The following is an 83,158-nucleotide window of genomic DNA, read 5'->3' as shown; positions in this document are numbered from 1 at the left end:
GCCGGCAACCACGCGTCCCTGCGGCTGCACCACCCATCCCCCCAGACCGCACGACTCCTCGCCGACACCGGCTCCGATCGCGTGCTCCTGTGACGAGGCCGGGGGGTGGCCGACCTGGAGTGAGCCGACCACTGTGCCTCGCCCCAGCATCGCCTGATGTCGCAAGAGGTCTTCAGCGAGTGCCGAGGGCTGTGAGGGCGTCGTCCGTCAGGCGGTAGACGGTCCACTCGTCCTGGCGGCGGGCGCCGAGGGCTTCGTAGAAGGCGATGGACGGGGTGTTCCAGTTGAGGACCGCCCACTCCAGGCGCTGGTAGCCGCGTTCGACGCAGATGCGGGCGAGTTCGGCGAGGAGGGCCTTGCCGTGGCCGGTGCCGCGGGCGGCGGGGCGGACGTAGAGGTCCTCCAGGTAGATGCCGTGGACTCCGCGCCAGGTGGAGAAGTTCAGGAACCACAGGGCGAAGCCGACGGGGTCGCCGGTGTCGTCGTCGACGGCCATGTGGGCGTACGCGGCGGGCCGCTCACCGAAGAGGGCGTCGTGGAGCTGGGCATCGGTGGCCCTGGCCTCGTGGGGGACCTTCTCGTAGGTGGCCAGTTCCTGGATGAGGGCGCGGATGACGGGTACGTCGGCTGGGGTGGCAGGGCGGATCATGCGGCGAGGCTAACTCGCGGGGCGCGCGGACCCCAGGGGTGCACGGCCGGTGGGCGCCGCCTACGCGGGGCGATCCCGCAAGCGCCGGGCGATGTCCAGGTGCTCGGGGAGTGGGGCGCGGTTCTCCTCCAGTTGCCAGAGCGAGTTCTGCAGGATCCGGGCCAGGGTCCAGGCGCTGGCCCGGGGGCGGTCCAGGGACAGGGTGTCCGTCATGGCGTCGAAGCGCCACCGCACCTCGTCCGCGTCGAAGCGGTTCCACAGGGCCGGGAAGAGGTCGAAGCCGGGGTCGCCGGCGAGGGGCTTGGGGTCGATGGCCAGCCAGGGGGCGCGGTCGGCGCCGAGGACGTTCTCGAAGTGCAGGTCCCAGTGCAGGAGCCGGTCGCCGGGCTCGCCCGCGACCTCGCGCACCGCCGCCGCGCAGTCCGCGAGCAGCCGCCGCTCGGCCGGGTCGGGCACCCGGGGCAGGACCGCCGAGGCCCGGTCCAGGAGCCGGGGCGCGAGGTCGCCGAGGCGGCGCAGCGCGGCCGGGGCCGGGACGGCCGTCAGCCGGGCCAGTAGCCGGGCGACCACCAGGGTCGCCGCACGGGTGTCCGCCAGGTCGTTCAGCAGGCGCCCCGCGTCGAGCCGTTCCAGTAGTAGCGTGCCCGTCGCGCCGTCGCAGTCCAGCAGCCGGGCGGCCCCGTCGCCGTCCCAGGCGCGCAGCGCGACCGGCTCCCCGACGGTCTCCTCGTCGACGTCCTGGAGCTTGAGCACGGCCCGGGTGCCGTCGGCCCGCAGTACGGGCAGCACCAGCGCGCACCGCCCGTACATCGACGGCCCGTCCAGCCGCAGCTCCCAGTGGACCAGGAACCGCTCGGCCCGCTCCGGCAGCCCCGCGACGAAGGCACGCCCCGCCTCCCCGCCGTACCGCTCGTACTGGGCGATCAGTCCGTCCGGAATGTCGATCACCCGTCCGAGGTTAGTCACATGCGTGAATCGCCTCATGCGAATTGACCGGGGCCTCGGTTACAGGGTGTGGAGGTACGTCTGCAGCGCCCCCGGCACGTATGTCTGGCTGAGCATCCTGTTCGTCACGACCGTCGCGCTGCACCACATGTCGCCGGAGTTCGAGCAGGACTTCCTGCGGCAGCGGTCCACCAACATCCACGAGCTGTCGAACGACCCGGGGCGGGTGCTGCTGCAGAGCGCGATGTGGATCGACAGCGGGCACTGGCTGCCGTACGTGGTCCTCTACGCGGTCTTCCACGCGCAGGCGGAGCGCTGGCTGGGGACGGCGCGCTGGCTGATGGTGTGCGTGGCGGCGCATGTCCTGGCGACGCTGATCAGCGAGGGCGCGCTGCTGCGGGCGATCCGGGACGGGATGGCGCCGCACTCGGCGGCCGACACCCTGGACATCGGGGTGAGTTACGCGCTGGCGGGGGTGGTCGCGGTGCTCGCGTACCGGATCGCGGTGCCGTGGCGGTACGGATATCTGGCCGTCGTGTTCGTCGTCTACGGGCTTCCGCTGGCCTCCACACCGACCTTCACGGACCTCGGCCACTTCACCTCCGTGCTGATCGGGCTGGCCTGTTATCCGCTCACCCTAGGGCGCGGAGAACCACTGAATCCGAAGGAGACATGGGCCGCTCTCAGGGGCTAACGTCCTGGTCATGAGCCCTACGGCAAGCGATGTCGTCAACGGTGGCATCTCCTTCTGGTACGCGGACGACGGCCTTCCGGCGGTGCGCGGGCCGCTGTCCGGCGACGCGTCGGCGGACGTCGTGATCGTCGGCGGCGGATACACGGGACTGTGGACCGCGTTCTACCTGAAGAAGGCGGCACCCTTCCTGCGGATCACCGTCCTGGAGCAGAGGTTCTGCGGTTACGGCGCCTCGGGGCGCAACGGCGGCTGGCTCTACAACGGGATCGCGGGCCGCGACCGGTACGCGAGGCTGCACGGGCACGAGGCGGCCGTACGCCTGCAGAAGGCCATGAACGACACCGTGGACGAGGTCGTCCGGGTCGCCGGGGAAGAGGGCATCGACGCCGATCTGCACAAGGGCGGGGTTCTCGAAGTTGCGCGTACGCCCGCGCAGTTGGCGCGGCTGAGGGACTTCCACGCGCACGAGCTGTCGTACGGCGAGAAGGACCGTAAGTTGTACGGCGCCGAGGAGACCGCCGAGCGGATCCGCGTGGCGGGCGCCGTCGGTTCGACCTGGACCCCGCACGGGGCGCGGCTGCACCCGGTGAAGCTGGTGAAGGGGCTCGCGGCGGCCGTCGAGGCGCTCGGCGTGACCATCCACGAGTCGACGCCGGTGACGGAGATCCGCCCCCGGCACGCGGTCACGCCGTACGGCACCGTGCGCGCGCCCTACGTCCTGCGCTGCACTGAGGGCTTCACCGCGAACCTCAAGGGGCAGCGGCGCACCTGGCTGCCGATGAACTCCTCGATGATCGCGACCGAGCCGCTGACCGAGGAGCAGTGGGAGACCGTGGGCTGGGCGGGGCGCGAGACGCTCGGCGACATGGCACACGCCTACATGTACGCGCAGCGCACGGCCGACGGCCGGATCGCGCTGGGCGGTCGCGGGGCGCCGTACCGCTTCGGATCCCGCACCGACAACGACGGCCGCACCCAGGAGACGACGATCGAGGCGCTGCGCGACATCCTCGTCGGCTTCTTCCCCTCCCTCGCCGGTGTGCGGATCGAGCACGCCTGGTCCGGTGTCCTCGGGGTGCCGCGGGACTGGTGCGCGACGGTCACCCTGGACCGCTCGACGGGCCTCGGCTGGGCGGGCGGTTACGTCGGCTCGGGCGTCGCCACCACCAACCTCGCCGCCCGCACCCTGCGCGACCTGGTCCAGCTGGACTCAGGCCAGGCCGGCCGGACCGACCTCACCGAACTGCCCTGGGTCGGCCACAAGGTCCGCAAGTGGGAACCCGAGCCCTTCCGCTGGCTGGGCGTCCACGGCATGTACGCCACCTACCGCGCCGCCGACCGCCGCGAACTGACCACCCACACCCCCGACTCCTCCAGACTGGCCCGCCTCGCGGACCGGGTGGCGGGGCGGCACTGACGGACCGTCGGTAAACCGTCCAGTACGCCAAATGGCTTGTTTTTGCCGTCTCATTGCCGTCTCCACCACCTCCCGCACCTCTCTTCTCCTCAAAGCTGGTCCACAGCTTTGTGACATGTACGCCACGCTCCTAGGGGAGGGCATTCCATGGCGGCCAACGGCTGGCGAAGAAGACGGGTATGGGCGGTGCTCGCGACGTCCGCGGCGCTGGGGCTGACGGTCACGCAGGCCCAGGCGTCGTCGGGTGGCGGGGTGCCGTTCGGGGTCCGGGAACTGCGGCAGCAGGCCCTTCTGCATCAGCAGCAGAAGGGCCTGTCGGCTTTCGCGAAGGACGAGGACGACGATGACGGCGGTGAGGCGCAGGAGGAGGCCGAGCAGGCCGACCAGTACGCCGAGGCGCGCACCTCGCCGGGGATCGTGGCGCCGGGGGCGTACGGGGCGGCGTACGACGCTCTGGCCGATCTGCCGCACACCAAGGGCGGCTGGAGCGATCTGACCCGGCTGCCCTACGACTCCGACGATCCGCGCTACCGGGACATCAACTCCAACTCCAGTGGCGGGGCCGGGAAGGTGACCGGGCGGGTGACCGGGCTCGCGGCCGACAACCACGGGTATGTGTACGCCGGGTCGGCCAACGGCGGTGTCTTCCGGTCGCGTTCGGGCGGCGGTCACTGGACGAACATCTCCGACGGGCTGCCCGCCCTGTCCACCGGTGACCTCGAGCTGGACGGCAGGGGGCGGCTCTGGTACGCCACCGGTGAGGCCAACACCAGCGCGACCTCCTTCCTGGGGACGGGTGTCTACGTGCTCGCCGATCCCCGCAAGGGCAGCTTCAGCCGGCACGACCGGGTCGGCGGTGACGAGCTGGAGTCGAAGTCGATCAACGCGCTGCGGTTCGCCGGGGACAAGGTGTGGGCGGCGACCACCGAGGGCGTGTGGAGCCACAGCACCAGGACGCTGAAGGGCCACTGGAAGCTGGAGTTCGCCCCCAACCCGGACTATCTGCCGGGTCACGCCAAGGCGAGCGATCCCGACGCCCCGTACAAGAACATCACCAGTGACATCGCCGTCGATCCGAAGAACCCGAACAAGGTCGTGCTCGCGGTCGGCTGGCGCGGCGGCGACGACTACAACGGCTTCTACGCGAAATCCGCGGGGAGTTGGCAGCGGCTGACCGGGCTCGGGGACCTGCCGAGCAACGCGGAGGATGTCGGCAACGTGACCTTCGCGCGCAGCGCGGACGGGTCGCGGTACTACGCCATCGACCAGTCGCCGGAGATGACCAGCACCAACCCGGACAGCGGGCTGGAGGGCATCTTCGTCTCCAAGTCCGGTTCGCCGACCGGCCCGTGGACGCGCATCGCCACCTACCAGCAGCTGCGCGACTCGGGTTCGGCGCTCACCGGCGCCGGGTACCAGCCCGGCATCCAGGCCTGGTACAACCAGTTCCTCACCGTCGACCCGAAGAACCCGGACCATGTGTACGCCGGTCTCGAGGAGGTCTTCGAGACCAAGGACGGCGGCAAGAGCTGGAGCGTCCCGGGCCCGTACTGGAACTTCGGTTTCCCCTGCTGGTCCATCGACCCGGGCAAGCAGACCGGTGACTGCCACCAGACCGTCCACGCCGACCAGCACTCGGTCGCGTTCGGCAGCGACGGCAAGGCCCCGTACGTCATCGTCGGCGACGACGGCGGAGCCTTCCGCCGCCCGCTCAACGGCAGCGCGGACGCCTCCGGTCACGCCACCGACTGGCGGTCCCTGAACGACGGCACGATGGACGCCCTGCAGTACTACTCGGTCGGCGTCGGCGTCGACCCGTCCCGCAAGGGCCTCGCGATCACCGGCGGTCTGCAGGACAACGGGCAGTCCCAACTGCGGCCCGGCGACCGGGTGATGGGCTCCAACTTCGGCGGCGACGGCGGCGACACGATCACCGACCCCGCCAACGGCTGCGACATCGCCCAAGAGTACGTCTACCTCGCCGTGTCCGTCACCAACAACTGCGCGGTCAACGACGGCAGTTGGGTGACCGACCCGTCGAAGGCGACGACCTACTCGGTCGCCCCGCCCGACAACGCCACCGGCGAGGCCCGCTTCATCGCCCCGCTGAACGCCGACATCAAGAACCCGGCCACCTGGGTCGCCGGCGGCCGGCACGTGTGGATCAACACCAAGGGGTACGCGATCCGCAGCGGCAGCGAGTGGATCAACGCCTACGACCTCGGCGCGGGGCACACCGCCACGGCGGTCGCCTCCTCCGGCGGCAAGGTGTACGCAGCCTGGTGCGGGCCCTGCAACAACCAGGGCTTCACCCGCGGCATCGCGGTGGGCAACGCCGATGGCACAGGCTGGCACCAGCTGAACCTGCCCACGGGCGGCACGGTCCCCAACCGCTACCTCTCCGGTCTGGCGATCGACCCGAAGAACTCCGACCACGTCCTGCTCGCCGTCAACGGCTTCTCGCGGAAGTGGACCGAGGGCCCCGGCGCGGGCGTCGGCCACCTCTTCGAGACCCGGGACGGCGGAGCGACCTGGAAGGACATCTCCGGGAACCTGCCGGACGTACCGGCCAACTCCGTCGCGCTGCTGAAGGGCGGCACGATCGCCCTGGGCACGGACCTCGGGGTGCTGGTGCGGACGCCGGGCTCGAAGGGCTGGCGGGTGGCCGGCGACAACCTGCCGACCACCGCGGTCATGCAGCTGCGCACCGGCCCGGACGGACGCCTGTACGCGGCCACGCACGGCCGCGGGATCTGGGCGATCGACGTACGGCGCCTGCGGTGAACGACTGACACAAGGGACGGGAAGGGGAGGGGCCCGCGGTCCGAGCGGCCCCTCCCCGCTTGTGTGCCCCGTCCGTCACGCCACCGGTTCCGGCACCGGCGCCTCGGCCCGCGCCCCGTGCTTCGGGGCCTTCGCCGTCACCATCAGGCCCGCCACCAGCCCGGCCAGCAGCATGATGCCGACGGCGCACCAGATGGCGATCGTGTAGCCGTGCACGACGCCCTCCTTGACGACCTGGGCCCGCTGGGCGGGGTTGTGGAGATGCGCGGTGATGTAGGTCGCGCCGCTGCTGGTGGCGATCGTGTTCAGCAGTGCCGTACCGATCGAACCGCCCACCTGCTGCGAGGTGTTGACGGTCGCCGAGGTCACGCCGGAGTCCTGCGGGGCGACGCCCGCGGTGGCGGTGGCGAAGACCGGCATGAAGGTCAGGCCCATGCCGAGCCCCATGAGGATCAGGGCGGGCAGGATCTCGGTGGCGTAGGAGGAGTCGACCGTCATCCGGGTGAGCAGCAGCATGCCGCCCGCGGCGAGAACCATGCCGGGCACCATGAGCGTACGCGGCGGGACGTGGTTCATCAGCCGCGCGGAGATCTGCGTGGACCCGATGATGATCGCGGCCGTCAGCGGCAGGAACGCCAGACCCGTCTTCACCGGTGAGAAGGCGAGCACGACCTGTAGGTAGTACGTCATGAACAGGAACAGGCCGAACATCCCGATCGTGGCGAGCCCCATGGTCAGGAAGCAGCCCGCGCGGTTGCGGTCCTTGACGATGTGCAGCGGGAGCAGCGGCATGGGCGCCCGGTTCTGCCACCACACGAAGGCCACGAGCAGGACGAGGCCCAGCGCGAACAGCGTCAGCACCAACGGGTCGGTCCAGCCGCGCGGCTGGGCCTCGCTGAAGCCGTACACGATCGCGACCAGCCCGCCGCAGCCCAGCAGCACACCCGGCACGTCCAGCCGGGCGCCGGCGTGGCCGGGGCGGTCGTGCAGCAGCGCGAACGCGCCGAAGACGGCGACGGCCGCGATGGGGATGTTGACGTACAGGCACCACCGCCAGTTCAGGTACTCGGTGAGCAGACCGCCGACGATGAACCCGATCGCCGAGCCGCTGCCGGCCAGGGCGCCGTAGATGCCGAAGGCCTTGCCACGTTCCTTGGGGTCGGTGAAGGTCGTGGTCAGCAGCGACAGCGCGGAGGGGGCGAGCACCGCGGCGAAGGCGCCCTGCAGCGCGCGGGCGCCGAAGAGCATGCCGGAGCCGGTGGCGGCGCCGCCGAGCGCGGAGGCGGCGGCGAAGCCGATCAGCCCGATGATGAAGGTCCGTTTGCGGCCGACCAGGTCGGCGATCCGGCCGCCGAGCAGGAGCAGGCCGCCGAAGGCGAGGGTGTAGGCGGTGATGACCCACTGCCGGTTGGCGTCGGACATGCCGAGATCACGCTGTGCGGACGGCAGCGCGATGTTCACGATGGTCGCGTCCAGGACCACCATGAGCTGGGCGAGCGCGATGACGACCAGGCCCCACCAGCGGCGGGGGTCGGCGCCCACGGGTTCGCCTGTTCGGGTGACGGCCACCTGGTCAGAAGACCATGTATCGGGACGTATCGCACCTGGGAGCGGCTTACGGCTGGTCATGGCTCCAGTACCACCTTTCCGGTTGTCCGGCGGGTTTGCAGTGCGTGGTGCGCGGCTGCCGCGTCGGCGAGCGGGAAGCGCTGGACGGCGGGGGTCAGCCGGCCCGCTGCGGCCTCGGCGAGGGCGCGGAGTTCGAGGGTCCGTATGGAGGCGCTCTTCGTCATGACCGGGCCGAGGACCTGCTGGGAGACGCCCTCGACGAGGTAGGGCGAGCCGTCGCGGACGTCCCCGGAGGACCAGCCGAAGACGATGTGCTTGCCGCCGGGCCCGAGCAGACCGACGGCTTCCCGGGCGATCTCGCCTCCCACGCCGTCGAGGACGACGGTGGCGAAACGGCCGCCGAGGTAGGCCCGAACCTTCCCGGGCCACTCCGGGTCCCTGTAGTCGACGGCGAGATCGGCGCCGCCCGCCTCGACGCGGGCCGTCTTCTCCGGGCCGCCCGCGAGGCCGATCACCGTGGCGCCGGCGTTCTTCGCGTACTGCACGAGCAGCGTGCCGATGCCGCCGGCCGCCGCGGGGATCACGGCCACGGCGTCCGGGCCCAGTTCGGCGAACTGCAGGATCCCCATGGCCGTGCGACCCGTGCCGATCATCGCGACGGCCTCGGCGAAGTCCAGGTTCTCCGGGATCTCGTGCACCCGGTCGACGTCCGTGACGGCGAGTTCGGCGTAGCCGCCCGGCGCGAACCCCAGGTGGGCGACCACCCGCCTGCCCAGCCACAGCTCGGCGACGCCCTCGCCGAGGGACTCGACGACACCGGCGACCTCCCGGCCGGGGATCGTGGGAAGGGCGGGCGGTGCGGGCAGCGGTCCCCGCGCGCCCTCACGCAGGGCGGTGTCGAGCAGGTGCACCCCCGCGGCTTCTACGGCGACACGGACCTGCCCGGGGCCCGGAACCGGGTCCTCGACCTCCTCATAGGTGAGGTTCTCGGCGGGGCCGAAGGCGTGCAGTCGGATGGCGCGCATGGCGAATCCCCCATCGGTTGTCGGCGGGTCCGGTAACTGGTCGCATGCCGCTTGTCGGCAGGTCCCGTCAGTGGTTCGTGCGCCCACTCTTCGACCTCAAGCGCGCTTGAGGTCAAGCCGGTGGTGGCCGAGGGCCAGGGACACCGCGGTGAGGGCGCTGTTGAAGGACACCTCCGACAGCACCCCGGGGGCGGCGACCTGGTCGCCGGCCAGATAGACACCGTCGCCGCGGTCGACGGCCGGCCGGTCCCGCCAGCTGGTGCCGGGCAGGTCGACGGCGCCGGTACGGCCGTACGCCACCGCCTCGCGCCGCCAGGTGACGCGCCCGCGCCAGCCGTCGAAGGCCAGGTCGAGGAGGCGCTCGGCGCGGGCGATGCCGTCCGCCCGGCCCTCGCGCGGACCGATGGGAATCTGCCCCTGGATCAGCTGCTCGCCTGCGGGGGCGAGCGAGCGGTCCTGCGCCGTGAACCGTTCGATCCAGCCGGGCGAGTCCAGGTCGGACACGGCGAACGCGTCCCCGCGCCGCGTCCGTACCGCCAGGTCGATCAGGGCGGTACGCCCGCCGGTCCAGGTCAGAGAGTCGTCGCCGAGCAGGCGCCGGGCGGCGTCGAGAGAGGTGGCGACCACGACGGGCGCACCGGTCGGCAGGGAGTCGACGCGGGACAGCGTCTCCATCCGCACCCCGAGGTTCCAGGCCCGCGCTGCCATCCGGTCGATCACGCTCGCCCAGCCGCCGCGCGGGTAGTGCGCCTCGGGCGGCAGCTTGGTGGCCCGCCGCAGCCGCTCCTGCACGAACGCGGCGGACAGCGAACCGGGATCGTGGTGGAACACCGCCACGGCCGCGTAGTTCGCGGCGGCTCGCGCGCCTTCCTCACCCGCGACCCCGGTCGCCCAGGACAGGAAGTCGACGTCCACGGGCGCCTGCGGGAGCCCCGGGCGCAGCAGCTTGAGCATGGCGAACGGCGGGGTGCGGCGCAGTACCCCGTGGTGCCGCAGCCGCAGCCGCAGCCGGGCCGCCTCCAGCGGCGGGATCGGGGCGAGCGGGCCGATCAGGTCCCGCTGCCTGAGCCACGTCCAGTGCGGGCCGCCGCTGTAGAGGGCGTGCGGCCCCTCGTTCGTGCGGTACGGCCCCTCGGAGGTCCGCGCCCGGCCGCCGAGGGTGTGATGGGCTTCGTGGACGGTCACCTTGGCGCCCGCCTCGGCGGCGGTGATCGCCGCGGTCAGTCCGGCGAAGCCGCCGCCGATGACGGTGAGGCGGTGCGTGGTTCGGGGGCGGTGCATCGTTCGGACTCTCCCTCGGATCGGAGTCGGATCGGAGTCGGATCGGAGTCAGGGAAGGGGCGCCTTTCTGCGTCTTCTTCTCTGGGGTCTGGCTGGGGGGCTCGCGTCGGGTCTCGCGCCGGGTCTCGAGTTCGACGCTTCTCGTTTTCCTGCGACTACGACGGTCCGCGGGCCCGGAATGTGACATGAGGGGTGGTTCTTGCAGGTCAGGGCGGTTGTCAGTGGCGGGGTGCAGCATGGGGGCATGGTGAGACGAGCGGCGGGTGGCACCGGCGGGACCGGCGGTACGGCGGTGAAGGGGGCGCGGCGACCGGAGATCCGGCTGCCCCCGCTGGAGCCCTTCGCGGAGGGGGAGCTGGAGCCGGACGGGGACTACGACGGACTGGAGTTCCGGGAGGCGGACCTGGCCGGGCAGGACGGCGGGGGCGCCCGCTTCATGGACTGCGCGCTGACCGGGTGCGCGGTGGACGAGACGCGGCTGCATCACGCGCGCGTCCTGGACTCCGTGCTGACGGGGCTGCGGGGCGTGGGGACGGACCTGGCGGAGGCGACGCTGCGGGACGTGGAGGTGGTCGACGCGCGCCTGGGCGGGACGCAGATGCACGGCGCCGCGCTGGAGCGGGTGGTGGTCCGGGGCGGCAAGATCGACTATCTGAACCTGCGCGCGGCCCGGCTCAAGGACGTCGTCTTCGAGAGCTGCGTCCTGGTCGAGCCGGACTTCGGGGGCGCCAGGCTCGAGCGCGTGGAGTTCGTGGACTGCGTCCTCAAGGGCGCCGACCTCACAGGAGTGGAGCTGAAGGACGTCGATCTGAGAGCGGCGGCCGAGCTGGGGATCTCGGCCGGGGTGGAGCGCTTGGCGGGGGCGGTGATCAGTCCGTCCCAACTGATGGATCTGGCGCCGGTGCTGGCGGCACAGATGGGGATTCGGGTGGAGGGCTGAACGTGGGGAGTTTCTACGGCAACGTGGTGGTGGCGCGGCCGTGCGACGAGGTGGTGCCGCTGCTCGGCGGGGCGGGCATCCGGGGGTACGCGCTGCCGGTCGGGCCGGGACACACCGTCGTGTACCCGGACCCGGAGACGGACGCGCTCGACATGGCGGGCCCGCTGAGCGGCCTGCTGGGGGTGCCGGCTCTGGGGGCGTACGTCTTCGACTCGGACGTACTGGTCATGCGGGTGTACGAGGACGGGCGACTGAGGCACGAGTACGACTCGTGGCCGGGGTATTTCGGTGACACGGAGACCGGCGAGGAGGAGACCCCGGTCGCCGACGCCGATCCCGACGGTGGTGGGGGACACCCCGAGCCGGTCGGCGCCGATCCGGAGGCCTTCGTCCCGCTGGCCTTCGGCCCGGTGGACCGGGAGGCGCTGGAGTCCGTGCTGCGGGGCACCCCCCTCGACCCGGGGGACGGCGAGGACGGTCGGTACGTCTTCGCCAACACCCAGCACTACGACGCGATGCTCTGCCTGGGCCTGAACGCGTGCCGGCTCAGCACGGGCTACCGCTATCTGTCACTGGGCGGGCTGCCGCACGAGACGAGGGCGGAGGAGCTGCTGCCGATCGGCTAGGAGATCCTCGGGAAGCGGGCCTGCAGGGTCCAGATCGCCGGGTTCTCGCCGAGGTCGTCGTGCAGGTCGACCAGGTCGGCGATCAGGTCGTGCAGGAAGTCCCGTGCCTCACGGCGCAGTTCGGAGTGGGAGAAGGTCAGCGGGGGTTCCTCGGCCGGCATCCAGTCGGCCTCGATGTCCACCCAGCCGAAGCGGCGCTCGAAGAGCATGCGGTCGGTGGACTCGGTGAAGTCCAGCTCGGCGTGCTGGGGGCGGGACGCCCGCGAGCCCGCCGGGTCCCGGTCGAGCTGCTCGACGATGTCGCACAGCGCCCACGCGAAGTCCAGCACCGGCACCCATCCCCAGGCTGTGGACAGTTCCCGGTCCTTGTCGGTGTCGGCTAGATAGACGTCCCCGCAGAACAGGTCGTGGCGCAGGGCGTGGACGTCCGCACGCCGGTAGTCCGTCTGCGGCGGATCGGGGAAGCGGTTGGAGAGGGCGTAGCCGATGTCGAGCACGTACGAGATGGTGTCACGCCGCCATAGGATCACTGGGGTGCCCCGATCCGTACGTATCGTCCCCAGCGCCCTCCTCGCTCTCACCCTCGCCCTGACCGCGTGCTCGGGCGGGGTCCACGGCACCCCCGGCGGCCCGGGTGTGCACGACCCGTACTTCCCGAAGGCGGGCAACGGCGGATACGACGTCGGCCACTACGACCTGCGGCTCGCCTACGACCCGCATGGCGCCGGCCGGCTGACCGGCACCGCGACCCTCACGGCCCGCGCCACCCAGAACCTCTCCGCGTTCGACCTGGACCTCAAGGGCCTGGACGTCCAGGAGGTCACCGTCGAGGGCCGCAGCGCCCGCTTCGACCGGGCCGGCCAGGAACTCACCGTCCGCCCGCACGACGACCTGGACGACGGGGAGACCTTCCGCGTCACCGTCCGCTACTCCGGCACCCCGCAGACCATCACCGACCCCGACGGCTCCCAGGAGGGCTGGCTGCCCACCACCGACGGCGCCCTGGCCCTCGGCGAGCCGACGGGCGCGATGGCGTGGTTCCCCGGCAACGACCACCCGTCCGACAAGGCGTCGTACGACATCGCGGTCACCGTGCCGAAGGGTCTGCAGGCCGTGTCCAACGGGGAGTTGACCGGCGAGACGACCACCGGGGACCGTACGACCTTCACGTGGCACACGCCCGAACCGATGGCGAGCTACGTCGCCACGGTCGCCGTCGGCCACTACGACATCAGCCGCTCCACGATCGGCAAGAACCGTCTGCCCGTGTACGTCGCCGTGGACCCGACGCAGGCGAAGGCGAGCCGCGAGGTGCTCGCGCAGCTGCCCGAGATCATCGAGTGGGAGGAGTACAACTTCGGCCCGTACCCCTTCTCCTCCACCGGCGCGATCGTCGACGATGCGAAGGACGTCGGCTACGCCCTGGAGACGCAGAACCGGCCGGTGTTCCCCTCCGCCCCCGACACCGGCACGCTCGTCCACGAACTGGCCCACCAGTGGTACGGCGACTCCGTGACGCCGAAGAGCTGGCGGGACATGTGGCTCAACGAGGGCTTCGCGACCTACGCCGAATGGCTGTGGGACGAGGACCACGACGGCCACACCGCCCAGCAGACCTTCGACGCGCTCTACGCCCACGGCGAGGACGACCACCCTGGCCTCTGGTCCTTCCCGCCCGCGAAACCGAGCGGCGCCGCCCACATCTCCGACGCCCCGGTCTACGAACGCGGCGCGATGGTCCTGCACAAGATCCGCGAGACGGTCGGCGACGACACCTTCTACGACATCGTCCAGGGCTGGGCCGCCGCCCACCGCCACGGCAACGCGGACACGGCGGACTTCACGGCGTACGTGGAGAAGTCGGCACCGGACAAGGACTTCGCCCCCATCTGGAAGCAGTGGCTGTACGGCGAGGGCAAACCGCCCCGCCCGTGAACGACGGCCGTCACGCCCGCCGTTCGAGGTCCTGGCGCATCGCGGCACGGGCCGCCCAGACCGCCCGCCCGTGCCGCAGACGCTGTTCCTGGAACTCGGGGGAGTCGAGAGCCGGTTCGCCGACGGCGAGTACCTCCAGCAGCTCGCGCAGGGTGGCGTAGACGTCCTCCAGCACGTCGGCCAGCTCCTGGGGCGCGCAGATCAGGACCGACTCGCGGGCCTCGTCGCAGCCGGAGGTCCGGAACGCCTGCCGTACAGCTGCGGCGAGCGTGTCCCGGTCCCGGTGCTCGGTGGCCGCCGCGTGCATGTCCTCGTAGGCCAGCCGGTACTTCGTCAGGCAGGTGACATAGATGTCCCTGCGGTCCCGTTGGTCGCGGTCGGCCGCGTCCCGGCGCCAGCGCACCCGGTCGGCGAGCAGGGTCGAGCCGACACCGATCAGTGCGCCGAGTCCGGTGCCGGCGAGGGTCGTCCACTCCACGGTCGGTCAGGCCTCGCCCCGGTTGTCCCGTTCGTCCACCCCGTCCAGCAGTCGGGCAAGTCCCGGTGGCCAGACCGGCTCGCGTTCCTGGCTGAGTTCCCGGCGGGTCCACCAGCGCCAGGACAGGATGCCGTCCTGGGCGTGGGCGGTGGTGAGGTGGGGGCCGGTGGGGTCGCGGTGGGGGCCGTGGGTGACGTAGATGGTGTCGTGCTGGCGGACGGGCATGTCGAAGCGGGTGAAGTCGTGTTCCCAGGTGCACAGGAAGAGGCCCGGTTCGAGGTCGGTCCAGCCCGTCTCCTCGCGGAGCTCGCGCAGGGCGCCCTCGCGCGGCGTCTCGTCCCCGTCGAGGCCGCCGCCGGGCAGCGCCCAGTGGATGCCGACCTCGGGACTGTGGTAGCGGAAGAGGAACACCGCGCCGTCGGGGTCGAGTACGGCGACGCGGGCCGCCCGGCGGGGTGTGCGCAGCACCTTGCGCAACACGGCGCAGGGGCGGTCGAGTTGCCGGTCCCGCCGATGGTCGATCACCTCGTAACCGAGGGCGGTCCAGAAGGCGAGGCCCTTGGGGTTGGCGTCGAGCACGGCGAGGCGTACGGCGGTTCGGCCCGCCGTACGGAAACGGTCCTCGACGAGCGACGCCAACCGCCGCCCGTAGCCGCGCCGTTGGACCCCGGCATCCACCATCAGCAGCCCGATCCACGGGTCCGGGTCGGCCGGGTCGGGGTGGTGGGCCAGCGTGACGGCGATACCGACGAGCACACCCTCGCTACGGGCGAGCAGCACCTCGACGTCCGGATTCACCAGCTCATCGGCGAGCGCGGCCGCGACCTGCTCCGGCCGGATGTCGTCCGGGTCGGGAAAGTCACCGCTGAGGGCGTGGAACTCACGGTTGGAGGTGTAGAGAGCGGCGAGTTCGATGAGCAGCTCGGCAGGGAGGGCCCGGTCCGTGGTCGAGAGCCGTTCGAGAAGCATGGCAGACAGTATCGGGCGCCGACCTGGGCGCCCGCCGAGGACAGCGGGCTACCGCCTGGGCTTCGCCGCGTCCTCGTCGGGGTAGCGGGGCAGGTTGTCCCTGGAGATCGTCCAGTCGGCGATGGTGACGTCCTCGCCGTAGACGAAGTCCTTCCGGGCCGCGTAGCGGGGGCCGTCGGGGGGTGGGGTGGATGTCGGTGAGTACGGTGCCGGTGCGCCGGTACGGCGGGGAGACGGCGATGCCCACCCAGGTGTGGACGGCAAGATCGAGCTGCTGAAGCTTCCGGACGGATCGGCGGTGGGACGTTTGTCGAGATCGCGATAGCGCCCCGCACCATCCACATCCGCGACTCCAAGAACCTCGACGGCCCCCGCCTCACCGTCACCCCCACCACCTGGACCGCCTTCGTGTCCCAGGCGTGACGCCGGAGCCCCCGGCCGCGGCGAACCGCGCGGCCAGGGGCTCCCGCTCAGCGCAGCGGTGTGTCAGACGTTGACGCCGAAGTCCTGGGCGATGCCGACCAGGCCGGACGCGTAGCCCTGGCCGACCGCGCGGAACTTCCACTCCGCGCCGTTGCGGTACAGCTCGCCGAAGACCATCGCCGTCTCCGTGGCCGCGTCCTCGGAGAGGTCGTAGCGGGCGATCTCGGCGCCGCCGGCCTGGTTGACGATGCGGATGTAGGCGTTGCGGACCTGGCCGAAGTTCTGCGAGCGGGTCTCCGCGTCGTAGATGGAGACCGGGAAGACGATCTTGTCGATGTCGGCCGGGAGGGCCGCCAGGTTGACGTTGATCGCCTCGTCGTCGCCCTCGCCCTCACCGGTGCGGTTGTCGCCGGTGTGGACGATGGTGTTGTCCGGGGTCTGCTTGTTGTTGAAGAAGACGAAGTGGGCGTCCGAGTAGACCTTGCCCTGCGTGTTGACCGCGATCGCGGAGGCGTCGAGGTCGAAGTCCGTGCCGGTGGTGGTGCGGACGTCCCAGCCGAGGCCCACGGTGACGGCGGTCAGGCCCGGAGCCTCCTTGGTGAGCGAGACGTTGCCACCCTTGGACAGGCTTACAGCCATGGTTGGGAGTCCTTTCCCTCGTGTGCGTACGGCGCGGTACGGCGTACGGGCTTGAAGCTACAGCTACCCGTATGAACGCCACGAGGGGTACGGAAGGTTCCAGCTCTCTTTACTTTCTTTACCGAACTTCGGGTGAACGTTAATCGCGTGACGTGTGCCGGTCAGACGCGCGACCATGGGGGACATGTCCGGTCCCTACCTCATCCGCGGCTCCGTCTCGCTTCCCGAGGCCGAGCTCATGTGGCGTTTCTCGCGGTCGTCGGGGCCGGGAGGCCAGCACGTCAACACCAGCGACTCCCAGGTGGAGCTGCGCTTCGACCTGGCCAACACGGACGCGCTGCCCGAGGTGTGGAAGGCGCGGGCGCTGGAGCGGCTGGCCGGCCGCCTTGTCGACGGCGGCGTGGTCGTCGTACGCGCGTCCGAGCATCGCTCGCAGTGGCGTAACCGTGAGACCGCCGCCGTACGGCTGGCCGCCCTGCTCGCCGAGGCGAGCGCGCCGCCGCCGAAGCCGCGTCGGCCCACCCGGATTCCCCGCGGGATCAACGAGCGGAGGCTGCGGGAGAAGAAGCAGCGGTCCGAGACGAAGCGGGGGCGGTCCGGCCGGGACTGGGGGTAGGCCCCGGGCGGGAAAACCATGCTTGGCGCATTCGTAGAACGTCCTCTGTCACATCCAGGCCCCTCCGTCCGTCATGTCGTCGACAAGGGACCGGGGTGTGAGGAGTGACGAGTATGGATGCCAGCGAATTTCCCGCGGGGGCGGCCGGTAATGCGGAGGCCGGGAATGCGGACGGCAATGAATTCCTCGCCCGGCGCTTCGAATCACACCGGAGTCATCTGCGGGCGGTCGCCTACCGCATGCTCGGATCGGCCGACGAGGCCGACGACGCGGTCCAGGAGGCCTGGTTCCGGCTGAGCCGTACCGACGCCGGGCAGGTGGACAATCTGGGCGGCTGGCTGACGACGGTGGTGGGCCGGGTCTGTCTGGACATGCTGCGCTCGCGCAAGTCCCGCGCGGAGGAGCCGCTGGAGACGCACGCGCGCGTGGCGGAGGTCTCCGCCGCCGACCCCGAGCGGGACGCGCTGCTCGCCGACTCCGTGGGCGTCGCCCTGCTGGTCGTCCTGGAGACGCTGACGCCCCCGGAGCGGCTGGCGTTCGTGCTGCACGACCTGTTCGCGGTGTCCTACGAGGAGGTCGCGGACATCGTCGGGCGCAGTCCGGTGGCGGCGCGGCAGCTGGCCAGCCGGGCGCGTCGGCGGGTGCAGGGCGCGCAGGCTCCGGACGCCGACCGGGTACGGCAGCGGAGGGTCGTGAACGCCTTTCTGGCGGCCGCGCGGGAGGGGAACTTCGAGGCGCTGGTGGAGCTGCTGGACCCGGACGTCGTCGCCCGCACCGAGGTGGGTGTGACCACCGGCGCGGTCGCGGTGGCCAGGGGCGCCTCCAGCTTCCGGCACTTCGGCTACTCGGCCCGCCCTGCCCTGATCGGCGGCCGTACGGGCCTTGCGGTGTACGTGGAGGGGGAGCTGGACCGCACGCTCGCCTTCACGTTCGTACGGGACCGGATCGCGGTGATCGACATCGTGACGGACCACGCGCGCGTGGCGGCGCAGGACGTCGATCTCGTCGACTAGCCGTACTGACCCGTGAGGTCCAGCACGCCGACGGTCTGGCCGCCGCTCGTCTCGCCCGTGGTGCGGAAGCCGAGGCCCAGGTAGAAGCCCTCCGGGCCGTCTGGGCCGGGGTGCCATGTGACATAGCACTGCTTCCCGCCCCGGCGGCGGATCTCCTCGGCCACCGAGGCGACCGCGAACCGCCCGTATCCGCGTCCCTGTTCATCGGCCGCGATGTTCAGCCGCCACAGGCCCGAGCGGAAGCGCGTGCCGTCCTGGTTCCAGTCGATCTCGAGGAAGGCCATCAGGAAGCCGACGGCCCGGTCACCGTCGACGATCAGCCGGGGCCAGGCGACGTCCGGGGGACGGACGTAGGCCTCGGCGAGGGAGTGGGCGACGGGCGCGACCGCGTGTTCCTGGTCGGGCCGGACGCGGACGGCGAGGGCGGCCTCCAGGTTGGCGGTGGTGATCTCTTCGAGGCGGGGCCCGGTCGTCGTCATGCGCGCACCCTAGGAGGCCGTCACGTGCGCGTGCCACGCAATTAGTGCGCGCGCGTCACGGTCACCCCAACTGCCGGTAGCGCCCCCGGAAGTACGTCAGCGGCCCCCCGTCCGCACTCGGTACGTCCGCCGTCAGGACGCGGCCGATCACCAGGGTGTGGTCGCCGGCGATCACCCGCTGCTCGGTTCGGCACTCCAGGGTCGCCAGGGCGCCGCCCACCAGGGGCGCCCCGGTCGCCTTGCCGCGGACGTACGGGATGTCCTCGAAGAGGAGGCGGTCGCTGATGCGGCCCTTCATGGCGAAGCGGCCGGCGATGTGGCGCTGGCTCTCGGAGAGGACCGAGACCCCCCACAGGGGCTGTTCGTCGAGCAGGTCGTCCATGCGGGCGCCGGTGCGCAGGCTGACCAGCACCAGAGGCGGGTCGAGGGAGACCGACAGGAAGGCCGTCGCCGTCATGCCGACGTCCTCGCCGGCCGGCGCCGACGGGTCGTCGGGGTCCAGCGGCGGCTCCTGGGCGGTCACCAGGACCACGCCCGCGGCCAGCCGGGACATGGCGGCGCGGAACTCGTCGTTGCTCACCCCCTCAGCATGCCCGGCGGGCGACGGGACAGTGATCGGGGACGTGGCAAGGGATGTGTTCGGCACGCTCGAAACGCTAATCTCCCGTCCGCGCCGACCGCATCGGACGTCGGGCCGAGGCCGGACCTAGGACCACCGGCGGAGTTCGCCACATAACCAAAGTTCGCGTCCAGTAAACGCACAGGAAAAACGCAGAAACCCCACTCAATTGTTCATCTTTCGCTGTGACTTGAGTCACAAGAGGCGGGAATTGTTGACCCTGTGTACCGAGTGGGCAGCGCGCTGTGATTCAGTGGCGGGGAAGCTGCCAGAACGATACGCCGATGAGAACCCTTGATTCGCTGCGAGGTCTCGGGGGGAGGGCGAGTATGGAGACCGAGTCGGAGCCCTACGTCCGTCTTGCGACTCTGCGACAACTGCACCAGGTCATGGCCGATATGAACACGGCCCGCAGCCTGGCGGACACGCTGCAGACCGTCGCCGACGGTGTGGTCAACGGCCTCGGTTACGAGCTGGCGTGCGTCAACCTGGTCCGCCCCGACGGCGACCTCGTCGTCGCCGCCTTCGCCGGCAACGCCGCGGCCGAGGCGCTGATCACCGGCCGGGTCGGCTCCCGTGACTCCTGGGAGCGCCGCCTGGCCATGGGTGAGCACTGGGGCGACCTGGTCTTCATACCGCACACCGAGGGCTGGGTCCTCGACGACGACGACGTCCCGCAGTGGTACACCGACGGGCCCGCGCCCCGCTTCGAGGACGAGTGGCACCCCGCCGACCGGCTGTTCGCGCCCATGTACATGCCGAGCGCGCCCGGCGGCTCGTGCGGCGAGCTGATCGGCGTGCTGTCCGTGGACCGGCCGCGCAACGGCCGCCGACCGGGCGCATGGGGACGCGAAGCGCTCCAGATGTACGCGTTCCAGGCCGCGATCGCGATCAGCAACGCCCGGCTGCGTGCCAACATGCAGCGTGCACTGGTCAGGCTCGAAAGGGAGCAGCAGGCCCTCAGGGCGAGCGAGGAGAGCTTCCGGCAGGCCTTCGAGTACGCCCCCTCGGGCATGGCCATCGCCGAGATGGGCGGCGACCAGCACGGGCGAATACTGCGCACCAACGACGCCCTGTGCCGCCTCCTCGGCCGCCCCGCCTCCGCGATGCGCCGCTACTCCTTCTCCGACCTCGTCCACCCCGAGGACATAGGCACCCTGCTGCGGACCTCCGCCGAGGGCGGGCGCGCGGAGCTGCGCCTCGGCCGCCGGGACGGCACCTACGTCTGGGTCTCCCTGCGCAACTCCGTCGTCGCGGACGCCGCCGACGGCCCCCGCTTCCTGCTCACCCACGTCGAGGACATAGAGGAGCGCAAGCGCCGCGAGCTGCATCTCGCCCACCGCGCCTCCCACGACTCCCTCACCGGCCTGCCGAACTCCGCCGAACTCCGCTCGCGCCTGTCCTCCCGGCTCTGTCAGCGGGCCGCGCATCCCGGCGCCCTGGAGTCCCTGGACGCGGCCTACGGCCACCCCGCCTTCGACGTCAACGGCCACGGCTTCGACTTCCGGCCGGGCGGCGCCGAGATGTTCGACGGCTACGACCACCATGTGCACACCGTCGCCCCCGAGGGCGAGCGCGACGACGGCACCAAGGGGCTCGCGGTGCTCTTCTGCGACCTCGACGGCTTCAAGTCGATCAACGACCGGTTCGGGCACAACGCGGGCGACGCGGTGCTCATCGAGGTCGCCCGGCGGCTGTCCCGGGGGGTGCGCGACGGTGACACCGTGGCGCGTCTCGGCGGCGACGAGTTCGTGGTCCTCGCCGACGGGCTCGGCCGGGCCGACGCCCAGGACCTCGCCGTACGGCTGCGCAACGAGATCATCCAGCCCATCCGGGTCGACGGGCGGGCCATGCGGGTGGGCGCCAGCTTCGGCATCGGATGGGCACACTGCGGCATGACCGCGGACGAAGTGTTGAAGTCCGCTGACGAGCGGATGTACGTAGAGAAACGATCTCGTCCCAAACAGCACAGACGGGCGGGATGAACCCCCAGGTCAGGGGGCACATCCGCGAGACGATGCGATCCGAGTCACCCGTTTGGGGCATGGAGAGCGGGTAGGCTCGCCATTCTGACCCCACGTATCGCACCGACCCGCACCCGCTAGGAGTACCAAGGGATGACGTCCGGCAACAACGGCGCCAGCACGCCCGAGGACGACGACCCGTTCGGCTACCTCTACGCCGATGGGCAGGCCAATGGCGCCCAGCCGCCGTCCGGTGGCGGTGGCTACGGCTACCCGGGCTCGGTCAACCGGACGCGCGCGGTCGGCCAGCGGCAGTACGGGCAGCCGGCTCCGACGCAGCAGCAGTACGGCCAGTCGGCTCCGACGCAGCAGCAGACCGCCGCGTACGGTCAGGTGCCGCAGCAGCAGGGTGCGTACGGTCAGCCGAGCGCCCACTACGCGGCTCCCGAGACCTTCCCCGGCGGCGGCGCCCCGACGGCCCCGCAGCAGCAGCCGACGCGTGGCGGCCGCAGCGGTGGTCCCAACACCAAGGGGCTGCTGATCGGTGCGATAGCGGTGGTCGCCGCGGTGGTCATCGGCATCGGTGTGGCGATCATGGGCGGGGACGACTCGGACAACAAGGCGAGCGGCGACTCCACGCCGACGACGTCCACGTCCCAGAGCGCCCAGCCGAGCCAGTCGGCGAGCGCCAGCGCGGCAGCGGACCTTCCCAAGACCGACGCCAAGGACCTCCAGTTGGGGGGTGGCGCGACGGTCGCGTCGGACGTCGAGGGCGCGCAGTCTGACGGCGGCAGCTATGTCACCAACCTGAACAACCAGGGCGCGTCGGTCACGTGGACGATCGACGACATCCCCAAGGCGGGTGTCTACACCGTCTTCGCCTACTTCAGCGCGGCCGGCGAGGACCAGTCGATGACGCTCAGCGTCAACGGCAAGACCTTCGGAAGCAAGCTGAACCTGGGCAACTTCGCGCACGCCAAGGACGGCGACTTCGCGCACGGCTGGACCAAGACCTACGCCTGGCCCTCCCTCAAGCAGGGCACCAACACGATCACGCTCTCCTGCCAGGCCGGCGACAAGTGCAACGTCCTGCTCGACCAGCTGTGGCTGAAGGCGGGCCAGGTCAAGAACTAGCGGCCGGGATCAGGCAGCGGTGACCTCGCCCGTCACCGCGACCCGCCCCACCAGTTCCTCGTACGCGGCGCGGTCGAACTCGCCCGCCACCGGGGCCAGTACCGTCGCCGCTGACAGGGCTACCGCTCGGGACAGGCGGTCCGGCCAAGGGAGTTGTTCGACCAGGGCGGACAGGAGGCCCGCCACCGCGGAGTCGCCCGCGCCTGTGGGGTTGCCGTGGAGGTGGGTCGGTGGGGTGGCTCGCCAGCGGCCCTCGGGGGTGGCCGCGAGGAGGCCGTCCGAGCCGAGGGAGGTGACGACCGCCGTCGCTCCTCGTCGGCGGGCGTCCTGGGTGGCGCGCAGCGGTTCGTGGGAGCCGGTGAGTTCGGCCAGTTCGTCGGCGTTCGGTTTGATCAGGTCGGGGCGGGCCGCCACCCCTCGGCGCAGGGGTTCGCCGCTCGTGTCGAGGAGCACCGGAACGCCCGCCGCCCGGGCCAGACGGACCAGGACGGCGTACGCCCCCACCGGCACCCCCGGCGGCAGGCTGCCGCACAGGGCCACCGCCGACATGGAGGGCAGCAGGTCCTCGTACGCATCCTGGAAGACCGACCACTCGGCGGCCGTGACGGTCGGGCCCGGTTCGTTGAGCTGGGTCGTGTCGCCGGAGGTCGTGTCGACGACGGCGATCGTGCGGCGGGTCGGGCCGGCGACCGGGACGAGGGCGTCCACCAGTCCGGGCGTGGCCGTCAGTTGCTCCCGCACCGTGCGGCCCGTTGCGCCGCCCGTGAAGCCGGTGACCGTCACCTCATGGCCGAGGGCCGCCAGCACCCGGGCCACGTTCAGGCCCTTGCCGCCGGGGCGTTCCGCCACGTCCGTCACCCGGTGCGAGGTGTGCGGACGCAGCGCCCGGATGCGGTACGTGATGTCGAGAGCGGTGTTCAGCGTGACCGTGAGGATCACCTGGGCCGACCTCCCCCGGAGAAAGACATGCAGAACGTGGTCGTCCTATTTTCACAGGACGACCGCCGCCCTCAACAGCCGGACAGATCACCCCAGTTGCGGATCGACCACCCATTCACCCCGGCGCATCACGCCCTTGAGGTCGAATTGATGGTCAAGAAGCACCAGGTCGGCGTCCTTGCCGGCCTCCAGCGAGCCGATCCGGTCGTCCATGCCGAGCAGCCGGGCGGGGTTCGCCGAGATCGCGGCCACCACGTCCTCGACGGACAGCCCGTCCACGGTGACCGCCCGCTTGAACGCACGGTCCAGCGTGAGCGTCGACCCGGCGATGGAGCCGCCCTCCACCAGCCGCGCCACGCCCTCGCTGACCTCGACCTCCAGGGGGCCGAGCAGATACCGACCGTCGCCGACGCCTGCGGCATCCATCGCGTCGGTGATCAAAGCGACTCGCGAGGCGCCCGCGTGGTGGAACGCCAACTGGAGGGCCGCCGGGTGCAGATGCGTGCCGTCGTTGATGAGTTCGACGGTGATGCGCTCGTCCTCGAGGAGAGCGGTGATCGGGCCCGGGGCACGGTGACCGATCTGGGGCATCGCGTTGAACAGGTGCGTCGCGACCCTCGCCCCCGCCTCGATGGCCTCCACCGTCTGCTCGTACGTCGCGTCCGTGTGACCGATCGCCGCGATCACCCCCTGCTCGGCGAGCAGCCGTACGGAGTCGACACCGCCGGGCAGTTCGGTGGCCAGAGTCATCATCTTCGCCTTGCCGCGCCCTGCGTCGATCAGTTTGCGCACCTCCGCGGGGTCGGGGTCGCGCAGCAGTTCCTCGGAGTGGGCGCCCTTGCGGCACGGCGAGATGAACGGTCCCTCGAAGTGGATGCCCGCCAGGTCGCCCTGCTCGGCCAGCTCCGACAACAGGCCGGCCTGCTTGACCAGGAAGTCCATGTCGTCCGTGACCGTGGAGGCGAGGAGGGTGGTGGTGCCGTGGAGATGGTGGGTGCGGATGGCCTTCAGTACGTCGTCCACCGGCCCGGAGAAGGACGCCCCGCCCCCGCCATGGTTGTGGATGTCGACGAACCCCGGCACCAGCCAGTGCCCCGAGACGTCGACGACCTCGGCGTTCTCGGGAGCCGTGGCCGCGATCCGCGTGTCCTCTACGACGACACGGCCGTCGGGGACGACCCCTGTGGGCAGCACCACCCGGGCACCGGCGAGAACCTTGGTAGAACCCATCAGGTGGTTACCTCCGTGCGGTCGGTTGAGTTGAGGAGATCCCAGGCCAGCAGCCCGGCACCGAGACAGCCCGCCGCGTCCCCCAGCGCCGCGGGGACGATCGACGGCAGCTTCTGGAAGGTCACCCGGCGCCCGACCGCCTCCCGCAGCGGTGTGAACAGGGTTTCCCCCGCCTCCGCGAGCCCGCCGCCGATGATCAGCGTGCGCGGGTCCAGCAGGGTGAGGGCGGTGACCAGACCGTCAGCCAGCGCGTCGACCGCCTCCTGCCAGACCCGGACGGCGTTCGGATCGCCGGACGCGACGGCCTTCGCGCAGTCGGCGGCGTCCGCGCCGGGGTCACCGGTGGCGGCGGCCCAGGCCTCGCTAACGGCCGCCGCGGAGGCGTACCGCTCCAGGCAGCCGACCTGGCCGCACGGACAGGGGGCGCCCCCGGGTCGTACGACGATGTGACCGATCTCGCCCGCGAAGCCGTGCGCGCCCGCCTCCACCCGGCCCGCTATGCCGATGGCACCCGCGATGCCGGTGCCGAGGGGGACGAAGAGGAAGCGGTCCGCGCCCCGGCCCGCGCCGATCCGGCCCTCCGCGAGTCCGCCGGTGCGCACGTCGTGGCCGAGGGCGACGGGCACGCCGAGCCGCCGGGACAGCAGGTCGCGCAGGGGTACGTCCCGCCAGCCGAGGTTGGCCGAGTACGCGGCCACGCCCCGCGGCTCGTCGACGATGCCGGGGACGGCCACGCCGGCCGCGGTGGCGGGTGCGCCGAAGCGGTCGGCGCCGTGGGCGCGCAGCTCGGCGGCGAAGTCGAGGATGCCCTCGACCACGGCGTCCGGGCCGCGTTCGCGTCCGGTCGCCCGGCGAGCCTGGTGCAGCAGCTCGCCGCCGGCGCCGACGAGCGCGGCCTTCATCCCGGTTCCGCCCACATCGAGGGCGATGACATGTCTCACGGGATGTAGTGTGGCCCGCTGACCCGCGAGAGGTCTAGTCCACTTACGTGGTGTAGACCTTAAAACGGTCCACATATTGAACGGCGAGACAGTTGGGGCGTGGCATAGCAGTGCAGCGGCGCAGGACGGGAACGGCGGCGGCGGTCGCCGCGCTGGGCATGACGGCGGCCCTGAGCGGCTGCGGTGTCACCGGCGGTTCGGGAGACGTGACCCTGAGACTGGTCGCGGCGGACTACGGTGACTCCGCCGCCAACAGCTCGCAGAAGTACTGGGACCGGCTGGTCGGGGAGTACGAGGCGAAGCACGCCGGTGTGAAGATCGACGTCACCGTCTACTCCTGGAACGACGTCGACCGCAAGGTCAAGGAGATGGTCGACGACGGCAAGGCGCCCGACCTGGCACAGATCGGCGCGTATGCCGACTACGCCGACAAGGGCCTGCTGTACACGGCGGACGACCTGCTCTCCATCAGCACCCAGGCCGACTTCGCCTCCCAGCTGGCCACCGCCGGGCAGGTCAACAGCGTGCAGTACGGGATGCCGTTCGCGGCCTCCACCCGGCTGCTGTTCTACAACAAGACCCTCTTCAAGAACGCCGGGCTCAGCGCGCCGAGGACCTGGAAGCAGCTCGCCGCGGACGCCGAGGTGCTCAAGGCGCGGGGCGTGAAGTACCCGTACGCGCTGCCGCTCGGGCCGGAGGAGGCGCAGGCCGAGACCATGCAGTGGATGCTCAGCGGCGGGGGCGGCTACACCGACACCGTCGGCACGTACGGCATCGACTCGGCGGAGAACGTCGCCACCCTCAACTGGCTCAAGGACGACCTGGTCGGCAAGGGGCTGACCGGGCCGGTCGCGCCGGGCAAGCTCAACCGGGCCGACGCGTTCGCGGCCTTCGCGAAGGGGGAGGTCGGCATGCTCAACGGGCACCCCTCGCTGATGAAGATCGCCGCGAAGAAGGGCGTGAAGTTCGGCATGGTGCCGATGCCCGGCGCCGACGGGCCGAGCACGACCGCGATGGGTGTGGCCGACTGGATGATGGCCTTCAAGAAGAACGGCCACGCCGAGCAGGTCGGTGACTTCCTGGACTTCGTCTACAGCGAGAAGAACGTCCTCGCCTTCTCCCGCGAGTACGACCTGCTGCCGGTCACCAACTCCGCGTCCGACGCGATGAGCGGCGACCAGCGGGACGCCGCGCTCAAGCCGTTCCTGGACGAGCTTCCGCAGTCCGAGCTGCCGCCGGTCGGCAAGACGTCCTGGGCGGCGGTCAGCGCGGCGGTCAAACAGCGCATAGGCCAGGCGGTCGCCCCGAACGGCAGCCCGGCGGCCGTCCTCGGCCGGCTGCAGTCCACGGCGACCAGGGCGGAGAGCTCCGACTAGGCACCCCTGGCCGGGGGTGGCTGTCAGTGGCGGGCGCTACGGTTCGTCACATGGACCGGGAAGACCAGCTGGGGGAGCGCGAGCGGGCCGTCCTCGCCCTGGAGCGCCGGGGTTTCACGGGCCCCGGCGCGAAGGAGCGGGCGATACGGGAGGAGCTGGGGCTCGCCCCGGTCCGCTACTACCAGCTGCTCAACGCCCTCCTGGACGACGAGCGCGCACTGGCCCACGACCCGGTGACGGTGAACAGACTGAGAAGGGTGCGCGATCAGCGGCGCTCGGAACGCTGACGCTTCCCGCACGCCGACCGCCGGTTCGCGCGCACCCCGGCTGCCGGTTTCCGCGCACCCCGCGTCGAGGGTCGCGGCACGCCGGCCGTGACAGCTGTCGTGCATTCCAGGAGGAGGGTTGCCGCGCACGCCGCGCCATCTCCGCGCTTCCCGCGCCGACGGTTGCCGCGCCTGCTCGGCTGACGGTTTGCCCGTGCCCCGTGTCGAGGGTTTCCGCGCCTGCTCGGCTGACGGTTTGCCCGTGCCCCGTGTCGAGGGTTTCCGCGCCTGCTCGGCTGACGGTTCGCCCGCGCCCCGCGCTGACGGTTTCCGCGCCCGGGCGGCTGACGGTTCCCGCGTGCCCCGTGTCGAGGGTTTCCGCGCACCAGCGGCTGACGGTCCCGCGACCCCGCGCCCGCGATTCCCGCGCACCCCACGCCCGCCATTTCCGCGCACCCCAGCCGCCCCCCAGCCGGCCGTTCTCGCTCACCCCCGGGCCGCGCATGTCTCGGCGCATCCCGGTTAGGGTCCCCGTATGGGTACCCATACGGACACGGATCCCCTGCCGACGCCTGTGACCCGGGCCGGGCGGGACGGGCTCGGTGCGATTCTCGCGAATCCCGGGAAGGCCGTGATCGGCCTTGACTTCGACGGGACGCTCGCTCCGATCGTTGCGGACCCCGAACAGGCCCGCGCCCACCCCGACGCCGTTCCCGCGCTGGCCCGGCTCGCCCCGAAGGTGGCCGCGGTCGCGGTCGTCACCGGGCGCCCGGCGGAGGTGGCCGTCCGGCACGGCGGCTTCGCGGGCGTGCCGGGACTGGAGCACCTGGTCGTCCTCGGCCACTACGGCGCCGAGCGCTGGGACGCGGGGAGCGGCGAGGTCACGGCCCCGGCGCCGCACCCCGGGGTCGCCGCCGTCCGCGCCGAACTGCCCGGGTTCCTCGACCGGGCCGGCGCCGGGCAGGCGCAGGGCACCTGGATCGAGGAGAAGGGCCGTGCGCTGGCCGTGCACACCCGCCGGGCGAGTGACCCGCAGGCGGCGTTCGAGGCCTTGCGCGGGCCGCTGGGCGACCTCGCGGCACGGCACGGCCTGATCGTGGAGCCCGGCCGGCTGGTCCTGGAACTCCGCCCCCCGGGCATGGACAAGGGCGTGGCCCTGAGTGAGTACGTCCGTGAGATCTCCGCCGGGGCCGTCCTCTACGGCGGCGACGACCTGGGCGACCTCCCGGCGTTCGGGGCGGTGGAGAAGCTGCGCTCCGACGGGGTGCCCGGACTACTGGTGTGCAGCGGGAGCGACGAGGTCACGGAGCTGAGGGAGAGGGCGGACCTGGTGGTCGACGGCCCGGCAGGGGTCGTACACCTCCTGTCCGCCCTGGCGGCTCAACTCGGCTGATCCACCAGCGCGTTCAGCTGGTCCAGGAACCACTGCGCCGGCGGCAGCGCGGTGGCGGCCGCCGCCAGCCGCTTGCCGCGCTCGGCCAGCTCCTCGGCCGGCAGGGTCAGCGCCGTGTGCAGCGCCTCCGCCGTGCCGATCACGTCGTACGGGTTCACCGTGATCGCGTCCTCGCCCAGCTCGGCGTGGGCGCCGGCCTCGCGGGACAGCACCAGGACGCAGCCGTCGTCGGAGACGACCGGAACCTCCTTGGCGACCAGGTTCATGCCGTCGCGGATCGGGTTGACGAGCGCCACGTCGGCCAGGCGGTAGGCGGCCAGCGAGCGCGCGAAGTCGTCCTTCACGTGCAGCACCACGGGGGTCCAACCAGGCGTTCCGTACCGGGAGTTGATCTCCTCCGCCAGCCGCTGCACCTCGGCGGTGTAGTCGCGGTACACGGCGAGGTCCTGCCGCGAGGGGTAGGCGAAGGCCACGTGCACGACCCGCTCCCGCCACTCCGGGTGGTCGTCGAGCAGCTGCCGGTACGCCAGCAGCCCGCGCACGATGTTCTTCGACAGCTCGGTCCGGTCGACCCGCACGATCGTCTTCCGGCCCGCACCGATCTCCTCGCGCAGGGCGGCCATCCGCTCCACGACGTCGTTTTCGTGCGAGCGCTGCCGCAGGAAGTCCGCGTCCGCCCCGAGCCCGTGCACGCCGACCTCGGTGTTCCCGAGCCCGCCCACCAGTTCCGTACAGGCCGTGAACGCGTCCGCCCAGCGCCGGGTCAGGAAGCCCAGCCGGTCGGCGCCCAGCATGCCGCGCAGCACCTGCTCCGCGATGTCGTCCGGCAGCATCCGGAAGTAGTCCACCGGCGCCCACGGCGTATGCGAGAAGTGACCGATCCTGAGGTCCGGGCGCAGCTCGCGCAGCATTCCCGGCACCAGCGTCAGGTGGTAGTCCTGCACCAGCACCGCGGCGCCCTCCGCCGCCTCCTCGGCCAGCGCCTCGGCGAACGCCCGGTTGTACGTCTCGTACGACGCCCACTGCCGTCGGAACTCCGCGTCGAAGACCGGCTCCAGCGGGGTCTGGTACAGCATGTGGTGGACGAACCAGAGCACCGAGTTGGCGATGCCGTTGTACGCGTCGGCGTGCACGTCGGCCGGGATGGCGAGCATGCGCACGCCCTCCTCGCCGACGCCCTGCCGTACCGCCTCCCGGTCGCCGTCGGACAGCGCGGAGCACACCCACAGGGCGCCCGCGTCGGGCCCGATCGCCGACAGACCGGAGACCAGCCCGCCGCCGCCCCGTTTGGCGGCCAGCGAGCCGTCCTCCTGTACCTCGTACGAGACCGGGCCGCGGTTGGACGCGACCAGCACCTGATGAGCGCCGTGCGTGGAAGCCATACGCCTCAACCTAGCCCGGCCCGGAAACACTCAAACGTATGGCCGGTTCACGGCCTCGCCCCGTATACGGCCCGCTCCGAGGGGTTACGCGACCTTGCGCTCCGCGTACTCCGCGATCTCCGCCATGGGCGGCCGCTCCTCGGTGTCCACCGAATAGGTGCGCGGCTCGAAGCCGTCCTCGCCCCGCTCGAACTGGGTGAGGGAGGGACGGATGAGGTGGCCTCGGGCGAGCCGGAGCTGGGCCGTGCGGTAGATGGCGGCGGCCATGCGGCCCAGGGCCTGTCCGTCCTGGTGCCGGTGCTTGCGGACGCCGACGTCGACCTGGGCGAGGGCGTCGAGGCCGACCAGGTGCAGGGCGTCGACCAGCATGCCGAGTTCCACGCCGTAGCCGACGGGGAAGGGCAGCTGTTCCAGCAGGCTGCGGCGGGCCGCGTACTCGCCGCCGAGCGGCTGGACGAAACCGGCCAGTTGTGGCCAGTGCATGTTGAGCAGCGGGCGGGCCATGAGTTCGGTGACCCGGCCGCCCTGGCCGCTCGCGCCGGCGAGCGGGCGGTCGTACATGCCCTTGACCAGGTCGATCCCCGGGTCGGTGAGCAGCGGGCCGACGATGCCGGAGACGAAGTCGGAGGAGAACTCCTTCAGGTCTGCGTCGATGAAGCAGACGATGTCCCCGGTGGTGGCCAGCAGCGAGCGCCACAGCACCTCGCCCTTGCCGGGTACGGCCGGGAGGCGGGGCAGGATGTCGTCGCGGTGGACGACCCGCGCGCCGGCCGACGCGGCGACCGCCGACGTGCGGTCGGTGGAGCCGGAGTCGACGACCACGATCTCGTCGACCAGCGGGACCTGCTGCATCAGGTCGTGACGGATGATCGCGACGATGTCGCCTACCGTCTCCTCCTCGTTCAGCGCGGGCAGCACGACGGACACCGTCCGGCCCGTTCGTTGCTTGGCGGCCAGGATCTGGTGGAGCGGTCGGTCGGTGACGGACCAGGAGCGGGTGCTCAGCCAGCGCTCGACTTCTTCCAGCACGTAGGCGGCTCCTCACTTGTCTCGCGGTTCGGACGACTCTCTCAACTGTCCTGGCCTTCGGTTACAGTCTTGAACAACGTCGATGACCATCGCATGTCCGAGGTCATTGAACGTACAACCGAATACCGCTCATCCAGAGGGGCAGAGGGACACGGCCCGATGAAGCCCCGGCAACCCTCCAGCCGGTCTCGTAGATCGACGTTGATCATTCCGCGAGGCTCCCGGCTAGGGAAGGTGCCAAATCCGTCTCACGGCGAGATGCGTCGTGAGGAAGATGAGGAGAAAGGGCCTCGCCTCACATGGCTGCGCAGACTGTTGCAAGCACCACCGACTCCCAGGCCGTCGACCTCGGTCCCGCCGCGGCGCTGAGCTGCCGCGAATGCGGCCACCGGGTACCGCTCGGCCCGGTCTTCGCCTGCGAGGAGTGTTTCGGCCCGCTCGAGATCGCGTACGACTTCTCGGTCTACGACACCGAGGAACTCCGCAAGCGGATCGAGGCGGGACCTTCGAACATCTGGCGTTACGCGCCGCTGCTGCCCGTTCCGGCGGACGTGGCGACCAAGCCGAACATCAACCCCGGCTGGACCAAGCTCGTCAAGGCCGACAACCTCGCGCGCGAGCTGGGCGTGACCGGTGGCCTGTACGTCAAGGACGACTCCGGCAACCCGACGCACTCCTTCAAGGACCGTGTCGTCGCCCAGGCCCTGGAGGCCGCGCGCGCCTTCGGCTTCACCACCCTCTCCTGCTCCTCCACCGGCAACCTCGCGGGCGCGGTCGGCGCCGCCGCCGCCCGGGCCGGCTTCCGTTCCTGCGTGTTCATCCCGCACGACCTGGAGCAGGGCAAGGTCGTCATGGCCGCGGTCTACGGCGGTGAACTCGTCGGCATCGAGGGCAACTACGACGACGTGAACCGCTTCTGCTCCGAGCTGATCGGCGACCCGGCCGGCGAGGGCTGGGGCTTCGTCAACGTCAACCTGCGGCCGTACTACGCGGAGGGCTCCAAGACCCTGGCGTACGAGATCTGCGAGCAGCTCGGCTGGAAGCTGCCCGACCAGCTGGTGGTGCCGATCGCCTCCGGCTCCCAGCTGACGAAGATCGACAAGGGGCTGCAGGAGCTGATCAAGCTCGGGCTCGTCGAGGACAAGCCGTACAAGATCTTCGGCGCGCAGGCCGAGGGGTGCAGCCCGGTCTCCGTCGCGTACAAGGCGGGGCACGACGTGGTCCGGCCGCAGAAGCCGAACACCATCGCCAAGTCGCTGGCCATCGGCAACCCGGCGGACGGCCCGTACGTCCTGGACATCGCACGGCGTACCGGCGGTGCGGTGGAGGACGTGAACGACGAGCAGATCGTCGATGCGATTCGGCTGCTCGCGCGGACCGAGGGCATCTTCGCGGAGACCGCCGGTGGGGTGACCGTCGGAGTGACGAAGAAGCTGATCGAGGCGGGTGTGCTGGATCCGGCGCTGACGACGGTCGTGCTGAACACGGGGGATGGGCTGAAGACGCTGGATGCGGTGGCCGGGACCGGGTTGACTGCGACCATTCGTCCCAGCCTGGAGTCGTTCCGCGAGGCTGGTCTCGTATAACCCGTCGTCGTCTGCGGGCCGGTCGGGGCTGGTCGCGCCCACGCGGCGGTAGCCGCACATTGGACACAGCCCCGCGGCCCTTGAAAGCCATCACCCGACCGGAGGTCTCATCGTGAGCGTCAACGTCCGCATCCCCACCATCCTGCGCACCTACACCGGCGGCCAGGCCGAAGTGAGCGCCGAAGGCGCGACCCTGGCCGAGGTCATCGCCGATCTGGAGAAGAACCACACCGGGATCGCCGCCCGGGTCCTCGACGACCAGGGCAAGCTGCGGCGGTTCGTCAACGTGTACGTCAACGACGACGACGTGCGGTTCGAGCAGGGGCTGGAGACGGCCACCCCGGACGGTGCGGGCGTCTCGATCATTCCCGCGGTCGCCGGCGGCTGACCGGATGACCGATCATTACCGTCGGTAACAGCGATTACCGAGTGTTCATCGAATTGCCTCCTCCGCGAGAGAAACGGAGGGGGCAATTCTGCATGGTTGAGCACGGTACAGTTGGGGAACCTGCTGCCTCCCGCATGCCGAACGCATATGAGTGCCGTCTCCGGATGCGATGAGAAGTAGCCAAAGTGTGCGCGTCTTTTGCGCCTTATGCGCCCTTTATGGGGCCCGACTTGCCCTGAATTCGGGTGAATTCTCACTACATTCCGGACCCCTGACGTCCAGAATTCTCGTCCGATTGACCTGTTGCAGACGGCAGTTGGACAGATACATTCAGCCGCGGTCGACGCGTTCCGGCGCACGCCCCCAAACCGTGGGGGGTGAGGTCTGACCCGGACCCGCGAAGTGCGGGTCTGTGCAAGGGCCAGTAATAGGGGAGTTAGGCATGGCTCAGGGCACCGTCAAGTGGTTCAACGCGGAGAAGGGGTACGGCTTCATCGCGGTCGACGGTGGTGCGGATGTTTTCGTCCACTACAGCGCCATCCAGATGGACGGGTACCGCACCCTGGAAGAGGGCCAGCGGGTCGATTTCGAGATCTCGCAGGGTCAGAAGGGGCCGCAGGCGGACATGGTCCGACTCGCGACCAGCTGAAGCACGCGCCGGGTAGATAGCAGCGTCGTTCTTCTGTTTTCTTCGAAGGGCTCGTACCCCATGGGGAGTCATGGGTACGGGCCCTTCGGCATGTCTGCGTCAAGCGGCCCCGGATCCCCTGCGAGACCTGCCCAGTACCCGGGAGGCGCTTGCACTCGGCATGCCCGAGTGCTAATCATTGGCGTTAGCACTCTGAAGGTGAGAGTGACAAAGAAGGACCGGGTCGGTGAGGCCCGCAGGCCGGGTGGGGCAAGGAACCCACGGGTCGGCGAGCCGTCCGTCGCGGGCGCGGGCGCGGTCCGAAGGAATCACCCCCAGTCCTGGAGGGACCACTTCACATGGCCAAGATCATCGCGTTCGACGAGGAGGCGCGGCGCGGCCTCGAGCGCGGCATGAACCAGCTCGCGGACGCCGTGAAGGTGACGCTCGGCCCCAAGGGCCGCAACGTCGTCCTCGAGAAGAAGTGGGGCGCCCCCACGATCACCAACGATGGTGTCTCCATCGCCAAGGAGATCGAGCTCGAGGACCCGTACGAGAAGATCGGCGCCGAGCTGGTCAAGGAAGTCGCCAAGAAGACGGACGACGTCGCCGGTGACGGTACGACCACCGCGACCGTGCTCGCCCAGGCCCTGGTCAAGGAGGGTCTGCGCAACGTAGCCGCCGGCGCCAACCCGATGGCCCTCAAGCGCGGTATCGAGAAGGCCGTCGAGGCCGTCTCCGGTGCCCTGCTCGAGCAGGCGAAGGATGTCGAGACCAAGGAGCAGATCGCCTCCACGGCCTCCATCTCCGCCGCCGACACCCAGATCGGCGAGCTCATCGCCGAGGCGATGGACAAGGTCGGCAAGGAAGGCGTCATCACCGTCGAGGAGTCCCAGACCTTCGGTCTGGAGCTGGAGCTCACCGAGGGTATGCGCTTCGACAAGGGCTACATCTCGGCGTACTTCGCCACCGACATGGAGCGGATGGAGGCGTCGCTCGACGACCCGTACATCCTGATCGCCAACTCCAAGATCGGCTCCGTCAAGGACCTGCTCCCGCTCCTCGAGAAGGTCATGCAGTCGGGCAAGCCGCTGCTGATCATCGCTGAGGACGTCGAGGGCGAGGCCCTGTCGACCCTGGTCGTCAACAAGATCCGCGGCACCTTCAAGTCCGTCGCCGTCAAGGCCCCGGGCTTCGGCGACCGCCGCAAGGCCATGCTCGGCGACATCGCCATCCTCACGGGCGGCGAGGTCATCTCCGAGGAGGTCGGCCTCAAGCTGGAGAACGCCACCCTCGACCTGCTGGGCAAGGCCCGCAAGGTGGTCATCACCAAGGACGAGACCACCATCGTCGACGGTGCCGGCGACAGCGACCAGGTCGCGGGCCGCGTGAACCAGATCCGCGCCGAGATCGAGAACAGCGACTCGGACTACGACCGCGAGAAGCTGCAGGAGCGCCTGGCGAAGCTCGCCGGCGGTGTCGCGGTCATCAAGGCCGGTGCCGCCACCGAGGTGGAGCTCAAGGAGCGCAAGCACCGCATCGAGGACGCCGTCCGCAACGCGAAGGCCGCCGTCGAGGAGGGCATCGTCGCCGGTGGTGGCGTGGCCCTCATCCAGGCCTCCTCGGTCTTCGAGAAGCTGGAGCTCGTGGGTGACGAGGCGACCGGCGCCAACGCCGTGCGCATCGCGCTCGAGGCCCCGCTGAAGCAGATCGCCGTCAACGCCGGCCTCGAGGGCGGCGTCGTGGTGGAGAAGGTCCGCAACCTCACCCCGGGTCACGGCCTCAACGCCGCGACCGGTGAGTACGTCGACCTGGTCAAGGAAGGCATCATCGACCCGGCGAAGGTGACCCGCTCTGCCCTGCAGAACGCCGCCTCCATCGCCGCGCTCTTCCTCACCACCGAGGCCGTCATCGCCGACAAGCCGGAGAAGGCCGCCGCGCCCGCCGGTGGCGGCATGCCGGGCGGTGACATGGACTTCTGATCGACCTCGGGGCCTCGGCCCCGGTTGATCGACGTCCTTACGGAGGGCGGCACTTCCTGCTCCGGCAGGGGGTGCCGCCCTTCGGCGTGTCCGGGGTCACAGGGCAGCCGGAAATGCCGTGACGCGTGGGGCGGTTGACGCTGAAAGCAGTGTCTATGCGTATGCACATACCGAGGAGTTTCCCCGCGTGACCGCCACCACCTCCCGCGCCGCCGAGATCCTGTCCCGGCCCACCGCGATCAACGGCCTGACCGTCCCCAACCGCATCGTGATGGCGCCGATGACCCGCCAGTTCTCCCCGGGCGGAGTCCCCGGCGAGGACGTCGCGTCGTACTACTCCCGCCGGGCCGCCGCCGGAGTCGGCCTGATCGTCACCGAGGGCACCTACGTCGGCCACGAGTCGGCGGGGAACAGCGGCCGCGTCCCGCGCTTCCACGGTGACGAGCAGCTCGCGGGCTGGCAGAAGGTCGCCGAGGCGGTGCACACGGCGGGCGGCACGATCGTGCCGCAGCTGTGGCACATCGGCATGGTGCGCGAGCAGGGTCAGGCGCCGTACGCCGACGCGCCCGCCGTCGGTCCGTCCGGCATCCGCCTCGACGGCACCGAGGGCAAGGGCGCCACGATGACCCAGCGCGACATCGACGACGTCATCGGCGCGTTCGCCGAGGGCGCGGCCGCGGCGGAGCGGATCGGGTTCGACGGCGTGGAGCTGCACGGCGCGCACGGCTACCTGATCGACCAGTTCCTGTGGGCCGGCACGAACCGGCGCGCCGACGCGTACGGCGGTGACCACCTCGCCCGTACGAAGTTCGCGGCGGAGATCGTGGCGGCCGTACGGGAGACGGTGTCGCCGGAGTTCCCGATCATCTTCCGGTACTCGCAGTGGAAGTCGGACAACTACGACGCTCGGCTCGCCGAGACGCCGGAGGAGCTGGAGGCGGTGCTCGCGCCGCTGGCCGCGGCCGGGGTCGACGCGTTCCACGCGTCCACGCGCCGTTACTGGTTGCCCGAGTTCGAGGGCGCCGACCTCAACCTGGCCGGGTGGACGAAGAAGCTGACCGGCAAGCCGACGATCACGGTGGGCTCGGTCGGTCTCGACGGGGACTTCATCCGCGGCTTCGCGGGCGAGGGCTCGCCGGTCCGCGGCATCGACGACCTGCTGGACAGCCTGGAGCGGGAGGAGTACGACCTGGTCGCCGTCGGCCGGGCGCTGCTTCAGGACCCCGAGTGGGCGGCGAAGGTGCTGGCCGGCCGCCTCGAGGAGCTCCGCCCCTACGACGCGACGGCGCTGCGCTCGCTGAGCTGACGCCGGGGGCGATCACGTGGGGCGCGCGTCCCTGGGAGCTTAGCCATGGACCGGGACTTGGAACCTGGGACCTGAGACAGCGGACCTGGGACCGCGCCCCCGGACGGGTACAGGATGACCGCATGACCCTCGCCCGCTCCGCAACGCCCTTCGACGTCGACGGCATCGTCGCCACCTTCACCTCCGCCTTCCTCCATGACCCCGTGTGGGGGCCGGCCTTCCCCGACGAGGGGCGGCGGGCGGAGCAGGCGGCCGTGATGTGGCGGATCTACGCCACCTCCGCCCTCCGCTACCCCTGGACCCTGGTGACCCCGGACGTCGAGGCCGCCGCCCTCTGGATCCCGCCCGGCGGCGTCGAGCTGACGCAGGACGAAGTGGACGGTCTGGAGGGGCGGTTGGCCGAGGCCACCGACCCCGTCACCGCCCGGGGGATCATGGAGGTCGGGGAGCTGTTCGAGGAGGCGCACCCGGCCGAGCCGTTCTTCCACCTCACCATCCTCGGCACGCACACCGATCACCGGGGCAAGGGCCTCGGGATGGGCCTGCTGTCCGAAAGCCTCGCCCGCATCGACGAGTTGGGCGCGCCCGCCTACCTGGAGTCGACCAATCCCGCCAATCTCAAGCGGTACGAGAGCGTCGGCTTCACCGCCCGGGACCGGATCACCCTTCCCGGCGGTCAGGTGGTGACGACGATGTGGAGGCCGGGGGCGGCCTGATGGTGCGCGGTTGGTTGATTCAAGCAAGCTCTTTGGGTTTGAGTGGGTAGCCGAGCCGTGTTGCCCGTCCCCTGTGTGAGGAGCCGACGATGACGACAGCCGAGGGTCTGGTCGTGAGCACCGTGGCCGGTGCCGTGCGCGGACGGGAGGAGGGCGGGCTGACGGTCTTCCGGGGAATCCCGTTCGCCGAACCGCCGGTGGGGGAGGGCCGGTTCGGTGCGCCGCGGCCGGTGCGGGCGTGGGAGGGGACGCGTGAGGCGTACGCCTTCGGTCCGCCGCCCCCGCAGGAGTCCGGGTTCCAGGGGCGTACGGCCGTGCTCGACGTGCCCGAGGGCGACGACTGGCTGACCGTGAACGTCTGGACGCCGGAGGCGGACCCCGCCGCCCGCCGCCCGGTCATGGTGTGGATCTACGGCGGCGCCTACAAGCTCGGCCACTCCGGCAGCCCCGGCTACGACGCCCGGCGCATCGCGCACGACGGCGACCTGGTCGTCGTCACCCTCAACTACCGGGTCGGTGTCGAGGGGTTCGCGCAGATCGAGGGGGCGCCCGCCAACCGGGGGCTGCTCGACCAGGTCGCCGCGCTGGAGTGGGTGCGGGACAACATCACGGCGTTCGGCGGTGACCCCGGGCAGGTCACCGTCTTCGGGGAGTCGGCGGGGGCCGGGTCCGTGGCGGCGCTGCTGGCGATGCCGAGGGCGCGGGGGCTGTTCCGGCGGGCGGTCGCGCAGAGCGTGCCGGGGACGTACTTCTCCGCCGAACTGGCCCGGGACATCGCCTCGGAGATCGCGGCGGAGGCGGGTCTGCGGCCGACCGTCGCCGATCTGTCGACCCTCGATCCCCGGCAACTGACCGCTCCCGGTGAGGCGTTGGGGGCCAGGATGCGGGCGTACGAGGCCCGTTGGGGGCAGGTGGCGCCGACGTCGACCCCCTTCTCGCCGGTGGTGGACGGCGAGGTGTTGCCCACGACTCCGTGGCGGGCGTTGGCGGACGGCGCGGCACGGGACGTGGAGCTGCTCGTGGGGCACAACCGGGACGAGTACCGGCTGTTCCTCGTCATGGGCGGGATGCTCGACAAGATCGGTGAGGAACAGGCGAGTTGGGCGCTGCGGACCTTCGCGCCGGGAGGGGCGGAGGGCGAGCGGTCGTACCGTGCCGCCTTCCCGGACGCGACGCCCGTCGAGCTGTTCGAACGGGTACACACGGACTGGCTGTTCGGGATGCCGAGCCTGCGGCTGGCCCAGGCGCAGGTCGTGGGCGGGGGACGGGCGCACATGTACGAGCTGACCTGGCCGGCGCCGGGTGCCGGGGGTGTGCTCGGGGCCTGCCACGGGCTGGACATCCCGCTGCTGTTCGGCACGTTCGAGGCGGACCTGGGGGCACTGCTGTTCGCGGGGAGCGGGGTTCCGGCCGAGGCGGAGGAGCTGTCGGCGCGGTTCCGGCAGGCGTGGACGGCGTTCGCGCGGACCGGCGACCCGGGCTGGCCCGCGTACGAGGACGAGGGCCGTCAGGTCCAGGTCCTCGACGTCAAGCCGGAGGTGCGGGCCTACCCCGAGGAGACGTCACGACGGCTTTGGGAAGGGTACGAGTTCGGAGCGCTCCCCCTGCTGCGCCCCTAGAGGTTCCCCAGCGGCTCGATGTCGACGTGCACCGGGGTGCCCCACACCCGCAGCACCTCGTAGTCGGTGAACTCGTGCACGAGCCGGTACGCCATGGCGGGGCGCGGCCCACGACGCTGGGCGGCGAGATACAACTCGGCCTCGCGCCGGTCCCGCCTCGGGGTGCCGCACAGCTGCCACGCCTGCCCGTTCCACGCCTCCGGCAGCCAGCGCTGCTGGGGCTGGGGGCGGTCGGCGCTGACGCCGTAGCGGGAGGGGACGGTCTCGGTCGGCGTCTGGGGCAGGGGGCCACCGTTGAACTCGGCGCGGCGGGCCGCCCGGCGCCGGGTCTCGCAGAGCAGGCAGAGGTCGGGCGCGCTCTCGTCGACGGGGCCGGTGGGGTGCTCGGGGCACCGGGTGGCGGGCGCGGCACCGGTCACGCTCTCGTCGAGCAGATCCAGAGCCCGCCGGAGATCGGCCTTGACCTCGTGCAGCTTGGCATCGGGCGTGTCGGCACCGAGTGCCTCCCCATGCTCGCCGAGAACACGAAGAGCACGGCCTAGGGCGGTGAGCTGGGCGTGGTTCATGGATGAGACTCCGGTTTTCACGGCGGCACCGGTCAGGAGGCGCGCCCGACTTTCAACACGTGGACAGTGATGGTGTCGCCATCCGGCCGGTACAGCACACGCCAACTCCCCACGTGCAGCCGGTAGTAACCGGAGGAACCCACCACTGCGTGGGTCACGAAGCCGCCTCTCGGCGGTCTTCGGCCTCCCGTTGGGCCATGAACGCATCGTGGGACATGGACGGGCCTGACGGAGCGGCCTCGCGGGCTCTGGCCTCGGTGATGTCGGCCTCGTCGCGTAGCCGCTGCAACTCCTCCAGCTCGCTTATCGGGACGAGTGCGGCGGCGGGCTTGCCGTACTCGGTGATCAGGATGCGTTCCTGGCCGTGTCGGACCCGGCCCACCAGCTGACCGAGCTGGTTGCGGGCCTCTACGAGCGGGTACGTGTCCACGGAAAAACTGTACACACCTGCAGGTGTGTGCGACCTCGGCTCGTCAGCCGGATTGCTCGGGCTTGCGGACACCCGCGGTGAGTCCGAAGGCGTACGTCGTCAGGAAGCCGACGGTGTAGCCGGTCAGCAGGCCTCCCGCGTAGATCGCCGCCGTCAGGGCCGGGTTCCTGTTCCCCGACAGCAGGGGGAACAGGGCCCAGCCCGACGGTCCGATCGCCGTCGTCCCGACCCGGTCGCCGAGCAGCGCGAAGAAGCCGACGAACGCCCCGCCCGCCGCCCCGCCCGCGCAGGCGGTCAGGAAGGGGCGGCCCAGGGGGAGCGAGACGCCGTAGATGAGGGGCTCGCCGACGCCCAGCAGCCCGGCCGGCAGCGCGGACCTGATGGTGGTGCGGATGGAGGGGTCGTGGCGCAGACGGACGTACACCGCGATGGCGGCCCCCACCTGTCCCGCGCCCGCCATCGCCAGCAGGGGGAGCAGGACCGTGTAGCCCTGTTGTTCGATGAGGGTGGTGTGGATGGGGATCAGGGCCTGGTGGAGGCCCAGCATGACCAGCGGGAGGAAGAGACCGCCGAGGACCAGACCCGCCGCCGGGCCGGTCGTCGCCAGGAGCCAGTTGGCCGCGGTGCCGACGGCCGAGGAGACGGCGCCGGCCGCGTACATCAGGCCGTAGAGCGTCGCCAGGCCGGAGACCAGCACGGTGAGCGTGGGCGTGACCAGGACGTCCAGGGTCGGCGGCACCCAGGTACGGCACCACTTCTCGACGTACGTCGCCAGCAGCGCGGCGGCCAGGGCGCCGAGCACCCCGCCCTGGCCGGGGGAGAGGGCGACCCCGAAGGCGGTCACCTTCACCACGCCGGGATGCACGACGACCGCGGCCACCGCCCCGCCGAGCACCGGCGTCCCGCCGAACTCCTTCGCCGTGCCGTATCCGACGAACACCGCGATCAGCGCCATGAAGCCGGAGGCGACGGCGGTCAGGGCGGGGGTCAGGCCGGTCAGCCAACCGAGGTTCACGAGCAGCCCGTTGAGACCGGCGAGGACTCCGCAGCCGACCAGGGCGGGGATGAGCGGGACGAAGACGTTCGCGACGCGGCGGAGGAGGGACTTGACGGGCGTCGCGTTGCGCTGCCGCCGCGCCTCCCTCAACTCCGCTCCCCGGCGGGCGAGTTGGGTGGCGGCCGTCAGCTCCTCGAACTCCGCCGCCACCGGTCCCACCACCCCCGGCCCCAGCACGATCTGGTACGTCTCGTCGTCCACGAGCCCGAGCACCCCCGGTACGGCCCGCAGCGCCTCCTCGTCGACCCGTGACCGGTCGGCCAGACCGAGGCGCAGCCGGGTCATGCAGTGGGCGACGGAGGTGACGTTCGCGGGGCCGCCGACGAGGGGGAGGAGGGCGGCGGCGAGGTGGTCCTGTGAGGTCGGCACACCCCGAGCGTGCTGGTCAGCGGGGTGCCGCCGCCAGCGCGGCACGCAGATGTCCGCCGGACTCCTCCAGAAGGCGGGCAGCCGTCGGGCCGTCGACACCGGCCAGCACGGTGAGGATCGCGTTCTTCACCTCGCCGTCGGTGGCCGCGAGGGCCCGCTCGATCTCGTCGTCCGCGGCGCCGGTGGCGAGGGCGACGATACGGCGGGAACGGGCCCGCAGCTTGGCGTTGGAGGCGCGGACGTCGACCATCAGGTTCCCGTACGTCTTGCCGAGCCGGATCATCGTGATCGTCGACAGCATGTTCAGCACCAGCTTCTGCGCCGTGCCGGCCTTCAGACGGGTGGAGCCGGTCAGCAGCTCCGGGCCGACGACGACCTCGATGCCGTGCTCTGCGGCCGCCGCGAGCGCGCTGTCGGCGTTGCAGGCCAGGCCCACGGTGAGCGCGCCCAGCGCACGCGCGTGCTGCACGGCGGCGATCGCGTAGGGCGTGCGTCCGGAGGCGGAGACGCCGACGACGGTGTCGGCCGGGGTGAGGGCGAGGGCGACCAGGTCGGCGCGGGCGAGTTCGGCGGAGTCCTCCGCGCCCTCCACGGACGTGACCATCGCGGCCGGTCCGCCGGCGACGAGCCCCACGACCTGCTCGGGCCGGGTGTTGAAGGTCGGCGGGCACTCGGAGGCGTCCAGCACGCCGAGCCGCCCGGCGGTCCCGGCCCCGGCGTAGACCAGCCGCCCGCCCCGGCCCATCCGCTCGGCGATCGCGTCGATGGCGGCGGCGATCTCGGGCAACCGCTCGGCCACGGCCGCGGGGACGCTCGTGTCCTCCTGGTTCATCAGCCGGGCGATGTCGAGGGTGGGCAGCCGGTCGATGTCTGCGAGATCCGGACGGAAGGCCTCGGTGGTCAGCGATTCCAACTCGGCGCGGAGATCACGTGGGTTGGAGGTGGAGGTCATGGGGGCGGCTCTTTCGTGAAGTGCGAGTTCCTGAGCTGAAGCCGGGAGGGTCTACCGCCGGTGCCGGTGGGCGAGTGCCTCGTAGGAGGAGGCCAGCGCGGGCGCCGCCGTCTCGTAGGTCCGCTGCGCCACCCCCACGAAAAGACAGTCCACGACCAGCAGTTGACTGGTCCGGGAGGACATCGCCGCCGGCCGCAGCTCGCTCTCCCGGGCGGTGGACGTGGTCAGGACGTGGTCGGCGTACTGGGCGACCGGCCCGTCGGGGCGCCCGGTGATCGCCACCGTCGTGGCCCCGTGCTCGAAGGCCACGCGCAGTGGCTCGATGACGTCCCCCGTGGAGCCGGAGTGCGTGATCGCGATGGCCACGTCACCTCCGCGCAGCTGCACGGCGTTGGTCACCGCGAGGTGCGGATCGCTGTGCGCGTGGGCTATCAGCCCGATCCGCAGCAGCTTCTGCACGAGGTCCTGCGCGACGAGCCCCGAGGCCCCCACTCCGTACACGTCGATCCGCCGGGCCGCCGTCGCGGCCGCCACCGCCGCCCCCAACTGCACGGTGTCCAGCCCGGCAGCCGTGTCGGCGAGGGTCTGCTGCTCGTCGTAGGCGAGTTTCGCGACCACGTCCGCGATCGGGTCGTCGACCGCTATGTCGGTGGTGATGGCGGGCGCCCGCCCCGACTGCTGCTGGGCGGCGAGCCCCGCGAGGGCGAGGCGCAGATCCCGGTACCCGGGATAGCCGAGCAGCCGGGCGGTGCGTACGACCGTCGCCTCGCTCGTGCCGGTGAGTTCGGCGAGTCCGGTGACCGTGAGGGCCGCGCAGCCCGCCGGGTCGCTCGCGACCGCCTCGGCGACGCGCTGCATGGAGCGGGTCATGGAGGGGGCGAGGGTGCGCACCTTGGCGGCGAGCGCGGCGGGGGCGGGCGGGGCGGATGTCCCCGCGCCCCGGGCGGCGAAAATTTCCTTCACGTCCTGGGTCACTCATGAAAGATATTTTCGGCCCGGGGTCGCGGTCAAGAGTGCGCACAATGGATGCATGGATGATCCCTCCGACACCCCTGTCAGCCCCCTGGAGCAGGCGTTGCACGCGGCACGCGCCCTCGTGCTCAGCGACCTCGCCGCGGGCGAGGTGGCCGCGCCGGACGTGGTCTCGATGGTCGAGGAGTCCGTCGTCCAGCGGCGCTGGTGGGTGGAGCAGTGGCCGGAGGGCGCGCCCTATGTCGCCGGGCTGGTCGCGCAGGACGTCCAGGACGCCCTGCTGGAGACGCACGGCCGCTGGCCGCTGTGCCCGGTCTGCGGCTCCGGCGACCCGCACGCACTGGAGGTGGAGCCGGAGTTGGGACCCGATCCGCACTGGGTCTGCCACAAGGCGGGCGTGAAGGTCGCGGCGGTGGGCGCTCTGGGCTCGGCGCCCGGCGGGACGCGCCCGTCGTGACGCTCTACATCGACCCGCCGAACTGGCCGGGCCACGGCCGGATGTGGTCCCACCTCATCAGCGACGTCTCCTACGAGGAACTCCGGCTGTTCGCGGACGCGTTGGGCGTCCCCCGCCGCGCCTTCGAACGCGACCACTACGACATCCCCTCCCACCGGTACGCGGAGGTGGTGGCGGCCGGAGCGGTGGAGGTCAGCAGCCGCGAGGTGGTGCGGCTGCTGTACGGCGCCGGGCTGCGGCGGCGCAAGGGGCGGGTTCAGCGCGGGAGTTCGTAGGCGAGGAGGCCGTCCTCGTCCTCGCTGACCCTGCGGAAGCCGGCGCGGGTGACGACCGCCTGGGACGGGTGGTTGTCGCGGTCGACGGTGGCGAACAGGGAGGTGACGTCCTCGCGGGCGAACGCCCAGGCCCTGAGCGCCTCCAGCGCCTCGGTCGCGTAGCCGCTGCCGCGGGCGCCCTCGACCAGGTCGTAGCCGATCTCCACGCGTCCGTCCTCGTCGGGCACGCCGTGGAAGCCCATCCCGCCGATCGCCTGGCCGTCCTCCTTGCGGACGAGGGCGAAGACGCCGAACTCCGGGCGGTGTACGCCCCCTTCGTACGCCTTGAGCAGGAAGCTCGCGGCCTCCCGGGTACCCTCGAAGGGGCCGCCCTCCAGCCACAGGAAACCGCCGTCGCCGCCCATGACCAGATCCCGGGCCGCGGCAGGCGTGATGCCCTGGAGGGTGAGGCGCTCGGTGGTGTGGACGAGGTTGTTGTTCCAGCGCCACTCGGTGAGCCGCGCACGGCCGGGGAGCTCACCGCGGCCGGTGGCCCACAGCAGGGTCTCCCAGGGGGTGGGGCCGGGCTGGACGTGCGGGAAGATCCGGGTGAGGACGAACTCCGGCAGGTGCTGCGGGGGTTCGTAGGTGAGCCCCAGGGCACCCGCCACGTCGTGCGTGTGCAGCAGCACCTCCGCGATGCCCATCGCCGCGAACCCCTCGCGGTTGGCGCTGCGGAAGGGGTACGGGTGGAAGGCGCGGGCCTCTCGGGGCGCGGTGCGCACGGCGGCGGAGAGCAGGGCACCGGTCGCCTCGATGACGTGCAGCAGGCCGGAGTTGTCCGTGCCGTCGTCGAGCCTGATCTCGAAGGGGACGTAGTCGTCCTGGGCGAGTCCGGCGAGGTTGGCGGCGTAGGCGACGAGGTCCTCCGCGATGTGGAACGCCGTCTCGTGCACGCTCCACTCGAGCCCGGCGGCCCGCAGCCGCGCCCAGTCGCGCGCCACGGCGGGCCGCAGCGTCTCCACACAGCCGGCGACGGCCTCGGTCACGTACTCCCCGCCCACGTTTCGCATGCCCGCAGGCTACGACTCGCCGCTCTCGCCGAGCGACAGCATTTCCAGCTCGGCGGCAAGGTTGTAGCGGGCCGTCGCCTCCCACTCCGCCTGCCCGTACGGCGTGCGGAACAGGCGTGGCAGGTCGAGGAGTTGGCGCAGGATCTGCGAACGTCCCTCGCGGAAGGCGTCGTTCGGCACGAAGTGGTACTCCTCGCGGACGGCGGTCGTGTAGACGGCGTACGCGGACGGGGGCGAGGCGAGGACCGCGAGATCGGCGTCGCACAGCACCTGCCCGTCGCGGTCGTCGTCGGCGGGATCGTGGGTGACGGTGAGCCGGACCAGGCGGGCGACCTCGGCCGTCTTCTCCTCCGGCGCCCCGGCCTCCGGCAGCGCGCGCTCGGCCAGCCGGGCGGAGCGTTCCTCGTTCTCGGAGCGGTCGGGAAGATAGACGGCGTCGTGGAACCAGGCCGCGAGCCGCACCACGTCCGGGTCGTCGGCGTACTTCTCCAGGACGTCGATGTGGTCCAGGACCGCGGTGAGGTGCGCGAGCGTGTGATACCGCCGCTGCGGCTCCTGCCAGCGGGCCAGCAGGTTGTCGGCGTACGGCGCGGGGTCGGGGCCCGCGGACGCACCGCGGGCTCCTTCCAGGGCGCGGGTCCAGCGGCTGCGCAGGGCGTCGAGATCGGCCATGCGGTCATTCTCCCGTGACCGGCGCCCGCACCCCTAGCGTGGTGGTCATGACTTCTGCTGAGGTACGCGACCCCGAACTGCCCGGACGCCTGCTGATCCTCGAACGGGACGCCCTGATACCGCTGCTCCGCTCCCGTCCCGACGCGGACTTCGCCCTGCCCACGCCCGCGTGTCCCGGCTGGAGCGTGCGGGACGTGCTCGCGCACTGTTCCTCGGCGCTGAGCCGGGTGGTGGAGACCCGCTTCGAGAAGGGCGTCTTCTCGCCCGAGTCGAACGACCGGGACATCGCCGAGCGCGCCGAATGGACGAACCAGCAGGTCGTCGACGAGCTGGAGCGCGGGATGACCGAGGCGGGCCCGGTGATCGCCAAGGCCGGCGGGGTGCTGGACATGGTGGCGCTCGGGGAGTGGGTGCACGCGGGGGACGTACGGGACGTCTTCGGCGAGCCCGGCGCGTACGCGGGTCCCGGACTTCCGGACGCCCTCGCCCTCCTCGCCCGCATCACCCGGGAGAAGGCCCACGTCCCGCTGCACGCCGACCTCGACGACATGGACGAGCCGCTGCGGCTGGGCGAGGCCAGCGGCGAGCGGACGCCGGCGCGGTTCATCGGGGACGCCGCCACCCTCGTACGGCTGTACGCGGGGCGTCCGGTCGAGGGGCTGGACTTCGAGCTGGCCGGGGTGGAGGCGAGCGAGCTGAACATTTTCGGCTGAGGGGCGTCGTCGTGCGGGCGGGGGCAGGGGCGTAGTCTTTGAATTGGACTAGACCTGTGTGAGGGTCGTACCACCCGCCCAACCGACGAATGGGGTCCCATGAGCAAGCGTGCAGTCCTGGAGGTGATCGCCCTCGACGTCGAGGACGCGGTCGCCGCCCAGGCCGGAGGCGCGGACCGCCTCGAACTGGTCACCGACATGGCGGCCGACGGCCTCACCCCGTCGGCCGCCACCGTCACCGCGATCCGCGCCGCCGTCGACATCTCGCTGCGGGTGATGCTCCGTCTGACGGACGGGTTCGCGGCGGGGGACGCCGGCCGGGTGGCCCGGGTCGCACGCGAGATGCGGGAAGCGGGCGCCGAGGAGTTCGTCCTCGGGTTCCTGGACGCGGACGGGGGTGTCGACCTGGGCGCGGTCGAGCGGGTCGTGGGCGAGCTGGACGGCTGCCCGTGGACCTTCCACCGGGCGATCGACCGCGCCGCCGACCGGGACGCCCTGCGCAAGCAGCTGGACGGGCTGCCGGGACTGGACACCTATCTGACGGCCGGCTCGCCCACCGGGGTGGACGACGGCCTGCCCACCCTTCTGGCCGAGGCGGCCCGGCAGGGCGAGCCCGGGTACGAGCAGCGGGTCATGGTCGGCGGAGGTCTGCGCCTGGACCATCTGCCGCGGTTGCTGGCCGCCGGCGTCGACGCCTTCCACATCGGCGGGGCGGCGCGCCCGGGCGGCTGGGAGGCGCCGGTGTCGGCGCGGGCGGTGCGGGAGTGGCGCAGCTCGGTGGACCTGCCCAGGGACGCGGCGCTCGCTCGCCCGTAGCCGCTGTGTCAGAGGCGCGCAGTACGGTCCTGTCATGGCAGCCAGAATCGATCTGACGCTTGACTGCGCGGACGCCCAGCTCCTCGCCGCGTTCTGGAAGACCGCCCTGGGCTATGTCGACGAGCCGCCGCCCCCGCCCTTCGCGACCCGCGAGGAGTGGCTCGCCCAGTTCGACCTGCCCGAGGACGACGAGGACGACGCCGCGTGGCTGTGCGATCCGGACGGCGTCGGCCCCCGTCTGTCCCTTCTGAAGGTGCCCGAGCCCAAGACGGCGAAGAACCGGCTCCATATCGACATCAGGGTGCCGGGACACGGCGGTGCCGAGGAACGGTGGGCGCGGATCAGGGCGGAGGCCTGGCGTCTGGTCGAGGCGGGCGGCGAAGTGCTCACGGAGGTCGACGGTCACCACGTCGTGATGGCCGACCCCGAGGGCAACGAGTTCTGCGTCGCCGCCGCCGCTCCCTGACCCGACCCCGGCTGGCTCAGCCGGCCAGCTGGGCCGGCAGGGGGGCCGCGTGGGTGACGATCAGCCCGGAGACCGCCCGGGTCAGGGCCACGTACAGGCGGCGCAGTCCCGTGCGCTCGTCCGGCTCGCCGTCCACCACCGCCCGCGGCTCGTCGAGGACCACGTAGTCGTACTCCAGGCCCTTCGCGAGGGAGGCCGGGACCAGGGTGAGACGGGTCTCGGTCGTGGTCTCCTCGCCGGGGGCCAGATGGCCGATGCCCGCGGCCGTCAGCGCCTCGGCCAGCGCCGGTACTCGGGCGTCCGCGGCGATCAGGCCCGTGGAGCCCTCGTTGGCGAGCAACTCCTCGCAGGCGGCGATGACTTCGGCCGCGCCGGTGACCTCCCGCAGCGCGAAGAAACCCGGGTTCTCGCGGACCGAGGCGACCGGGGTGAGGCCGGGGGCGATGTGCGGGAGGAGGCGGGAGGCGTAGGTGATGACGTCCGTCGGGACGCGGAAACCGGCGGTCAGCTCCTCGATCACGCCGTCGGACTTGCCGAGGTGGGCGAGGGCCTCGTCCCAACTCCGCGTCGCCCACGGGGTCGTGCCCTGCGCGAGGTCGCCGAGGACGGTCGCCGAGCCGGTGGTGCAGCGGCGGCCGACGGCCCGGTACTGCATCGGGGAGAGGTCCTGCGCCTCGTCCAGGACCACGTGCCCGAGGGAGTGCGTGCGCTGGACCACGTCCGTGGCCTCGTCGATCAGCACGGCGTCCGCCGCCGACCACTTGGCGGACTTCACCGACCGCGCGGGCTTCTCCCACAGGATCGTCTTCTGCTCCTCCTCGGTGAGGATCCCCTGCGCGTGTACGGCGAGGAAGTCCGCGTCCGCGAGCAGGCGCAGGACCAGCTTCGCCGGGTCGACCGGCGGCCAGATCTCCTTCACGGCCGCCTTCACCGCCGTGTTGCGCGCCACCGCGTCCTGCACCCGGTCGTCCGGCGCCTCGCCCGACCGCTCCATCTGCACCAGCACGGCGTGCGCGATGCGCTGCGGCAGGGCCTCGCGGGCGGCGCCGTAACGGATGCCGCGCTCCAGCAACTCCCGCACGATGTCCTCGAGTTCGTACGCCGGGACGCGCCAGCGGCGTGAGCCGCGCACGACGACGACCGGTTCGGTGGGCATGGTCACGTGCGCGTAGACGGCCCGCCGCAGCACCTCCGCCATCCTTGCGTCGCCCTTGACGACCGCGGCCGCCGCGTCGTCGCGACCCTTGATCTCGACGTGCGCCACCAGGTCGTCCACGGTCGCCTGCTGGACGGTCAACTCACCCAGGGCGGGCAGCACTTGCTCGATGTAGTGCAGGAAGGAGCGGTTCGGCCCGATGACGAGCGTGCCGGTGCGGGCGAGCCGCTCCCGGTGGGCGTAGAGGAGATAGGCGACCCGGTGCAGACCGACCGCCGTCTTCCCGGTCCCGGGGCCTCCCTGGACGCAGACCGTCCCGCCGAGCCCGCTGCGGACGATCTCGTCCTGCTCGGGCTGGATGGTGGCGACGATGTCCCGCATCGGGCCCACGCGCGGACGCTCGATCTCCTGCTGGAGCAGCTTGCTGGTGCGGGCCGCCTCGTCGGGGTCGGAGAGGTGCTCGTCCTCGTACGCCGTGATGTCGCCGCGCGTGTAGCCGAAGCGGCGGCGCAGCGCGATGTCCATCGGGTCCTTCTTGGACGCCCGGTAGAACGGCTGCGAGACCGGCGCCCGCCAGTCGATGACCATGGGGTCGCCGTCGTGGTCGTGCACGTGCCGGCGCCCGATGTAGAAGCGTTCCCCGTCCGCCCCCTCGGCCTGCTCGGCGCCGGGGGAGTGCAGGTAGTCGAGGCGGCCGAAGAACAGCGGGGTGTCGCTGAGGTCGGCCAGCGCCTTGATCCGCTCGTCGATCTGGCGGGCCAGGACCTCGGCGTTGACCCAGTTCGCGGTGACGTCGCGGATGTCCAGCGACTCGACGTCCTCGCGCATGGCGCGCAGTGCGGCGCGGGAGTCGGCGAGGTGGGCGCGTTCGCGGGAGAGGGGGTCGTCGACGGACGTGGACAAGGGGGTGCCTCCGAAGGTGCCGCGGGCCGGGTGACTGCTGCTGCGAGGTGCCGACCGGTTTCCGTCCGGGCGGCGGCGCTCCGTCGAGGGAGGCGGGCAAGAGCGGAGATTCTAGGTGAGCGGTGCGCGCCGCTGCCAATGAATTTCCGGCGCCCGGAGCGCCCGTACCCCTCGGCCCCCTAGGGGATCACCCCTCCATCCCCCGATGGATGCCTCACCCACAAGGCGTACCCAGGTAGCACAGCGAATGGGGACCTTGGGCCGATGCCCCCTTTATGCCCGAAGAGCCACCATGGAGACATGAGTGCAGCGACCATCAACCCAGCCCCCGGTCGCCCGTCCGGTGCGACCCCGCTCTCCGGAGCCCACCCCGCCCACCGCCTGGGCAGCGCCCTGCGCGCGATCCGCGTCTTCGCGGGCGCCGCCTTCGACGTCGTCATCCTCGGCGAGTACGGCGAGGAAGCGGGCGTACGCCGCAAGTGACCCCGGGCCCAGGCCCTGGGGCCTGTCCGGAGGATCATGTCGGCGTCGAGGGGTCCGGCACGCCCATCTGCCGCGTTGTCGGCGGCCGCCGACTCCCCCACGCTCGAACAATCCTCACGCGGGGGACCCCCATCGGGTCGACTCCCTCCCCCGCTTTTCAGCTGCACGCGCCAGATCCCGCTCGGGTGGGTCACGAGGTGCCGCACCTCGCAGCCGGCCTGATCCGCCGGACCGGTCCTAGCCCTCCTCGGGCTGCAGGATTTCGTCCGCGTCCACGATTCGGTACGCGTAGCCCTGTTCCGCCAGGAAGCGTTGGCGGTGGGCGGCGAAGTCCTGGTCGATGGTGTCGCGGGCGACGACCGAGTAGAAGTGCGCCTGATGTCCGTCGGCCTTGGGGCGCAGGACCCGGCCGAGCCGCTGCGCCTCCTCCTGCCGGGACCCGAAGGTGCCCGACACCTGGATGGCGACGGTCGCCTCCGGCAGGTCGATCGAGAAGTTCGCCACCTTCGACACCACCAGCACGCTGATCTCCCCCTCCCGGAACGCGTCGAAGAGCCTCTCGCGCTGCGCGTTGGAGGTCTCGCCCTTGATCACGGGCGCGTTCAGGTGCTCGCCCAGCTCGTCGAGCTGGTCGATGTACTGGCCGATGACGAGGATCTGCTGACCGGCGAACCGGCGCACCAGCGCCTCCGTCACCTTCCGCTTGGTCGCGGTCGTCGCACAGAAGCGGTACTTCTCCTCCTGCTCGGCCGTGGCGTACGCCAGCCGCTCGGAGTCGGTGAGATTGACCCGTACCTCCACGCAGTCGGCCGGAGCGATGTACCCCTGCGCCTCGATCTCCTTCCACGGAGCGTCGAACCGCTTCGGGCCGATCAGCGAGAACACGTCCGACTCCCGGCCGTCCTCGCGCACCAGGGTCGCCGTCAGCCCCAGCCGCCGCCGCGCCTGCAGATCCGCGGTGAACTTGAACACCGGCGCCGGCAGCAGATGCACCTCGTCGTAGACGATCAGACCCCAGTCCCGGGAGTCGAAGAGCTCCAGATGGGGATAGATCCCCTTCCGCTTCGTCGTCAGCACCTGGTACGTGGCGATGGTGACCGGCCGGATCTCCTTGCGCGTCCCGCTGTACTCACCGATCTCGTCCTCGGTCAGCGAGGTCCGCTTCACCAGCTCGTGCTTCCACTGCCGGGCCGAGACGGTGTTGGTGACGAGGATGAGCGTGGTCGACTGCGCCTGCGCCATCGCGCCCGCGCCGACCAGCGTCTTGCCGGCCCCGCACGGCAGCACGACGACGCCGCTCCCGCCGTGCCAGAAGTTCTCCACGGCCTGCTTCTGGTACGGCCTGAGGGCCCAGCCGTCCTCGGCGAGCCCGATCGGGTGCGCCTCTCCGTCCACGTACCCGGCGAGGTCCTCGGCCGGCCAGCCCAGCTTCAGCAGCGTCTGCTTGATCTGCCCGCGCTCGGAGGGGTGCACGGCGACGGTGTCCGGGTCGATGCGGGCGCCGACCAGCGGCGCGATCCGCTTGGACCGCAGCACCTCCTCCAGCACCGGCCGGTCGGTGGTCGTCAGCACCAGCCCGTGCGCGGGATGCTTGCTGAGCGTGAGCCTGCCGTAGCGGTCCATCGTCTCGGCGACATCCACGAGCAGGGCGTGCGGCACCGGATACCGGCTGTACTGCACCAGCGCGTCGACCACCTGCTCGGCGTCGTGCCCGGCCGCGCGCGCGTTCCACAGGCCCAGCGGGGTCACCCGGTAGGTGTGGATGTGCTCCGGCGCCCGCTCCAGCTCCGCGAACGCGGCGATGGCCCGACGGCACTCGTCGGCCTGCTCGTGGTCGACCTCGAGCAGCAGTGTCTTGTCGGACTGGACGATCAGCGGACCATTCACGCGGGCACCCTTTCCCTGCGGCCGACCTCACCGGCCAAACGTCCAGTGTGCCCCATCCGCCCAGGAGCCGGGTCCTGAGCGTAAGCGGGGCGTGCGTGGGTTGTGGTGCCCGCAAACCGAATCCCATAGGGTTCGGCACGTATCGCGTGCCACGGTTCGCCGTCGCATGCTTGTGTGCGTGTGAAGGAAGCCGATGGACGCCAGCACCCGGATCGACCCATGCCTGCTCGATGTCACCGACCTGGGCATGGACACGCTGGACGGGTTGCTCGACGAGCGCCCCGACACCGTGCTGGGCGCGATGCTGCGACGCGTGGTCGACGAGGCCGTCAACCCGGCTGGCGTGCCGTACGCCGCCTTCGAGTCCTCGATCTGACCGGGCCGCCGGTCCGCCCCGGGCCGTACCGACGGCTTGAGGCGCCACCGGCGTGGGTATGACCCGGACGTGCTCCGGCATGGAGGTGTCACACCGTCAGGTCGGCCGGGGAGGTATCGGGGGGCGACTTGGTTCAGGAGCCGTACTTCTTCCTCAGCTATGCGCGGAAGGACGATCGCGACGAGTTCGTGAAGCGGTTCTACGACGATCTCGCGAAGGAGCTCCGCAGGATCGGCGCGGACCCGTCGGCGCAGCCGCCGTTCCGGGACGTCGAGGGGCTGGGGCTGGGCGCGAACTGGTCCCGGGTGCTGGGCCGGGCGGTGGGCCACTGCCGCGCCTTCGTCGCGCTGTACTCGCCGTCGTACCTGAGCAGCGAGTACTGCGGCAAGGAGTGGACGGCGTTCTGGGAGCGGCTCGAGCGGTACCGCCAGGAGACCGACATACCCAACGTGCCGGCGCTGGTCCCGGTCGTGTGGATGCCGGTGGAGGGCGAACTGCCCGACGAGGTGGCCAGTCTGCAGTACAACGAGGCCAGCATGGGCGACGAGTACCTCACGCACGGTCTGCTGCACCTGCTGAAGACCGACCCGCTGGGTCAGGCGTACCGCACGGTCGTCGAGAGGGTCGCGGCCCGGGTGCGGCTCGCCGCGGACCGGTTCCGGCTGCCGCACACGCCCGGCCTCGACCTCACGGACGTGCGGGGCCTGTTCCCGGTGGCCGGTCAGCGCTCCGCCGCGCCGGGCACCGGGCACGTGCAGGTCTTCCTGGCCGCCGGAGTCGCCGACCCGCTGCCGCAAGGACGCAACCGGCCGGAGTACTACGGGCGTTCGCCCCGGGAGTGGACGCCGTACCACCCGCCGAAGAACCCGACGGTCGCCCACCGGGCGCAGAAGGTGATCGTGCAGGAGGGGTACACCAGCAACATCGAGGTGGTCGACGACGGACTCAGCGGCCGCCTCGACGAGACCCTGCAGAACAACCAGACCAGCATCCTGCTGGTCGACCCGTGGGCCGTGCGCACCGGGACCTATCGGGACGCCCTTGCCGACTACGACGCCCAGAACCGCCCGGCCACCGGTGTCCTGGTGCCCTGCCACGCGTCGGACGAGGAGTCCGGCGACGAGGCCATCTGGCAGGACCTGAGCCGGGTGCTGTGGCGCAACTGGCGCCGGCACAACGACCCCAACGACCCGCTGTTCCGGGTACGGGTCGCCGAGGACGAGTTCGACGGCCGGCTCGCCGTGATGCTGGCGGTGGCGCAGAACCGGCTGATGGAGATGGAGAGCACCACTCCCTTCCGGCTGCCCGAGGGACCGCCCCCGCCGCCGCTGCCCTGGGCCGAGCCACCCCCCACGACCCGCGACCAAGGACTCGACGACGATGACCAGTAGGCCTGACGGACCGGGCAAGATCGTCACCTTCTACTCGTACAAGGGCGGCACCGGTCGCACCATGGCGCTGGCCAACGTGGGCTGGATCCTCGCGAGCGCGGGTCACCGGGTGCTGCTGGTGGACTGGGATCTCGAGGCGCCCGGTCTGCACCGGTACCTCCACCCCCTGCTGGTCGACCCCGAACTGCGCTCCTCCAACGGCCTGATCAACATGGTGCAGTCCTATGTGCGCACCGTGATCAGCCGTGAGGAGCCCCCGGTCCGCGCGGGCGTCGTCGGCGGATCCGGACCACGCCCGCCGGCGGCGGCCGAGTCCGAGGGCTGGCTGCAGGACGCCGCGGACCCGACGCCGTACACCGTGGGACTGATGCTGGAGCAGCCCTCCGGCGGGCGCTTGGACTTCCTGCCCGCCGGACGCCAGTCGGCCGCCTACTCCGCCGCCGTCACCAGCTTCAACTGGCACACCTTCTACAACGAACTCGGCGGCGGCCACTTCCTGCAGGCCCTGCGGGAGCGGATGATCACCGCCTACGACTACGTGCTCATCGACAGCAGGACCGGCGTGAGCGACACGAGCGGCATCTGCACCGTTCTGCTGCCCGACATCCTCGTCGACTGCTTCACCATGAGCGCCCAGAGCATCCGCGGCGGCGTGGAGGCCGCGGCCACCGTCAAACGCTCCGCACCCCGGCCCATCAAGGTGCTCCCGGTCCCCATGCGCGTGGAGGAGGCCGAGACGGAGCGGCTGGAGGCCGGGCGGGACTACTGCCGCAGCGAGTTCGCCCCCTACCTGGACTGGCTGCCGGAGGAGGACCGCACCCGCTACTGGGGCGAGATCGAGGTGCCCTACAAGGCGTTCTACGCCTATGAGGAGATCCCCGCCACCATCGCCGACCGTCCCCGCCAGGAGCGTTCGCTGCTCACCGCGTTCGAGCGGCTCACCGAGTGGATCTCGGAGGGCCGGGTGCCCCGGTTCACCCCGCTGCCCGCGGACCGGCGCGCCGAACTGCGCACCGCCTACCTGCGTGCCCCGCGTACCCTGCCCACCCAGATCTACGTCAGCTACGCGCCGCTGGGCCGGATGTGGGCCGAGTGGGCCGCGGACGCCCTGGAGTCGGTCGGCTACCAGGTCTCCCTGCACAGCACGGTCGGCCCCGACGGCGCCGTACTGCCCGAGGTGGCCGGCACCCTGGGCGGCCTGGGCCGGGTGCTGGCCCTGCTGTCGCCGGAGTACGCGGCCCAGTCGCGCGCCGCCGCGATCCGCTTCCAGCTGGCGGGACACGAGACGACCGCCGGTCCCGGTCTGGTCGCCGTGCGTCTCCAGGACCTCGACCCGGCCGCCACGGAGGCGTACTTCGACAGCGTCGTGGCCGATCTCAGCCGCAGCGGCGCCGCCGAGGCCTTCGACCAGCTCCTCACCGCCCTCGGGCCGGCGCCGGGCCGCCGTTCTCAGGACGGCTCCACGCCGCCCCTGGGCACGGCCCTGCCGATCTTCCCCGGCACGATACCGGCGGCCCTTCGACTCCCCTCCCGCCATATCGGCTTCGTCGGGCGCGGTCCGCTCCTCGAGCGCCTGCGCGACCACTTCACCGCCGGCCCCACCGCCGCCGTGACCAGTCAGGCGCTGTACGGACTCGGCGGCATGGGCAAGACCCAGACCGCCCTGGAGTACGCCCACCGCTACCGGGCCGCCTACGACGTGGTCTGGTGGATGAACGCCGCCCAGCCCGGCCTGATCCGCTCCGCGCTGGCCGACCTCGCCCCCGACCTCGGCCTGGAGCGCGGCGAGGACGTGGGCAGCACCGCCGAGACCGTGCTGCGCGCCCTCGCCCAGGGACGGCCGTACGGCCGCTGGCTGCTGGTGTACGACAACGCCGGCAGCCCCACCGAACTCGACGGGCTCATCCCGGAGGGGCCGCCCGGCGGGCATGTGCTGATCACCTCACGGGACCGGGCCTGGGTCAACAGCGTGGGCCGGGCCGAGGTCGAGGTCTTCACCCGCGCGGAGAGCGTCGAGGTGCTGCTCAGGTCCAACCCGCAGCTGGCCGCCGAGGACGCCGAGCAGATCGCCCACGAACTCGGCGACCTGCCGCTGGCGGTGGGACAGGCGGCGGTCTGGCTGAGCCAGAGCAGCATGCCGGTCGACATCTACCTCACCCGGCTGCGCGACCGCCCCACGGACATCCTCGAACACACCCCCCTGCCGCCCCGGGAGTACCCCAACTCCGCCGCCCGCACCTGGCAGATCGCGGTGGAGGAGTTGCGCGAGAGCAACCGGGCCGCCGTCGAGATGCTGGAGATCTGCTCCTTCTTCGGCCCCGATCCGATCCCCATGCGGCTGCTCTACAGCCGGGCCGTCACCCAGGCCCTCACCATCGACGCCGCCGAACTCGACGTCTCCGTCGCCAAGTTGCTACGGGCCCTCAACCGCTTCGGGCTGGCCCGCTTCGACCAGGGCAGCGAGACCCTGACCGTGCACCGGCTGGTCCAGGCCGTCGTCCGGGACGGCGTCGGCCCCCAGCGCTGGAAGGAACTGCGCAGGGTGGTGCACACGGCGCTGGTGGACGCCAAGCCCCGCGATCCGGACGCCACCCCGGACTGGCCCGAGTACGACGAACTCCTGCCCCATCTGGAGCCCTCGCGCGCCGCAGCCGACCCCGACCCCGAGGTCCGCCGGCTGATCATCGACTCGGTGCGCTACCTGTGGCGCCGCAGCCTCTATGGCACCGCCCACGACCTCGCCGTACGCACCCTGGAACGCTGGGAGCGGCCGGACTTCCCGGACGCCGGCCCCGACGACACACAGACCCTGCTGCTGCGCACCCAGCTCGGCAACGTACAACGCTCACAGGGGCGGTTCTGGGAGGCGCACGAAACGAACTCGGACGTCCTGCGGCGGTTCACCGCGACCAAGGGGGAGGACTACCCGGCCACCCTCGCCGCGGCCGGCAACGTCGGTGCCGACCTGCGCGCCCTCGGCCGCTACCAGGAGGCCCGCGAACTGGACCGGAGCACCCACCGGATGGCGCTCCACGAGTTCGGCGAGGACGATCGGCGGACCCTGATGTACGCCAACAACCTGGGGATGTCCGAGTATCTGGCGGGTGACCGCCGGGCCGCCCTGGACCTGCACCGCACGGCCTACGAACGGCAGCGCGAGAACCAGGGCGCCACGAAACCGGCCACCCTCAACTACGCCAACAACTACGCCCGCGACCTGCGGGAGACCGGTCAACTCCGGGCTGCACTGGAGCTGTTGGAGACGACCACTCGTCTCTACCACCAGGTCCTCGGCGACGGACACAGCGACACCCTGCGGGCCCGCAAGAACCTGGCCGTAGCCCTGCGCCGGGACGGCCGCTACTCCGACGCCCGGGACGTCGACCAGGACATCTACGAGCGCTACCGCGACACCCACGGCCGCGACCACTACGACACCCTCGCCGCCGCCTGCAACCTGGCCAGCGACCTCGCCGCGCTCGGTGACACGGCCCGGGCGCTGGAGCTGGCCGAGAAGGCGCTCGGCCGCTACAAGGACTACCTGGGCGAGGAACACCCGGTCACCCTGGTCTGCGCCAGCAACATGGCGGTGTACCTGAGGACGCTGGGCCGCACCGACGAGGCGCTGGCGTCCTCCAGACGCACCATGGGACAGCTGGTCGAGGTTCTCGGGGCGTCCCACCCCTACATCTACAGCTGTGTCGTCAACCACGCCAACGACCTCGTGGCCGCCGGCCGCGCCGAGGAGGCCGCGGAGCAGGAGAGCCGGGCCCGCGAGGGCCTGTTCCCGTCCCTCGGCGCCGACCACTACGACGTCGTCGCCGCCACCTCCAACCTCTCGCTCACCCTGCGCTCCCTCGGCCGCGCGGCGGAGGCGGACCGTCTGCACCGGGAGGCCCTGGAGCGCGCGAGACGCACCCTGGGGGCGCAGCACCCGACGACGCAGGCGATCGCCGCCGGGACCCGGCTGAACTCCGACATCGAACCGCCGACCATCTGAGCGGGCCGGTCGCGTCCACCACCCGGCGTGCCCGCCGGCTGACGGGCTGTAGGATGCGGCCACCCGCCACGCCCCAATTCCCGGGCCGCCCCGGCCGCAGGCGGGAGCGGCACGGGCACCGGTGCGATCCAGCGAGGCTGGCCCATGGTCCCCTTCCGGCAGTTCCTGCTGAAGATCCACAGCCGCTGCAACCTCGCGTGCGACTACTGCTACGTGTACGAGTCGGCGGACCAGAGCTGGCGCGACCGCCCCCGGGTCATGGACCCCCGCACCGTGCGGCGTACGGCGGCCCTCATCGCCGGGCACGCCCGGGACCACGGTCTGAGCGAGGTGCATGTCGTCCTGCATGGCGGCGAGCCCCTGCTGGTGGGCGCCGCCCGGCTTGACGCGCTGCTCGGTGTGCTCGCCGACGCCCTCGACGGGGTGGCGGACCTGCGGCTCACCCTGCAGACCAACGGACTGCGGCTCGTCGAGGACCCGGCGCTGCTGCCGGTGCTGGCCCGGCACGGGGTGCGGATCGGGGTCAGCCTCGACGGCACCGCCGCCACCCACGACCGGCACCGGCGGCGTCCCGACGGGCGGGGCAGCCACGCGGGGGTCGCCCGGGCCCTGCGGCTCCTCGCCGAGGGTCCGTACCGCCCGCTGTACGCCGGGCTGCTGTGCACCGTCGACCTGGCCGCCGACCCGGTGGAGACCTACGAGGCCCTGCTCGAGTTCGCCCCGCCGCGGCTGGACCTGCTGCTGCCGCACGGCACCTGGCACACCCCGCCGCCCGGACTGGCCGGCCGCACCGTTGTGCCCCCGACGGCGCCCGGAGCCGAGCCGGGGCAGCCGGTGCCGTACGCGCGCTGGCTCTGTGCCGTCTTCGACCGCTGGTACGGCGCGCCCCGCCGGGAGACCGGGATCCGGCTCTTCGAGGAGATCGCGGCCCTGCTGCTCGGCGGCACCGCCCGCAGCGAGGCGGTCGGGCTCGCCCCGGTCGACCTGGTCGTGGTCGAGACCGACGGGACCATCGAACAGGCCGACTCGCTGAAGGTCGCCTACGACGGCGCCCCGGCCACCGGCCTGGACGTCTTCACGCACAACTTCACCGACGCCGCCCGCCACGAGGCCTTCCGAGCCCGGCAGCGGGGGCGGGCCGGGCTGGCCCCCGTCTGCGCGGCCTGCCCGCGTTCGGCGGTCTGCGGCGGAGGCCTGTACGCCCACCGCTACCGCCCCGACGCCACGCCGACCCCGTTCGCGGCGCCGTCCGTGTACTGCCCCGACCTGGCCGCCTTGATCGACCACATCACCACCCACCTGCACCGGGACCTCACCGCACTGGCAGCGGCAACCCGACCGGCCCCGAGATGACCCCACCACCCCCCGCCCCCGCGTCCGTGGCGCCTGTGTCCGTGCCGCCTGTGTCCGTGCCGCCTGTGTCCGTGGCGCGCGTGTCGGTGGCGCGTGTGTCGGTGGCGCTTGTGTCCGTGCCGCCCGTCTCGGTGGCGCGCGTGTCCGTGGCGCCGGTGTCCCTGGCGCTTGTGTCGGTGGCGCTTGTGTCCGTGCCGCCTGTGTCCGTGGTGCCGGTGTCCCTGGCGCCTGTGTCGGTGGCGTGCGTGTCCGTGGTGCCGGTGTCCGTGGTGCCGGTGTCCGTGCCGCCCGTGTCTGTGGCGCCTGTGTCCGTGGCGTGCGTGATCGTCCTGCCGGTGTCCGTGCCGCCCGTGTCCGTGCCGCTGTGTCCGTGGCGTGCGTGGCCGTCCTGCCCGTGTCCGTGCCGCCCGTGTCCGTGCCGTCCGTGAGGAGTGAGCCCGTCGTGCCTGTTCCGCCCGCCGTCCCCACCCCCGACGTGCCGTCCGCCGCCGGCCCCCTCGTCCCGCTCGACCTGGACCCGGACCTGTTCGACGCCCTCGCCCGGGCCCGGGGCGGGGTCGGGGGCGTGGAGGTGCTGCGGCGCGGGCAGCTCAGCAAGCGGACCCTGCTGGCCGTGGCCGTGCGCCGGGCGCTGCCCGACGACGCCGGCTTCCAGGGGGCGTACCGGCGGCTGGCGTGCATGCAGCGGCAGGAGCCGGGGCGGTGGCGGGAGGCCATGCTGCATCCCTACCTCGACGAAGGACTGGCCCGCGCGCTCGCCGAGTGCGCCCGCGGCCACCGCCCCGACCTCGCCTGGTTCGGCGAACTCGTCGACGGAGGGCCGGCCGCGCTGTGCGGACCCCGTCTGCTGACCGCCGAGTGCGACGGCGCCGTGCTGCGCCTGCGGCTCGCCGACCGGGGCCCCTTCCGCGCCGTGCACGGCCATCCGCCGGCCGGTGTGCAGAGCACGGGCGAGGCGGAGGGCTGGCAGCGGTCACTGGACGGCGCCTGGCGGGTGCTGGTCCGCCGCCACCCCTGGCACGCCCGGGCCATCGCCGCCTGTCTGTCCACCCTGGTGCCGCTGCACCCCGCCCCCGGCGGCACCTCGGTGAGCTCGGCGGCCCGCCGGGCCCACGGCGCCGTCGCCCTCTCCCCGCCCGGCGACCCGGTGCTCTTCGCGCTGACCCTGGTCCACGAGTTCCTGCACGTCCAGCTCGCCGCCCTGCTCGACCTGGTCCCGCTGTACGGCCCGCCCTCGCCCGCCCGCTACCGGGCCCCCTGGCGCCCCGACCCGCGCCCCCTGGACGCGCTCTTCACCGGCACCTACGCGCACCTGGGCGTGTGCGACTTCTGGCACACCGAGCACACCACCGCCCCGCCCGACCCCCGGGCCGACCGGGAGCACACCACCTGGCACGGACACACCCGCGCCGCCGTCGGCACCCTCCTCGGCAGCGGCGAACTCCTGCCCGCGGGCCGCCGCTTCACCGAGGAGATGGGCCGCGCCCTCGACCGCGCCGGCGCCTGAGCGGGCTCAGCCCCGCTCCTCCGTCAGCTCCGCCAGCCGGCGCAGATGCGGGCCGTACTCCGGGTCCGCCAGAGCGGCCGCGAACTGGGCGGTGAGGTAGGCGAGCGGGTTGCCGGTGTCGTACCAGCGGCCCTGGATGACCTGGCCGTACACCGCCTTGGTGGCGGCGTAGGCGTTGATGGCGTCGGTGAGGTAGATCTCGCCGGTGCGGTGCTCGTACCAGGCCTTGGTCTGCTTGCGGAGTTCCTCGACGATGCCCGGGGTGATGACATAGCCGCCGATCGCCGCGTAGGCGGAGGGCGCGTCCTCGGGCTTGGGCTTCTCGACCAGGCCGCTGATGCGCAGCAGTCCCTCGCCGAGATCCTCCCGGACCCGGGGCACGCCGTAGCGCTGCGAGTCGGACGGGTCCATCGGCATCAGGGCGAGCACCGGGCAACTGGTCGCCTCGAAGGCGCGGATCAGCTGCTGGGCGCGGGGGACGTCGGCCACGAAGACGTCGTCCGGCCACAGCACCAGGATCGGCTCGTCCCCGGCGTTGCGGGCCGCGTTCAGCACGGGCGTGCCGTTGCCGTACGGGCCGTGCTGGTCGAGGTAGGTGATGTGGCCGAGCCGGGACAGCTCGCCGACCTCCTCCACCGCGTTCGCGTAGGCGGTCTTGCCGCCGGCGCGCAGCTGGGCGACGAGGGCCGGATTCGGCCGGAAGTGGTCCTGGATCAGGCCCTTGCCGCCCGAGACGACGATCGTGATGTCCGTGATGCCGGACGCCACCAGCTCCCGCACGGTGTGCTCGACGACGGGCTTGTCCCCGACCGGCAGCATCTCCTTCGGGATGGCCTTGGTCAGCGGCAGCAGACGGGACCCCAACCCGGCTGCGGGGATGACTGCGCGGCGGATCGTCGTGGCCATGGGGCCCCTTTCGTCGAAAAGCCGGTCCCGTCGTCGGAAAGCCGGACCCGGTTCCTGTCCCGTTCAGGAAACGCTGCCCGCGAGCCCGGGCCGGAAGCCCCGGGTGAACAGTTCCGGACATGCCGGTGGAGCCGTGGCGAAGAGGCCCGCCTCACGCCTCCTCGGCCAGTTCCGCCACTCCCGTCACCCGGTGCAGCGGGTACGTCCGTACCTCGTCCGCCGTGTGGTCGTACGCCGTCACGAAGCCGCCCTCGACCCGGATCGGGGCGATGACGCGCTGGCTCGCGGCGCCCTCCGCGTTGACGTACCCGATCCACAGCGCCTCCCCGGTCAGGACGGCGGCCTGCATGGTGGCCAGGGTCTCGGCGGAGCTGGTGCGCGGCAGGGCGCCGCCCGCCGCGGCCGAGGAGGGCTGTTTGCGCGGGGCCGTGGAGGCCACGTCACCGGCCCTGATCGCGCGGATCGCCGCCGACAGCAGCGTCGCGTCCGGCGTCGGCGGGCCGTCCGGGACCGGCTCGGGCGCGGTGCGCGGCGGGGTGCGGTGGGCATCGGCGCGGGTGATCAGGACGTCGCCCTCGGCGGACTCGGCGGCCGGTGCGAAACCCATCGCGCGCAGCCCCTCCAGCAGGGTCGCCGGGTCGGCCTGGGTGGCCAGCACGGTGGGCGCGAGGCGGCGCAGGCGCAGTCCCGCGGCCCGCTTGTCGGCCATGATCTCGTTCAGCAGGGCGTCGTCGTCGCAGCGCACGTACGCCGAGGCCGCGCCCACCCGCAGCTGCCCGTGCCGGCGGGCCACGTCGTCGATCAGGTACGCGAGCGGCTGCGGAACCGGTGTCCGGGAGTGCGCCGCGAGGAAGGCGTGCAGGTCGGAGGCGGTCCGCCCGGCGTCGAGGGCCCGCCGCACCGACCCCGGCGTGAACCGGTAGACGGTCGCCCCGCCCTTCGACTCCACGTCCGCCAGCACCCCCAGCATGTCGGCGAGCGGCCGCTGCAACGGCCCCGGCGCCACCGCCGTCAGGTCGGCCTGCAGCAGTACGTGGTCCAGCGGCTCGGGCAGCAGCGGCGTGAGCAGCCGGGCGGCCGCGGCGGAGGCGGTGGCCTGCTCGACGGGGGAGAGGGGCTCCACGGCGACGGGCGTGTGATGGACGGGGAGCTTGTCGCCGGGGCCCCCGGACTCCGCCTCGGCCGCCTTCTTCGCGCGCGTCGAAGACGCGGGGGCGGGCGCCCCCAGCAGCGCCCGCCCATGCGCCGACAGCGCGCCCCGCCCCGTCACGCCCAGCATCTCCGCCTCCGACAGCGTCCAGCGGGCCAGCCGGGCGCGCAGGTCGTCGTCCTGCTGGGGCCCGCGCAGGGGCCGCTCCCAGCGCAGCCGGTCCAGCACGGACTCGGCGGACGGCGCGGTGCCTTCCGGCAACCCGGCCAGCAGTGTCAGCACCCGGTGCCGTACCTCCGGCGCGGCCGACCGGTCGAGGCCGGGCCCGAGCGCCGACAACGTACGGTCCTTCGCGTCCCGCCCACCGACCAGTCCCGCCGTCCGGGTCGCCGTCAGCCACGTCTCGGCGAGCCGCGCCCAGCGCACGCCCGCGGGCTGCTCCAGCCACTCGTCGTACGCCGGGGTCGCCGCGAACCGCTCGTCCGCCTCCCCGTCGGACGCGAGCAGCCCCGCCGCGTAAGCGAGTTCGACCCAGAAGGCGGCGACCGGCTCGGCCACGTCCAGCGCGACCGCGGTCCGCTTCAGGTCGCGCACGCTCAGCCCGCCGGCCCGCAGCACGGCGGGCCCGCCCTCGTCCCAGTCCTTCAGCAGCTCCTCGACCGTCGCCAGCGCGGTGTACGCCTGCCCGGCCGCCGTGGTGTCCACAATCTGTGGACGGTGCGTGGCCGCGGGCTCCAGGGCGGGCGGCAGCGGCTCCAGCGCGCGGTGCGCCCGACCGCCGCGCAGATGCAGGGCCACCTCCCGCGGCAGTGCGACCGTGCCGGGCGCCGTCGGCAGCAGCAGCCCGCGGTCCAGCAACTGCCGCAGGTGCGCCGCGGGATCAGGGGTGACCTGCCCGTACGGCGGCCCCCACACCAGCCGGGCGAGCACCTCCCGTGACTCCTGCGGCAGCCCGGCGAGCAGCGCGGCCATCCGCTCGCGGTCACCGAACAGCGCGGTGAGCGAGCCCACCGCCGACACCGAGTCGTGCGTCGAGGGCAGCCCGGCCGCCGTCACGATCTCCTGCACCCGGCCCGGTGACATGCCGGCCGTGGCCTCCTGCACGGTCGGTCCGAGCCCGGTCGGGGACGGGTGCTGCGGGGACGGCGACAGCAGCTCACGGGCCGTGCGCACCAGCCGCAGCCGCTCGTCGTCACCCCACACCAGCGCCTGCTCCCGCAGGGTGCCGAGGGCACGCGGAAGAGCCGCGGCGACCACCGGATCGCCCTCGTCGCCGGTCATCAGCCCCAGCAGCTCCCCGTACGACGCCGGGTCCGCCGCGACCGCCAGCGCCTCCGCCGTCTGCAACGCGAACCGGTCCAGCCGCTCCAGCGCCCGCACCACGCTGGCCCGGGTACCGGCCCGGGTGGCTAGCTGGGTGAGGTCGGTCGGGACGGGGGTGATGAGATCGGGGCGAGCGCGCAGCAGTGCGGCGAGGGAGACGTCGTCCCTCGCTCGGAGTGCCTCTGCGAGTGAACGCGGGGCCGGGGTGCTCATCCGACTCACGGTACCGGGTGGGCGGGCGTCCCTGGAGGCTCCGCCCTCAGACCCCCGTCGGCCCGAAGGGCCCGTCCTCGGACGCCGCACGGGCTGTTCGATGCTGACCTGCGATACCTTCGTACCGCGGGCCATCCAACGCAGCCGCCCCGGAGGGGACTTCGTGGGGATCGAGAGCGACCAGGTCGTCTACGAGTATCTGAGCCGTGTCGGCGACGTGGCGCAGCAGCGTCAGCTGCCGTCGGCCACGCGCATGCGCCTGGTGTCGGAGCTGCGGAACGAGATCGACCGGCGCCGCGCCAAGGGCACCGCCGACAGTCCCGCGGCCGTCCGCCGGATCATCTCCCGGCTCGGCACCCCGGACGAGGTCGTGGACGCGGCCGGCGGCGCCCAGGACGCGCCCCCTGCCACCCCCACCCACTTGCCCGTGCAGCGCGACGACGAGCCCGAGGACACCGGCCGGCTGCCCAAGAGCCTGCGGCGCCGCGCCGTACCGGGTCCGCGGCCGGAGCAGCCCGCACGGACCGAGCAGCCCGCACAGGCCGAGCGGCCCGCACGGCCCGCGCCCTCCGACGACCACGCCTCCGCCGGTGAGCCGGACTGGTGGCGGGTGGACAGCACGCCACTCGCCGAGAGCGTGCCGGGATTCGTGGGCGGCGTGGAGATCCCCAGCCTGGTCAAGCCGCCCCGGCCGAGGACGCCCGAGCCGGCCCCGCCCGCCGCGCCCGCCACGGAGAAGGCGGTGGAGGCGGAGGAGGAGGCCGTACCCGAGGCTCCCCCCACCCGGCGCCGCCGTCTCTCCCTCCCCGTCTCCCGCTGGAGCAACCCCCTGCTCCTGATCGCCGCCGGTCTGCTCGTCGTCGGCGCGATCCTCGGGAACTGGTTCGCCCTGCTGCTCGGCTGGCTCATCGCCTACGCCTCCCGGCGCCTGACGCAGAACGAGTCGAAGTGGGCGGTCATCGGGATGCCGTCGGTGGCGGTCGCGGCCGGGATCGTCTGGCTCTGGGGCCGCAACCAGGGACGCTGGGGCGATCCCATCGCCCAGGGCCACATGAACGACGCGATCGCCCAGACCTGGCCGTGGGTGGTGCGGGGCGCGGCCGTGCTGTCGGCGCTGTTCGTGGTCTGGCGCTCCCAGCGCAGGATGTAGCCGTACGCCGAAGGAGGTAGGTGTACGTCACACCGGCCCGGCGTCTCCCCGCCACCCGGGCTGGGCACAATGGCCCATATGGCCCTCACCTCCGCACCCGCCCTGACCGTCGGCTTCGACCTCGACATGACCCTCATCGACTCCCGCCCCGGCATCCGCGCCTGCTACCAGGCGCTGTCCGAGCGGACGGGGACCTACATCGACGCCGACCTCGCGGTCACGCGGCTCGGACCGCCGCTCGCGGAGGAGCTGATCAACTGGTTCCCCGAGGACGAGATCACGGCCATGGGCGACCTGTACCGCTCGATGTACCCGGCCATCGCCATCACCGCGACCCTCGCGATGACCGGGGCGCGGGAGGCGATCGACGCCGTACGCGCGGCCGGTGGGCGGGCGATCGTGGTGACCGCGAAGTACGAGCCCAACGCCAAGCTGCACCTGGAGCATCTGGGCATCCACCCGGACGAGGTCGTCGGCGACCTGTGGGCCGAGCAGAAGGCGGAGGCCCTGCGCGAGCACGGGGCGGGCGTGTACGTCGGCGACCACGTCGGCGATGTGCGCGGCGCTCGCAAGGCCGACGCCCTGTCGGTGGCCGTGGCGACCGGGCCGTGCAGCGCCGAGGAGCTGACGGCTGCCGGGGCGGACGTGGTCCTCGGCGACCTCACCGAGTTCCCGGCCTGGCTCGCCGGCTACCGTCCCGCGCGCGCCTGACGGCGGCCGGCCGCGATCGACCGCAGCACTCCGGCGGCGGAGATCAGGAAGCCGACTCCCATGAGCATGCTCAGTCCGAACATGTAGGGGGGAAATGGCTTCGCGTGCAGGAACAGCGGAGCCACTGTGACGAGTGTGGCCACGGCACCGAGGAAGAACACGATGGCACCGGCACGGATCAGTCGGTCACCGGGCCCGGCGGAATTCGTTTGGGTTTTGTCACGCACCGGACCAGGGTAGTTCCCAGCGCGAAGGAACAACCCGGCGACGTCTTGTCACCGGCCTGAAGACCATTAGCCTTGGTACCGGCGGGTCCGTGACGACCCGCCCAAGTGCTATCAAGAGCCGTTTCCGAAGCAGTTTTCCGACGAGTACGAGGACGAGGACAGACGTGCCAACCGGCAAGGTCAAGTGGTTCAACAGCGAGAAGGGCTTCGGCTTTCTCTCCCGGGACGACGGCGGCGACGTCTTCGTCCATTCCTCGGTCCTCCCCGCCGGAGTAGACACACTCAAGCCGGGACAGCGAGTTGAGTTCGGGGTGGTCGCCGGACAGCGCGGTGACCAGGCGCTTTCGGTCACCATTCTCGACCCGACGCCCTCGGTGGCGGCCGCGACCCGTAAGAAGCCGGACGAACTGGCCTCGATCGTCCAGGATTTGACGACCCTGCTCGAGAACATCACACCGATGCTCGAGAGGGGCCGTTACCCCGAGAAGACCGCCGGCAAGAAAATCGCCGGGCTGCTGCGCGCGGTCGCCGACCAGCTCGACGTGTAATCCCGTGAAACGGCCGACGTGAGCGACATAAGCACCCAACCCGGCGGCGGGGCCCCCACGCGGGCCCCGTCCGCGGAACTGCTGGAGCGGATCCGGCGGCAGCGCCGGCACACTCTGGAACTGCTCACCGTGTCCGCCGTCGGCCTCGTCCCGTGGACCGTCCTGCTGTGGTTCACGCTGCCGACCGGATACGCGGTCCGTCAGTGGCGTACGGCCTGGGTGGGGTTCGACGTCCTGCTGGTGGTGTCGATGGCGTCCACCGCCCTGCTCGGCTGGCGGCGGCACCGGGCCGTCCTCGTCGCGGCCACGACGACGGCGGCCCTGCTGGTCTGCGACGCGTGGTTCGACGTGTCGCTCGCCCTCGGGACCCCGGGTGTGTGGCTGTCGGCGGCGCTCGCGGTGTGCGTGGAGCTGCCCCTGGCCGTCTACCTCATCACCAAGGTCCGGGGGATGCTCTCGCTGGCCCAGTGGCCGCCCCGTGTCCCTCTGGGCGAGGACGACCCCGAGCCGGCCGACCGGCACGGCTGAGCCGACCGGCGGCTCAGGGGAACGCCAGTGCCTCCGGTCCCAGCGCCGGTACGAGTCCCTCCGCCGCCGCTCGCGTCAGCAGTCCCCGGATCGCCGCGTATCCGTCCTCGCCGAGGTCCGCGGTGAACTCGTTGACGTACAGCCCGATGTGCTGGTCGGCGACCGCGGGATCCATCTCCTGCGCGTGCTCCATGACATAGGGCCGGGACACCTCGGGTTCGTCCCAGGCCGCCTGCACGGACGTACGGATCGCCTCGGCCAGTCCCGTCAGCGTCCCGGAACCCAGCGACCGCTTCGCGATGATCGCCCCCAGCGGAATCGGCAGCCCGGTCGTGGTCTCCCAGTGCTCACCCATGTCCGCAAGCTTGTGCAGCCCGTAGTTCTGGTAGGTGAACCGTGCCTCGTGGATGACGAGCCCCGCGTCGACCTTTCCGTCCCGCACGGCCGGCATGATCTCGTGGAACGGCATGACGACGATCTCGCCGACACCTGCAGGCACCGTGTCGGCTGCCCACAGCCGGAACAGCAGATATGCCGTCGACTTCTCGGACGGGACGGCGACCGTACGGCCCGTGAGGTCGGCTCCGGGTTTCCGCGTGAGCACCAGCGGCCCGCAGCCCCGGCCCAGCGCACCCCCGCACGGCAGCAGGGCGTACTCGTCGAGGACGTACGGCAGCACGGCGTACGACACCTTCAGCACGTCGAACTCGCCGCGCTCGGCCATGCCGTTGGTGATGTCGATGTCCGCGAAGGTCACGTCCAGCGCGGGGGCGCCGGGGACACGGCCGTGGGCAAGGGCGTCGAAGACGAACGTGTCGTTCGGGCAGGGCGAATACGCGATCCGCAGGGGCAGTACCGGCTCACTGGTCATGCTGGTTCCAACTCTCCAGGACGGGCGCGAGCTTCCCGAAGCCCTCGGCCAGGGCCGTGAGGGCGTCACCGATGCGCCAGGCGGCGCGGTCGCGCGGCCCGACGGGGTTGGAGACCGCGCGGATCTCCAGGACGGGGAGGCGGTGGAGCGCGGCCGCCTCCGCCACCCCGAAGCCCTCCATGCCCTCGGCGAGGGCACGCGGATGCCGGGCCCGCAGCTCGGCGGCGCGCTCGGCGGTGCCGGTCACCGTCGAGACGGTGAGTACGGCTCCGGTGCGCGCACCGGTCGCGTGCGCGATCTCTCGTACGAGTGATTCCGGTGGACGGTGGCTGACGGTCCCGAAGCCGAGTTCGGTGACCGGGACGAATCCGTCGGTGGTCTCGGCGCCCAGATCGGCCGCGGTGATCTCGTCGGCGACGACGAGTGAGCCGAGCGGCGCCTCGGGCTGGAAGCCACCGCCGATGCCGGCCGACACGACCAGGTCGTAGGGGGCGCCTTCGAGGGCGGCCGAGGTGAGGGCGGTGGCGGTGGCTGCGGCCGCGAGCGCGGGGCCGACGCCGACCGCGGTCACCGTCAGGGCCTCGCCGGTCAACGCGTGGGCCACCGCGTCCCGTTCGGCCGGGACCGCGGTGGCCACGAGGACCCGTACCGAGGACGTGGTCAGTCCGCCTTCCTCAGCTTGAAGGACCACAGACCGGTCACCGTGTTGCTGCTCTTCTTGCCGTCGCCGGCCTTGATGGAGACCAGCGTGGAGTTGCCCTGCGCGCCGTACTGGGCGTTGAAGAAGACGCTGCCCGGGATGGTGCGGTACGTCTTGTCGCTGTCCTCGGTGAGCGGCTGGCCGTTCATCAGGATCGTCCAGCGCTTGTCGGCGATGGCCGGGTCGACGCCGAAGCGGACCGTGTCGTCGGGGTCGACCTTGATGGACTGGATGTCCTTGTCCTTCAGGCACTTCGTGAGGTCCGCGGTCTCGAGGGACTTGCCCTCACCACCGCACGTGGCCTCCTCGCTGACGGAGGAGCGGCCGACGGTGATCGTGGAACGCGGGGTCGGCTTGTCGCAGGCCGACAGGACGAGCAGTCCGGCGGAAACGGCGCCGACGACGGCGACGGCGCGGCGCCGTCGCACAGCGGCGTAGACATCTGCGGCTCCGCCGCGTGGCATCGAGGTCATGCCAGAAGGCTATAGGGCGTGTCCTGCACGCTCTTTACGCGGGGGCCGGTGTGGCTGTGTGTTACGCCACGCGGGGCTTGGCCGCGCCGCCGTGCCGGGCCGAGCCGATCAGCGCCCGGGACGTCGTCACCCAGCCGAGGGCGAGCACCGCGGCGGCCAGGCACAGCCCCGCCGTGCCGTTCAGCGGCATCACGATGCCGATCGCGCCGCCCAGCACCCAGGCCATCTGCAGCATGGTCTCCGAGCGGGCGAACGCCGAGGTGCGCACCAGCTCCGGCACGTCCCGCTGGATCAGCGCGTCCAGCGACAGCTTGGCCAGCGCCAGACAGAAGCCGGTGGTCGCCGTGAGACACGCCACCAGGAACGCGCCGAAGAAGATCGCGGCCGTGATCGCCGCGCCCAGCACGATCGCCAGGACCGTCACGATGATGATCTCCGGCGCCCGGGAGCGCAGCCAGGCCCCGACCGCCGTACCGAGCGCGTTGCCCGCGCCCGCCGAGACGGCGACCAGACCGAGGGAGACGGCGGCGCTCTCGCCGGTCAGCGGGTGCTCGCGGAGGAGGAACGCGAGGAAGAAGGTGAGGAATCCGGACAGCCAGCGCAGGGCGGCGTTCGCGCCGAGGGCGTGGGTGACCGCGGTGCCCACGGTCCGCAGTCCCGGGCGTTTGGCCGTCTTGCGGTGCGGGCCGTGCAGATGGGCCTCGTCGGCGGCGAGCAGGGCCACGTCCTCGCCCTTGGCCGAGTCGACCTTCGGGGCCAGGGTGAAGGACAGGAACATGCCCCAGATGTAGATCAGGAAGGCGCCGTACAGCGGCCAGCGCGGCCCGATCGCGTGCAGGCCGGCCCCGACGGGCGCGGCGACGCCGGTGGCGAGCAGGCCGCCGAGGGTGACCCGTGAGTTGGCCTTCACCAGGGAGAAGCCCGGCGGCAGCAGCCGGGGTACGACGGCACTTCGGACCACGCCGTACGCCTTCGACGCGACCAGCACACCGAGGGCCGCCGGATACAGCTCCAGGCTGCCGGTGGTGACGGCGCCGGCGATGATCAGCGCGAGCAGGGCGCGGGCGAGCATCGAAGCGGCCATCGCGGCGCGGCGGCCGTGCGGGAGCCGGTCCAGGAGCGGCCCGATGACGGGGGCGAGCACCGTGAACGGGGCCATGGTGATGGCGAGGTAGAGCGCGACGCGGCCGCGTGCCTCGTCGGTCGGCACGGAGAAGAAGACGGTGGAGGCGAGGGCGATGGTGATCATCAGGTCCCCGGCGCCGTTGACCGCGTGGAGTTCGATCAGCTTGCCGAGGCCGGACTCGCCGGCGCCGTGCGCGTGCGTGGCCTTTCTGATCCCACGGGCGGTTCCGGTGACCGGGAAGTGCAGGGCACGGCCGACGGCGCGGACGGACCCGACGAACCGGCCCGAACCGCCATCACGTCTGCTGCCCCTGATCCCACCGACCTTGGTGGCTCCCTGGGGCGTCCTTGCGGCTGCCACGACGTTCATAGTGCCCCCAGAACGCCACGGGTAGTGCGGTTACCGCGCGTATGAGGCCGACTGGTTCGCAGCCGAGGACCTTTTCCGACCCGTCGGTGTAGGCCGGGAGCACGCGAGAAGGTAGCGTGCGTATCTCAGCCATCCATCAGAATGGATGGAGAGGTGCGCCCCGCGCGAGCGGGCGCGAACGTCGACGCGGTCCTCCGGTCCGCTCCGTCCGCACCCGCCGCCTTCAGGGGCGGCGCACCCGAGTGACGGCGTAGGAGAGAAGCGATACCTGTGAGCGCAGCGACAACGCGAAGCCGCACCCCCGACCGCCTGTGTGCCGAGGCCGTCGACCTCGCCCGCGCCGCAGCAGAGGAGGCCGCCGCGCCCGGTGTGGTCGGTGAGCATGCGGGCGTACAGAGCGAGGGCGACCGCGTTGTCACGCACTTCTTCGAGTGCAAGGAACTCGGGTACCGGGGCTGGCGCTGGGCCGTGACGGTCGCCCGCGCGTCCCGCGCCAAGATCGTGACCCTGGACGAGGTGGTGCTCCTCCCGGGCCCGGACGCCCTCCTTGCCCCGGAGTGGGTGCCGTGGAGCGAACGCCTGCGCCCCGGCGACATGGGCCCCGGCGACCTGCTCCCCACCGACGCGGAGGACCTCCGTCTGGAGCCGGGGTACGCCGGTGAGGACGAGCCGATGCCGAACGCCGCCGTCTCGGAGGAGATGGCCGAACTGGTCGAGGCGGAGGACGCGGAGGTCACGGCCGGTACTCCCGCGAACCTGCCCGCCGCCCCGACCCGGGGCTCCATCGCCGCCGTCGCGGAGGAACTGGGCATGCGCCGGGCCCGGGTGCTGTCCCGCTACGGTCTGCACATCGCCGCGGACCGCTGGGAGGAGTCGTACGGTGCCAAGACGCCCATGGCGCAGGCGGCCCCGGCGACCTGCGTCAGCTGCGGCTTCCTGCAGCCGATCGGCGGCTCTCTGGGCCAGGCCTTCGGCGTCTGCGCCAACGAGTTCTCCCCGGCGGACGGCCATGTGGTGTCCCTGGCCTACGGCTGCGGGGGCCACTCGGAGGCGGCCGTCATGCCCAAGCCGCCCCAGCCGGCACCTCCGGTGATCGACGAGACGCGGGTCGACCCCTTCCCGCTGCGCCCGGCGGCGGACTCGGGCTCGGTCCCGATCGTCTCCGACGAGGACACGGCGGAACTGGGGCACTCCTAGGGCCCGCGCGGGCACTCACCGATGACACGGCTCTGGCTGCGCGGCGGATTGGACCCGGAGGCCCCGGAAGCGGTCGTGGTCGCCGTGGTGGTGGACCCGGCGGGAACCGCGGAGGAACGGGCTGTCGCCGCGCTCTTCTCCTACGCGTACCAGGGCGAGGGCACCTTCCTGCTCGTGCGGACGGACGGCTGGGCCGAGCGGCGGGTGGACGGTGACGTCCTGAGCGTCGAGATCGTCGTCCACCGGGCCGTACTGGAAGCGCTGGGCATCGACGGGGCCGGATTCCCGGAGCTCCCGCTCGTCCGGCCGGACGCGGTCCGGCTGCTGCGGGTGAGCGCGCCCGTCGCCGGGGGCCGGTACGACCAGGCACTCGAGGTGACGGCCGTGCTGTCGGCACCGGCCGGGGCAAGGCCCGAGCAGATCGTGGCCGACCTTCATTCCGGCGAGGCATGGCCGCTGATCCTGGCCCCGCCGCCCGCCTCCGCCACCGTCACCCTCGACAGCGCCGACACCCCATCGGTCGACCCGGATCTCGGCCGGTGTCCGCCGACGTCCGGTTGACCAGGGGGACTCCGGGCTCCGGCGGGGTCACCGGCCGACCGGCCCCCGGCGCGGAGCCGGGCCGTACGGCGGTACCTTCGTGCTCACGTCGACGAGGAGAGTGAACGTGAGCAAGTTCGTGCGGCCGGCCCCCGAGGGGGCGGACCCCTTCGGCACCGCCCGTCTGCGCCGCGGTGTGCTCGACGCCTGGGCCACCAGTCCCGCCCGTTTCCGCGAGGACGCCAACGCCGAGGAGGACCTCGTCCTCGGCGGCTACCGGGACCGTCTCGTCGTCGAGCTCGCCCAGAACGCGGCCGACGCGGCCGCCCGCGCCGGTGTGCCCGGCCGGCTCCGGCTGACGCTGCGCGACGGCGTCCTCGTCGCCGCCAACACCGGCGCCCCGCTCGACGCGGCCGGCGTCGAGTCCCTCGCCACCCTCCGCGCCTCCGCCAAGCGGGACACCGGGCAGGGCGCCGTCGGCCGGTTCGGTGTCGGCTTCGCGGCCGTCCTCGCCGTCACCGACGAGCCCGCGGTCGTCGGCCGGCACGGCGGTGTGCGCTGGTCGCTGGCCGAGGCGCGCGAGCTGGCCGCCGACACCGCACGGCACAGCCCCGGGCTCGGCGACGAGATCCGGCGCCGGGACGGGCACGTACCGCTGCTGCGGCTCCCGTTCGCCGCCGAGGGCTCGGCCCCCCACTCGTACGACACGGTCGTCATCCTGCCGTTGCGCGACCCCGCCGCCGCCGACCTCGCGGAGCGGCTGCTCGACGCCGTCGACGACGCGCTTCTCCTCGCCCTTCCCGGCCTGGCGGAGGTCGTCGTCGAGACGGACACCGTCCGCACGCTGCGGCGCGGCACCGACGGGCCCTTCACGGTCGTGGAGGACTCGCGGGGCGGTACGACCCGCTGGCGCACCGTCGCCGCGCACGGCGACCTCGCCCCCGACCTCCTCGTCGACCGGCCGGTGGAGGAGCGGCTGCGTCCCCACTGGTCCGTCACCTGGGCCGTACCGGCCGACGCGGACGGCAGCCCGGCCCGCCCGCGCACCAGCCCCGTCGTCCACGCGCCGACCCCGAGCGACGAGCCCCTCGGCGTTCCCGCCCTCCTCATCGCCTCCTTCCCCCTCGACACCACCCGCCGCCATGCCGCGCCCGGCCCGCTGACCGACTTCCTCGTCCAGCGCGCCGCCGACTCCTACACCGAACTCCTCGCCGCCTGGCGGCCGGTGACCGAGGGCATCATCGGCCTCGTCCCCGGTCCGCTCGGCAAGGGCGAGCTGGACGGCGCCCTGCGCGCGGCCATCCTCGAGCGGCTCCCGCGGACGTCCTTCCTGCCCCCGGCGTTGGTCTCCGCCGAGGACGACTCCGACCGGTCCGGCGCCCTGCGGCCCCCGACCGGCGAGCCCGGCGAGGACCAGGCGCCCGATCTCGACCTCCCCGGCTCGCTGCGCCCCCGGGACGCCGAGATCGTCGAGGGCGCCGGGGCCGACACCGTGCGGGTGCTGGCCGAGGTGCTGCCCACCCTGCTGCCCGCCGGGCTCGAACGGCGGGCGGAGCTGCGGACCTTGGGTGTCGCCCGGGTGCCGCTGACGGACGCCGTGGACCGGCTCGCCGGGCTGGAGAAGGAGCCCGGCTGGTGGCGCCGGCTCTACGACAGCCTCGCCGGGGTCGACCCGGACCGGCTGTCCGGGCTGCCCGTACCGCTCGCCGACGGACGTACGACGATCGGCCCCCGCCAGGTGCTGCTGCCCACCGCGGACGCGTCCCGGATCGACCCTGAGGTGCTGGCCCGGCTCGGACTGAAGGTCGCCCACCCGGACGCGGCGCACCCCCTGCTGGAGAAGCTGGGTGCGCTGCCCGCGACGCCCCGCGCGGTGCTCACCACGCCCCAGGTCCGGGCGGCCGTCGCCGCCTCCCTGGACGACGAGGGCGGGCTGGACTGGGAGCAGGACACGCCGGACGCCGAGGAGTTGGCGGACACCGTGCTCGGCCTGGTGCGGGACGCCGGGCTGGAGCCCGGGGACGAGCCGTGGCTCGGCGCCCTCGCCCTCCCCGACGAGGACGGGGAGTTGGCCCCGGCCGGCGAACTGGTCTTCCCCGGCAGCCCCTTCCACCAGGTGATCCGCGAGGGCGAACTCGCCATGGTCGACGCCGAACTGGCCGACAAGTGGGGCCAGGAACCGCTCGCCGCCTGTGGCGTGCTGGCCGACTTCGCCCTCGTCCGGGCCACCGACGTGGTCCTCGACCCCGACGAACTGGAGCCGCGCGAAGGCGACTTCGCCGAACCCGACGACGCGGGGCTGCTGGACGCCGTGGACGTGTGGAGCGAGGACGTCCTCGACCGCTTCCCGGACACCCCGGTACCGCCCGTCGCCACCGAGCTGATCGCCGTACGGGACCTGGACCTCGTGGACGACGACAAGTGGCCCCAGGCCCTGGCCCTGCTCGCCCGGCCGCCGCTGCGTGACGCGCTCACCCAGCCGGTCCGCGTCCTCCTCCCCGACGGCACGCACGAGGTCGTACGGCCGTACACGGCATGGTGGTTGCGCGGTCACCCCGTGCTGGACGGCCGCCGCCCGGCGGGCCTGCTGGCGTCCGGCGGAGACCCGCTGCTGCGCGGCCTGTACGACGAGGCGGACGCGACGGGCTTCGAGGACGAGCAGGTGCTGCGGGCGCTGGGCGTACGGACGTCCGTCTCGGCGCTCCTGGACGAACCGGGCGGCGCCGCGGAGCTGCTGGACCGGCTGGCCGACCCGGACCGCCGGGTCACCGCAGCCCAACTGCACGCCCTGTACGGTGCGTTGGCGGACCTGGACCCCGACCAGGTGACCCTCCCCGACGAGCTGCGAGCCGTGGTGGACGGCCGGGTGACGGTCGTGGACGCCTCCGACGCGGTGGTCGTCGACTCCCCGGATCTGCTGCCCTTCACCGAGGGCGTCCCCCTGCTCCCGGTCCGCCCCTCCCGCGCCGCCGAACTGGCCGAACTCTTCCAGGTGCGGCGCCTGAGCGAGTCGGTGCCGGGCTCGGTGGACTCGGAGGGCACGGAACACGACGTACCGGACTCGGTACGGGTCCTGCTGGGCCCCCGCACCCCGGCGACGTACATCGAACACGACGAACTCTTCGTCGACGGCACCGAACTGGACTGGCGCCTCACCACCGACGGCACCCTCCACGCGGCCACCCTGGAGGGCGTGGCGGCAGGCCTCGCCTGGGCGGCGGCCCAGTGGCCCCGCCGCTTCGAGGTGGCGGCCCTCCTGGAGGACCCGTCCCGGACGGAGGAACTGGCGCGGGACCGCTGGTTCGACTGAGTGGACGAACCAGGCGGCTGTGTGCGGGGGTTGATCCATGATCTCAAAAATTCCCGCACACATTGTTCACCTCCGTACAACCATTGCCACCCCTTGCTGGTCACATCACGTGAGTCAACAGACTCCCTGATCACTTCGGGCCCCGCCGGGACGGGGGACGTCACCGTCGGGGCCCCTCTCCCACATGGGGAACGCATGCGTATTCGTGCCACCGTGGCCGCCGTCACCGGCGCCATGGCCCTTTCCGCCTTCGTCGCGCCCGCCGCTCTCGCCGCGGACGGACCGAAGGTTCCCGCGGGTGTCGCCGCGGCCAACAAGGCCGCCCACTCCGCCACGTCCGGCAAGGCCGCCTTCAGCTCCGCCGCCGACACCGGTACGCCGTACGCCCTGGACGCCACCTTCTCCAACGTGAAGGTCAACAAGGGCAAGAACATCGTCGTCGGCACCACCGCCCTCGTGAAGGCGCCGGTCTCCTTCACGCTGACCCACGGCGCGGACGTCGACATCCACGCCTCCGACTTCGTCTCCGCCGTCGAGCTGTACCGCGGCGCGGACTTCGCGAACGAGGACGAGTGGATCGACAGCACGAACGCGACGTGCACCGACACCTCGGCCACCGCCGCCAACTGCACCGCCACCATCGAGATCGACCCGGCGTGGCTGCTGAACACGGACGCTGGCAGCTGGAAGGCCGGCGCCTTCGCGGTCGCGTTCAACGGTGAGGACCCGCAGAACCCGAACCTGGACAACGTCGGTGTCGCGACGAAGGACAACGTCGCCACCACCAAGCTCCAGCGCCGCTCCACCCTCACGGTCAACGCCGCCCCGGAGCCGGTGAAGAAGGGCAAGACCATCACCGTCACCGGCAAGCTCTCCCGCGCCAACTGGGAGGACGGCCACTACCACGGTTACACCAACCAGCCGGTGAAGCTGCAGTTCCGCAAGAAGGGCTCCAGCACCTACACCACGCTGAAGACCATCAAGACCAACTCCACCGGCAACCTGACGACCACGACCAAGGCCACGGTCGACGGTTACTTCCGCTACTCCTTCGCGGGCACCACGACGACCCCGGCGGTCAGCGCCACGGGTGACTTCGTCGACGTGAGGTAGCACCTCACAGGGACATGGCGGCGCCGGACGGGGACCCCGGGCCGCCGTGTCCCTGCGTCTGGCAAGCTCTTCGTAATCCCCGCCCAAAATCCGCCGCGGACGTACAACTTCCCCCAGGTGTCACGGATCTGATCATGCGAGCCAACAGGCTCCTACGATCTCTTTCTCCCCATGGGGAACACATGCGCATACGTGCCACTGTGGCCGCCGTCTCCGGCGCCCTGGCCATCTCCGCCTTCGCCCTGCCCGCCGCGCACGCCGCCGGCGCCGGATCCTCGTACCGGGCCGATGTCGCGAAGGTCCGTGAGGCCGCCGTCGCCGCCTCCGGCAGGACGGCGTTCAGCACCGCCGCGGCCGACAGCGACCCCGAGCCCTACCCGCTGAACGCCACCTTCTCCGCCGTGAAGATCAACGGCGGCAAGGCGATAGTGGTCAGCGCCACCGGCCACGTGAAGGTCCCGTTCACCTACACCATGACCCACGGCGCCGACGTCGACATCACCGCGTCCGACTTCGCGACCGGCGCGTACGTCTACAAGGGCGACACCCAGTTCTACGGTGACGACCCGGCCACCTGCACCGCCACCTCGTCCACCGTCGCCACGTGCAAGGGCGTCATCGACCTGTACCCGGGTGACGACGCGTCCGACATCGACCTCGCGAACGCCGACGCGGGCGCCGTGAAGTCCGGTGTGCTGGCCATCGCGCTCAACGGCCAGGACCCGTCCAGCCCCGGCTTCGACATCACCAAGGTCGGCCTGGCCGACCAGAGCCCCTTCGCCTCGCCCAACCTGCAGCGTCGCTCCACCCTCACGGTCGACGCCGCCCCGGAGCCGGTGAAGAAGGGCAGGACCATCACCGTCACCGGCAAGCTGTCCCGCGCGAACTGGGACACCAACAAGTACGCCGGTTACGCCGGCCAGAAGGTGAAGCTGCAGTTCCGTAAGAAGGGCTCCAGCACCTACACCACCCTCAAGACCATCACCACCAGCTCGACGGGCACCTTGAAGACCACCACCAAGGCCACCGTCGACGGCTACTACCGCTACTCCTTCGCGGGCACCGCGACGACCCCGGCGGTCAGCGCCACGGGCGACTTCGTCGACGTGCGCTGAGGCCCACCCCCCGAAGGGGCGCGGGGAACTGCGCGACCAGCCACAGCCGGTCCGCAGGCGAAACGCCACACCGGCGCTCGCGGCCGAAGCCGAGCGCTAAGCGGGAACGCGGCGGTCCACCCACCTCCACAGCACCTCCAGGGTGGCCGCCGCCACCACCGCGATGCCCACCGCGATCCACGGCATCGTCACGCCCACCAGCTTCAGCGCGAAGAAGTGCTGGAGCGAGGGGACGATCAGGACGAACAAGAAGGCCACGCCCATCGCGGCGACCAAGGCCACCCGCCACCAGGTGTAGGGGCGGGCGACGATCGCCAGGACCCACATGGAGATCAGAAAGAGGGTCAGGGTCGCCGCGCTCGTCTCCGCGTCCAACTGGCCCGCACCCGTGTAGTGGTGACGAGCGATCAGGTACGTGACGAAGGTGGCCACCGCAGCCACCGCCCCGCCCGGGATCGAGTACCGCATGACCCTGCGCACGAAGTGCGGTTTCGCGCGCTCCTTGTTGGGGGCCAGGGCGAGGAAGAAGGCCGGGACGCCGATGGTCAGCGTGGACAGCAGGGTCAAGTGGCGGGGAAGGAAGGGATACTCGACCCGCCAGCAGACCACCATGACGGCCAGCAGGACCGAGTAGACCGTCTTCACGAGGAAGAGGGTCGCCACCCGGGTGATGTTGCCGATCACCCTGCGGCCCTCCGCCACCACCGACGGCAGCGTCGCGAAGCTGTTGTTCAACAGGACGATCTGCGCCACCGCCCGGGTGGCCTCCGAGCCCGAGCCCATCGAGACGCCGATGTCCGCGTCCTTCAGGGCCAGTACGTCGTTCACGCCGTCCCCGGTCATCGCGACCGTGTGCCCCCGGGACTTCAGCGCCCCCACCATGTCGCGCTTCTGCTGCGGGGTGACCCGGCCGAAGACCGTGCCGTCGTCCAGCGCCTTCGCCATCTCCTCCTGCTCGGAGGGGAGGCGGCGGGCGTCCACCGTCGTGCCGCTGAGGCCCAGCTTCGCCGCCACCGCGCCCACCGACACCGCGTTGTCACCGGAGATGACCTTGGCGTGCACGTCCTGCTCGGCGAAGTAGCGCAGGGTGTCGGCCGCGTCCGGGCGCAGCCGCTGCTCCAGCACGACCAGGGCGGTGGGGCGGGCACCCCGGGACGGCTCGGCGTCGTCCAGGTCGCGGGAGGAACGGGCCAGCAGCAGGACCCGGAGGCCCTGTTCGTTGAGGCGTTCGGTCTCCAGGAGGGCGGGATCGTCCGCGCCGAGCAGGACGTCCGGTGCCCCCAGCAGCCAGGTGCTGGTCTCGCCGTCGCCCTCGTCGAAGGTGGCGCCGCTGTACTTGCGGGCGGAGGAAAAGGGCAGCGCCTCGGTGCAGCGCCAGTCCTCGACGTCCGGGTAGGCGTCGATGATCGCCTGCAGGGAGGCGTTGGGCCGCGGGTCCGCCTCGCCGAGGGCGCCGAGCACCTTGCGGACGTACGACTCGTCCGCGCCCTGCAGCGGCCTGAGCTCGGTGACGTCCATGCCGCCCTCGGTGAGGGTGCCGGTCTTGTCGAGGCAGACCGTGTCGATGCGGGCGAGGCCCTCGATGGCGGGGAGTTCCTGGACCAGGCACTGTTTTCGGCCAAGGCGGATCACGCCGATCGCGAAGGCCACGGAGGTCAGCAGGACCAGGCCCTCGGGGACCATCGGGACGATGCCGCCGACCGTGCGGGCGATCGAGTCCTTGAGGCCGTGCTGCTTGACGAACAGCTGGCTGATCACCAGGCCGATCGCGGTCGGGATCATCATCCACGTGACGTACTTGAGGATGGTGGAGATGCCGGAGCGCAGTTCGGAGTGGACCAGGGTGAAGCGCGAGGCCTCCTCGGCGAGCTGGGCGGCGTAGGCCTCGCGGCCCACCTTGGTCGCCTGGAACGCGCCACCGCCGGCGACGACGAAACTGCCCGACATGATGCGGTCGCCGGGCCGCTTGACCACCGGGTCGGCCTCACCGGTCAGCAGCGACTCGTCGATCTCCAGCCCGTCGGCCTCGACGCACACCCCGTCCACCACGGCCTTGTCGCCGGGTCCGATCTCGATCAGGTCGTCCAGCACGATCTGCGCCGTGCCGACCTCGGCGGCCACCCCGTCCCGTCGTACCGTCGGCCGGGCCTCCCCGATCACCGCGAGCGAGTCCAGGGTCCGCTTGGCCCGCCACTCCTGGATGATCCCGATCCCGGTGTTGGCGAGGATCACGTACCCGAACAGGCTGTCCTGGAAGGGCGCGACGAACAGCATGATCAGCCAGAGCACACCGATGATCGCGTTGAACCGGGTGAAGACGTTCGCCCGGACGATCTCGCCCATCGACCGGCTGCTGCGCACCGGCACGTCGTTGACCTGCCCGCGCGCCACCCGCTCGGCGACCTCGGCCGCGGTCAGTCCGCGGGTCGCCACCGGTAGGGGTACGGGGTGCACAGGATCGAGTTCGGCGCCCGCGTCGATGTGTGCCATGCGTTCGACGGTACGTGCGGTTTTGGGCCTTCACCCGCCGAGTGACCGAAAGATCCGACCACGGGAGGAGCCGCCTCGTGCGGTGGTTGTACGGCCCGGCCGCCGACCCCTTCCGCAGGGTCTAGTCGGCCGGCCCCGCCTTCGGTGCCGCCGAGCGCTTGATCGCCGCGTCCCGCTTCCTGACGAACCAGACGCCGTACAGCCCGAGGACCCCTCCGGTGAGGCAGGTCCACAGCCACCAGGTGTGCCCGTGGTCGTCGAACCAGCCGTAGAACGGCAGCTGCACCAGGAAGAGGACGAACCAGAGGATCGTGCCGCCGGTGATGGTGGCGACGACGGGGCCCTCCAGGGGCTCCGGCGCCTCGTGCTGCGGGGTCCACTTCGCCATGGGGACAGCTTACGAGGCGATCAGATCTACGCGCGGAGATGGCGTCCCAGTGTTCATATGTTCATACTGAAACCGTTTCCGTCTGTCCGTATCTGCTCGTAGGAACCTCCAGTGTCCAGCACGGCCCCCACCAAGGTCCCCGCCCCCGACCAGCCCGGGGCCCGGCCCGCGTCCGGTGCGCTCGACCGCTACTTCAAGATCTCCGAGCGAGGCAGCACGCTCGCCCGGGAGATCCGTGGCGGCTTCGCCACCTTCTTCGCGATGGCCTACATCATCGTGCTCAACCCGATCATCCTGGGCAGCGCGAAGGACATGTACGGGCACCACCTGGACAACGGCCAGCTGGTGACGGCCACGGCCGTGACGGCGGCGTTCACCACGCTGCTGATGGGCGTCATCGGCAACGTGCCGATCGCGCTCGCGGCCGGCCTCGGTGTGAACTCGGTCGTCGCGCTCCAGCTCGCGCCCCGGATGTCCTGGCCTGACGCGATGGGCATGGTCGTCCTCGCCGGTTTCGTGGTGATGCTGCTCGTCGCCACCGGACTGCGCGAGCGCGTGATGAACGCCGTGCCCTACAGCCTGCGCAAGGCGATCTCCATCGGTATCGGCCTGTTCATCATGCTGATCGGGCTCGTCGACTCCGGTTTCGTCACCCGTATCCCGGACGCCGCCCAGACCACCGTCCCGCTCCAGCTCGGCGCCGACGGTCACCTCAACGGCTGGCCGGTGCTGGTCTTCATCCTCGGCGCACTGCTGACCCTCGCGCTGATCGTCCGCAAGGTCTCCGGCGCGATCCTGATCTCCATCGTCACGATGACCGTCCTCGCGGTGATCATCAACGCGGTCGCGAAGGTCCCGTCCTGGGGCCTGACCACCCCGAAGTGGCCCGGCAACCCGGTCGCCACCCCGGACTTCGGCCTGATCGGCAAGGTCAGCCTCTTCGGCGGTTTCTCCGACGTGGGTGTGCTGACCGGCGTGCTGTTCGTCTTCACCGTGCTGCTGTCGTGCTTCTTCGACGCGATGGGCACGATCATGGGCGTCAGCGACGAGGCCAAGCTGACCAACGCCAAGGGCGAGATGCCCGGCATCAACAAGGTGCTGTTCGTGGACGGCATCGCGGTCGCCGCCGGCGGCGCCAGCTCCTCCTCGGCCACCACCTGCTTCGTGGAGTCCACGGCCGGCGTCGGCGAAGGGGCCCGTACCGGCTTCGCGAACGTCGTCACCGGCGCGCTGTTCGCCGTGGCGCTGTTCCTGACCCCCGTCGCCACCATGGTCCCCTCCCAGGCGGCCACCCCGGCGCTGCTTGCGGTCGGCTTCCTGATCCTCGCCGGATCGGTCAAGGAGATCGACTGGGCCGACTACACGCTCGCGATCCCGGCCTTCGTGACGATGGTGATGATGCCCTTCACCTACTCGATCACCAACGGCATCGGCATGGGCTTCATCACCTTCGCCGTCCTGCGGCTGGCGGCCGGCCGGGGCCGGGAGGTCCCGGTGCCGATGTACGTCGTCGCGGCGGTGTTCGGCTTCTACTACCTGATGCCGGCCCTGGGGCTCACGTGACCCCGTAGAACCTCTCGGTCTCCTCGACGGCGGTCTGGAACCGCTCGTCGAAGTCATCACGAATGAGCGTCCGGACGACATAGTCCTGGACGCTCATTCCCCTTTTGGACGCGTGGTCCCTGAGCCGCTCCAGCAGCTCCCGGTCTATTCGCAGGCTGAGCACTTCTGTCCCCATGGGACGAGGGTCGCTGGCGGGTTCCGTCGAGCGGTCACTTTCCCGCGTCGTCTCACTCGTACGGGTGAAGCTCTCGTTTCAGTGGCCAGGGTCACGGGAATCTGCCTGCGCGCCAGCTTGTTTAGCGAGAGTAATGAGT

79 protein-coding genes and 1 riboswitch are annotated in these 83,158 nt (G+C 71.7%); of the genes, 42 read left to right on the top strand and 37 right to left on the bottom strand.

Features of this window, described 5'->3' with window-relative positions:
* Positions 1 to 172: 172 nt before the first annotated feature.
* Complete coding sequence (locus tag ABZZ74_RS10795) at positions 173 to 649, bottom strand: GNAT family N-acetyltransferase (protein WP_356763289.1); 477 nt, start codon at positions 647 to 649, stop codon at positions 173 to 175.
* 60 nt (positions 650 to 709) lie between these two features.
* Positions 710 to 1,597, bottom strand: coding sequence for an aminoglycoside phosphotransferase family protein (locus tag ABZZ74_RS10790; protein WP_356763287.1), 888 nt, complete (start codon positions 1,595 to 1,597; stop codon positions 710 to 712).
* Positions 1,598 to 1,631: 34 nt separating this feature from the next.
* Between ABZZ74_RS10790 and ABZZ74_RS10785 the strand changes: the two genes are divergently transcribed.
* The 3 genes from ABZZ74_RS10785 (at position 1,632) to ABZZ74_RS10775 (ending at position 6,489) form a co-directional block, all read left to right on the top strand.
* Positions 1,632 to 2,288 (top strand): rhomboid-like protein, encoded by a 657-nt coding sequence (locus tag ABZZ74_RS10785; RefSeq protein WP_356763285.1) that lies wholly within the window; start codon positions 1,632 to 1,634, stop codon positions 2,286 to 2,288.
* A gap of 10 nt (positions 2,289 to 2,298) precedes the next feature.
* On the top strand, positions 2,299 to 3,705 hold the full coding sequence (locus ABZZ74_RS10780; RefSeq protein WP_356763282.1) for an FAD-dependent oxidoreductase: 1,407 nt from the start codon (positions 2,299 to 2,301) through the stop codon (positions 3,703 to 3,705).
* Between the two features lie 147 nt (positions 3,706 to 3,852).
* Positions 3,853 to 6,489, top strand: coding sequence for a glycosyl hydrolase (locus ABZZ74_RS10775; protein ID WP_356763280.1), 2,637 nt, complete (start codon positions 3,853 to 3,855; stop codon positions 6,487 to 6,489).
* Positions 6,490 to 6,564: 75 nt separating this feature from the next.
* On the opposite strand, the gene ABZZ74_RS10770 is transcribed toward ABZZ74_RS10775, so the two are convergent.
* The 3 genes from ABZZ74_RS10770 to ABZZ74_RS10760 all read right to left on the bottom strand — a co-directional run bounded on the left by ABZZ74_RS10770 (position 6,565) and on the right by ABZZ74_RS10760 (position 10,364).
* Positions 6,565 to 8,058, bottom strand: coding sequence for an MFS transporter (locus tag ABZZ74_RS10770; protein ID WP_356763278.1), 1,494 nt, complete (start codon positions 8,056 to 8,058; stop codon positions 6,565 to 6,567).
* Between the two features lie 56 nt (positions 8,059 to 8,114).
* Positions 8,115 to 9,083 (bottom strand): zinc-binding dehydrogenase, encoded by a 969-nt coding sequence (locus ABZZ74_RS10765; protein ID WP_356763276.1) that lies wholly within the window; start codon positions 9,081 to 9,083, stop codon positions 8,115 to 8,117.
* 96 nt (positions 9,084 to 9,179) lie between these two features.
* Positions 9,180 to 10,364: an FAD-dependent oxidoreductase gene (locus ABZZ74_RS10760; protein ID WP_356763274.1), complete on the bottom strand. Its 1,185-nt coding sequence runs from the start codon at positions 10,362 to 10,364 to the stop codon at positions 9,180 to 9,182.
* A gap of 244 nt (positions 10,365 to 10,608) precedes the next feature.
* Here ABZZ74_RS10760 and ABZZ74_RS10755 point away from each other — a divergent pair, with 244 nt between their 5' ends.
* Entirely contained in the window at positions 10,609 to 11,304 is a 696-nt protein-coding gene (locus ABZZ74_RS10755; protein ID WP_356763272.1) for a pentapeptide repeat-containing protein, read from the top strand.
* 2 nt (positions 11,305 to 11,306) lie between these two features.
* On the top strand, positions 11,307 to 11,930 hold the full coding sequence (locus ABZZ74_RS10750) for a hypothetical protein (protein WP_356763270.1): 624 nt from the start codon (positions 11,307 to 11,309) through the stop codon (positions 11,928 to 11,930).
* Here ABZZ74_RS10750 and ABZZ74_RS10745 read toward each other — a convergent pair.
* A complete protein-coding gene (locus tag ABZZ74_RS10745; protein ID WP_356763268.1) occupies positions 11,927 to 12,427 on the bottom strand; it encodes a hypothetical protein in 501 nt (166 codons plus the stop codon). The genes ABZZ74_RS10750 and ABZZ74_RS10745 overlap by 4 nt on opposite strands.
* 7 nt (positions 12,428 to 12,434) lie before the next feature.
* Here ABZZ74_RS10745 and ABZZ74_RS10740 point away from each other — a divergent pair, with 7 nt between their 5' ends.
* Positions 12,435 to 13,865: a M1 family metallopeptidase gene (locus tag ABZZ74_RS10740; RefSeq protein WP_356763309.1), complete on the top strand. Its 1,431-nt coding sequence runs from the start codon at positions 12,435 to 12,437 to the stop codon at positions 13,863 to 13,865.
* A 10-nt stretch (positions 13,866 to 13,875) separates the two neighbouring features.
* Here ABZZ74_RS10740 and ABZZ74_RS10735 read toward each other — a convergent pair whose 3' ends face one another.
* Genes ABZZ74_RS10735 through ABZZ74_RS10725 form a run of 3 tightly spaced genes read right to left on the bottom strand, consistent with a single transcriptional unit; the run spans position 13,876 to position 15,576 of the window.
* Positions 13,876 to 14,343, bottom strand: a complete 468-nt coding sequence (locus ABZZ74_RS10735; protein WP_356763266.1) for a hypothetical protein — start codon at positions 14,341 to 14,343, stop codon at positions 13,876 to 13,878.
* Between the two features lie 6 nt (positions 14,344 to 14,349).
* Positions 14,350 to 15,312, bottom strand: coding sequence for a bifunctional GNAT family N-acetyltransferase/NUDIX hydrolase (locus ABZZ74_RS10730; protein WP_356763264.1), 963 nt, complete (start codon positions 15,310 to 15,312; stop codon positions 14,350 to 14,352).
* A 48-nt stretch (positions 15,313 to 15,360) separates the two neighbouring features.
* On the bottom strand, positions 15,361 to 15,576 hold the full coding sequence (locus ABZZ74_RS10725) for a hypothetical protein (RefSeq protein WP_356763262.1): 216 nt from the start codon (positions 15,574 to 15,576) through the stop codon (positions 15,361 to 15,363).
* A 27-nt stretch (positions 15,577 to 15,603) separates the two neighbouring features.
* Between ABZZ74_RS10725 and ABZZ74_RS10720 the strand changes: the two genes are divergently transcribed.
* On the top strand, positions 15,604 to 15,735 hold the full coding sequence (locus ABZZ74_RS10720) for a DUF397 domain-containing protein (protein WP_356763307.1): 132 nt from the start codon (positions 15,604 to 15,606) through the stop codon (positions 15,733 to 15,735).
* Positions 15,736 to 15,798: 63 nt separating this feature from the next.
* Here ABZZ74_RS10720 and ABZZ74_RS10715 read toward each other — a convergent pair whose 3' ends face one another.
* Positions 15,799 to 16,374, bottom strand: coding sequence for a TerD family protein (locus ABZZ74_RS10715; protein ID WP_356763260.1), 576 nt, complete (start codon positions 16,372 to 16,374; stop codon positions 15,799 to 15,801).
* Positions 16,375 to 16,549: 175 nt separating this feature from the next.
* On the opposite strand from ABZZ74_RS10715, the gene arfB reads away from it, so the two are divergent.
* Positions 16,550 to 16,990, top strand: coding sequence for an alternative ribosome rescue aminoacyl-tRNA hydrolase ArfB (gene arfB, locus ABZZ74_RS10710; protein WP_356763258.1), 441 nt, complete (start codon positions 16,550 to 16,552; stop codon positions 16,988 to 16,990).
* Between the two features lie 113 nt (positions 16,991 to 17,103).
* Complete coding sequence (locus ABZZ74_RS10705) at positions 17,104 to 18,003, top strand: sigma-70 family RNA polymerase sigma factor (protein WP_356763256.1); 900 nt, start codon at positions 17,104 to 17,106, stop codon at positions 18,001 to 18,003.
* Here ABZZ74_RS10705 and ABZZ74_RS10700 read toward each other — a convergent pair.
* Together ABZZ74_RS10700 and ABZZ74_RS10695 are read right to left on the bottom strand one after the other, a co-directional pair.
* The gene (locus ABZZ74_RS10700) at positions 18,000 to 18,482 is read right to left on the bottom strand and encodes a GNAT family N-acetyltransferase (protein WP_356763254.1); all 483 of its coding nucleotides are present in this window, start codon (positions 18,480 to 18,482) and stop codon (positions 18,000 to 18,002) included. The genes ABZZ74_RS10705 and ABZZ74_RS10700 overlap by 4 nt on opposite strands.
* A gap of 61 nt (positions 18,483 to 18,543) precedes the next feature.
* Positions 18,544 to 19,128 carry a flavin reductase family protein gene (locus tag ABZZ74_RS10695; protein WP_133045673.1) on the bottom strand — a complete coding sequence of 195 codons (585 nt, stop codon included), beginning with the start codon at positions 19,126 to 19,128 and terminating at the stop codon, positions 18,544 to 18,546.
* Between the two features lie 302 nt (positions 19,129 to 19,430).
* Here ABZZ74_RS10695 and cdgB point away from each other — a divergent pair, with 302 nt between their 5' ends.
* Together cdgB and ABZZ74_RS10685 are read left to right on the top strand one after the other, a co-directional pair.
* Positions 19,431 to 21,086 carry a diguanylate cyclase CdgB gene (gene cdgB, locus ABZZ74_RS10690; RefSeq protein ID WP_356763252.1) on the top strand — a complete coding sequence of 552 codons (1,656 nt, stop codon included), beginning with the start codon at positions 19,431 to 19,433 and terminating at the stop codon, positions 21,084 to 21,086.
* A gap of 132 nt (positions 21,087 to 21,218) precedes the next feature.
* Positions 21,219 to 22,199 (top strand): carbohydrate-binding protein, encoded by a 981-nt coding sequence (locus ABZZ74_RS10685; RefSeq protein WP_356763250.1) that lies wholly within the window; start codon positions 21,219 to 21,221, stop codon positions 22,197 to 22,199.
* A gap of 9 nt (positions 22,200 to 22,208) precedes the next feature.
* Here the strand turns inward: ABZZ74_RS10685 and ABZZ74_RS10680 are convergent, their stop codons facing one another.
* The 3 genes from ABZZ74_RS10680 to ABZZ74_RS10670 form a co-directional block, all read right to left on the bottom strand.
* The gene (locus ABZZ74_RS10680) at positions 22,209 to 23,138 is read right to left on the bottom strand and encodes a 1-phosphofructokinase family hexose kinase (RefSeq protein WP_356763248.1); all 930 of its coding nucleotides are present in this window, start codon (positions 23,136 to 23,138) and stop codon (positions 22,209 to 22,211) included.
* Positions 23,139 to 23,225: 87 nt separating this feature from the next.
* Positions 23,226 to 24,368, bottom strand: a complete 1,143-nt coding sequence (nagA, locus tag ABZZ74_RS10675) for an N-acetylglucosamine-6-phosphate deacetylase (protein ID WP_356763246.1) — start codon at positions 24,366 to 24,368, stop codon at positions 23,226 to 23,228.
* Entirely contained in the window at positions 24,368 to 25,309 is a 942-nt protein-coding gene (locus ABZZ74_RS10670; RefSeq protein WP_356763244.1) for an ROK family protein, read from the bottom strand. Before ABZZ74_RS10670 ends, nagA begins: the two co-directional genes overlap by 1 nt.
* 110 nt (positions 25,310 to 25,419) lie before the next feature.
* Here ABZZ74_RS10670 and ABZZ74_RS10665 point away from each other — a divergent pair, with 110 nt between their 5' ends.
* From ABZZ74_RS10665 to otsB, 3 genes are all read left to right on the top strand, one after another.
* Positions 25,420 to 26,685, top strand: coding sequence for an extracellular solute-binding protein (locus ABZZ74_RS10665; protein ID WP_356763242.1), 1,266 nt, complete (start codon positions 25,420 to 25,422; stop codon positions 26,683 to 26,685).
* Positions 26,686 to 26,735: 50 nt separating this feature from the next.
* On the top strand, positions 26,736 to 26,972 hold the full coding sequence (locus ABZZ74_RS10660) for a DUF3263 domain-containing protein (RefSeq protein ID WP_356763240.1): 237 nt from the start codon (positions 26,736 to 26,738) through the stop codon (positions 26,970 to 26,972).
* Between the two features lie 514 nt (positions 26,973 to 27,486).
* Entirely contained in the window at positions 27,487 to 28,344 is an 858-nt protein-coding gene (gene otsB, locus ABZZ74_RS10655; RefSeq protein WP_356763238.1) for a trehalose-phosphatase, read from the top strand.
* Here the strand turns inward: otsB and ABZZ74_RS10650 are convergent.
* Both ABZZ74_RS10650 and ABZZ74_RS10645 read right to left on the bottom strand, forming a co-directional pair.
* A complete protein-coding gene (locus ABZZ74_RS10650) occupies positions 28,332 to 29,726 on the bottom strand; it encodes a trehalose-6-phosphate synthase (RefSeq protein WP_356763235.1) in 1,395 nt (464 codons plus the stop codon). The genes otsB and ABZZ74_RS10650 overlap by 13 nt on opposite strands.
* 84 nt (positions 29,727 to 29,810) lie before the next feature.
* The gene (locus ABZZ74_RS10645; RefSeq protein ID WP_356763233.1) at positions 29,811 to 30,755 is read right to left on the bottom strand and encodes a glucosyl-3-phosphoglycerate synthase; all 945 of its coding nucleotides are present in this window, start codon (positions 30,753 to 30,755) and stop codon (positions 29,811 to 29,813) included.
* 126 nt (positions 30,756 to 30,881) lie between these two features.
* Positions 30,882 to 31,036, top strand: a riboswitch (SAM riboswitch).
* A gap of 18 nt (positions 31,037 to 31,054) precedes the next feature.
* Here ABZZ74_RS10645 and thrC point away from each other — a divergent pair.
* From thrC to ABZZ74_RS10610, 7 genes are all read left to right on the top strand, one after another.
* On the top strand, positions 31,055 to 32,341 hold the full coding sequence (thrC, locus tag ABZZ74_RS10640; protein WP_356763231.1) for a threonine synthase: 1,287 nt from the start codon (positions 31,055 to 31,057) through the stop codon (positions 32,339 to 32,341).
* Positions 32,342 to 32,453: 112 nt separating this feature from the next.
* Positions 32,454 to 32,729 (top strand): MoaD/ThiS family protein, encoded by a 276-nt coding sequence (locus tag ABZZ74_RS10635; RefSeq protein WP_058924632.1) that lies wholly within the window; start codon positions 32,454 to 32,456, stop codon positions 32,727 to 32,729.
* A gap of 442 nt (positions 32,730 to 33,171) precedes the next feature.
* Positions 33,172 to 33,378, top strand: a complete 207-nt coding sequence (locus ABZZ74_RS10630) for a cold-shock protein (protein ID WP_019057200.1) — start codon at positions 33,172 to 33,174, stop codon at positions 33,376 to 33,378.
* Between the two features lie 338 nt (positions 33,379 to 33,716).
* Entirely contained in the window at positions 33,717 to 35,339 is a 1,623-nt protein-coding gene (groL, locus tag ABZZ74_RS10625; protein WP_356763229.1) for a chaperonin GroEL, read from the top strand.
* Between the two features lie 187 nt (positions 35,340 to 35,526).
* Positions 35,527 to 36,645: an NADH:flavin oxidoreductase gene (locus ABZZ74_RS10620; RefSeq protein ID WP_356763227.1), complete on the top strand. Its 1,119-nt coding sequence runs from the start codon at positions 35,527 to 35,529 to the stop codon at positions 36,643 to 36,645.
* Positions 36,646 to 36,767: 122 nt separating this feature from the next.
* Positions 36,768 to 37,361 (top strand): GNAT family N-acetyltransferase, encoded by a 594-nt coding sequence (locus tag ABZZ74_RS10615; RefSeq protein ID WP_356763225.1) that lies wholly within the window; start codon positions 36,768 to 36,770, stop codon positions 37,359 to 37,361.
* 89 nt (positions 37,362 to 37,450) lie between these two features.
* Positions 37,451 to 38,980, top strand: a complete 1,530-nt coding sequence (locus tag ABZZ74_RS10610; RefSeq protein WP_356763223.1) for a carboxylesterase family protein — start codon at positions 37,451 to 37,453, stop codon at positions 38,978 to 38,980.
* On the opposite strand, the gene ABZZ74_RS10605 is transcribed toward ABZZ74_RS10610, so the two are convergent.
* From ABZZ74_RS10605 to ABZZ74_RS10580, 6 genes are read right to left on the bottom strand one after another with little or no spacing between them, the layout of a single operon-like run.
* On the bottom strand, positions 38,977 to 39,546 hold the full coding sequence (locus ABZZ74_RS10605) for a hypothetical protein (protein WP_356763221.1): 570 nt from the start codon (positions 39,544 to 39,546) through the stop codon (positions 38,977 to 38,979). The two genes, ABZZ74_RS10610 and ABZZ74_RS10605, sit on opposite strands and share 4 nt — an antisense overlap.
* A gap of 32 nt (positions 39,547 to 39,578) precedes the next feature.
* Positions 39,579 to 39,689 (bottom strand): type II toxin-antitoxin system RelE/ParE family toxin, encoded by a 111-nt coding sequence (locus ABZZ74_RS10600; protein ID WP_356763305.1) that lies wholly within the window; start codon positions 39,687 to 39,689, stop codon positions 39,579 to 39,581.
* Positions 39,690 to 39,700: 11 nt separating this feature from the next.
* Positions 39,701 to 39,976: a type II toxin-antitoxin system Phd/YefM family antitoxin gene (locus ABZZ74_RS10595; RefSeq protein WP_356763219.1), complete on the bottom strand. Its 276-nt coding sequence runs from the start codon at positions 39,974 to 39,976 to the stop codon at positions 39,701 to 39,703.
* Positions 39,977 to 40,019: 43 nt separating this feature from the next.
* Positions 40,020 to 41,402 carry a PTS transporter subunit EIIC gene (locus tag ABZZ74_RS10590; protein ID WP_356763217.1) on the bottom strand — a complete coding sequence of 461 codons (1,383 nt, stop codon included), beginning with the start codon at positions 41,400 to 41,402 and terminating at the stop codon, positions 40,020 to 40,022.
* A 16-nt stretch (positions 41,403 to 41,418) separates the two neighbouring features.
* Positions 41,419 to 42,354, bottom strand: a complete 936-nt coding sequence (murQ, locus tag ABZZ74_RS10585) for an N-acetylmuramic acid 6-phosphate etherase (RefSeq protein ID WP_356763215.1) — start codon at positions 42,352 to 42,354, stop codon at positions 41,419 to 41,421.
* A gap of 51 nt (positions 42,355 to 42,405) precedes the next feature.
* Positions 42,406 to 43,329, bottom strand: a complete 924-nt coding sequence (locus tag ABZZ74_RS10580) for a MurR/RpiR family transcriptional regulator (protein ID WP_133045657.1) — start codon at positions 43,327 to 43,329, stop codon at positions 42,406 to 42,408.
* 55 nt (positions 43,330 to 43,384) lie between these two features.
* Between ABZZ74_RS10580 and ABZZ74_RS10575 the strand changes: the two genes are divergently transcribed.
* On the top strand, positions 43,385 to 43,783 hold the full coding sequence (locus ABZZ74_RS10575) for a hypothetical protein (RefSeq protein ID WP_356763213.1): 399 nt from the start codon (positions 43,385 to 43,387) through the stop codon (positions 43,781 to 43,783).
* Positions 43,780 to 44,058 (top strand): DUF4031 domain-containing protein, encoded by a 279-nt coding sequence (locus ABZZ74_RS10570; RefSeq protein ID WP_356763211.1) that lies wholly within the window; start codon positions 43,780 to 43,782, stop codon positions 44,056 to 44,058. The genes ABZZ74_RS10575 and ABZZ74_RS10570 overlap by 4 nt, the downstream gene beginning before the upstream one ends.
* Here ABZZ74_RS10570 and ABZZ74_RS10565 read toward each other — a convergent pair.
* Positions 44,040 to 45,110, bottom strand: coding sequence for a GNAT family N-acetyltransferase (locus ABZZ74_RS10565; RefSeq protein WP_356763209.1), 1,071 nt, complete (start codon positions 45,108 to 45,110; stop codon positions 44,040 to 44,042). The two genes, ABZZ74_RS10570 and ABZZ74_RS10565, sit on opposite strands and share 19 nt — an antisense overlap.
* A 9-nt stretch (positions 45,111 to 45,119) precedes the next feature.
* Positions 45,120 to 45,782, bottom strand: coding sequence for a hypothetical protein (locus ABZZ74_RS10560; RefSeq protein ID WP_356763207.1), 663 nt, complete (start codon positions 45,780 to 45,782; stop codon positions 45,120 to 45,122).
* A 47-nt stretch (positions 45,783 to 45,829) separates the two neighbouring features.
* Between ABZZ74_RS10560 and ABZZ74_RS10555 the strand changes: the two genes are divergently transcribed.
* The 3 genes from ABZZ74_RS10555 to ABZZ74_RS10545 all read left to right on the top strand — a co-directional run bounded on the left by ABZZ74_RS10555 (position 45,830) and on the right by ABZZ74_RS10545 (position 47,777).
* Positions 45,830 to 46,495, top strand: coding sequence for a maleylpyruvate isomerase family mycothiol-dependent enzyme (locus ABZZ74_RS10555; RefSeq protein WP_356763205.1), 666 nt, complete (start codon positions 45,830 to 45,832; stop codon positions 46,493 to 46,495).
* Between the two features lie 99 nt (positions 46,496 to 46,594).
* The gene (locus ABZZ74_RS10550; protein WP_356763203.1) at positions 46,595 to 47,311 is read left to right on the top strand and encodes a copper homeostasis protein CutC; all 717 of its coding nucleotides are present in this window, start codon (positions 46,595 to 46,597) and stop codon (positions 47,309 to 47,311) included.
* Between the two features lie 34 nt (positions 47,312 to 47,345).
* Positions 47,346 to 47,777 carry a VOC family protein gene (locus ABZZ74_RS10545; protein WP_356763201.1) on the top strand — a complete coding sequence of 144 codons (432 nt, stop codon included), beginning with the start codon at positions 47,346 to 47,348 and terminating at the stop codon, positions 47,775 to 47,777.
* Between the two features lie 16 nt (positions 47,778 to 47,793).
* Here ABZZ74_RS10545 and ABZZ74_RS10540 read toward each other — a convergent pair whose 3' ends face one another.
* Complete coding sequence (locus ABZZ74_RS10540; RefSeq protein WP_356763303.1) at positions 47,794 to 49,761, bottom strand: UvrD-helicase domain-containing protein; 1,968 nt, start codon at positions 49,759 to 49,761, stop codon at positions 47,794 to 47,796.
* A gap of 375 nt (positions 49,762 to 50,136) precedes the next feature.
* Here ABZZ74_RS10540 and ABZZ74_RS10535 point away from each other — a divergent pair, with 375 nt between their 5' ends.
* Positions 50,137 to 50,319, top strand: a complete 183-nt coding sequence (locus ABZZ74_RS10535; RefSeq protein ID WP_356763199.1) for a hypothetical protein — start codon at positions 50,137 to 50,139, stop codon at positions 50,317 to 50,319.
* 237 nt (positions 50,320 to 50,556) lie between these two features.
* Here the strand turns inward: ABZZ74_RS10535 and ABZZ74_RS10530 are convergent, their stop codons facing one another.
* On the bottom strand, positions 50,557 to 52,206 hold the full coding sequence (locus ABZZ74_RS10530) for a DNA repair helicase XPB (protein ID WP_208784323.1): 1,650 nt from the start codon (positions 52,204 to 52,206) through the stop codon (positions 50,557 to 50,559).
* Between the two features lie 193 nt (positions 52,207 to 52,399).
* Here ABZZ74_RS10530 and fxsA point away from each other — a divergent pair, with 193 nt between their 5' ends.
* From fxsA to ABZZ74_RS10505, 5 genes are all read left to right on the top strand, one after another.
* Entirely contained in the window at positions 52,400 to 52,582 is a 183-nt protein-coding gene (gene fxsA, locus ABZZ74_RS10525) for an FxSxx-COOH cyclophane-containing RiPP peptide (RefSeq protein WP_356763197.1), read from the top strand.
* A gap of 128 nt (positions 52,583 to 52,710) precedes the next feature.
* Positions 52,711 to 53,973, top strand: coding sequence for an FxsC protein (gene fsxC, locus ABZZ74_RS10520; protein ID WP_356763195.1), 1,263 nt, complete (start codon positions 52,711 to 52,713; stop codon positions 53,971 to 53,973).
* Entirely contained in the window at positions 53,963 to 57,973 is a 4,011-nt protein-coding gene (gene fxsT / locus ABZZ74_RS10515) for an FxSxx-COOH system tetratricopeptide repeat protein (protein WP_356763193.1), read from the top strand. Before fsxC ends, fxsT begins: the two co-directional genes overlap by 11 nt.
* A 144-nt stretch (positions 57,974 to 58,117) precedes the next feature.
* Entirely contained in the window at positions 58,118 to 59,326 is a 1,209-nt protein-coding gene (locus tag ABZZ74_RS10510) for an FxsB family cyclophane-forming radical SAM/SPASM peptide maturase (protein WP_356763191.1), read from the top strand.
* A 442-nt stretch (positions 59,327 to 59,768) separates the two neighbouring features.
* Complete coding sequence (locus ABZZ74_RS10505; RefSeq protein ID WP_356763189.1) at positions 59,769 to 60,833, top strand: HEXXH motif-containing putative peptide modification protein; 1,065 nt, start codon at positions 59,769 to 59,771, stop codon at positions 60,831 to 60,833.
* A 6-nt stretch (positions 60,834 to 60,839) separates the two neighbouring features.
* Here the strand turns inward: ABZZ74_RS10505 and ABZZ74_RS10500 are convergent, their stop codons facing one another.
* The gene (locus tag ABZZ74_RS10500; protein WP_356763187.1) at positions 60,840 to 61,739 is read right to left on the bottom strand and encodes a UTP--glucose-1-phosphate uridylyltransferase; all 900 of its coding nucleotides are present in this window, start codon (positions 61,737 to 61,739) and stop codon (positions 60,840 to 60,842) included.
* Between the two features lie 151 nt (positions 61,740 to 61,890).
* Complete coding sequence (locus tag ABZZ74_RS10495; protein ID WP_356763185.1) at positions 61,891 to 64,425, bottom strand: helicase C-terminal domain-containing protein; 2,535 nt, start codon at positions 64,423 to 64,425, stop codon at positions 61,891 to 61,893.
* 163 nt (positions 64,426 to 64,588) lie between these two features.
* Between ABZZ74_RS10495 and ABZZ74_RS10490 the strand changes: the two genes are divergently transcribed.
* Entirely contained in the window at positions 64,589 to 65,575 is a 987-nt protein-coding gene (locus tag ABZZ74_RS10490; protein ID WP_356763183.1) for a hypothetical protein, read from the top strand.
* A 69-nt stretch (positions 65,576 to 65,644) separates the two neighbouring features.
* On the top strand, positions 65,645 to 66,286 hold the full coding sequence (locus tag ABZZ74_RS10485; RefSeq protein WP_356763181.1) for a haloacid dehalogenase-like hydrolase: 642 nt from the start codon (positions 65,645 to 65,647) through the stop codon (positions 66,284 to 66,286).
* Here ABZZ74_RS10485 and ABZZ74_RS10480 read toward each other — a convergent pair.
* Positions 66,265 to 66,513, bottom strand: a complete 249-nt coding sequence (locus ABZZ74_RS10480) for a hypothetical protein (RefSeq protein ID WP_356763179.1) — start codon at positions 66,511 to 66,513, stop codon at positions 66,265 to 66,267. The genes ABZZ74_RS10485 and ABZZ74_RS10480 overlap by 22 nt on opposite strands.
* A gap of 164 nt (positions 66,514 to 66,677) precedes the next feature.
* Here ABZZ74_RS10480 and ABZZ74_RS10475 point away from each other — a divergent pair, with 164 nt between their 5' ends.
* Together ABZZ74_RS10475 and ABZZ74_RS10470 are read left to right on the top strand one after the other, a co-directional pair.
* Positions 66,678 to 67,061 (top strand): cold-shock protein, encoded by a 384-nt coding sequence (locus tag ABZZ74_RS10475; RefSeq protein ID WP_133045637.1) that lies wholly within the window; start codon positions 66,678 to 66,680, stop codon positions 67,059 to 67,061.
* 18 nt (positions 67,062 to 67,079) lie between these two features.
* The gene (locus ABZZ74_RS10470) at positions 67,080 to 67,589 is read left to right on the top strand and encodes a hypothetical protein (RefSeq protein WP_356763177.1); all 510 of its coding nucleotides are present in this window, start codon (positions 67,080 to 67,082) and stop codon (positions 67,587 to 67,589) included.
* Between the two features lie 13 nt (positions 67,590 to 67,602).
* On the opposite strand, the gene ABZZ74_RS10465 is transcribed toward ABZZ74_RS10470, so the two are convergent.
* The 4 genes from ABZZ74_RS10465 to ABZZ74_RS10450 all read right to left on the bottom strand — a co-directional run bounded on the left by ABZZ74_RS10465 (position 67,603) and on the right by ABZZ74_RS10450 (position 71,119).
* Positions 67,603 to 68,460: a 1,4-dihydroxy-6-naphthoate synthase gene (locus ABZZ74_RS10465; protein ID WP_356763175.1), complete on the bottom strand. Its 858-nt coding sequence runs from the start codon at positions 68,458 to 68,460 to the stop codon at positions 67,603 to 67,605.
* Entirely contained in the window at positions 68,450 to 69,151 is a 702-nt protein-coding gene (locus ABZZ74_RS10460) for a futalosine hydrolase (RefSeq protein ID WP_356763173.1), read from the bottom strand. Before ABZZ74_RS10460 ends, ABZZ74_RS10465 begins: the two co-directional genes overlap by 11 nt.
* The gene (locus tag ABZZ74_RS10455) at positions 69,121 to 69,633 is read right to left on the bottom strand and encodes a DUF2771 domain-containing protein (RefSeq protein ID WP_356763171.1); all 513 of its coding nucleotides are present in this window, start codon (positions 69,631 to 69,633) and stop codon (positions 69,121 to 69,123) included. The genes ABZZ74_RS10460 and ABZZ74_RS10455 overlap by 31 nt, the downstream gene beginning before the upstream one ends.
* A 61-nt stretch (positions 69,634 to 69,694) precedes the next feature.
* Positions 69,695 to 71,119 (bottom strand): MFS transporter, encoded by a 1,425-nt coding sequence (locus ABZZ74_RS10450; protein ID WP_356763169.1) that lies wholly within the window; start codon positions 71,117 to 71,119, stop codon positions 69,695 to 69,697.
* A 279-nt stretch (positions 71,120 to 71,398) separates the two neighbouring features.
* On the opposite strand from ABZZ74_RS10450, the gene ABZZ74_RS10445 reads away from it, so the two are divergent.
* The 5 genes from ABZZ74_RS10445 to ABZZ74_RS10425 all read left to right on the top strand — a co-directional run bounded on the left by ABZZ74_RS10445 (position 71,399) and on the right by ABZZ74_RS10425 (position 78,403).
* Complete coding sequence (locus tag ABZZ74_RS10445; RefSeq protein WP_356763167.1) at positions 71,399 to 72,325, top strand: DUF3027 domain-containing protein; 927 nt, start codon at positions 71,399 to 71,401, stop codon at positions 72,323 to 72,325.
* 21 nt (positions 72,326 to 72,346) lie between these two features.
* Positions 72,347 to 72,886, top strand: coding sequence for a hypothetical protein (locus tag ABZZ74_RS10440; protein WP_356763165.1), 540 nt, complete (start codon positions 72,347 to 72,349; stop codon positions 72,884 to 72,886).
* 106 nt (positions 72,887 to 72,992) lie between these two features.
* Entirely contained in the window at positions 72,993 to 76,175 is a 3,183-nt protein-coding gene (locus ABZZ74_RS10435) for a molecular chaperone Hsp90 (protein WP_356763163.1), read from the top strand.
* A gap of 195 nt (positions 76,176 to 76,370) precedes the next feature.
* Positions 76,371 to 77,288: a hypothetical protein gene (locus tag ABZZ74_RS10430; RefSeq protein WP_356763161.1), complete on the top strand. Its 918-nt coding sequence runs from the start codon at positions 76,371 to 76,373 to the stop codon at positions 77,286 to 77,288.
* Between the two features lie 182 nt (positions 77,289 to 77,470).
* The gene (locus ABZZ74_RS10425; protein WP_356763159.1) at positions 77,471 to 78,403 is read left to right on the top strand and encodes a hypothetical protein; all 933 of its coding nucleotides are present in this window, start codon (positions 77,471 to 77,473) and stop codon (positions 78,401 to 78,403) included.
* Positions 78,404 to 78,499: 96 nt separating this feature from the next.
* Here ABZZ74_RS10425 and ABZZ74_RS10420 read toward each other — a convergent pair whose 3' ends face one another.
* Together ABZZ74_RS10420 and ABZZ74_RS10415 are read right to left on the bottom strand one after the other, a co-directional pair.
* Complete coding sequence (locus tag ABZZ74_RS10420) at positions 78,500 to 80,893, bottom strand: HAD-IC family P-type ATPase (protein WP_356763157.1); 2,394 nt, start codon at positions 80,891 to 80,893, stop codon at positions 78,500 to 78,502.
* A 121-nt stretch (positions 80,894 to 81,014) separates the two neighbouring features.
* Positions 81,015 to 81,281 carry a DUF2530 domain-containing protein gene (locus ABZZ74_RS10415; protein ID WP_356763155.1) on the bottom strand — a complete coding sequence of 89 codons (267 nt, stop codon included), beginning with the start codon at positions 81,279 to 81,281 and terminating at the stop codon, positions 81,015 to 81,017.
* A 111-nt stretch (positions 81,282 to 81,392) separates the two neighbouring features.
* Between ABZZ74_RS10415 and ABZZ74_RS10410 the strand changes: the two genes are divergently transcribed.
* Positions 81,393 to 82,844, top strand: coding sequence for an NCS2 family permease (locus tag ABZZ74_RS10410; RefSeq protein WP_356763153.1), 1,452 nt, complete (start codon positions 81,393 to 81,395; stop codon positions 82,842 to 82,844).
* Here ABZZ74_RS10410 and ABZZ74_RS10405 read toward each other — a convergent pair.
* Entirely contained in the window at positions 82,837 to 83,019 is a 183-nt protein-coding gene (locus ABZZ74_RS10405) for a BrnA antitoxin family protein (RefSeq protein ID WP_240867462.1), read from the bottom strand. The genes ABZZ74_RS10410 and ABZZ74_RS10405 overlap by 8 nt on opposite strands.
* Positions 83,020 to 83,158 lie beyond the last annotated feature (139 nt).

Source organism: Streptomyces sp. NPDC006476 (genome assembly GCF_040612015.1).
GTDB classification, from domain to species: Bacteria; Actinomycetota; Actinomycetes; order Streptomycetales; family Streptomycetaceae; genus Streptomyces; species Streptomyces griseorubiginosus_B.
The sequence above is the reverse complement of the archived record's forward strand: the minus strand, read 5'-3'. Positions and strand labels throughout refer to the sequence as shown.

Coding starts and splice junctions, on each gene's coding strand:
- ABZZ74_RS10795 (WP_356763289.1), bottom strand. CDS start 649: ATGATCCGCCCTGCCACCCCAGCCGACGTACCCGTCATCCGCGCCCTC.
- ABZZ74_RS10785 (WP_356763285.1), top strand. CDS start 1,632: ATGCGAATTGACCGGGGCCTCGGTTACAGGGTGTGGAGGTACGTCTGC.
- ABZZ74_RS10780 (WP_356763282.1), top strand. CDS start 2,299: ATGAGCCCTACGGCAAGCGATGTCGTCAACGGTGGCATCTCCTTCTGG.
- ABZZ74_RS10775 (WP_356763280.1), top strand. CDS start 3,853: ATGGCGGCCAACGGCTGGCGAAGAAGACGGGTATGGGCGGTGCTCGCG.
- ABZZ74_RS10765 (WP_356763276.1), bottom strand. CDS start 9,083: ATGCGCGCCATCCGACTGCACGCCTTCGGCCCCGCCGAGAACCTCACC.
- ABZZ74_RS10760 (WP_356763274.1), bottom strand. CDS start 10,364: ATGCACCGCCCCCGAACCACGCACCGCCTCACCGTCATCGGCGGCGGC.
- ABZZ74_RS10755 (WP_356763272.1), top strand. CDS start 10,609: ATGGTGAGACGAGCGGCGGGTGGCACCGGCGGGACCGGCGGTACGGCG.
- ABZZ74_RS10740 (WP_356763309.1), top strand. CDS start 12,435: ATGGTGTCACGCCGCCATAGGATCACTGGGGTGCCCCGATCCGTACGT.
- ABZZ74_RS10730 (WP_356763264.1), bottom strand. CDS start 15,312: ATGCTTCTCGAACGGCTCTCGACCACGGACCGGGCCCTCCCTGCCGAG.
- ABZZ74_RS10715 (WP_356763260.1), bottom strand. CDS start 16,374: ATGGCTGTAAGCCTGTCCAAGGGTGGCAACGTCTCGCTCACCAAGGAG.
- arfB (WP_356763258.1), top strand. CDS start 16,550: ATGGGGGACATGTCCGGTCCCTACCTCATCCGCGGCTCCGTCTCGCTT.
- ABZZ74_RS10705 (WP_356763256.1), top strand. CDS start 17,104: ATGGATGCCAGCGAATTTCCCGCGGGGGCGGCCGGTAATGCGGAGGCC.
- ABZZ74_RS10700 (WP_356763254.1), bottom strand. CDS start 18,482: ATGACGACGACCGGGCCCCGCCTCGAAGAGATCACCACCGCCAACCTG.
- cdgB (WP_356763252.1), top strand. CDS start 19,431: ATGGAGACCGAGTCGGAGCCCTACGTCCGTCTTGCGACTCTGCGACAA.
- ABZZ74_RS10685 (WP_356763250.1), top strand. CDS start 21,219: ATGACGTCCGGCAACAACGGCGCCAGCACGCCCGAGGACGACGACCCG.
- nagA (WP_356763246.1), bottom strand. CDS start 24,368: ATGGGTTCTACCAAGGTTCTCGCCGGTGCCCGGGTGGTGCTGCCCACA.
- ABZZ74_RS10660 (WP_356763240.1), top strand. CDS start 26,736: ATGGACCGGGAAGACCAGCTGGGGGAGCGCGAGCGGGCCGTCCTCGCC.
- otsB (WP_356763238.1), top strand. CDS start 27,487: ATGGGTACCCATACGGACACGGATCCCCTGCCGACGCCTGTGACCCGG.
- ABZZ74_RS10650 (WP_356763235.1), bottom strand. CDS start 29,726: ATGGCTTCCACGCACGGCGCTCATCAGGTGCTGGTCGCGTCCAACCGC.
- thrC (WP_356763231.1), top strand. CDS start 31,055: ATGGCTGCGCAGACTGTTGCAAGCACCACCGACTCCCAGGCCGTCGAC.
- ABZZ74_RS10630 (WP_019057200.1), top strand. CDS start 33,172: ATGGCTCAGGGCACCGTCAAGTGGTTCAACGCGGAGAAGGGGTACGGC.
- groL (WP_356763229.1), top strand. CDS start 33,717: ATGGCCAAGATCATCGCGTTCGACGAGGAGGCGCGGCGCGGCCTCGAG.
- ABZZ74_RS10615 (WP_356763225.1), top strand. CDS start 36,768: ATGACCCTCGCCCGCTCCGCAACGCCCTTCGACGTCGACGGCATCGTC.
- ABZZ74_RS10610 (WP_356763223.1), top strand. CDS start 37,451: ATGACGACAGCCGAGGGTCTGGTCGTGAGCACCGTGGCCGGTGCCGTG.
- ABZZ74_RS10605 (WP_356763221.1), bottom strand. CDS start 39,546: ATGAACCACGCCCAGCTCACCGCCCTAGGCCGTGCTCTTCGTGTTCTC.
- murQ (WP_356763215.1), bottom strand. CDS start 42,354: ATGACCTCCACCTCCAACCCACGTGATCTCCGCGCCGAGTTGGAATCG.
- ABZZ74_RS10575 (WP_356763213.1), top strand. CDS start 43,385: ATGGATGATCCCTCCGACACCCCTGTCAGCCCCCTGGAGCAGGCGTTG.
- ABZZ74_RS10565 (WP_356763209.1), bottom strand. CDS start 45,110: ATGCGAAACGTGGGCGGGGAGTACGTGACCGAGGCCGTCGCCGGCTGT.
- ABZZ74_RS10560 (WP_356763207.1), bottom strand. CDS start 45,782: ATGGCCGATCTCGACGCCCTGCGCAGCCGCTGGACCCGCGCCCTGGAA.
- ABZZ74_RS10555 (WP_356763205.1), top strand. CDS start 45,830: ATGACTTCTGCTGAGGTACGCGACCCCGAACTGCCCGGACGCCTGCTG.
- ABZZ74_RS10550 (WP_356763203.1), top strand. CDS start 46,595: ATGAGCAAGCGTGCAGTCCTGGAGGTGATCGCCCTCGACGTCGAGGAC.
- ABZZ74_RS10545 (WP_356763201.1), top strand. CDS start 47,346: ATGGCAGCCAGAATCGATCTGACGCTTGACTGCGCGGACGCCCAGCTC.
- ABZZ74_RS10540 (WP_356763303.1), bottom strand. CDS start 49,761: ATGCGCGAGGACGTCGAGTCGCTGGACATCCGCGACGTCACCGCGAAC.
- ABZZ74_RS10535 (WP_356763199.1), top strand. CDS start 50,137: ATGAGTGCAGCGACCATCAACCCAGCCCCCGGTCGCCCGTCCGGTGCG.
- fxsA (WP_356763197.1), top strand. CDS start 52,400: ATGGACGCCAGCACCCGGATCGACCCATGCCTGCTCGATGTCACCGAC.
- fxsT (WP_356763193.1), top strand. CDS start 53,963: ATGACCAGTAGGCCTGACGGACCGGGCAAGATCGTCACCTTCTACTCG.
- ABZZ74_RS10510 (WP_356763191.1), top strand. CDS start 58,118: ATGGTCCCCTTCCGGCAGTTCCTGCTGAAGATCCACAGCCGCTGCAAC.
- ABZZ74_RS10500 (WP_356763187.1), bottom strand. CDS start 61,739: ATGGCCACGACGATCCGCCGCGCAGTCATCCCCGCAGCCGGGTTGGGG.
- ABZZ74_RS10495 (WP_356763185.1), bottom strand. CDS start 64,425: ATGAGCACCCCGGCCCCGCGTTCACTCGCAGAGGCACTCCGAGCGAGG.
- ABZZ74_RS10485 (WP_356763181.1), top strand. CDS start 65,645: ATGGCCCATATGGCCCTCACCTCCGCACCCGCCCTGACCGTCGGCTTC.
- ABZZ74_RS10465 (WP_356763175.1), bottom strand. CDS start 68,460: ATGACCAGTGAGCCGGTACTGCCCCTGCGGATCGCGTATTCGCCCTGC.
- ABZZ74_RS10455 (WP_356763171.1), bottom strand. CDS start 69,633: ATGACCTCGATGCCACGCGGCGGAGCCGCAGATGTCTACGCCGCTGTG.
- ABZZ74_RS10440 (WP_356763165.1), top strand. CDS start 72,347: ATGACACGGCTCTGGCTGCGCGGCGGATTGGACCCGGAGGCCCCGGAA.
- ABZZ74_RS10430 (WP_356763161.1), top strand. CDS start 76,371: ATGCGTATTCGTGCCACCGTGGCCGCCGTCACCGGCGCCATGGCCCTT.
- ABZZ74_RS10425 (WP_356763159.1), top strand. CDS start 77,471: ATGCGCATACGTGCCACTGTGGCCGCCGTCTCCGGCGCCCTGGCCATC.
- ABZZ74_RS10420 (WP_356763157.1), bottom strand. CDS start 80,893: ATGGCACACATCGACGCGGGCGCCGAACTCGATCCTGTGCACCCCGTA.
- ABZZ74_RS10415 (WP_356763155.1), bottom strand. CDS start 81,281: ATGGCGAAGTGGACCCCGCAGCACGAGGCGCCGGAGCCCCTGGAGGGC.
- ABZZ74_RS10405 (WP_240867462.1), bottom strand. CDS start 83,019: ATGGGGACAGAAGTGCTCAGCCTGCGAATAGACCGGGAGCTGCTGGAG.